This window comes from Alteromonas sp. NFXS44, assembly GCF_040148705.1.
In the GTDB taxonomy this organism is placed as follows: Bacteria; Pseudomonadota; Gammaproteobacteria; order Enterobacterales; family Alteromonadaceae; genus Alteromonas.
The window spans coordinates 57,672-173,014 of sequence record NZ_JAGDEA010000008.1; the positions used below are offsets into that span (position 1 = coordinate 57,672).

102 protein-coding genes and 4 tRNA genes (2 of these 106 cut by a window edge) are annotated in these 115,343 nt (G+C 48.2%); 43 read left to right on the forward strand and 63 right to left on the reverse strand.

The annotated features are described in order from the left end of the window. Positions 1–618, forward strand: the 3' end of a protein-coding gene (gene fadE, locus J3369_RS11315; protein WP_349586815.1) for an acyl-CoA dehydrogenase FadE. Its footprint begins 1,815 nt before the window's first position; 618 of the gene's 2,433 nt are visible here — the last part of the coding sequence; its start codon lies beyond the left edge, outside the window; its stop codon occupies positions 616–618. A gap of 63 nt (positions 619–681) precedes the next feature. On the opposite strand, the gene J3369_RS11320 is transcribed toward fadE, so the two are convergent. Continuing rightward, entirely contained in the window at positions 682–1,317 is a 636-nt protein-coding gene (locus tag J3369_RS11320; protein WP_303574736.1) for a response regulator transcription factor, read from the reverse strand. Positions 1,318–1,500: 183 nt separating this feature from the next. On the opposite strand from J3369_RS11320, the gene cmoA reads away from it, so the two are divergent. From cmoA to J3369_RS11360, 8 genes are all read left to right on the forward strand, one after another. After that, positions 1,501–2,247 (forward strand): carboxy-S-adenosyl-L-methionine synthase CmoA, encoded by a 747-nt coding sequence (cmoA, locus tag J3369_RS11325; protein WP_349586818.1) that lies wholly within the window; start codon positions 1,501–1,503, stop codon positions 2,245–2,247. A gap of 8 nt (positions 2,248–2,255) precedes the next feature. Continuing rightward, a complete protein-coding gene (gene cmoB / locus J3369_RS11330) occupies positions 2,256–3,230 on the forward strand; it encodes a tRNA 5-methoxyuridine(34)/uridine 5-oxyacetic acid(34) synthase CmoB (protein WP_349587638.1) in 975 nt (324 codons plus the stop codon). A gap of 137 nt (positions 3,231–3,367) precedes the next feature. Beyond that, positions 3,368–4,237 carry a kinase gene (locus tag J3369_RS11335; protein ID WP_349586820.1) on the forward strand — a complete coding sequence of 290 codons (870 nt, stop codon included), beginning with the start codon at positions 3,368–3,370 and terminating at the stop codon, positions 4,235–4,237. A gap of 2 nt (positions 4,238–4,239) precedes the next feature. Beyond that, positions 4,240–5,055 carry an HAD-IIB family hydrolase gene (locus J3369_RS11340; protein WP_349586823.1) on the forward strand — a complete coding sequence of 272 codons (816 nt, stop codon included), beginning with the start codon at positions 4,240–4,242 and terminating at the stop codon, positions 5,053–5,055. A 17-nt stretch (positions 5,056–5,072) separates the two neighbouring features. Further along, positions 5,073–6,296, forward strand: coding sequence for a glycosyltransferase family protein (locus J3369_RS11345; RefSeq protein WP_119501460.1), 1,224 nt, complete (start codon positions 5,073–5,075; stop codon positions 6,294–6,296). 3 nt (positions 6,297–6,299) lie between these two features. Next, positions 6,300–8,060, forward strand: a complete 1,761-nt coding sequence (locus tag J3369_RS11350) for a sugar phosphorylase (RefSeq protein WP_349586825.1) — start codon at positions 6,300–6,302, stop codon at positions 8,058–8,060. 97 nt (positions 8,061–8,157) lie between these two features. Then, the gene (gene moeA, locus J3369_RS11355; protein WP_349586828.1) at positions 8,158–9,405 is read left to right on the forward strand and encodes a molybdopterin molybdotransferase MoeA; all 1,248 of its coding nucleotides are present in this window, start codon (positions 8,158–8,160) and stop codon (positions 9,403–9,405) included. A gap of 7 nt (positions 9,406–9,412) precedes the next feature. Beyond that, positions 9,413–10,786 (forward strand): MATE family efflux transporter, encoded by a 1,374-nt coding sequence (locus tag J3369_RS11360; protein WP_349586831.1) that lies wholly within the window; start codon positions 9,413–9,415, stop codon positions 10,784–10,786. Here J3369_RS11360 and J3369_RS11365 read toward each other — a convergent pair. Genes J3369_RS11365 through J3369_RS11375 form a run of 3 tightly spaced genes read right to left on the reverse strand, consistent with a single transcriptional unit; the run spans position 10,752 to position 13,082 of the window. Next, the gene (locus J3369_RS11365; protein WP_349586834.1) at positions 10,752–11,444 is read right to left on the reverse strand and encodes a rhomboid family intramembrane serine protease; all 693 of its coding nucleotides are present in this window, start codon (positions 11,442–11,444) and stop codon (positions 10,752–10,754) included. The two genes, J3369_RS11360 and J3369_RS11365, sit on opposite strands and share 35 nt — an antisense overlap. A gap of 43 nt (positions 11,445–11,487) precedes the next feature. Then, on the reverse strand, positions 11,488–12,111 hold the full coding sequence (locus tag J3369_RS11370) for a nucleotidyltransferase family protein (protein ID WP_303574744.1): 624 nt from the start codon (positions 12,109–12,111) through the stop codon (positions 11,488–11,490). Then, positions 12,096–13,082, reverse strand: a complete 987-nt coding sequence (locus J3369_RS11375) for an XdhC family protein (protein WP_349586838.1) — start codon at positions 13,080–13,082, stop codon at positions 12,096–12,098. Before J3369_RS11375 ends, J3369_RS11370 begins: the two co-directional genes overlap by 16 nt. Before the next feature lie 395 nt (positions 13,083–13,477). On the opposite strand from J3369_RS11375, the gene cysK reads away from it, so the two are divergent. Both cysK and J3369_RS11385 read left to right on the forward strand, forming a co-directional pair. Then, complete coding sequence (gene cysK / locus J3369_RS11380) at positions 13,478–14,443, forward strand: cysteine synthase A (RefSeq protein ID WP_119501466.1); 966 nt, start codon at positions 13,478–13,480, stop codon at positions 14,441–14,443. A gap of 105 nt (positions 14,444–14,548) precedes the next feature. Then, positions 14,549–15,013, forward strand: a complete 465-nt coding sequence (locus tag J3369_RS11385) for a hypothetical protein (RefSeq protein WP_349586841.1) — start codon at positions 14,549–14,551, stop codon at positions 15,011–15,013. Between the two features lie 17 nt (positions 15,014–15,030). On the opposite strand, the gene ggt is transcribed toward J3369_RS11385, so the two are convergent. Then, on the reverse strand, positions 15,031–16,761 hold the full coding sequence (gene ggt / locus J3369_RS11390) for a gamma-glutamyltransferase (RefSeq protein WP_502877444.1): 1,731 nt from the start codon (positions 16,759–16,761) through the stop codon (positions 15,031–15,033). Between the two features lie 39 nt (positions 16,762–16,800). Next, entirely contained in the window at positions 16,801–17,565 is a 765-nt protein-coding gene (locus J3369_RS11395) for an enoyl-CoA hydratase (RefSeq protein ID WP_303574748.1), read from the reverse strand. 83 nt (positions 17,566–17,648) lie between these two features. Between J3369_RS11395 and rrtA the strand changes: the two genes are divergently transcribed. Further along, complete coding sequence (gene rrtA, locus J3369_RS11400) at positions 17,649–18,254, forward strand: rhombosortase (protein WP_119501469.1); 606 nt, start codon at positions 17,649–17,651, stop codon at positions 18,252–18,254. A gap of 20 nt (positions 18,255–18,274) precedes the next feature. Here the strand turns inward: rrtA and J3369_RS11405 are convergent, their stop codons facing one another. The 4 genes from J3369_RS11405 to J3369_RS11420 form a co-directional block, all read right to left on the reverse strand. After that, a complete protein-coding gene (locus tag J3369_RS11405; RefSeq protein ID WP_349586845.1) occupies positions 18,275–19,030 on the reverse strand; it encodes a gluconate 2-dehydrogenase subunit 3 family protein in 756 nt (251 codons plus the stop codon). 2 nt (positions 19,031–19,032) lie between these two features. Continuing rightward, positions 19,033–20,712, reverse strand: coding sequence for a GMC family oxidoreductase (locus tag J3369_RS11410; RefSeq protein ID WP_349586848.1), 1,680 nt, complete (start codon positions 20,710–20,712; stop codon positions 19,033–19,035). 1 nt (position 20,713) lies between these two features. Beyond that, positions 20,714–21,412 carry a 3-keto-disaccharide hydrolase gene (locus J3369_RS11415; RefSeq protein ID WP_349586850.1) on the reverse strand — a complete coding sequence of 233 codons (699 nt, stop codon included), beginning with the start codon at positions 21,410–21,412 and terminating at the stop codon, positions 20,714–20,716. A 92-nt stretch (positions 21,413–21,504) separates the two neighbouring features. Further along, complete coding sequence (locus tag J3369_RS11420) at positions 21,505–23,994, reverse strand: prolyl oligopeptidase family serine peptidase (protein ID WP_349586853.1); 2,490 nt, start codon at positions 23,992–23,994, stop codon at positions 21,505–21,507. A gap of 201 nt (positions 23,995–24,195) precedes the next feature. On the opposite strand from J3369_RS11420, the gene J3369_RS11425 reads away from it, so the two are divergent. Continuing rightward, positions 24,196–24,735 carry a glutathione peroxidase gene (locus J3369_RS11425; protein WP_349586856.1) on the forward strand — a complete coding sequence of 180 codons (540 nt, stop codon included), beginning with the start codon at positions 24,196–24,198 and terminating at the stop codon, positions 24,733–24,735. Positions 24,736–25,176: 441 nt separating this feature from the next. On the opposite strand, the gene J3369_RS11430 is transcribed toward J3369_RS11425, so the two are convergent. Continuing rightward, positions 25,177–26,421, reverse strand: a complete 1,245-nt coding sequence (locus J3369_RS11430) for a cystathionine gamma-synthase family protein (RefSeq protein WP_349586859.1) — start codon at positions 26,419–26,421, stop codon at positions 25,177–25,179. A 348-nt stretch (positions 26,422–26,769) separates the two neighbouring features. Here J3369_RS11430 and J3369_RS11435 point away from each other — a divergent pair, with 348 nt between their 5' ends. Beyond that, a complete protein-coding gene (locus tag J3369_RS11435; RefSeq protein WP_349586862.1) occupies positions 26,770–27,960 on the forward strand; it encodes an amino acid aminotransferase in 1,191 nt (396 codons plus the stop codon). Positions 27,961–28,009: 49 nt separating this feature from the next. Here J3369_RS11435 and J3369_RS11440 read toward each other — a convergent pair whose 3' ends face one another. The 4 genes from J3369_RS11440 to J3369_RS11455 all read right to left on the reverse strand — a co-directional run bounded on the left by J3369_RS11440 (position 28,010) and on the right by J3369_RS11455 (position 34,195). After that, on the reverse strand, positions 28,010–29,173 hold the full coding sequence (locus J3369_RS11440; RefSeq protein WP_349586865.1) for a DNA-binding transcriptional response regulator: 1,164 nt from the start codon (positions 29,171–29,173) through the stop codon (positions 28,010–28,012). Positions 29,174–29,353: 180 nt separating this feature from the next. Then, complete coding sequence (locus tag J3369_RS11445; RefSeq protein WP_349586867.1) at positions 29,354–29,731, reverse strand: hypothetical protein; 378 nt, start codon at positions 29,729–29,731, stop codon at positions 29,354–29,356. 95 nt (positions 29,732–29,826) lie between these two features. Then, positions 29,827–32,982: an efflux RND transporter permease subunit gene (locus J3369_RS11450; protein ID WP_349586869.1), complete on the reverse strand. Its 3,156-nt coding sequence runs from the start codon at positions 32,980–32,982 to the stop codon at positions 29,827–29,829. Then, positions 32,975–34,195: an efflux RND transporter periplasmic adaptor subunit gene (locus tag J3369_RS11455; protein WP_349586872.1), complete on the reverse strand. Its 1,221-nt coding sequence runs from the start codon at positions 34,193–34,195 to the stop codon at positions 32,975–32,977. The genes J3369_RS11450 and J3369_RS11455 overlap by 8 nt, the downstream gene beginning before the upstream one ends. Before the next feature lie 299 nt (positions 34,196–34,494). On the opposite strand from J3369_RS11455, the gene J3369_RS11460 reads away from it, so the two are divergent. Then, complete coding sequence (locus J3369_RS11460; protein WP_349586875.1) at positions 34,495–34,803, forward strand: isoamylase early set domain-containing protein; 309 nt, start codon at positions 34,495–34,497, stop codon at positions 34,801–34,803. Positions 34,804–34,847: 44 nt separating this feature from the next. Here the strand turns inward: J3369_RS11460 and J3369_RS11465 are convergent, their stop codons facing one another. Together J3369_RS11465 and J3369_RS11470 are read right to left on the reverse strand one after the other, a co-directional pair. Then, positions 34,848–35,774 (reverse strand): electron transfer flavoprotein subunit alpha/FixB family protein, encoded by a 927-nt coding sequence (locus J3369_RS11465; RefSeq protein WP_303574760.1) that lies wholly within the window; start codon positions 35,772–35,774, stop codon positions 34,848–34,850. Next, complete coding sequence (locus tag J3369_RS11470; RefSeq protein ID WP_303574761.1) at positions 35,771–36,523, reverse strand: electron transfer flavoprotein subunit beta/FixA family protein; 753 nt, start codon at positions 36,521–36,523, stop codon at positions 35,771–35,773. Before J3369_RS11470 ends, J3369_RS11465 begins: the two co-directional genes overlap by 4 nt. Positions 36,524–36,772: 249 nt before the next feature. Here J3369_RS11470 and J3369_RS11475 point away from each other — a divergent pair, with 249 nt between their 5' ends. The 5 genes from J3369_RS11475 (at position 36,773) to fldA (ending at position 40,638) form a co-directional block, all read left to right on the forward strand. Continuing rightward, a complete protein-coding gene (locus tag J3369_RS11475) occupies positions 36,773–38,416 on the forward strand; it encodes an electron transfer flavoprotein-ubiquinone oxidoreductase (RefSeq protein WP_349586879.1) in 1,644 nt (547 codons plus the stop codon). Between the two features lie 128 nt (positions 38,417–38,544). Next, positions 38,545–38,937, forward strand: coding sequence for an H-NS histone family protein (locus J3369_RS11480; protein ID WP_349586882.1), 393 nt, complete (start codon positions 38,545–38,547; stop codon positions 38,935–38,937). Between the two features lie 48 nt (positions 38,938–38,985). After that, entirely contained in the window at positions 38,986–39,777 is a 792-nt protein-coding gene (locus J3369_RS11485; protein WP_349586885.1) for an alpha/beta fold hydrolase, read from the forward strand. Positions 39,778–39,863: 86 nt separating this feature from the next. After that, on the forward strand, positions 39,864–40,082 hold the full coding sequence (locus J3369_RS11490; RefSeq protein WP_119501487.1) for a DUF2788 domain-containing protein: 219 nt from the start codon (positions 39,864–39,866) through the stop codon (positions 40,080–40,082). 31 nt (positions 40,083–40,113) lie between these two features. After that, entirely contained in the window at positions 40,114–40,638 is a 525-nt protein-coding gene (gene fldA, locus J3369_RS11495; RefSeq protein WP_119501488.1) for a flavodoxin FldA, read from the forward strand. 36 nt (positions 40,639–40,674) lie between these two features. On the opposite strand, the gene J3369_RS11500 is transcribed toward fldA, so the two are convergent. Further along, positions 40,675–42,681, reverse strand: coding sequence for a HAMP domain-containing methyl-accepting chemotaxis protein (locus tag J3369_RS11500; protein ID WP_349586890.1), 2,007 nt, complete (start codon positions 42,679–42,681; stop codon positions 40,675–40,677). Positions 42,682–43,124: 443 nt separating this feature from the next. On the opposite strand from J3369_RS11500, the gene fur reads away from it, so the two are divergent. Further along, on the forward strand, positions 43,125–43,553 hold the full coding sequence (fur, locus tag J3369_RS11505; RefSeq protein WP_119501490.1) for a ferric iron uptake transcriptional regulator: 429 nt from the start codon (positions 43,125–43,127) through the stop codon (positions 43,551–43,553). 48 nt (positions 43,554–43,601) lie between these two features. Here the strand turns inward: fur and J3369_RS11510 are convergent, their stop codons facing one another. From J3369_RS11510 to J3369_RS11525, 4 genes are read right to left on the reverse strand one after another with little or no spacing between them, the layout of a single operon-like run. Continuing rightward, a complete protein-coding gene (locus J3369_RS11510) occupies positions 43,602–44,468 on the reverse strand; it encodes an aminotransferase class IV (RefSeq protein ID WP_349586893.1) in 867 nt (288 codons plus the stop codon). 6 nt (positions 44,469–44,474) lie between these two features. Beyond that, positions 44,475–45,416 (reverse strand): 5-oxoprolinase subunit C family protein, encoded by a 942-nt coding sequence (locus J3369_RS11515; protein WP_349586895.1) that lies wholly within the window; start codon positions 45,414–45,416, stop codon positions 44,475–44,477. Next, positions 45,413–46,102 carry a 5-oxoprolinase subunit PxpB gene (gene pxpB / locus J3369_RS11520; protein ID WP_349586898.1) on the reverse strand — a complete coding sequence of 230 codons (690 nt, stop codon included), beginning with the start codon at positions 46,100–46,102 and terminating at the stop codon, positions 45,413–45,415. Before pxpB ends, J3369_RS11515 begins: the two co-directional genes overlap by 4 nt. Then, positions 46,089–46,829, reverse strand: a complete 741-nt coding sequence (locus J3369_RS11525) for a 5-oxoprolinase subunit PxpA (protein WP_349586900.1) — start codon at positions 46,827–46,829, stop codon at positions 46,089–46,091. The genes pxpB and J3369_RS11525 overlap by 14 nt, the downstream gene beginning before the upstream one ends. A gap of 66 nt (positions 46,830–46,895) precedes the next feature. Between J3369_RS11525 and J3369_RS11530 the strand changes: the two genes are divergently transcribed. From J3369_RS11530 to J3369_RS11555, 6 genes are all read left to right on the forward strand, one after another. Next, positions 46,896–47,741, forward strand: coding sequence for a CvfB family protein (locus J3369_RS11530; RefSeq protein ID WP_349586902.1), 846 nt, complete (start codon positions 46,896–46,898; stop codon positions 47,739–47,741). Positions 47,742–47,751: 10 nt separating this feature from the next. After that, a complete protein-coding gene (locus tag J3369_RS11535; protein ID WP_349586904.1) occupies positions 47,752–48,144 on the forward strand; it encodes an OsmC family protein in 393 nt (130 codons plus the stop codon). Beyond that, positions 48,141–49,016, forward strand: coding sequence for an EamA family transporter (locus J3369_RS11540; RefSeq protein ID WP_349586906.1), 876 nt, complete (start codon positions 48,141–48,143; stop codon positions 49,014–49,016). The genes J3369_RS11535 and J3369_RS11540 overlap by 4 nt, the downstream gene beginning before the upstream one ends. 258 nt (positions 49,017–49,274) lie before the next feature. Beyond that, on the forward strand, positions 49,275–50,342 hold the full coding sequence (locus tag J3369_RS11545; protein ID WP_349586909.1) for an efflux RND transporter periplasmic adaptor subunit: 1,068 nt from the start codon (positions 49,275–49,277) through the stop codon (positions 50,340–50,342). Between the two features lie 23 nt (positions 50,343–50,365). Continuing rightward, positions 50,366–53,662: an efflux RND transporter permease subunit gene (locus J3369_RS11550; RefSeq protein ID WP_349586911.1), complete on the forward strand. Its 3,297-nt coding sequence runs from the start codon at positions 50,366–50,368 to the stop codon at positions 53,660–53,662. Next, positions 53,655–56,729, forward strand: a complete 3,075-nt coding sequence (locus J3369_RS11555) for an efflux RND transporter permease subunit (protein WP_349586914.1) — start codon at positions 53,655–53,657, stop codon at positions 56,727–56,729. The genes J3369_RS11550 and J3369_RS11555 overlap by 8 nt, the downstream gene beginning before the upstream one ends. A 73-nt stretch (positions 56,730–56,802) precedes the next feature. On the opposite strand, the gene J3369_RS11560 is transcribed toward J3369_RS11555, so the two are convergent. Then, positions 56,803–57,123, reverse strand: coding sequence for a hypothetical protein (locus J3369_RS11560; RefSeq protein WP_349586916.1), 321 nt, complete (start codon positions 57,121–57,123; stop codon positions 56,803–56,805). Between the two features lie 668 nt (positions 57,124–57,791). Here J3369_RS11560 and J3369_RS11565 point away from each other — a divergent pair. From J3369_RS11565 to msrQ, 5 genes are all read left to right on the forward strand, one after another. After that, on the forward strand, positions 57,792–59,024 hold the full coding sequence (locus tag J3369_RS11565) for a pyridoxal phosphate-dependent aminotransferase (protein ID WP_119501502.1): 1,233 nt from the start codon (positions 57,792–57,794) through the stop codon (positions 59,022–59,024). Beyond that, positions 59,024–59,629 carry a 5'-deoxynucleotidase gene (gene yfbR / locus J3369_RS11570; protein ID WP_349586919.1) on the forward strand — a complete coding sequence of 202 codons (606 nt, stop codon included), beginning with the start codon at positions 59,024–59,026 and terminating at the stop codon, positions 59,627–59,629. Before J3369_RS11565 ends, yfbR begins: the two co-directional genes overlap by 1 nt. An 85-nt stretch (positions 59,630–59,714) precedes the next feature. Next, entirely contained in the window at positions 59,715–61,049 is a 1,335-nt protein-coding gene (locus tag J3369_RS11575) for an anti-phage deoxyguanosine triphosphatase (RefSeq protein WP_349586922.1), read from the forward strand. A 107-nt stretch (positions 61,050–61,156) separates the two neighbouring features. Beyond that, on the forward strand, positions 61,157–62,164 hold the full coding sequence (msrP, locus tag J3369_RS11580; RefSeq protein WP_349586925.1) for a protein-methionine-sulfoxide reductase catalytic subunit MsrP: 1,008 nt from the start codon (positions 61,157–61,159) through the stop codon (positions 62,162–62,164). Between the two features lie 6 nt (positions 62,165–62,170). Continuing rightward, the gene (gene msrQ, locus J3369_RS11585; RefSeq protein WP_349586928.1) at positions 62,171–62,776 is read left to right on the forward strand and encodes a protein-methionine-sulfoxide reductase heme-binding subunit MsrQ; all 606 of its coding nucleotides are present in this window, start codon (positions 62,171–62,173) and stop codon (positions 62,774–62,776) included. A 102-nt stretch (positions 62,777–62,878) separates the two neighbouring features. On the opposite strand, the gene J3369_RS11590 is transcribed toward msrQ, so the two are convergent. Genes J3369_RS11590 through J3369_RS11600 form a run of 3 tightly spaced genes read right to left on the reverse strand, consistent with a single transcriptional unit; the run spans position 62,879 to position 65,414 of the window. Then, positions 62,879–63,403, reverse strand: a complete 525-nt coding sequence (locus J3369_RS11590; RefSeq protein ID WP_349586931.1) for a RidA family protein — start codon at positions 63,401–63,403, stop codon at positions 62,879–62,881. A gap of 15 nt (positions 63,404–63,418) precedes the next feature. After that, a complete protein-coding gene (locus J3369_RS11595; RefSeq protein WP_119501508.1) occupies positions 63,419–63,814 on the reverse strand; it encodes a c-type cytochrome in 396 nt (131 codons plus the stop codon). A gap of 16 nt (positions 63,815–63,830) precedes the next feature. Further along, positions 63,831–65,414 carry a flavin monoamine oxidase family protein gene (locus tag J3369_RS11600; protein WP_349586934.1) on the reverse strand — a complete coding sequence of 528 codons (1,584 nt, stop codon included), beginning with the start codon at positions 65,412–65,414 and terminating at the stop codon, positions 63,831–63,833. A gap of 364 nt (positions 65,415–65,778) precedes the next feature. Between J3369_RS11600 and J3369_RS11605 the strand changes: the two genes are divergently transcribed. Beyond that, a complete protein-coding gene (locus tag J3369_RS11605) occupies positions 65,779–66,138 on the forward strand; it encodes a deoxyguanosinetriphosphate triphosphohydrolase (protein WP_232373349.1) in 360 nt (119 codons plus the stop codon). A gap of 50 nt (positions 66,139–66,188) precedes the next feature. Further along, complete coding sequence (locus tag J3369_RS11610; RefSeq protein ID WP_349586937.1) at positions 66,189–66,653, forward strand: YchJ family protein; 465 nt, start codon at positions 66,189–66,191, stop codon at positions 66,651–66,653. 54 nt (positions 66,654–66,707) lie between these two features. Here J3369_RS11610 and J3369_RS11615 read toward each other — a convergent pair whose 3' ends face one another. From J3369_RS11615 to yceD, 15 genes are all read right to left on the reverse strand, one after another. Further along, a complete protein-coding gene (locus J3369_RS11615) occupies positions 66,708–67,508 on the reverse strand; it encodes a DODA-type extradiol aromatic ring-opening family dioxygenase (protein WP_349586939.1) in 801 nt (266 codons plus the stop codon). 123 nt (positions 67,509–67,631) lie between these two features. Continuing rightward, positions 67,632–68,201: a pyridoxamine 5'-phosphate oxidase family protein gene (locus J3369_RS11620; RefSeq protein ID WP_349586941.1), complete on the reverse strand. Its 570-nt coding sequence runs from the start codon at positions 68,199–68,201 to the stop codon at positions 67,632–67,634. Beyond that, positions 68,188–68,958, reverse strand: coding sequence for a TatD family hydrolase (locus J3369_RS11625; RefSeq protein WP_349586943.1), 771 nt, complete (start codon positions 68,956–68,958; stop codon positions 68,188–68,190). The genes J3369_RS11620 and J3369_RS11625 overlap by 14 nt, the downstream gene beginning before the upstream one ends. 15 nt (positions 68,959–68,973) lie before the next feature. Then, a complete protein-coding gene (gene holB / locus J3369_RS11630; RefSeq protein WP_349586945.1) occupies positions 68,974–69,864 on the reverse strand; it encodes a DNA polymerase III subunit delta' in 891 nt (296 codons plus the stop codon). Continuing rightward, positions 69,861–70,478, reverse strand: a complete 618-nt coding sequence (tmk, locus tag J3369_RS11635; RefSeq protein ID WP_349586947.1) for a dTMP kinase — start codon at positions 70,476–70,478, stop codon at positions 69,861–69,863. Before tmk ends, holB begins: the two co-directional genes overlap by 4 nt. 1 nt (position 70,479) lies before the next feature. After that, a complete protein-coding gene (gene mltG / locus J3369_RS11640; RefSeq protein WP_349586949.1) occupies positions 70,480–71,499 on the reverse strand; it encodes an endolytic transglycosylase MltG in 1,020 nt (339 codons plus the stop codon). Further along, positions 71,483–72,289 (reverse strand): aminodeoxychorismate lyase, encoded by an 807-nt coding sequence (gene pabC, locus J3369_RS11645; protein ID WP_349586952.1) that lies wholly within the window; start codon positions 72,287–72,289, stop codon positions 71,483–71,485. Before pabC ends, mltG begins: the two co-directional genes overlap by 17 nt. A 172-nt stretch (positions 72,290–72,461) precedes the next feature. Further along, positions 72,462–73,706: a beta-ketoacyl-ACP synthase II gene (gene fabF, locus J3369_RS11650; protein WP_349586954.1), complete on the reverse strand. Its 1,245-nt coding sequence runs from the start codon at positions 73,704–73,706 to the stop codon at positions 72,462–72,464. A 79-nt stretch (positions 73,707–73,785) separates the two neighbouring features. After that, the gene (acpP, locus tag J3369_RS11655; RefSeq protein ID WP_012518211.1) at positions 73,786–74,025 is read right to left on the reverse strand and encodes an acyl carrier protein; all 240 of its coding nucleotides are present in this window, start codon (positions 74,023–74,025) and stop codon (positions 73,786–73,788) included. A gap of 194 nt (positions 74,026–74,219) precedes the next feature. After that, the gene (gene fabG, locus J3369_RS11660; RefSeq protein ID WP_349586959.1) at positions 74,220–74,960 is read right to left on the reverse strand and encodes a 3-oxoacyl-ACP reductase FabG; all 741 of its coding nucleotides are present in this window, start codon (positions 74,958–74,960) and stop codon (positions 74,220–74,222) included. Between the two features lie 21 nt (positions 74,961–74,981). After that, positions 74,982–75,905 (reverse strand): ACP S-malonyltransferase, encoded by a 924-nt coding sequence (gene fabD / locus J3369_RS11665; protein ID WP_349586961.1) that lies wholly within the window; start codon positions 75,903–75,905, stop codon positions 74,982–74,984. Positions 75,906–75,952: 47 nt separating this feature from the next. Then, positions 75,953–76,918, reverse strand: a complete 966-nt coding sequence (locus tag J3369_RS11670) for a beta-ketoacyl-ACP synthase III (RefSeq protein WP_303574794.1) — start codon at positions 76,916–76,918, stop codon at positions 75,953–75,955. Next, on the reverse strand, positions 76,915–77,940 hold the full coding sequence (plsX, locus tag J3369_RS11675; RefSeq protein ID WP_349586964.1) for a phosphate acyltransferase PlsX: 1,026 nt from the start codon (positions 77,938–77,940) through the stop codon (positions 76,915–76,917). The genes J3369_RS11670 and plsX overlap by 4 nt, the downstream gene beginning before the upstream one ends. 17 nt (positions 77,941–77,957) lie before the next feature. Next, the gene (rpmF, locus tag J3369_RS11680; protein ID WP_119501522.1) at positions 77,958–78,128 is read right to left on the reverse strand and encodes a 50S ribosomal protein L32; all 171 of its coding nucleotides are present in this window, start codon (positions 78,126–78,128) and stop codon (positions 77,958–77,960) included. Between the two features lie 3 nt (positions 78,129–78,131). Continuing rightward, the gene (yceD, locus tag J3369_RS11685) at positions 78,132–78,665 is read right to left on the reverse strand and encodes a 23S rRNA accumulation protein YceD (RefSeq protein WP_303574797.1); all 534 of its coding nucleotides are present in this window, start codon (positions 78,663–78,665) and stop codon (positions 78,132–78,134) included. Positions 78,666–78,854: 189 nt separating this feature from the next. Here yceD and J3369_RS11690 point away from each other — a divergent pair, with 189 nt between their 5' ends. Beyond that, complete coding sequence (locus J3369_RS11690) at positions 78,855–79,481, forward strand: Maf family protein (RefSeq protein ID WP_349586968.1); 627 nt, start codon at positions 78,855–78,857, stop codon at positions 79,479–79,481. Here J3369_RS11690 and J3369_RS11695 read toward each other — a convergent pair. Beyond that, positions 79,467–80,117, reverse strand: a complete 651-nt coding sequence (locus tag J3369_RS11695) for an HAD-IA family hydrolase (protein ID WP_303574799.1) — start codon at positions 80,115–80,117, stop codon at positions 79,467–79,469. The two genes, J3369_RS11690 and J3369_RS11695, sit on opposite strands and share 15 nt — an antisense overlap. Continuing rightward, positions 80,107–81,057, reverse strand: a complete 951-nt coding sequence (gene rluC, locus J3369_RS11700) for a 23S rRNA pseudouridine(955/2504/2580) synthase RluC (protein ID WP_349586972.1) — start codon at positions 81,055–81,057, stop codon at positions 80,107–80,109. The genes J3369_RS11695 and rluC overlap by 11 nt, the downstream gene beginning before the upstream one ends. 639 nt (positions 81,058–81,696) lie before the next feature. Here rluC and rne point away from each other — a divergent pair. Together rne and J3369_RS11710 are read left to right on the forward strand one after the other, a co-directional pair. Further along, complete coding sequence (gene rne, locus J3369_RS11705; RefSeq protein ID WP_349586974.1) at positions 81,697–84,924, forward strand: ribonuclease E; 3,228 nt, start codon at positions 81,697–81,699, stop codon at positions 84,922–84,924. Between the two features lie 85 nt (positions 84,925–85,009). Beyond that, positions 85,010–85,993 (forward strand): oxidoreductase family protein, encoded by a 984-nt coding sequence (locus J3369_RS11710; protein WP_349586976.1) that lies wholly within the window; start codon positions 85,010–85,012, stop codon positions 85,991–85,993. Between the two features lie 32 nt (positions 85,994–86,025). Here the strand turns inward: J3369_RS11710 and J3369_RS11715 are convergent, their stop codons facing one another. Continuing rightward, the gene (locus J3369_RS11715; RefSeq protein ID WP_349586979.1) at positions 86,026–86,577 is read right to left on the reverse strand and encodes a DUF2058 domain-containing protein; all 552 of its coding nucleotides are present in this window, start codon (positions 86,575–86,577) and stop codon (positions 86,026–86,028) included. 7 nt (positions 86,578–86,584) lie between these two features. Then, the gene (gene topA / locus J3369_RS11720) at positions 86,585–89,218 is read right to left on the reverse strand and encodes a type I DNA topoisomerase (RefSeq protein WP_349586981.1); all 2,634 of its coding nucleotides are present in this window, start codon (positions 89,216–89,218) and stop codon (positions 86,585–86,587) included. 354 nt (positions 89,219–89,572) lie between these two features. On the opposite strand from topA, the gene astB reads away from it, so the two are divergent. Continuing rightward, on the forward strand, positions 89,573–90,913 hold the full coding sequence (gene astB / locus J3369_RS11725) for an N-succinylarginine dihydrolase (protein ID WP_349586983.1): 1,341 nt from the start codon (positions 89,573–89,575) through the stop codon (positions 90,911–90,913). Between the two features lie 72 nt (positions 90,914–90,985). Here the strand turns inward: astB and J3369_RS11730 are convergent, their stop codons facing one another. Further along, on the reverse strand, positions 90,986–93,625 hold the full coding sequence (locus tag J3369_RS11730; protein ID WP_349586986.1) for an Ig-like domain-containing protein: 2,640 nt from the start codon (positions 93,623–93,625) through the stop codon (positions 90,986–90,988). Positions 93,626–93,745: 120 nt separating this feature from the next. On the opposite strand from J3369_RS11730, the gene J3369_RS11735 reads away from it, so the two are divergent. Then, positions 93,746–95,092 carry a dicarboxylate/amino acid:cation symporter gene (locus J3369_RS11735; RefSeq protein WP_303574807.1) on the forward strand — a complete coding sequence of 449 codons (1,347 nt, stop codon included), beginning with the start codon at positions 93,746–93,748 and terminating at the stop codon, positions 95,090–95,092. 58 nt (positions 95,093–95,150) lie between these two features. Here J3369_RS11735 and lolE read toward each other — a convergent pair whose 3' ends face one another. The 9 genes from lolE to dnaQ all read right to left on the reverse strand — a co-directional run bounded on the left by lolE (position 95,151) and on the right by dnaQ (position 99,928). Continuing rightward, entirely contained in the window at positions 95,151–96,386 is a 1,236-nt protein-coding gene (lolE, locus tag J3369_RS11740) for a lipoprotein-releasing ABC transporter permease subunit LolE (protein WP_349586988.1), read from the reverse strand. Continuing rightward, on the reverse strand, positions 96,383–97,069 hold the full coding sequence (gene lolD, locus J3369_RS11745) for a lipoprotein-releasing ABC transporter ATP-binding protein LolD (protein WP_349586991.1): 687 nt from the start codon (positions 97,067–97,069) through the stop codon (positions 96,383–96,385). Before lolD ends, lolE begins: the two co-directional genes overlap by 4 nt. A gap of 104 nt (positions 97,070–97,173) precedes the next feature. Next, positions 97,174–97,250, reverse strand: a tRNA-Asp gene (locus J3369_RS11750). A gap of 23 nt (positions 97,251–97,273) precedes the next feature. Next, positions 97,274–97,350 (reverse strand) — tRNA-Asp (locus tag J3369_RS11755). A 25-nt stretch (positions 97,351–97,375) separates the two neighbouring features. Further along, positions 97,376–97,452 (reverse strand) — tRNA-Asp (locus J3369_RS11760). Positions 97,453–97,482: 30 nt separating this feature from the next. Continuing rightward, a tRNA-Asp gene (locus J3369_RS11765) sits at positions 97,483–97,559 on the reverse strand. A 16-nt stretch (positions 97,560–97,575) separates the two neighbouring features. After that, on the reverse strand, positions 97,576–97,770 hold the full coding sequence (locus tag J3369_RS11770) for a hypothetical protein (protein WP_303573947.1): 195 nt from the start codon (positions 97,768–97,770) through the stop codon (positions 97,576–97,578). 29 nt (positions 97,771–97,799) lie between these two features. Next, positions 97,800–99,236, reverse strand: coding sequence for a TIGR03503 family protein (locus J3369_RS11775; RefSeq protein ID WP_349586994.1), 1,437 nt, complete (start codon positions 99,234–99,236; stop codon positions 97,800–97,802). Then, entirely contained in the window at positions 99,212–99,928 is a 717-nt protein-coding gene (dnaQ, locus tag J3369_RS11780) for a DNA polymerase III subunit epsilon (RefSeq protein WP_349586997.1), read from the reverse strand. The genes J3369_RS11775 and dnaQ overlap by 25 nt, the downstream gene beginning before the upstream one ends. A gap of 139 nt (positions 99,929–100,067) precedes the next feature. Between dnaQ and rnhA the strand changes: the two genes are divergently transcribed. Together rnhA and J3369_RS11790 are read left to right on the forward strand one after the other, a co-directional pair. Further along, positions 100,068–100,532: a ribonuclease HI gene (gene rnhA / locus J3369_RS11785; RefSeq protein WP_349586999.1), complete on the forward strand. Its 465-nt coding sequence runs from the start codon at positions 100,068–100,070 to the stop codon at positions 100,530–100,532. A 96-nt stretch (positions 100,533–100,628) separates the two neighbouring features. Next, on the forward strand, positions 100,629–101,381 hold the full coding sequence (locus J3369_RS11790) for an SDR family NAD(P)-dependent oxidoreductase (protein WP_349587002.1): 753 nt from the start codon (positions 100,629–100,631) through the stop codon (positions 101,379–101,381). Between the two features lie 7 nt (positions 101,382–101,388). On the opposite strand, the gene J3369_RS11795 is transcribed toward J3369_RS11790, so the two are convergent. From J3369_RS11795 to J3369_RS11810, 4 genes are all read right to left on the reverse strand, one after another. Continuing rightward, positions 101,389–102,552, reverse strand: a complete 1,164-nt coding sequence (locus tag J3369_RS11795; protein ID WP_349587005.1) for an alpha/beta hydrolase-fold protein — start codon at positions 102,550–102,552, stop codon at positions 101,389–101,391. A 440-nt stretch (positions 102,553–102,992) separates the two neighbouring features. After that, entirely contained in the window at positions 102,993–103,838 is an 846-nt protein-coding gene (locus tag J3369_RS11800; RefSeq protein ID WP_349587008.1) for a hypothetical protein, read from the reverse strand. Between the two features lie 688 nt (positions 103,839–104,526). After that, on the reverse strand, positions 104,527–105,033 hold the full coding sequence (locus J3369_RS11805; protein WP_349587011.1) for a GyrI-like domain-containing protein: 507 nt from the start codon (positions 105,031–105,033) through the stop codon (positions 104,527–104,529). Continuing rightward, on the reverse strand, positions 105,033–106,010 hold the full coding sequence (locus J3369_RS11810) for an NAD(P)H-quinone oxidoreductase (RefSeq protein WP_349587014.1): 978 nt from the start codon (positions 106,008–106,010) through the stop codon (positions 105,033–105,035). The genes J3369_RS11805 and J3369_RS11810 overlap by 1 nt, the downstream gene beginning before the upstream one ends. Before the next feature lie 133 nt (positions 106,011–106,143). On the opposite strand from J3369_RS11810, the gene J3369_RS11815 reads away from it, so the two are divergent. Continuing rightward, positions 106,144–107,337 (forward strand): class I SAM-dependent rRNA methyltransferase, encoded by a 1,194-nt coding sequence (locus tag J3369_RS11815; RefSeq protein WP_349587017.1) that lies wholly within the window; start codon positions 106,144–106,146, stop codon positions 107,335–107,337. A 20-nt stretch (positions 107,338–107,357) separates the two neighbouring features. Here J3369_RS11815 and J3369_RS11820 read toward each other — a convergent pair whose 3' ends face one another. The 4 genes from J3369_RS11820 to J3369_RS11835 all read right to left on the reverse strand — a co-directional run bounded on the left by J3369_RS11820 (position 107,358) and on the right by J3369_RS11835 (position 113,739). After that, on the reverse strand, positions 107,358–107,660 hold the full coding sequence (locus J3369_RS11820; RefSeq protein ID WP_119501548.1) for a PilZ domain-containing protein: 303 nt from the start codon (positions 107,658–107,660) through the stop codon (positions 107,358–107,360). Positions 107,661–107,842: 182 nt separating this feature from the next. Continuing rightward, a complete protein-coding gene (hrpA, locus tag J3369_RS11825) occupies positions 107,843–111,688 on the reverse strand; it encodes an ATP-dependent RNA helicase HrpA (RefSeq protein ID WP_502877445.1) in 3,846 nt (1,281 codons plus the stop codon). A 129-nt stretch (positions 111,689–111,817) separates the two neighbouring features. After that, positions 111,818–112,843 (reverse strand): AraC family transcriptional regulator ligand-binding domain-containing protein, encoded by a 1,026-nt coding sequence (locus J3369_RS11830; protein WP_349587024.1) that lies wholly within the window; start codon positions 112,841–112,843, stop codon positions 111,818–111,820. Beyond that, positions 112,840–113,739 carry a GGDEF domain-containing protein gene (locus J3369_RS11835; RefSeq protein WP_349587027.1) on the reverse strand — a complete coding sequence of 300 codons (900 nt, stop codon included), beginning with the start codon at positions 113,737–113,739 and terminating at the stop codon, positions 112,840–112,842. The genes J3369_RS11830 and J3369_RS11835 overlap by 4 nt, the downstream gene beginning before the upstream one ends. A gap of 324 nt (positions 113,740–114,063) precedes the next feature. Here J3369_RS11835 and J3369_RS11840 point away from each other — a divergent pair, with 324 nt between their 5' ends. Continuing rightward, on the forward strand, positions 114,064–115,343 hold the start of the coding sequence (locus J3369_RS11840; protein ID WP_349587030.1) for a TonB-dependent receptor. 1,414 nt of this gene lie beyond the right edge of the window; only the first 1,280 of its 2,694 coding nucleotides appear in the window; its start codon is at positions 114,064–114,066; its stop codon lies beyond the right edge, outside the window.

The following is a 115,343-nucleotide window of genomic DNA, read 5'->3' on the forward strand; positions in this document are numbered from 1 at the left end:
CTTAAGCGCAAAGAGCGTTTATCTGCACGACTGGGGGATATTCTCAGTGGCTTGTATCTGGCAAGCGCGACGCTGAAACGTTTTGATGAAGAAGGCCGGTTACAGGAAGATGCTCCCCTGATGCACTGGGCACTGCAAAACACATTGTTCGACATTGAAGAAGCACTGGATACCTTTATCAGTAACTTCCCGAACAAAGCAATGGCTGTGGCATTAAGAGTATTGATTTTACCCTTTGGCCGCCGTTGTAAACGTCCCGATGACAAACTGGAACACCAGATCGCAACCATTCTGCAAACGCCCGGCACAGTGCGTACACGACTCGGTGACGGTCAGTACCTCACGCGGGAGGAAGGCAGTCTGTTCGGCGATCTGGAGCAAACACTGGATGACGTGCTGGCTGCTGAGCCGGTATTCGATAAAATTTGTCAGGCCAGAAAAGCCCGTCTTCCCTTTACCGGTCTGGATAAACTGGCTGATGCAGCATTGTCAGACGGTATTATTGACGAAGAAGAAGCTGAGTTACTTACCAGAGCCGAAGCCGGCCGCCTTCGTACTATCAACGTAGATGATTTTGACAACGAAGAACTCATTGCAAAAGTGAATACAATGACTTAAATGCTGCCAGAAACAAAAAGGCCGCTTCATTATGATGCGGCCTTTTTTTATTTTTCGGGAGAATTAACTGAACTGCAATTTGTCCATCAGCAGTACAGCCTGAGTCCGCGTATTAATTTCAAGCTTACGCAAAATTGCGCTGATGTGTGCCTTGATAGTCGCTTCGGTCACATTCATTTCGTGGGCAATTTGCTTGTTCATTAAACCTGCACGCAGGAAGCTTAGCACCTGAATTTGTTTCGGCGTAAGTTCACGGAAACGTTTCAACAGTTGAGTCATCTCTTCATCAACGTTCTCCAGGTCCGCTTTCATCTCTTCCGGTACCCAGTTTTCACCGCCTTTGATGGTCACGATTGCTTCAGCAATTTGTTTCGTGGGCGATGATTTGGGAATAAAGCCCTGAGCACCCAGTCCCATGACCTGAGCAACAACATCAATGCTTTCATTGGCAGAAATAACCGCGACGGGTAATTCCGGATAAACATCTTTAACGGAAATAAGACCGTTGAAGTATTCGCCTCCCGGCATATTTAAATCTAATAACAGTAAATCAATGTGGTGATTTTCAGTTAACACGGTCATCATGGATTCAAGACTGTCCGCTTCAAGAATTTCAGCGTCCTTGAAATACGGTTCCAGCGCAGCACTTAATGCTTCCCTGAACAGTGGATGATCATCTGCAACTAATATACGAGTCATATAATGCGGTGCCCGAACTATGTAATTTTTCCTGTTACTATAGGGTAATACTTTAGGCTAACGATATAAAGTCAAATTAACTTAAGGGGCTTTATAATCAAGAAATTTTTCCTTTTAAATGAAAAAAACGTGGCAATCCTTTAAAATCTGCCCCGTTTTTTAGCTAATCAGTAAGGTCTTTCAGTGCAAAAGCCGGATAATATTTTTGCCAGCCATATGACAACCGTCAGTGATTTCCGATTTGATGAACACGTAGCTGACGTATTTCCCGATATGATTCAACGTTCAGTACCGGGCTATCAGACGATTCTGCATACCATCGGAGAACTGGCCAGAGCCAGAGTCACTGAAGGCAGCAATGTATATGATCTCGGCTGTTCTCTGGGGGCTGCCAGTCTTGCTGTTGCACGTAACACAGATCATTTATTCTGTCAGATCACCGGTATTGATAATTCCCCGGCAATGATTGAGCGCTGTGAACGGGTAATTTCCAGCTTTCATTTACCCAACCATGTCACACTCCATTGTGAATCTGCTCTGGACACAAAAATAGAAAATGCATCCATGGTGATCATGAATTTCACCTTGCAGTTTATTCCGCCGGAGCAAAGAGAAACGCTGCTGAGCAAAATTTTCAACGGCATGAATCCGGGCGGCATCCTCGTTTTGTCAGAGAAAATTCAGCATCCCAGTGAACAGGGAAATCATCTTCTTATCGACCTGCATCATCAGTTTAAGCGCAATAATGGTTACAGTGAACTGGAAGTCAGCCAGAAACGGGCAGCGCTTGAAAATGTGATGCTCACCGACACCTACCAGACGCACGAAAGCCGCTTGAAAAAGGTAGGGTTTGAAGATGTGGTGATGTGGTTCAAATGCTATAACTTTACCTCAATGGTGGCCATTAAGGCTGATGGAGACAATGCCTGATGCGACGTATTTCTGATCCCTGGTTCACTGAATGTTACCGTCAGTTGCTGAACACGCCTCTGGCACACTGGCTTGAAACGCTGCCGGCACAAATCAGCGAATGGCAACGGGAACACCTTCACGGAGAATTCAGTAAATGGTGTAAATTGCTGGAAAAACTTCCTGAGACCACTGTCAGTTCAAAAGAACTGAAACACAGTGTTACTGCGGGTAGCGCCGCTGACATCAGCGAATATCAGCAGAAACAGATAGAAGGTCTGCTGAAACAGTTTATGCCCTGGCGAAAAGGCCCCTATCACATTCACGGTATTCATATTGATACAGAATGGCGGTCTGACTGGAAATGGGATCGGGTACTGCCTCATATCAGCCCGCTTGCCAACCGTCATGTTCTGGATGTGGGTTGTGGTAGCGGCTATCACATGTGGCGTATGCTGGGAGAAGATGCTGCCGGCGTTTATGGCATCGATCCGACTCAACTGTTTTTAATTCAGTTTCAGGCTATCAGGCATTTTATTCCTGCCGCTAATATCCATTTTTTACCGCTGGGCATTGAGCAGATGCCGGCATTAAAAGCATTTGATACCGTGTTCTCAATGGGTGTGCTATACCATAGAAAAGATCCGGTACAGTTTCTCACCCAACTGAAAGATCAGTTACGCAAAGGCGGCGAACTGGTGCTTGAAACACTGGTAGTGGAAGGTGATGAGCAGACCGTACTGATGGCAGGCGAACGTTATGCACAAATGCGTAACGTCTGGTTTCTGCCAAGTGTAAAAGCACTCACTGTGTGGCTGAGCAGACTGGGTTTTGAAAATATAAAGGTCGCTGATATCAACACCACGTCTCCGGATGAGCAGCGCACCACAGAGTGGATGACGTCTCAGTCTTTGAAAGATTTTCTGGATCCTGATGACATCAGCAAAACCATTGAAGGTTATCCTGCACCACAACGTGCAGTACTGATAGCCACGAAAAAGTAACTTTATGTCCTGTTCGTTTGCAGACTGTTGCCAATTCTGAGCATAGGTCTGCAAGCATACCTGACCCGGATTGGCATAATTGTTGTAGTTACTACTTTATAAACTGTGCTGAAACAGCACGTCACACAGGTAGTAACATGGATATTACGGGCTTTCTGAACGAGCACCAGTTACCGGACACTTACCAGGCCATTGCACAAGAATGGTTCATACCGTTAGCAGACGAAATCCTTTCGCACACAAATGGTGCAGAAAGGCCATTTTTCGTCGGTGTTAATGGCTGTCAGGGATCAGGGAAATCCACATTATGCGACTTTCTTATCCACTACTTCACCCACCAGCACGGGCTGTCAGCCGTCACGATCTCCCTTGACGATTTCTATCTCTCCCGTGCAAGACGACAAGAACTTGCTGCCAACGTACATCCCCTACTTTGCACCAGAGGTGTACCCGGTACGCACAATACGATACTGGCTGATGACACTTTCACAGCGTTAAAATCGACAGGCAGCGTTGCTCTGCCACGCTTCAATAAAGCCACCGATGATCCTTTTGAAGAACCTGCATGGCCGGTAATCACTTCTCCACCTGATATTGTGTTAATTGAAGGCTGGTGTTGGGGCGTGTCAGCGCAATCTGAAGACGCACTTAAAGAGCCGGTTAATGATCTTGAGCGTACCGAAGACCCGGATGGCGCATGGCGTCGGTATGTGAATGATAAAATTGCTTCAGAATATGAATCTTTATACGATGAAATGCAGTATTGGGTAATGTTAAAAGGTCCGTCTTTTGAGCATGTTTACAAATGGCGGTGTGAACAGGAACACAAACTGGCCGCAAAAAACGGTAAAACCGGAAGCGGTATTATGAGCGATGAACAAATCCTTCGTTTCATACAACATTATCAGAGACTCACAGAACATGCGTTTAATTCCCTGCCTGCAAAGTGTAATCAGGTATTTGAGTTAGATGAAAACAGAGTCATTAAAAACGTCATCAGGAAGTAGTCATGAACACAGCGAATACACTCATTTTCACTGACATGGACGGTACGTTACTTGACCACCATACATACAGTTTTGAAGCAGCAAAGCCTACGCTGACCTCACTGTCAAAGCGAAATATTCCCGTCATCCCTACCACCAGCAAGACCTTTGTTGAATTGCTTGAATTGCGGGAAACCATTGGCCTGACCGGCCCGTTTATCTTAGAAAACGGCGCTGCAGCGTACATTCCTCATGGTTTTTTCGCGAAAAAACCAGCCGGTACCGTGTGGCAGGATGGTTTCTGGTGTAAATCTTTCACCTCATCGAAAATGTACTGGCTGAAATTACTCGAAAAGGTCAAACCGGATTTTGCCGGTGAATTCACCCATTTCAGTGAGATGTCCAATGAGGACATCTGTGAAGCCACCGGGTTATCACCCGCAGAAGCTGCACTGGCTGCACAGCGACAATTCGGTGAGCCGGTCTTGTGGCAAGGAACAGATGAGAGAAAAGAGGCGTTTATCCGGTCTGTGACAGACAGAGGTGCCTACCCGCTGGAAGGCGGCCGTTTTATTCATATTTCCGGCGACTGTAATAAGGGCGCAGCCCTTCAATGGTTTGTCGAAGAGTTTATCCGTCAACATGACGAACCGGTGACCAGTATTGCGCTGGGTGACGGTAAAAACGATATTGCAATGCTTGAGGCGGCGGATATTGCCGTTCGGATCGCCTCCCCGAGCCATCAACCCCCTACACTAAAAAAAGAAGAAAATGTATACACCAGTACCCTGCACGGCCCGCAAGGCTGGACTGAAGTACTGACCCGATTACTTTTTTAACAGGACATGGAGAACACATGGCTGATTTTTATCAAAATGGCGTAGTGACAACGTTACACAACTTATCAAGACGCCCTACAGAAGAGCTTGAAGCTGAACTGTTACGATTTTCTCAGAAACGTCCGATGGCGCTGATCCTGCCGTCTTTGTATTCAGAACTGGAAGGCGAAGCCCTGCCGCATATCGTCGACGAACTCACCCACGTCCCCTATCTGTCTGAAATCGTCATTGGCCTTGACCGTGCAGATAAAGAGCAATACAAATCTGCATTAAAATTTTTCGAAAAGCTGCCGCAACACCATCGCGTTTTGTGGAACGACGGCCCCCGTCTTAAAGCCATTGACGAAGAACTATCGGCTCTGAATCTCGCGCCTAAGGAACTGGGTAAAGGCCGCAACGTCTGGTACTGCATGGGGTATATTCTGGCATCCAACCGTGCCGAGTCCGTTGCCCTCCACGATTGCGATATCGTTACCTACAACCGCGACCTGCTGGCCCGCCTAATCTATCCGGTCGCGAATCCTCAGTTCAACTACGAGTTCTGTAAAGGTTATTACGCCCGTGTAGCCAACGGAAAAATCAATGGCCGGGTTTCCCGTTTGCTGGTTACCCCGTTGCTGCGCGCATTAAAACGCACGCTGGGTGATAACGAATATCTGGAATTCATGGACAGCTTCCGTTATCCGCTGGCCGGAGAATTCTCTTTCCGTCGTGATGTGCTGAACGATATCCGTATCCCCAGTGACTGGGGCCTTGAGGTGGGCGTGCTGTCTGAAATGCACCGCAACTACAATCACAACCGCCTGTGTCAGGCCGATATTGCAGATAATTACGATCATAAGCACCAGGACTTGTCATTCAATAATGACCAGGGCGGATTGTCGAAGATGTCTATCGACATCACCAAGGCCCTGTTCAGAAAGCTGGCGACTCAGGGATTTACTTTCAGCAACGAAATGTTCCGTTCCATTAAAGCAACCTATTACCGTATTGCGCTGGATTTCGTTGAAACCTATCACAATGATGCAGTGATGAATGGCCTGACATTAGACATTCACAATGAAGAAAAAGCCGTTGAACTGTTTGCCAGCAATATTATGAAAGCGGGTAACAGCTTCCTGGATAATCCGATGGAAACACCATTTATTCCAAGCTGGAACAGGGTCACCAGTGCAGTACCGGACATTCTTGACCGCCTGCTGGAGGCCGTTGAAGCAGACACAGCAGAATTATTAGGGTAACGCATGACGAGTTGGGAACAATTACATGAAAAAGTCAGTCATCACTTGCAGTCGATTTATGCTGATGTGGTTCTGGATATCCCTGTGGGAGATCTTGCCACTCAGCTGATGCAGACGATGCGTCTTGAAGAAGATAAAGACGTTGTTCAACCAACGCCGCACTGCAATTACTGGGATGAAGAAGATATTATCATGATCACTTACGGTGACAGTGTGATCAGTGATGATGAGCAGCCATTGTTTACCCTTGACCGTTTTCTGCACACCTACTGTAAGAACACGATCAACAAGGTACACATGCTGCCCTTCTTTCCTTACAGTTCAGACGATGGCTTTTCCGTCATCGACTATTCCAGTGTGAATGAATCACTGGGAGACTGGCCTGATATTGAACGGCTGTCAAAGCACTACGGCCTGATGTTTGATCTTGTTATCAACCATTGTTCTGCCCGTAGTGCCTGGTTTGACAATTTCCAGAAAGGCGAAGGCACTGGCAGTGATTTCTTTTTTACTGCCGATCCGTCCGATGATTTATCTATGGTTACCCGTCCGCGGGTGTCTCCCTTGCTGCGGGAAACTGAAACCGCCACCGGCACGAAACATGTCTGGTGTACGTTCAGTCACGACCAGGTGGATTTTGATTTCCGCAATCCGAAGGTACTGCTGGCTTTTGTGGAAATTATCCGTCTGTATCTGGACAAAGGCGCTAAGTTGTTCCGTCTGGATGCAGTAGCGTTTTTGTGGAAAATTATCGGTACCAGTTGTATCAATCTGGCTCAGACCCACGAAGTTATCCGTTTGCTCCGTACACTGATTGAACACACTGATCCTACTGTCATTATTATTACCGAAACCAACATCCCTAACCGGGAGAACCTGACGTATTTCGGTAATGCCAATGAAGCCCATGCGATCTATAACTTCTCACTCCCCCCATTGCTGGTAAATACCCTTGTTACCGGCAACTGTGGCTATCTGAAGAACTGGATGATGAGTATGCCGCCGGCACAGAACGGCACGACATATTTCAACTTCATAGCCTCTCATGACGGTATAGGTCTGCGCCCTGCTGAAGGCTTACTTGACGATGAAGAAATTTCTACACTGGTACATACCATGCAGAATTTCGGCGGTAAGGTCTCCTGGCGGGCGTCTGATCATGGTCAGCAGAAGCCATATGAAATCAACATTACTTTGTTTGACGCACTGCAAGGAACCACAGCAGGTCCGGATAAGTATCAGGTAGACCGCTTCATTTGTGCTCATGCCATTATGCTGGGTATGGAAGGTATACCGGGTCTGTACATCCATAGTTTACTGGGAACCAGCAATGACTATGAAAAAGTGGCTAACACCGGTCAGAACCGCTCTATCAACCGGCACAGATGGAACTTTGAGGAACTGGCAGCCCTGCTGGACTCGCCGTTTTCTCAACACCATAAAGTGTTAACCCGTTTGTCCCAGCTTATCCGTATCAGAAAAGCACAACCGGCTTTTCACCCCAATGCCACACAGTTTACCCTGCAACTGGGTGACACCTTGTTTGGCTACTGGCGGCAAAGTCTCGACAGACGTCAGAGCGTGTTCTGCGTCAGCAATGTCACGAATGAAGAACAGTCTATCCTGCTTTCCAGTATTAATCTGATTGGCACAGATAAATGGATGGACCTCATTACCCGTGATGAAATTGAAGACGTGGGCGGATTCATGCAGTTAAAGCCGTACCAGACTGTGTGGATCAGCAATATGGAGTTTGAAGACTGACACGCTTATCAACACCTGCGGAATTCTGGCCGCAGGTGTTGGTTTTCTTATACCAATCAGTAATAATCCCCTTCTTAATTCGCCTGCGCTAATAAATATGACCAATTCTGCTTCCACTCCCACCGGCTGGCTTCCACTGGACGAGGCCCTGAGCCGTGCTCTTGCCGCTGTTACTCCTGTTACAGAAACTGAAAACGTTGCTGTATCTGATGCGCTGTACCGTATTACCGGCGAAGACATTGTTTCACAGACAGATGTACCACCGGCAGATAATTCTGCGATGGACGGTTACGCCCTTTATGCAGCCGATACCGCCGGCGAACCCGTCACGGTTTCCGGTGCGCAGTTTGCGGGCATGGCTTTTCCGGAACAAAAAATACAGCGGGGTACTGCAGTACGGATCATGACCGGTGCGCTTATCCCTCCCGGAGCAGAATGCGTGGTTATGCAGGAAAATACACGCAGGGAAGATGACATTATCACAGTGACCAAACCCGCTATTGCCGGTGAAAATATTCGCCGCGCCGGCGGAGATATAGCTAAAGGCGCACAGGTCATTAAACGGGGCACCCGCCTTGAACCTGGTCATCTGGTACTGCTTGCCTCAATGGGGATCAGTTCAGTGAGTGTTTTCCGCAAACTGAAAGTGGGGATCATGGCTACCGGCGATGAACTGGTTGAGGCGGGAGTACCTTTGCAGTCAGGTCAGATTTACGAATCAAACCGTACCGGCACACGGGCCTTACTCGCACATGAGCCGGTCACAATCACTGACTATGGCATTATTCCTGATGACAAAGCCGCGCTGGAAACGGTATTTAAAGAGGCATCTGAATCTCAGGATGTCATTATATCCAGCGGCGGTGTATCTGTAGGTGATGCCGATTTTGTTAAAGAACTGGTTGCCAGGCTTGGTGAGATTGCGTTCTGGAAAATCGCGATTAAACCGGGCAAACCCTTCGCATTCGGTTCTCTGGGAAATGCACGCTTCTGTGGCGTACCGGGCAACCCGGTGTCAGCCTGGGTCACCACACAGCAACTGGTGTTACCCATGCTCAAACGGTTGAGCGGTATTGAAACTGACGGGGCAGGTAAGCCTCTTACCATTAATGCCACACTGACCGCCGGTATAAAACGTAAAGCCGGCAGACAAGAATTCCTGCGGGCGGTTATGGTTGTGCAGGAGGATGGCAGCTATAGCGTCACTCCGTCAGGTAAACAAAGTTCCGGTGTGATGACCACCGTGACACAGGCTAATTGTTACATTGTCGTTCCGTCTGACTGCAAAATGCTCAGTGCCGGTGATACGGTAAAAGTGCAGCCATTTTCAGTTAACGGAGCATAATTCACCCATGGCGGCATTCATTTCTCCGCGCTTTGCCGTGGAAAGTAAACGTTTGATCACCCTTGCCTGGCCTCTGTTGATTGCCCAGATAACTCAGATGATGATGGGTGTTATTGATACCATTATGGCCGGTCATTACAGTGCTACAGATATGGCCGCTGTGGCACTGGGTTTCAGTATCATTGTACCGTTGCAGTGTTTTATTCAGGGCCTGGGTCTTGCTATGCCCCCTATCCTGTCCAGATTACACGGAAAGGGAAATACATCTGACGTAGCCTCTGCGGCCTGGCAGGCCGGATACCTGCTACTGACAATCAGTTTACTCATTCTGCTTATCTGGCCGCTTACCGGCCACCTGGTCGCACTGTTTCCCATGGAGCCGGCACTCTACGATATTACCGTGGACTATGTGCAGTTTGTGTTGCTTTCCATGCCGGCATTTGCCGGTTACCAGTGGTTGCGTAACTTCTGTGAAGGCCTTGGCACCACCAAACCCACCATGGCCATTACGTTGATCGGATTAATGTGTAACGTCGCGGGTAACTATATATTCATTTATGGCGCAGGGCCGGTTCCTGCATTCGGTGGCGCGGGGTGTGGTATCGCCACGGCCATTGTTATATACACGATGTTTTTCGCTACCATGGCTTACGTTTTGTTGTCTGACAGACTGAAAAAGTACAACCTGTTCGGCCACATCTGTCGCCCGGATTTGCGCATGATCCTGCGCACATTCAAACTCGGATTTCCGGTGGCCATGACTCTTCTGTTTGAGGTTACCCTGTTTGCCGTCGTTGCCCTGATGCTGGCCCCTTTCGGACCCGGCACCGTAGCGGCTCACCAGGTTGCACTCAATTTCAGTGCAATCATGTTCATGTTTCCCCTGAGCTTAGGCATGGCGCTGTCAATCCGTGTAGGTTACCGGATTGGCCAGAACAATCCTACGCAGGCCCGCATGGTGGTAAAAAGCGGTATTACCATCGGTATGTGTATTGCCACGTTAACCGCCAGCTTCACGTTACTGGCCAAGGGTGCCATCATCAGCCTGTATACGCAGGATGAAACGGTGTTTGCACTGGCTAACTCATTGCTGATTTACGCCGCGCTTTTCCAGTTCTCTGATGCAATTCAGGTGTTATCGGCCAATGCGTTACGGGGATATAAAGACACCACGGCTATGTTTATCATCACTTTCATTGCCTACTGGCTAATCGGTCTTCCCACCGGGCTTATTCTGGGTCGTACAGACTGGATAACCAGTGAGCCTATGTCTGCTGCCGGCTTCTGGATAGGTTTTATTGTGGGGTTAAGCAGCGCTGCCGTGATGTTAGGCAGCCGCGTTATGATTATTCAGCGCCGCCAGCGCGTTCACGCGGCTTAGGCGGCTCTTCCGGCCCGGTGGATTGCCACTGATCACCAATCACCGGGTCTTCTTCATCCTGCGATTCCCAGTAATAGCGCTTCCTCAGCGGTTTGGGATCCTGTTTACCAAACAGCAGTGCAGCAATAACCCCTCCTGCTGCACCGAAAAAATGCGCCTCGTAAGAAATTTGCGGGTCGCGGGGAAAAATAGACATCATCATGCCGCCATACAGAAAGAATGCGATCATCATCAGACCCGTTGAGCGGTTATCTCTTCGCAGAATGGCAATAACGAACAGATAAAAAAACAATCCGTGTGCAACACCGCTTGCCCCCAGATGCACAGACGGCCTGCCAAATAACCATACGCCAATACCTGAACCCAGCCATGCAAAAGCCAGCGCTTTGCCTCTCGTAGCCGGATAGCCATAATACAGGGCGGAACCAAGAATGATCAGTGGCAATGTATTATGGAATAAATGCTCATAAGAACTGTGTACCAGAGGGGCAGTAATAATGCCGTGAAGTCCTGCTAAGGACAAAGGCACAATACCCAGTGTATTTAAGGGTAAATGGAACAACACACCGGCGGACTGGATGACCCAGAGCACAGTGACACACAGAACACTGAGCCATACCGATCTCAGCAGGATATCGCGTTTATTTGAATGCTTCATAATCCCGATATTGGGACAATATCGGGAATTACCATACAGCGGCTTAATTGCGGTTTAATTTATGCCAGTCATCCGGCGTATCAACATCCAGCGCAGCTTGCGGGTGAGGTACGGCAAAACACTCAGGGGCAGCAGCGTTGAGCAGTTTTGCCGCCCCCTTCTGTCCATTCAGAGACAAAAGCAATGCTTCATCAGAGTAAGGAAAGATAGCCGGTGACATGCGTTTTCCTTCAGCCAGGCTGGCAATCCGGCTGGCAGGAAAAATCCCTGCTTTTTCTGCGAGTGCGCGAAGGGAATCTGTAGTGACAGACGGCGTATCACCCAATCCGATAAAAAAATGATCCGGCGACAATGTGCCGGTTTCCTCACAATAATGCAGCACGGCTTTAACACCGGTAGCAATACTGCCGCCCATTCCCTGCTGCCAGGCGTCATTGTGGGCGAGAGACACCTCTGGCAATACCGGACTATTAACCAGACATTCGGCAACCGCCTCACGGTAACAACCGGTCACCACAAATACAGGCAAATCCGTGAAGGGTGCATATTGCTGTACAACATACTCCAGCAATGTGTCACCTTGCGGATGGGCAGTAAGTAATTTGTTGTCGCCATACCGGCTGGCCTCACCGGCAGCCAGTATAATAACCGCTATTCTGCCTGACATGGCTTCCCCTTCAGTGAACGGGCAGACTTGCCATTTACCACAGCGTGTGCCTGCGCAAGCATGGATAATGCAATTGACTCAGGTAGTTCACCTCCGATTGCGATACCGGCAGGTGCATGAAGTGGCAGGGGTAACAGAGACTCATCAATGCCGGCTTCTTCCAGCACACGCTCAGCGCGATGTGAGGGACCCAGCAAGGCAATATATTGTAAAGACTGCGGCGGTACAGAAACCATTGTCGCAAGCGCCTCACCGTCCATACGCACCTGATGATGCATAACAATGACTGCGTTCATCTGGTGATACCAGTCTGTGCCGCTAATGTCACCCGCTGCCTGTTCGTCTGTTACTGTGGCAGTGGTAAAGTCTGCAGGCCGCGCATAACGCGCTCTGCTGTCGTTAACAATAACACGCCAGCCGAGCCTTGAAGCCATATCGCATAACGGCAGTGCATCTACACCGCCACCTAAAATGCCCAGCGTGGGAGGTGGTGTGAGTGTGGCTGTAAACAGTGCTTTGTCGCCAGGATCAGATGTCGCCGCAGATCCTGAAGGAATGCCCGGTGTGACCGGCTGTGAAAAATAAACGGTTTGCTGCCGGCTGAGCGCATCAAGCACATCTGTCAGCCCCAGCCAGTTGTTTTGTGCACTCACAGGTTGTAAAAGAAGCGTCACTTCACCGCCGCAACCAATGCCCAGCCGCCAGGCAACATCACCTTCTTCCTGCATATCATAGGTCACAATACGACTGTTACCTGTTTCCCAGCACCGCCGTGACTGATGCAACAAATCACTTTCCAGACATCCACCGGAAACAACACCCAGCTGACTGCCAAATTCACTGAACAGCATCATTGCACCGGCTTTGCGGTAAGAAGAGCCTTCGGTATTGATGATGGTTGCCAGCAACCAGTTACCTGCATCGCGCTGAGGGAACCAGTCCGACAACACATGGTAAATATGATGATTCATTTTTCCCCGCCTGAACGACCATGAACAGCCTGTACGCTATACGCAGAACCAGTTCACAGTTTTATATTTCTTAAGCCGGTATCACCGGCAAATTTACCGCTAATATATAACAAAGTATCACCACATCCGTGACGTCTGTCGTAAATCCTGTACCACTGCACCTGTCATCCCGGCTGAACGCTGTTTGTAATTACGGTGAATTTGACTGTAACGACCACCCGTTTGCCTGCTTTTTAACCCTCATCGCAAATCAAAATAAGTTATATCGAAAAAGCACTTTTCATTTTACAAGATGACACCAATTATATAACGGTACACAAATACCTGTGTGGTTCTGTTCATTTGACAGACTACATCATTGTCTGCAGGTATTTTTAACCAGGTAAGGAATAATAATGCAAGTATTTGACGACAACTCATTATCTATTGGCCGCACACCGCTGGTAAAACTCAATCGCGTTACCGGTGGCAATGTGTATGCAAAAATTGAATCACGCAACCCGAGCTTCAGTGTGAAATGCCGTATCGGCGCTAACATGATCTGGGATGCAGAAAAGCGTGGTGTTCTGGGCCCGGGTAAAGAGATTGTTGAACCGACCAGTGGTAATACAGGTATTGCACTGGCATTCGTTGCAGCTTCCCGTGGTTACAAGCTGACACTGACCATGCCAAGCAGCATGAGTCTTGAGCGCAGAAAATTACTCAAGGCACTGGGTGCAAATCTGGTACTGACTGAAGCGCCTAAAGGTATGAAAGGTGCCGTTGCAGCCGCTCAGGAAATCGTTGCTTCTGATCCTGAAAAATTCGTTCTGCTGCAACAGTTTGATAACCCTGCTAACCCGGCAATCCACGAAAAAACAACCGGCCCTGAAATCTGGGAAGCCACTGACGGTAAGGTTGATGCCTTTGTTGCCGGTGTCGGTACCGGCGGTACGATTACCGGTGTTAGCCGTTACCTTAAGAATACCAAAGGTAAAGCAATTACTTCTGTCGCCGTAGAACCGACAGATTCACCTGTTATCACCCAGGCCAAGAACGGTGAAGAACTGACACCGGGTCCTCACAAAATCCAGGGGATTGGTGCCGGTTTCATTCCGGGTAACCTGGATCTGGACCTGGTAGATGAAGTCGAACAGGTAACTAACGACGAGAGCATGGAAATGACACACCGTCTGATGAAGGAAGAAGGCATCCTTGCCGGTATTTCTTCCGGTGCGGCAGTTGTCGCAGCTAAGCGTTTTGCTGAGCGTCCGGAAAACAAAGACAAAATCGTTGTTGTTCTGCTTGCCAGTGGTACAGAACGTTACCTGAGCAGTCCGCTGTTTGCCGGTGAATTCGGTGAACAGGAAGAAGTTCAGTAAGCGTTAAAGATATAAAATCAGAAAGCGGGGTATGATTACCCCGCTTTTTTGTTGCCTCTAAAATCTGCTATTTTTATAACAGTTTAGCCGTCCGGAATAAATATCATGAATTACCCTTCCCGCCACCTCAGTTCCCTGTTCATCGTTTTATGTCTGATTTTGATATCCGGCTGTAAAGAAAAGGAAGAAGGGCTCGGGCGCTACGGAATGATGGACGAAAATACGCCGGACTACGCTGCAGTGGCATTTATGAAAAGTATTTATGAAGACAAGAACATAAACCGTGCAGTAGAACTGAGTTCTGACAGCATGGCAAGAATGCTTAAGCGTTACCATACAAACCGTAACGTACAGAGACACATTGTTAATTTGCGTTACGATACAGTTACCATTACACCTCAGGGATCTAACCGTGTGGGACGTAATGAGTTTGCGGAAAATGCCACCGTCACTTTATTTTTCAGCGGCCAGTATAATGATGACAAAGTGGAAGATTTAAGAACGGTACAAATGATCCGCGACGACGGGCTGTGGAAAGTTGACCGCATCGACCCGGACCATTTTATGTAAACCGGTAAGCGGGGCTTTTACTGCCCCACTGCTACCCCTTCACGGCGGGGATCGGCACCGCCAATCAACTTACCGTTTTTCACTTGTACGCCATGTAAACCTGAGTTCAGATCCATCACTTTGACATCATGACCCAGTGCTTCAAGTGCAGGTTTCAGCGCCTCAGCGGACGTACCGGCCTCCAGCGCAGTATAATCATTTCTGTTGGTCATTCTGGGCAGATTAATGGCCTGCTGCACATCAAGTTTAAAGTCGAGAACTCCGAACAGGGTCTGCGCAACATAATCAATAATACGACTGCCACCCGGTGAGCCGATGACCAGTTCAAGATCGCCTTTATCATCAAACACCATGGTCGGGCTCATGGCACTGCGCGGGCGCTTACCCGGTTCCACACGGTTAACCACAGGCCAGCCGTTAATATCCGGATTAAATGAGAAATCCGTAAGCTGGTTATTCAGCAGGAAACCGTCGACCATTAAGCCGGAACCGAACATAAACTCAATGCTGGTTGTGATAGACACCGCGTTCCCTTCTTTATCCACAATTGAGAAGTGGCTGGTGTTAGGCTGCTCCAGATTCATCCCAAGGTGAACTTTAGCATCGGTGTAAGGCTTGCCGGCCTTTGCTTTATGCCATTTTTCGTTGATACCAATCGTCTCTGCACGGCGTTTCAGGTATGGCGCGTTGATCAAAGCCGCAAAGGGTAAATCGGTAAAGTCGCTGTCGGCAATATACATTTCCCGGTCAGCAAAACTGAGGGCACTGGCCTGTGCAAATAAATGGGCAAATTCCGCACTGTCAGGCTTCAATGAAGCGATGTCCTGACCTTCCAGCAGTTTCATGATCTGGAATACATTGATCCCCCCGGAACTGGGCGGTGCCATGCCACAAATTTTATGTTCGCGGTAATCGCCGCACACCGGTTTTTTCTTTAATGCTTCGTATCCGGCAATATCAGCCGTGGTAATTTGTCCCGGGTTGATGGATGCCCCGTTCACTGCCTTAACAATTTTCTCAGCCACAGGGCCTTTGTAGAAATAGTCTGTACCGTCACTGGCGATATGGCGCAAGGTATCTGCAAGCGCTTTATTCTTTTTAACCGTTCCTTCCTTCAGCGGTGCACCGGCAGGATAAAAATAGGTAGCGCTGGATGGAAACTCTTTCAGACCCGGGTGTTTATTCAGCGAGACAAGGTGCGCCAGACGGGCTGACACACGGAACCCTTCAGCGCTGGTGTTGATCGCATCGTCAAACAGGTCTTCCCATTTAAGCTTGCCGAATTCCTGCTGCGCAGTTTCCAGTGCTTTTAATGCGCCGGGAACACCCACAGATTTACCACCAACCACAGCTTCAAGCCAGTTCATCTGGTTTTTACCTTTGAAGAACCAGTAAGGTGTAACGGCAGCCGGTGCGGTTTCCCGCCCGTCAAATGTATGCAGAGTCTTAGTTTTATTATCCCAGTAAAGGATAAAGGCACCACCACCGATCCCGGAGGACTGGGGCTCAACCAGTGTGAGCATTGCCTGCACAGCCACAGCGGCATCAATAGCAGAACCACCTTTTTCGATAATGTTTTTACCCGCCCATGAGGCGTAGGGATTTGCAGCCACAACCATATAATCATTGGCTACACGGGCTTTTTTATTTTCAAATCCGGTAGCCGCTTCAGGCTCAAAACGTTCAACAGCTTGAGTGGCGGACACCAGTGTGACCGATAAACAAACGACTTTAACAGCCGTTGCCAGAATTCCCTGACTGAACTTCAATGTATCGCTTCCTCTGAATTACTTAAATTTATCCCGGTTTAACGGGCGCTTGTTGATGAATGCATCGAATGCTTCTTTGGCTGCCGGTGTAGACAGCGCTTCAAGAAAGATATCCAGTTCAGCACTGATTTGTTGTTGTATGGCATCCTGCTCATTATTCATCAATGCTTTTGTCTGGTTCAGTGCGAATGCGGGCTTTTGTGCCAGTTTCCGGCACACTGCCTCAACATGTTCGCTTAACTTTTCTGCCGCAATGATGGCGGTAACGACACCAAACTGCTGAGCTTCTTCTGCGCCGAAGGTTTCGCCCAGCATCAGCCATTCACTGGCCTTGCGGCGACCGGCCAGTCTGGGTAACAGATAGCTTGACGCATATTCGGGCACCAGACCGAGATTAATGAAAGGCATACAAAAAACGCTCTCCGGCGCACAATACACCAGATCACAATGTAACAATAAGGTCGTCCCGATGCCAACGGCAACGCCATGAACCTGCGCGACAACAGGACTAGTACACTGAGTCAGAGCATTCATGAAGGCAACAATCTCAGCAACGTTATCGCCCTCCTCCCTGTGCGCAAAGTCTGCAATATCGTTACCGGCCGTAAACGCACTGCCTTCCCCTCTGAGCAGTATAACCTTCACTTCCGGATCGAGGCTCGCGGTATTAATTGCATCCGCCATTAACTGATACATTTCACGGGTTAACGCATTTTTCTTGTCCGCGCGGTTCAGGCTGATGGTCAGAACGTGGTTTTCTATCTGTGTAGTCACAGTGCTCATGACAAAATCCTCACAAAATTACAGGCAAATTCTTATCAGTTTTCTGTATCATAGCGATTTAACAGCAAAAACTACAAAATTTCATGTCATCTGATTTCACCAAATTTGCCGGACCTTACGGCGGGCCCCTGCTGCTGACACTCTGTGTGTTGCTGGCCTGCGTCTTCGAACCCGCGTCAGGGGAATGGCTGGCATATGACCGTTATGCCATAGAGGGCTTTGAAACCTGGCGTTTACTCACGGCCAATATTGTTCACACCAATGGCTGGCACGCTTTACTGAATCTGGCCGGACTGACTTTACTCACATTTCTGCATAGCGACCATTATCGTTTCATGCGGTTTATTAAATTATTTCTCTGGTGCAGTTTACTGACCAGTGCAGGTATTTATTACTTTTCACCACAACTCATATGGTACGCGGGCTTGTCCGGCGCATTACACGGCGTGTTTTTGTGGGGCGCCTGCATGGATATCCGTGCCGGTTTAAAGTCAGGCTGGTTACTGGCCTGCGGTGTAGTCGCTAAAATAGTGTATGAACAAATCAATGGCGGCTCTGCTGATGTAGAGGCACTGATTGGCGCTGCGGTTGCAACAGATGCCCACCTTTACGGTGCGGTAGCGGGTCTTTTAATGTTTCTGCTGATGATTATTCCGGTGAACAAACGCCGTCCGGCAGTGCAGCACTGACAGACGGCTTTATTCAATTATCAGCTTTTAAGCGCATACTCCGACAAACCTAACTCACTGATAACACGGTTAATGTGCGTCATAGCCTCATCCGTGGGTCCGGGATAGTCTCCGGCAATGGCAACGTTCCCCTGATAGCCAATATCTCTGGTGCCTTCCGGCGAACTGAAATAGGCAGCCAGAACCAAACCACGAAGACGGGAAAAAGCCTCAGCCGGACGCAGATATGCATCACCGGTATTGTCGTTGACCGTCGCTATATCATCCAGGATGGCTTTCTGCCGGGCTTCTGTCAGGTCTGTGAACGTCATGTCATGACGCAATGCAGCTTCGTCATTCAACCATACCAGAAGTGGCATGATGAATTTGCGGTCGTTTTGCTGCCGCTCATAGGGTGCACTTATCCACTCGTCAACGACATCCGGTACATTAACTCCGGTGGCAGAAGGGTATTCCCCTTCCTGAGGAACAATAAGATCGCTGATGTCAGCAACCAGTTGCAGCTCTTTTTGTGACAGGAGCCGCGGCCAGGGTGATTCAGGCGGCATGATAAGATCAGGATCTTTCCCGTAACCGGCGGCATTCACCGGCTTCAGTGTGAGTTCAGGCCAGTGCCCCTCACCCGCTCCTGCTGTGGCCTTCGCGCTTTTATCCGGCTCGCCTGAACACGCTGTTAATGCAGGAAATGCCGCAGTGGCTGCCAGAGCACTCAGCCATTTTAACGATTCGCGGCGTGTTAACCGTGGCACATAAACGGAAGATTTTACATCTCTCATGGCTACAGGCTCCCTTGTTGAATTTGTCCTGCCAGCCAGCTTGAATTACGCATGGCCAGGGTCAGTATAGTCAGAGTACAGTTTTTATGAGGATTAGAGGCGAACACGCCGCCATCCATGATAAACAGATTTTTACAGTCCCAGGTTTGTCCCCATTCATTGGTCACAGAGGTGCCGGGATCGTCTCCCATCCTGGTTGTGCCCACCTCATGAATAATTTCGCCGCCTTTGAGGATAGCCTCTTCAGGAGAAGGTAATTTCCCCGGGTCAGCGCCCATATTGGCAAAAATTTTCTTAGCGGTTTCAAGGCCGTGCCTGACCTGGTTGAGTTCATTTTCCGACCATTTCCAGTGAAACTTCGCAACAGGTATACCCCATTTGTCTTTCACGTCTTTATCAATTTCCATATAACAATGTTCATTCGGCACCATTTCTCCACGCAGCGCGAAACCAATGTAACTGCCATAGGCTGAACGGGCCTCTGCTTTTACAGCTTCACCGTAGCCCTGAAAATCACCGGCTACCCAACTGCCGGGCTCACGGAAACCACTGCCGATTTCAAAGTGATAACCTCTCGGAAAGTCCAGCTCCCCTTTTTCCTGCGCCTCGTGGCCCCACCAGGGAATGAACAAATGGTTCGATGTATGGCCATCTTCGTTATACCGTGGCCGGTCCCGCAGTGCCGGCACGTAGGCACCGATGTTCGCCCCGGTGGAATCCATCAGATTGCGACCTACCTGTCCGCTGGAATTAGCCAGTCCGGCAGGATGCTTTTCTGATGCTGAATTCAGCAGGATCCGCGCCGACTCACAGGCACTGGCGGCCAGAATAACCACGGGAGCATCAACGTCGGTATCATTACCAGTTTTCTTATCCACATAAGTCACCCCCGTGGCTTTACCGTTCACATCTGTACGGACAGCTTTTACCATTGCATCGGTAATTACGGTCAGGTTTCCGGTGGCTCTGGCCATAGGAATTAATGATGTGGTGGTCTGAAAAGCCGCACCGATAGAGCAGCCATGGCCACAGGGCGTGGCATAAAAACACTTCTGGCGGATATCCTGAGAGCGTGTCAGCACTGCACGGTGCATCGGCGCGGTTCGTATACCTTCTTTACCGGCAGCAGCAGCCACCAGTAATTCAGTGACTCTGGGGGCAGGAGCTGGCTGTAATACACCTTCAGAAGAGTCAGGCATATCTTCATGACCGGTATTCTCCCCGCACACGCCGACAAGGGTTTCTGTTTTGTCATACCAGGGCGCAATGTCATCATACTCAAATGGCCAGTCAGCACCATGACCGTCACGGGTCTTACCTTTAAAATCATGATGAGAAAAACGCAGGGAATAACGGCCCCAGTGATTAGTCCGGCCACCCAGCATCCGCGCACGCCACCAGAGAAATTCGGTATCATCTGCAGTCGTGTACGGTTCGTCAGGTACGGTCCAGCCACCATCTACGGTAGCGTCGTAGTAGCCAAAATCTTTATCTACATTCCCCGAGCCCATCAAAGGCGCATCACCGGGTCTTTTAAACATGGGGGTTTCTGTACGAGGGTCATAATCACGGCCAGCTTCAAGCAGCAACACTTTGATGCCCTGCCGCGTTAACTCGTAAGCAGCCATGGCACCCCCGGCACCGGAGCCGACTACCAGTACCTGAAAATCAGTGTTATTCATTTCACAGTTCCTTTATTTTTATATTTTTGAACCACACCGTGTTGCCGTGGTCCTGCAATCCAAGATGACCGGAAGAGTTAGCCGCAAAGCCTTCCCAGTCAGCAAATTTGCTAGCCGCCACCAGATTCTTCCAGGTTGATGTACCGATAACCACGTTGGTCGTCATCACATCGTTCTGCCACACCTGTAACAAATTATCGTTCAGTTTTATGCGGGTTGTATTCCACTCTCCGGCGGGTTTTGAAGCAGAGGAATGCACGGCCACCATGTCATAAAGTGAACCGGCAAGGTGAGTATCTGTTTTGTTGTCGTGCGCTTTTTCGTTATCGAGGATCTGAATCTCAGGTGCATGGGAATAAATATATTTTCCGGTCTCATCGGCGAGAATAAAAATACCGCTGTTTCCTGCTTCTGAGATCTTCCAGTCAATGAGAAAATCGAAGTTCTCCCAGGTCTTGTCAGAAATCAGATCGCCACCACCAGCCTCAGCCAGCTTCATGGCCCCCTCTTCGATAGTCCAGCCGTCACCAACCTGTTTTTCACGGTAATTACGCCAGCCTGTAAAAGATTGCCCGTCAAAAAGTAACTGCCATCCGGCGGCAGATTCCTCTGCGGTCAGTGTATTGTCCTGTGCAGCCTGTACTGTGGCGGTACCGGCCAGATAGATCGTTGCGGCGATTGCCGTAAGCGCTTTCATCATATTTCCTGCCTGTTGTTGGTGTTATCGTTCTTGTTGTATGCCGTCTCCGGCGGATAAAAAAAGGCAGTGATGGTCAGTCACTGCCTGCTTTATTAAAGGTTTGTTTCAAACAATTTGTAGATCCTGCGGTACTCATCCAGCCAGGAACTGGGCTGAACGAATCCGTGAGGTTCAACCGGATATATCGCCGTTTCGAAATCGGTTTTTTCAAGTTCGATGAGGCGCTGAACCAGTCTTACTGAGTCCTGGAAGAACACGTTATCGTCAACCATGGGAGCAATGATAAGTAATGGTTTTTCCAGCCCTTCTGCGAAGTAAATAGGTGAACTTCGCTCAAATGCGATGGGATCCACATCCGGCGTATTCAGAATATTAGATGTGTAAGGCGCATTGTAATGCGCCCAGTCAGTTACCGGACGTAAAGCTGCGCCGGCTGCGAACAGATCCGGTGCGGTAAACATAGACATGAAAGTCAGGAAACCACCGTAAGAGCCGCCGTAGGTGCCGATACGTGCCGGATCAACATTCGCATTTTCTGTCAGCCAGTTCACTCCGTCCCGTAAATCTTCCACTTCAGGTGTGCCCATCTGACGGTAAATGGCAGTACGCCAGTCCCGGCCGTAGCCTTTTGATGCGCGGTAATCCATGTCCATCACCACATAACCCTGCTGCACCAGCATACTGTTGAACATGTATTCACGGAAATACCCTGACCAGCCAAGGTGCGCATTCTGCAAATATCCGGCGCCGTGGTTAAAGACCACCGCTTTGCGCTTTTCACCCTCGTTGTAGCCTTCAGGTAAATACACACGGGCATAAACAGGCTTACTGGTATGAGATGATGGCATCGCTACCACCTGAGGAACGGCCCAGGGCATTGACAGGAATGCATCACTGACAGTATCTGTGATCTTCTGTGCTGCGCCACTGTCACCGGCTTTTTTAATGTAAAGCTCAGGCGGTCGGTTTACTTTGCTGTGAGTTAACAGCAGTGTGTTGTTGTCAGGACTGAGTACAAAGTCCGTTATGCCGTTCAAATCGGTCATGGCTTCACTGGCACCGGTAACGGTATTCACCCGGTAAATTTCATAAATGCCGGGGTGCTTTTTATTGGCCTGATAGTAAATGAACTTATCATCGCTGGTGAGTGCCGGCTCTTCCGTGACAAACTGACCACGTGTAAGTTGTTGAGGACTCTCACCGGGTACCTGCAGATAAAGATGGGAGTAACCGTCTTTTTCTGACTGATAGAAAAGTGTTTCACTGTTATTCAGCCAGCCAAATTGGTTATGGCTGTAATTCACCCATGCATCATCGTGTAATCGCTCCTGTGTTTCAAACCGGCCTTTTTCAAAGTCAACAGTTACAATCCAGCGATCTTTGTTGTCCCACGCTTCCAGCATCAGGGCAAGAGCCCCGCCATTTTTGTGCCAGCGAACAGACGGATTGTTCCGGTCCCAGCTGCTGAACAGGGTAATGTCTCTGGGCAGGCGGTTAACCACATACTTGTCGCCGCGGGCAGCAGCATTTTCAGATTTCACGTCTGCAAGTACATCGTCGTTGTAGCCGGGCAAGCTCATGTAGGATAATTTTGATCTCTCACCGGTTTGCAGATTAACCAGCCAGGCATCGTGATTCACCGGCTCTGCATCAGCAACACGACTTCTCACCCGCATTGGCAAGATCCGCGCATCTTCCTGAATGAAATGCGGCATGATGTCAGAGTCGTCTCTGGACTTCACATCAGCGGTAGTCACGACAAGTGCAAATTTACCATTCGGAGATACCGAAGCGGTAACCAGTCTGTCACCCTTATCGAACCAGACCTTATCATGAACGTAGGCCGGACTTACCGTTTTCAGTTTTTCATTACGGTCAGCACTTTGCTGGCTCTGTCTGCGTTTTTTGTCGATATATTTGATTAATTTTATCTGTTCACCGGCAATATAGTCTTCCGGTTCGCTTACTGCTTCAGGCTTGTCCCCGAATGCCCAACTGAACAATTGCTCACGTCTGCCATTATTCACGTCAATAGCAACAATACGGTTACCTGTGGTCACCATCAGCCTGCCGTCGGTCATAAAAGACAATCCGTGTACCGGTGCTCCGCCACGGATGAGTTGTTCAGCCGGCTGACCTTTGTGTTTTATAAAAACACTCTCTCCGGCGAGAAATGCCATTGTCTGGCCATCAACACTTTGTGCTTTTTCGCTGTAGCGGTACAGGTACTGTTCGGATAGCGGAATACGCTCTGCATTGGCAGGCATGTTAACCGGAGCGGCAAATACATCCCGGAGATGACTGTTCTCCCGTTCCTGCTCATACACCAGCATGCTGCCGTCAAGGCTCCAGCCGGGGCGTACCGGAGAACGACCCATCCACTGTGGATCGGCCATAATTTGTTTCAGTGTAATCGTGTCTGATGACACCGGCTGAGTGACTGTTTCCGGTGTTACCATTGCAGGTGGTGCATTGACCGGTACCGGCGTTGAGGAAGTAGCGGGATCAGCAGCTGTAGAGACACAAGCGGAAAGTGACGTGCCTAACGCAGCAGCAATAACGAGGCTTAACATTTTTTTCATTATGGTTCTGTCTTAAGTGTGTTATTTATAAGCATGTTAATTATACGCAACAAGGTAATTCCGACAGCCGTTTTCATCGGGTTAACTTGTCGGATTATCCCAGCCTAACGGTGACTGACCGGTGTCGTCAACCGCGCAACTGTTTCTCTGCGCAGATTACTGTTAAGGTTGAGACAAACTCTTCCACATCTTGAGGCCATTATGAAAAAAACGCTTTTGCTTGCGACACTTACTCTGTTCAGCAGTGCTATTTTCGCTGCTGAGAACTGCCCTTCTGTCCTGAAATTTGTTAAACGTAAACTGAATTCCCAGGAAACAGTGAACCTGTGCGAAGCATACCAGGGAAAGGCTCTGCTGATCGTGAATACAGCAAGCTATTGCGGATTCACGCCGCAATTTGAAGGACTGGAAGCCATGTATGAAGAATACAAAGATCAAAACTTCACCATTCTTGGTTTTCCTGCCCACGACTTTAATCAGGAAGCAAAAGATGAAGGTAAAACGGCGGAATTATGTGAGCTGACGTACGGCGTAAAATTCCCGATGTTTGAACCTACTGTGGTTACCGGTGATGACCAGGACCCTCTGTACCGCATGCTCACCCGCGCCACCGGCGAAGAGCCTTCATGGAACTTCAATAAATACCTGGTGGATAAAGACGGTAACATCGTCAAGCACTACGGAAGCCGCGTTAAGCCCTCAGATGAAGACCTGCGCGCAGATATTAAAGCAGCCATGTAACTGGCTTTTCTGCCGCACTCTCAGTCATAAACAGACATAAAAAAGCCCCGCACATGGCGGGGCAATCAAGCACACTCAACTTGGAACACACTTTAGCGGTAACGATTAAGCACAAGTCCTGGCTTAAACCGTTAATTGCTAACTGCATAGATTTAGTCATTACTATTAGTCTTTAGTTCAAATTATTTTTTGATAAATTATCTGAATGTTAAAAAAGTGAGAAAAATCTGTAACTTCAGATAGAAAAATAATGGGAAAAATTTGAGATAAAGGTGAGGAAAATGGAGCAAGTAGCGGAAATTCAAGCATCACCCGGTTCGAAGTTCGCCAAAACACCCTACGAGAAAAGAAAGCCCGCTTACTTGCTGAAAATTATCATAACAGGGTTGTTGCAGAATTGCTTCTAAAATAACCCTGTCTTTACAAAAATTCTAAACGGTGTCAGTTAAACTGTCCGAAAGCCTGCGTAAAATCAGCTACCAGGTCGTCAGTATCTTCAATACCTACTGATAATCTGATCATACCTTCTGAAATCCCCATTTTCTGTCTTTCTTCCAGTCCATTTTCAAAGAAAATGGTTGAGGCAACGGGCAGCGCCAGGGTGCGGTTGTCACCAAGATGTGTTGCACAAATCACCAGCTCCAGGGCATTCAAAAAGTCCCGCGGACTAATGCGGTTTACCAGGTCAAGACTCAAAATGGCACCATAGCCACCTGACAGCATTTCTCTGGCAGTATAATGCTGAGGGTGCTCAGCAAGACCCGGATAATACACCTTTTCTACCAGCGGATGACTGTCCAGCCAGGTAGCCAGTTTCATCGCGTTCTCACAATTACGCTGCATACGAAGAGAAAGGGTTTCAAGACCGGTAGCAATTGCATGGGCAGAACCCGGGGCTAATGTTGCCCCCATGTCACGTAATCCCTTCTTCTTGACCTGAGTAATTCCCCACTGCCCCTTTTCAGCGACCTGGTAGCCGGGTTTGATATTCGGGTAAGTTGTCCAGTCGAACGTACCAAGATCAACCATCACACCACCGAGCACATTGCCGTGACCTGACACGTATTTCGTCAGCGAGGAAATAACAATCGACGCACCGGCAGCTTTAGCATCGAAAAGCGGCGGCGGTGTCATTGTGTTGTCGATGATAAACAGTAATGATTTTTCACGGCAGAACTGGCTGATAGCCTGAACATCTGCGACCTGCGTAGCCGGATTCGCAACAGTTTCAGAAAACACAATGCGGGTATTCGGCTGATAAAGTGCCTGTACATCCTCTATCGACGTCACATCGGCGAAACTGACCTGAATACCCAGATCTGCCAGCGTATCCACGAAGCAACGGGTATTACCGAATAAATACTGACTGACAATAATATGGTCGCCCGCTTTTAGCAGTGATAACAGCGTGCTGCTGATTGCAGCCATGCCTGTGGCAAAGCACAAAGCCCCTGCGCCACCTTCAAGTTCGTTAAGAATATTTTGCAACGCGGCAATCGAGCCTGACGAAGAGCGTGAATACACATGACCGGCTTTCTTACCCTGGAAGACATCGATAATACCTTGTGCATCCTCAAAGGCATAAAGCACAGAATTGGTCGTCCCTGTATGCACAGCGCCGTGCTCAGGTTGATTCAAAAGGCGGTCTGCATGTACCTGACGGGTAGTGAATCCCTTGTTATTCACGCTGAAACTCCACGTTTGATAAAAAATGTAGGAAGCAAAATCAGGCCGCACAGAGAGTGCCGGCTGTCTGTAACGCTAAAATAAAGCGGATTTGAGTTTGCCTGTGGAAGCGGATATTACCGCAAACCAGCGTTTACGCCCAGTCCCAATTCCCGGTGAGGTGACAAATCTCTCGTTCGGATCCGGTTTAAAACCCCATGATGAACTATGTATTTTACAACCCGCAGCATCCGGCAATGATTTATTCCAATTTAACCTGAAGAAAATTGCATTTTAAGTCTCGTAATTTGCGTGAGCAGTGGCATAATGCCGACCTCGCTTAATTATCACGCAACGTGAGGAAAAATCGTGTTTGAAGTATTACCACAACTAGCTCCGGATCCAATTCTGGGATTGTCTGCATCATTTCGGGAAGATACCAATCCGGCTAAAATTGATTTAGGTGTTGGTGTTTATAAAGATGAGCAGGGTAATACGCCGATCATGACGTCGGTGGCTAAAGCTCAGCAAATTTTGCTGGAAAGAGAAACCTCAAAAACTTACATCACCCCGCAGGGTCATCAGGGTTATATTGATGGCAAGCTGAAATTATTGCTGGGTGAAAACAGCAAAGTCATGCTGGCTGATCGCGTCGCTGCGGTTCAGGCGCCGGGTGGCTGCGGTGCGCTGCGTATTTTATCTGAATTACTTGCACGTTGCGGCGACAACCTGAAAGTGTGGGTAAGCGACCCTACGTGGGCGAACCACATCCCGTTAATCGGTTCTGCCGGTCTGCAAATCGAAACGTATCCGTACTTCGATAAAGCTGCTGCGGGCATTAATTTCGATGCGATGATGGAAACGCTTAAGCAAACCGGTAAAGACGACATCGTGTTGCTGCACGGTTGTTGTCACAACCCTACCGGTGCAGATTTAACCAACGCCCAGTGGGATGAAGTACTTAAGCTGGCTCAGGAAAAAGGTTTCCTGCCATTTATCGATGTGGCTTATCTGGGTTTCGGTGACGGTCTGGAAGAAGATGCTTACGGCATCCGTTTACTGGCTGAAAACCTGCCTGAAGTGATTATTGCGGCTTCCTGTTCAAAGAACTTTGGTCTGTACCGTGAGCGCACCGGTCTGGCTGCAATTGTCACGAATGACAGTGCTACCCGTAAAATTGCCCAGGGGCAGATTCAGTCTGTTGCCCGTGGTATTTACTCTATGCCACCAAGCTGGGGCGGCGCATTAGTTGATATCATTTTGTCTGACACCGCGCTGAAAGACGAATGGATAACTGAAGTGAATGAAATGCGTAACCGCATGTCTTATTTGCGTACAATGTTAGTTAACAAACTGGCAGAGAATGGCGCACAGAAAGATTTCAGCTTCCTGAAAACCCAAAAAGGGATGTTTTCGTTCCTGTGTATTACACCGGAGCAGGTTCGTGAAGTGCGTGCAAAACACAGCGTATACTTCGTGGATTCAAGCCGCGTTAACGTTGCCGGTATCAACCAGCAGAACGTTGATGCGCTGGCTAAGGCTCTGGTTTCAGTGCTTTAACCTTTGAAAGACAAACGATAAAAGGTGGCTGATTGCCACCTTTTTTGTTTCAGAAATATTCCAGCCCTCTTAATTCGTCATCCAGATCGTCATCCTCTCCGGAAATTTCCCTGACAGATAAATCCACCAGCCGGCTATGCATCCTGGCGGCAATGCCTGCAAGTAACGCATCTGCATTAATCAGTTCTTCGTCATTTAACGTGCTGTCTGTCGCCTGTTGTAACAGCCGGACCAGAGCTTCTTTGTCAGTATCTTTAAGAGACCCTGTGCTTTTGTCCTCCACTACCACATTACGCACCCTGGATGATAATTTATGTTTTTGATCCCGGCGGTCAATAAGCACATCGTGAAGCTTGTTCACCAACTTGTTGACATCGTTACCGGCATCAAACAAGGCCTGCTCCTGCAATAATGCGACGTAACGCATGTTTAGCAAAGGCATGAATTTCGTGCCCAAATCTGTGAGAACTGATTGCAAGGGAATGGTGAGGTTACCAGTTTGTTTCAACAGCATAGAGACGTGCTCAGCATTTAGCATGAGTCGTTGTCCGAAAGAAAAATACTCTCCCTGCTTGCGAAGGGTTGTAAACACTTTAACCGTAGTTTCATCACAGGAGTCTGACTTACCGTCAAAATAAAGAGGCCGGTTATTATGCCTGAACTCAAGAGCAGCATGGATCCCCTGCTCTTTTAATGCAGTTAGAGTAATATGAGCGATATCGGCAACACTTTTGGCATCATTCAGTTTGCCCAGGGTTTCCAACCCTAAGCGGTATATTGCCGCTCTGTTTACTGCCTGTTCAGAGGCAATCACAGATTGCTTTTTATCGTGTTCAAGTTGCTGCAGCGCTTCAATCTGATCCTGAATGGCCAGTAAAGTTTCATAGAACGGTACGATGGTATAAGGCTTGGTGAAATAATAAGAAATCCCGCCGTTGTATGCCTCAACCATGGTTTCTTCTTCAGCATGATGACTGACAACAACGATAACCGGTGACGCCGCATAATCCGGCTTATAACTGGCGTGGGTAAGGCAGGATGCCTTCTCTCTCTCAATTTCCCATTCACACACTACCAGCTGATAATATTTGTCTCTCATCATGATGCGGGCATTTTCAAAAGAGTCAGCTACATCGACAAAAAAAGCTTCAGCAAGAGACAACTGATAAATTTCAGCCTGAATATCATCCGGCTCGACGACCAGTAAATTCAAAATTACCTCCAATGTAAGAAACTTAGCAGTGACTGCCTGACCATAAGCATTATCCGGCGCAGAGATACACGTCGGACAGCACATGACCGGGCAGGATCACAATTACTAAGTTATAGACACTGTCAGCACATCTTGCACGGATTCCACCTGAATTTATAATTAAAACAGTCTGTTCTTACACTAAGCAGCCATTTTCGCCGTCATTTCATGTTGACTACGGTGTGCCTGTTCAACTATTTGTTGAAGCTTTCTCGCTGCATTCACGTGTTTTGCATCGCGCTGAAAATAGACCTGCTCCACAATACGACCTTCTTCGTCTATGAGAAAACAGGCAAGCTTTGCCCCTTTATGGGGTAAATACCACTGGTGAAAACGCAGAGAACGGTTTTGCGGTAATGACAGTATTTTCTGCATCATACAAAAAGGAATTCGCATAGAGGCCAGACGTTCATCAGCAGATGACAGTGTGACCAGCGATTGTGATTTATCAGCGCCATTTCTGATGCGTATACCAAACGTGCGGATTAAATTATCAACTGTTTTCAGACCTGTATTCATAAGCCCTCCATATACTGTACATATAAACAGTACTGTATATTTGAACACTTATCAAGCATATTGGTCAAAAAAGCCCCGCAAGCGGGGCTGTTGAATTAATCAGTGGTAGATTCTGCTTCTCCGTAAATCCGGACTTTCTCATCGCGCCGGCTTCTGAACAGATTGCGTACATCGTGCATCATCAGGTACAGACAAGGCACCAGCAGAAGGGTGATCACCGTGGCAAAAAGAATACCGAAAGCCAGTGATACAGCCATAGGTATCACAATCTGAGCCTGCAAACTCCTTTCTGCTACGATGGGCATCAGCCCCATAAAGGTTGTCAGTGAGGTCAGAATGATGGCTCTGAAGCGTTGGGTACCGGCGAGAATGGCGGCATCAATTAACTTGTGTCCTTCCTGCCTGGCCCGGTTAACGAAATCCACCATGATTAAGCTGTCATTTACCACCACACCGGATAACGCAATGATGCCGCAAATTGACAGCACGCTCACAGCAAGTCCCAGCACAAGATGGCCAAATATGGCCCCCACTACACCAAACGGGATCACAGACATAATGATCAGCGGTTGACTGTATGAGCGAAGCGGAATGGCCAGTAGTGCATAGATGGCGAATAAAGCAAAGAGCAGTCCTTTAACCAGTCCCATCATAGCATCGGCTTCTTCTTTGGAGTTGCCCTGCAGTTTAAAGTGCACTTTAGGATACTGTTTGAGTAAGTCAGGCACGATTTTCATGACCACTTCTTTGGTAATTTCACCGGGATCCAACATATCCTTGTCGACCTTTGCGGTTACCGTCACCGAACGGCTGCCGTCTACACGGATAATTGAGTCATAGCCTTTGCCTAATGTGATTTCACCCACTTCTTCAAACGGAATGTCATCGCCATTTGGCGCCCGTACCCGCATTTCTTGCAAATGAGAAACCGATGAGCGTTCCTCTTTGGGATATCGCACCATGACTTTGACTTCTTCATCGTCACGCTGCACCCGCTGTACTTCCGCACCATAGAAACCATACCGTACCTGTTGGCCGAGCTGCTGAAGTGAGATCCCCAGCGCCTCTGCCTGCGTGGTCAGAGAAAGCTGAATTTCATCGCTGCCACCGGCAAACGTATCATTGATATCTGTCACCCCGTTAAAAGACGATAACCTGGTTTTTAATGCTTCACTGACAGATTGCAGAGCGGCAATATCTGATGAACTGAATTCAAAACTGAGATCAGCCCCGCTTCCCATTCCCCCCGGCGCGCCGATATTGAAGGATTTTACGCCGGGAATTTCAGGCATTTCATCCCGCCAGCGCTGGTGGATCTCAAAGTCCTTCATTTCACGACTTTCACCTTTGGTCATTTCCACAAAGACTTCACCGCCTGTGGTACCGCTGTCAAAAGCAATGGCGTGTTTAATGATGCCGGCACCGGTTTCATCTGTGACATTTTTATCCATGCGGTACATGGCATCCAGCATTGTCGCCAGGGTCTGATCCCGCTGTTGCAGCGAAGAACCCGGCTCAAGTTCGAAAGATGCCATCATGAAGTCACTGGGAATATTCGGAAAGAACACGAAGCGTACTATACCGCCCATAAACAGTCCGATAGTCAGGATCATCATGGCCAGAAATATCGACAAAGTCAGATAACGCATGTGAATGGCTTTGCGTAAAAACGGGGCGTACACCTTATCGATAAAGGTTTTGATACCTTCACTGAAAAAATCCCGGAAGCGCTGGAAGCGATTGGCTTTTGCCGGGTCATAGGGCTTTAATTTCATATGAGCCAGGTGGGCAGGCAGAATGAGCTTTGACTCCAGCAGGGAGAAAAGCAGACAGATGATTACAACCCAGCCGATTGTCTTCCAGATCACACCGAAGGGCCCAGAAACCATTAGCATAGGTGTAAAGGCAGCAACGGTAGTCAGCACACCAAAGGTAGCCGGCATTGCCACTTTCTTAACACCAATAATGACATTTTCTGTACTGTGCCCTTTTTTATCGATTTCAGAGTATGCCGACTCGCCCATAATAATGGCGTCATCCACCACGATGCCCAGCACCAGAATAAAGGCAAACAGGCTTAGCATGTTGATAGACACATCAACCGCTTCCATGGGCATTACCAGTAACGTGCCCAGAAAACACACCGGTAACCCCCAGATAACCCAGAAAGCGAGTTTAATTTTCAGGAACAGAGACAGAACAATAAATACCAGTAGTGCACCGAAAAACATGTTTGAAAGCATCATGTTCAGGCGATCGGCCAGGTAAAATGAGCTGTCTCCCCAGGTATCGGCAGTAATATTACCCGGGAAGTCTTCTTTGTTTTTCTCAATGTACTGATTAACCTGATCAGAAATATCCAGCGCATTCTGATCACCCACAGCCCGGACCCGCAAGTTTACAGCAGGTTTACCGTCAAATTCTGAAAACTGATTATCTTCAACGAAACCGTCTTTAATGGCCGCCACATCACCCAGCGTAACACGGGTGCCGTTGCTGTCTGTCAGCAGTACAATGCGGGCAAAATCATCTCCCCGGTATGCCTGACCTTTGGTACGTAAAAGAATATCTCCGTTTTCCGTTTTTATTGCACCGCCAGGCAAATCCACACTGGACTGGCGGACAACATTCACCACTTCTGAAAAAGTCAGGTTGTATTTCTGCAGCGCCATTTCAGACAGTTCTATGGCGACTTCATAGTCTCTCGCACCCACAACGGAAACACTGGAAATACCGGGCAGATTGGCAATCTCATCGCGCATGTTTTTGGCGAATTCTTTCAGTTCCCGTTCGGTGGCCTCGCCATAGACAGAGATCCAGATGACATCCTGCTGAATTTTCTGGCGGTAAACCACCGGCTTCTCGGTGTTACCGGGAAATGTCGGTATGGCATCAACCTGCACTTTTACTTCATCAAGTACTTCCTGCACATCGTAGTCTTCATCGACTTCAATGCTGACGGTGCCCATGCCTTCCACAGCGGTAGAGGTTATTTGTTTAATACCGTCGAGATCTTTCACCGCCTCTTCAATTTTCAGTATAACGCCCTCTTCCACCTCCTGAGGTGCAGCACCAAGATAAGGCACCCTCACGTTAATAACGTCAATTTCAAAAGCAGGAAATACCTGTTTCTGAATCGAGAATGCAGAGAACAGACCGCCAGCAAGTAAGATTATCATCAGCAGGTTGGCAGCCACACTGTTACGGGCAAACCAGGCAATAATGCCCTTATGAGTATCGATTTTACTCATTGTCGGCTCCCGAGATTTTCAGCTCGTCGCTGTCACTTTCAGTAGCATCTTCCGTTATTAACTCTTCACCGGAAATGCGTACTTTCATTCCTTCATAGGGATTGGGCACGACACTGAAGACTACTTTAGGATTTTCCGGTAAGCCTGAGCGCACATACACCTGCTTTGCGGTCGCCCGCGCCACATCAACCGGGTTAATTTGCAAGGTATTGTCTTTTGATACAGTAAGAATGGTGTTATCCAGCCGTAATACACTGCGTGGTAACACGTACAGTTCTTCGAGATCCGAGCCGGTGATATCAGCTTCTGCAAACTGACCAAACCGTAAAACGGCTCCGTCCCTTTTGCCATTCAGGTTGTAAGGGTCTTCCACTCTGGCTACGGCATATAATACGCGGCTACCGGCATCCATTACCCCTTCGGTTCTGACCAGCTCAGCATCCCAGTATTGAAGTGTTCCGGCGACTTTAGCTTTCAGCCGTACCGACGTTTTACTTTTCAGATCACCCTGCAGGTCAATATAAGCCAGTTCAGATTCAGTTACGGGCAAGCGGATTTCGGCTGTATCAGTAGAGTAGATCGTGCCTGTTTCACTGCCCGCTGAAACGTACTGCCCGAGATCAATATTCCGGTTTATCACAATGCCATTATAAGGGGCTTTAATTTCAGTTCTGGCGAGGTTGCGCTCAGCTCTTTCCAGTTTCGCTTCTGTCGCTTTCACATTGGCCTGCTCACGGGCAAGCTGTGGTTTTCGTAATCCCAGTTCAGGTGGCACGACTGAGTTCACAGAACGCCATTCCTTTTCTGCCACTTTTCCTCTGGCAATTTCTTCCTGTAATGTTGCCTGTGCCTGCGCCAGTTCAGCTTCTGCCAGTTTCACTTCAGTCTGATAGTCCTGCTGCTCCAGCACAGCAAGTACATCACCTTTCCTGAATGTGCCCCCTACTTCAAACTGTTCTGATATTGCCATCACCTGACCATTTACCTGGACACTGATACGGGTTTGATTTTTAGGCACTACATTCCCCTGAGAATGCACCACAAAAGCGGTTTGTTGTTTCTCAGCGAGCCTTGCTTCAACCAGAAAATCTTTAGATTCAGGTATTTTTTGTTCAGGCGGTGTTTTTGATGAAATGAGAATGATTGCCAGCACAAGCGCAATGACAATGACGATGACAGGACCGAGTGTTTTGACCCAACCACTTTTAGACATGAATATTCCTTTAAGGCGCAATGTAATAACAGCTGCCGGGGAAAACTGCTCCTGATGGATTAACGGGTACAGGCATTCCGGGCGCCGTTTTAACGGTATTATTATTTTTACATCTTTAGTGTAAACCTGTTGCCTGATGCTGGCTGCTTTTAGATTGTTAAATTTTATTTCTGTTTGTTTATATTTTTACTAAAGCAGCAACAGCTCACTGGCTGATTTTTAACACGAAATCCCTTGAACTGATTGAAAATTAGTCTTAACTTGGTGATGAATCATACGCATTTTGCACGAGGGATCTCATGAGTCTTAAGAAACAGTATTTAAAAACTAAACCTGCCTGTAAGGTCACATTCCGTTTAAATGCCAACGAGGCTGGTGAAGCTGCCACAGCAAAACTGGTGGGCGACTTTAATGCCTGGGATATGGATGTCACACCAATGAAAAAGCTTAAGAATGGTGATTTCACACAAACTGTAACGCTGGATGCTGATGCCGAATACCAGTTCCGTTATTTATTGAATGACGATGTGTGGGAGAATGACTGGGAAGCTGACGGTTATATGCCTTCACCGGTGAGTCTTGAAGATAACTCGGTTGTACGGGTATAGAAATTAAAAGAAGGCGTTGAAACAGCGCCTTCTTTACTTTATGGCTACAGGGCCTTTTCAAGTTCCGGCAGGATATCAAATAAGTCTCCCACCAGACCATAATCTGCCACCTGAAAAATCGGGGCTTCTTCGTCTTTATTGATCGCGACAATCACTTTTGAATCTTTCATACCGGCAAGATGCTGAATTGCACCGGAAATCCCTACTGCTATATACAAATCAGGGGCAACAATTTTACCTGTCTGACCTACCTGCATATCATTAGGAACAAATCCGGCATCCACTGCCGCCCTCGACGCACCAATTGCGGCCCCCAGTTTATCCGCTATGCCTTCAAGCAAGCTGAAGTTTTCACCGTTTTGCATACCACGTCCACCGGAGATCACCACGTTCGCCGCAGTCAGCTCAGGGCGTTCAGACTCAGTGAGCTGAGCACGGGTAAAGGATGATTTTTCCGACGGAAACTCTGCATCGATCTGTTCAACCGTCGCGTTATTGCCATCAGAGACACTGTCAAAGGCAGACGTTCGTACAGTAATAACATGTACTGTCTCTGCAGATTCGACAGTAGCAATAGCATTACCCGCATAGACCGGTCTGATAAAACGGTTATCAGCCTCAATGCCGGTTATGTCAGAGATTTGCGCGACATCCAGTAAGGCCGCTACACGAGGCATAAAATTTTTGCCTGTGGTTGTGGCAGCGGTAAGAATATGAGAATAGTCCGCGGCCAGAGATACCACCAGGGCTGACACACTTTCTGCCATCTGATGTGCATAGTGGGTACTGTCAGCACATTTGACCAGCGACACACCGCTTAACGTTGCGGCCTGCTCTGCTAAGGCTTTGCAACCTTCCCCGGCAACCAGTACGTGAATATCTCCGCTCAGTTGTGACGCCGCCTGTACCACTTTCGCCGTCTCAGGTTTCAACTGGTTATTGTCATGTTCTGCGATTACAAGAATACTCATGATATTACTTTCGCCTCGCTTTTCAGTTTTTCGACAAGTTCAGCCACATCTGCCACTTTCACGCCTCCGCTTCGCTGAGCCGGTGCAGTGACTTTGATCACCTTCACTTTTGAGGTCATATCTACGCCGAAATCTGCAGCTGTCTTTACATCAAGAGGCTTACGTTTTGCTTTCATAATGTTAGGCAACGACGCATAGCGGGGTTCATTCAGTCGTAAGTCTGTCGTTACCACAGCAGGTAAGCATAGAGACACAGTTTGTAAACCGCCGTCTACCTCTCTGGTGACCTCCACCGTGCCGTCTTTCACTTCTACGGCTGAAGCAAAGGTACCCTGTGGCATGCCGGTCAATGCTGACAGCATTTGTCCGGTTTGATTATTATCGGAGTCGATGCTCTGTTTGCCCAGAATCACAAGTCCGGGTTGCTCCTGCTCAACAACTTTGCTTAACAGCTTCGCTACCTGCAAAGAGTCAGGCGAACTATCCGCTTCAATGTGCAAACCGCGGTCAGCCCCCAGTGCCAGTGCGGTGCGGATTTGTTCCTGACAGGCTTTATCGCCGACAGACACAACGACAACTTCTGTCGCGACACCTTTTTCTTTCAGGCGGATCGCCTCTTCTACTGCAATTTCACAAAAAGGATTTAACGCCATTTTTGCATTAGTCAGATCCACACCTGACTCATCAGCTTTCACGCGTACCTTTACGTTGTAATCGATAACGCGTTTTACCGGGACAAGTACTTTCATTCTTTACCTCAGTTGGCCGGGAATAAGAGTTTGATTAATTACCGATAACGTCTAAACATTCATTGCCAGTGTTAAAAACAAAGAACCGGAGACGATGCTCCTTTTAAATAAAGCATCAGACTTCTCAGTTTACAAAGATGTTACAATTAACACCTGACTTTATCTTTACGTTAACGTAAACTTACCATGCAATTTACTTACTGTTGACGTAAACGTCAACCTGATTGACAAAACTTACCGGAGGCATTCATGGAACGTGAATCGATGGAATTTGATGTAGTGATTGTCGGTGCAGGCCCTGCCGGCCTGTCAGCGGCATGCAGGCTAATGCAACAGGCTCAGGCCGCTTCCCTCGAGTTGATGGTCTGTGTTGTTGAAAAAGGTTCTGAAGTAGGTGCACATATTTTATCCGGCGCAGTATTCGAAACCACTGCACTGGACGAATTGTTTCCGGACTGGAAAAATGAAGGCGCTCCGCTGAATACCCCTGTGCTGAGGGACGACATTTATTACCTGACTGATGGTCAGCATGCCCGTAAACTTCCTCAGGCTCTGGTACCCGATACCATGCACAACGATGGCAATTATATTGTCAGTATGGGCAATGTTTGCCGCTGGCTGGCTGAAAAAGCGGAGAGTCTTGGTGTTGAGATTTTTCCCGGATTTGCAGCCTCTGAAGTTTTTTATAACGAAGACGGCTCAGCCGGTGGTGTCATTACCGGCAACATGGGCGTAGCAGAAGACGGCAGCCAGAAAGACGGCTACATGCCGGGCATGATTTTAAAAGCCCGTTACACTATATTTGCCGAAGGTTGCCGCGGACATCTGGGTAAACAATTAATTTCCAAATTTAATCTGGATGAAAATACCGCCCCTCAACACTATGCCATCGGATTTAAAGAAATCTGGGATATTGACCCTGCCCTGCATGAACCCGGTCTGGTGGTTCACACAGCCGGTTGGCCGCTGACAGATTCAACGGGTGGTGGTTTTCTTTACCATGCAGAAAACAATCAGGTATTTGCCGGTCTTATTGTCGATTTAAATTACGACAACCCGTACTTAAGTCCATTTGATGAATTTCAGCAAATGAAACATCATCCGGTTTTCAGGCAATATCTGGAAAATGGAAAAAGAGTCTCCTACGGTGCCAGAGCAATAGCAAAAGGCGGACTGAATTCATTACCTGACATGACTTTTCCCGGAGGTATTCTCATAGGATGTAATGCGGGTACACTGAATTTCGCTAAAATCAAAGGTAATCACACAGCGATGAAGTCTGGCATTTTAGCGGCAGACAGCATTATTAATGAATTAAAATCAGAAATACCTGATCCTGCATTAACGAATTTCAATCAGGCTTTTAAAACATCCTGGTTATATTCTGAACTAAACAGCAGTAAAAATTTTGGCGCAGCTATTCACCGGTTCGGCACGTTTTGGGGTGGCGTTTACAATACTGTTGACCAAAAAATATTCAAAGGTAAATTACCCTTTTCCATTAAAGACGATCGTAAAGATTATTTACAATTAAAAGATAAGAAAGATGCCACTAAAAAGGTGTATCCAAAACCCGATGGTATTTTGAGTTTCGACAAACTCTCTTCTGTCTTTTTGTCGAACACCAATCATGAAGAAAATCAGCCTTGCCACCTGAAATTAAAAGACCCTGAGATACCACTGAAAGTTAATCTGTCGAAGTACGATGAGCCCGCACAGCGTTACTGTCCGGCCGGTGTATACGAAATTATAGAAGAACACAACACGTTACGATTTCAAATCAATGCGCAAAATTGTATTCACTGTAAAACCTGCGACATTAAAGATCCGTCACAGAATATTCAATGGGTTGTCCCTGAAGGTGCAGGCGGACCGAATTATCCGAATATGTGATCCAAATCCTGTAAATTAGCTATTTATTACAATTTTAAAAAAAAGCAGTGTTAAGCTGCTTTTTTTTAGATTAAAATTTGACTATCCTTTTTAAATACACAGTTTTTTAACTAACACAAGGTTGATGAATGAACGACTTTTTAGAAATACTGACGCATGGAAGACGTTTGCAAGGTGCCGTAAAGGATTTAAGCACAGCTGAATTAGAATCTGTACAAGAAAAGTTAGCTAACATCATCGAGAAAAGAAAAGAAAAAGATCTCGAAGAAGAACAAGCAAAACAGGAAAAGCTGCAGAAAATTGCTGATATCCAAAAGCAACTTGAAGAAGCCGGTCTTGATGTCAGTGATCTGGAGTCGACGACTGTTGAAAAGAAATCTACCGGAAAAAAACGTCCGGTAAAATACGAGTTGAAAGATGGTGAAGGTAAAGTACACCAGTGGACAGGTATCGGAAGAATGCCACGGGTCTACAAAGATGCGTTAGACAGCGGCAAATCGCTGGAAGATTTCGCAATTTAAAAAATTCCATTCAAAGGCGACATCAGTCGCCTTTTTTTCAGGTCAATCATGCAATCCACGTTACATTATTCTTTTACAGAAAATGCTGATTCTGATTATTTACTTGTTATTATTCACGGTTTATTCGGAACAGCAGACAATTTATCTGTCGTAAAGCGGCATTTCGCGCCCAAAGTCAATGTGCTCAGTGTAGATTTACCGGACCACGGTCAATCAGCTCATCTGGAGCATTTTTCCGTAGAGGCAGCAGCAGAACAGTTATACGCATTAATCAATCAGTTTAAGAAAGCCCGCACAGGCATACTTGGACATTCGCTGGGTGGAAAGGTAGCGATGCGCCTCGCACTCACCCATCCACAATTTGTTGACGACCTTATCGTTGCAGATATTGCACCGGTAAGTTATCCGTCCCGCCATGATGCGATAATCAGTGCATTAAAGTCGGTAGACCTGAATTCCATCAACAGCCGTTCTGATGCGGATAAAAGTTTACAAAGTGGTATTCCGGAAGCCGGAGTACGCCAGTTTCTGTTAAAAAGTTTATATCAGGATACCGGTAAACAATGGCACTGGCGCTTCAATCTGAATGGTCTGGCAAACAGTTACGAAGCGATTAAAGGATGGCAAAGCAGCGATGCTCAGTTCTCTGAGCCTGTACTTTTCATCAAGGGTGGTAATTCCGATTACATCACTGCGTCCATGCAAAGTGAAATATTGCAGTATTTTCCAGCTGCCCGCGCCCATGTTATTGAAGGGGCCGGTCACTGGTTACATGCAGAAAAGCCGGACGCCTTCAACCGCGTGGTTGAAAAACACATATTTCGCCCGCATCAGGCATGATATAGCGCAAAAAATTACGTGGTTTTCACTGCGAGGCAGCTGATTTCTGTGCTATAGTTTGCGCCGATTTTGGACTAAGTAAAACTATGCTTGCTGAAAATTACGAAACCATTGAATCCATCATGTTTTATCTTGGGCTTACCGGCCTGTTTGTCCTGATGGGTTATGCCGTACATGATGTTCTCAAAAGTAACGATGTACCGCTTATCGGACGGGTAGTTGCCTATGGCGTACTCGGAATGGGAGCGCTGGGTTTTATTGCCAAAGGATTGATAGAACTTATTTGGTTAAGTACCGGCGTGTAATTTCAGAAGATGTATCGAACAGAGGGTTATTATGGCAAGTGTTGGCTTGTTTTTCGGTAGTGACACAGGAAATACCGAACATGTTGCAAAGATGATTCAAAAGGAATTAGGCAAAAACCTGATTGATGTACAGGACATTGCCAAGAGTACCAAAGAACAGATCGCTGAATTTGATCTTCTGATATTCGGGATCCCTACCTGGTACTACGGTGAAGCACAATGTGACTGGGATGACTTCTTCCCTGAACTGGAAGAAATTGATTTCAATGACAAGCTGGTTGCAATTTTCGGTTGTGGCGATCAGGAAGATTACGCTGAATATTTCCTGGATGCCATGGGCATGGTTCGCGATATCGTAGAACCCCGCGGTGCAATTCTTGTCGGTCAATGGTCTACAGACGGCTACGACTTTGAAGCGTCTAAAGGCATGGCTGATGATAACCACTTTGTTGGTCTGGGCATTGATGAAGACCGCCAGCCGGAATTAACCGAAGAGCGTGTACGTGCCTGGTGTAAGCAGTTACACGAAGAGTTGTGTCTGGCAGAACTTGCCTGATATTGAATTAAAGAAAACGGGCGCACAGCCCGTTTTTTATAATCTGAAGCGCTCAACCACTTTCCGCAATCCTTCCATTTGCTCATCCACCCTGGCACTGGATTCATTTGCCAGACGGGTACTCTCTGCACTTGCATCAGCCAGCGTCACGATTGCGTTGAGATTATCATCAATACCTGCAAGTACTTTATCCTGAGCTTTAGTGTCTTTCACGAAACCGGCATTAAACGCCTGCAGCTTCACAATGACCTCACTGATCCCATTAACCTGCTCATAGACTTTTTCACTGATAGCAACACCCTGCTCCGCCTTTTCCATACTCAGGTTGATGGCTTCCACAGCTTGCTGTGCATCACGTTGCAAACTGCCAATCATCGATTCAATTTCTTCAGTGGAGTTATGCGTGCGGTTAGCCAGTGTTCTGACCTCATCGGCGACAACGGCAAATCCGCGGCCCTGATCACCGGCTCGTGCAGCTTCTATCGCAGCATTGAGCGCCAGCAAGTTTGTTTGTTCCGCGATGGTTTTAATGACGTCAAGGATACTGCCGATGCTGCGGCTGTTCTCATCCAGCCGGTTAATGATACTGGCCGATGCCGATGCCTGGCCTGATTGTTCTGCAACCTGTTGCCGGTTTTGTGCAACCAGTTCAGATGTTTGCTGCGTCTGATTTGCGACCCGGTCAAGTTCATCCACCGATTGCTGAATCATTGCGAGGTTCTTTTCACTGGTGCTTCTTACACTGGCAGTATCTGAGGAGGTTTTACGGACCCTGTCGCGCTGTTGGGCGACCTGCTCCAGACTGCGTTCCCCCATTTCAACACTTTCTCTGGCCACATCCAGCAGCGTACGTTCCTGTTGCTGAATGTTACCGATAAGATCTCTGAGAGCTTCAGTTAAACTGTTTACCTTTGCCGACAAATCGGCAAATTCATCATTGCCCTGTGTCTTCAGACGATACGATAAATCCCCTTCGCTGATCCGGCCGAGACCACGGGTGATATTTTGCAGCGGCCCGGCAATGCTTTTACGCACAATGAGAGTGAGTGCAACTGCAGCCACCAGACCAATAAACGACACCACCAGCGTATCAACAAGGCTGTCTTGCACAGTGTCCAGAATCAGGTTTTGCCCTTTCAGGGTTTCTTCAGTGACTTCTTCGTAAAGGTTATTGATTGTAGAGGTAGCCTGCGCCAGCGATGTGTTGGCACGCTGACGGCTTTCTGTGGCATGGGCGATGTGTGATAACTTCTCTTTCTGGCCCGCCATCAGACCGGATTCTCCGGTGAGAATAGCCAGCATGGCATCATACTGCTGCTGAAAATTGCTGATGATACCGTCGGTATTCAGGCCACTGGCAGACCGGAACAGATATTCGGTGTCTACCGCCAGATTGCTCAGCTGATAGTCCAGGTCATCCAGGATCACCAGTGAATCTTCAGGATCTTCAGACTTAACCAGTTCTGTGACTACCGAACTCAAAGTAAGCAATTTATTATCTATATTCGCACCGAGGCCGGCCAGCGCATCGATACCGGGTTGTCCGTTATCCAGAAAGCTTAAATCCATCATCAGCGCTCCGGCTTCATCAATATGAGAGATAGCTTCTTCCCGCTGCTTTGCCAGTGACAATTGTATTTGTTTGCTGCTTATAAGCGCTTCGTACACCGTCCTGCTCTCACGAATAAATGTGTTACCCGCCTCTACGGCCTGTTTGGATTCTGTGTGATTACCAAAGGTGGTATCGAAAATAGCGAGATCTTCAGAAAATACCTCACTCAGTGCCTCAAACACATCTTTGTTTTTATTCAGTGCTGAAAGCTCATCCATGTAGTAACCGTTTGCCGTTACGGTCGCCAGAGACAATGCATCTGACTTCAGGGACATCATTTTTGTCTGAACCGGCATTTTCTCGGTGGCCACCGTTTCAGCAGAACGGCGGATGTCGCTGAGTCCCAGATAAGCAAGTAAACTGGTGATCAGCAATAAACAGCCGAACAGGGCAAAACCAAGTGTTATTTTTTGTACAACAGTCAGGCGCATCTTCTTATCCCAATCTTCGGTTTTATTTCCGTAACATGGTTATCATTGATTTTAATATAAGTTTTCCGGCCTTGCCGTTTTTTGGCCAGGAAATATGTCTGCGCACAATGTTCCGTAATTGCCGGCAAGATAAATAATGTTGAAAACATCCCGGAAAAGTCGCTATTTTGCAGCGAAAAATGCATAGCTTTCATTGAACTTATCGGTAGAAACTTAACAATGCTTTAGTTCGTTGAGAGGGTAAATCCTGAATAACTCTCTGCATACCGCCTGCAGGGTCCGGTTAGCTGCACAAAGTCCTTAAAAAACGTATGGATAAATGACAGGGATCAATGATTTAATCTGCAGATTAATGTTGAAGATATCCGCGCTTTTACTTTTAAAACCTGGCAAAGTACCTATAATGAGCGTTAAATCAGAAGAGCTTCCAGAAGTGATTATTTATGGATCAAAATAAAGAACTAAAAAAAGCGGGTTTGAAAGTTACACTTCCCCGTTTAAAAATTCTGCAGATCCTGCAGGAACCTGCCAACCAGCATATCAGTGCTGAAGATGTGTATAAAATTCTGATCGATCAGGGTGAGGAAATTGGTCTTGCGACGGTATACCGTGTGCTTAACCAGTTTGATGACGCTGGTATTTTGAACCGTCACCATTTTGAAGGTGGCAAGTCAGTATTTGAAATCAGTCATAAAGAGCACCACGACCATCTGGTGTGTCTGAAATGTGGCAAAGTCATCGAGTTTGAAGATGACGTGATTGAACAACGTCAAATTGAAATTGCCGAACGCAATAACATCAAACTGACACATCACAGCCTCTATCTTTACGGTGAATGTAAAGACGGTACCTGTGATAAAACCGACGACTGAGTCGCCGGTCGTTAAGATTAAATAAACCTGCACAGCGTGCAGGTTTTTTTATAACGTAAACTTGTGTTTGTTGAAAGCAGTGATGGCTTTAAGCCATACATCACCTGCCTGCCCGTTCCCCACGGGTTTATCATCCACCGAGGTAACAGGGCTGATTTCCTTACTGGAGCTGGTTAGCCACACTTCATCAGCACTGAACAATACTTCTGCTGTGACCGGTACTTCCTGCACCTCAACGCCTTCTGCTGCAAGACTTTCAATGACCAGCTTCCGGGTAATTCCCGGCAGAATTTGATGATCCAGCGGTGGTGTCATGATAATACCTTCTTTCACAACGAACACGTTGCATGAACTGGCCTCAGTCACTTCTCTGCGGCTGTTCAACAGAATGATTTCCTGTTTACCGGCCTGCCGGCCTTGCTGATAATGCATCACATTGCCGAGCAGCGATGTGGATTTGATGTTACAACGCTGCCAGCGCTTATCTTCACCACTGGCGACATCAAAGGTTACCACTGCGGCTTTATCCGGCACCGGCGGCGCGGCGGTAGCAAACGCAAAAGCGAACACAGTGGGAGTAATATTGTCAGGATAACCATGGGCACGTTTCATCTCAGTACCCCGTGATACCTGAATATACACACCCACTGACGCAGAATTCAGAGCTTGTGTATTTTTCGTCACCAGTTCACTGACCAGCTCTGTCCATTGTGCCTTTGTTTTCGGATTTGTAATTGCCAGCTCATCGAGCCCGTTTTGTAACCGGTCGAGGTGGGCGTTCATACCAACAGCTTTACCGTGCAGGGTAGGGATCACCTCGTAAATACCGTCGCCGAACAGAAAACCTCTGTCCATCGGAGAAATACGTGCTTCTTCAAGGGGTAAAAACTGGTCATTTAAAAACGCGATTGTCATCAGATATCAATTGTTCCTGAAAAAATTGTCAATACGGGCTTGCCTTAACAGCCATGTCCCACGGGCATTTTCCGGATCCACCGGATTAAACGTTAATGTTGTGCCGGGAACAGACTGCGCTACCCTCGGAAGATCATATGGCGCTATTACGCCGATTTTGGGATAACCGCCCAGAGTTTGTCTGTCAGCCAGCATTATAATCGGCTGACCGTCTGCAGGCACCTGCACAGAACCGCAATTAATCCCTTCTGAGCGCATAGCTTCAAAACCCGACGATATGGCAGGACCACTCAGGCGATAACCCATGCGGTCACTTTGCGGTGTCACACTGTAGGCTGAGGAATAAAAAGTTGCCCGGACTCTGCTGCTGAACATGTCATGCTGATAAGCAGGAATAATATCAACCGGAGCATCACTGGCATAGGGAGCAAGCATCGAAGCAGGCAATATGCGGCTTATGTTTTCCTGTGCTGCAGGGACGACATGAATTGTGTCACCGGCGTGAAGAGGCTTTCCGTCACCGGCAAGTCCGCCCAGCTTTTCCCGCATCACGGTGCACACAGAACCGGCTATTTCAGGTATCTGCCAGGCGCCCTGGACAGCGAAATAGCAACGTTGACCTGCAAGCTGCTGCGAAATCTGAACGTCGTCTCCGGCGCTGAGGTTAATTGTGGCCAGTTCAGAAGCAGGTTCACCGTTCACGGCAAGTGAAACAGCAGGGCCGCAAACAGCGATAGTGGCTGAATGCTCAAATCTGATGTGTACATCACCGGCAATTTCAATACAAGGATTGCCTTCAGGATTGCCAGAAAGCCAGTTTGCAAAGTTAAAAGCTTCGACGTCTAAAGGACCTGAGCCGCTAAAACCCTGCTCCTGCATCCCTGTTCTGCCGGCATCAACGATTAAACTGAGGAAACCCGGATTGATAATAGTAAAGGATATTGTCATGCCTTCACCTGCTCCAGGTATTCCCGCTCATCAATTTCATAGAACTCTACTTCGTCGCCGGCCTGCAACAGGGCCGGCTGCGCACTGGCAGGATCAAATAAAGTTAACGGACTGAGTCCCAGTAACTGCCAGCCGCCGGGCGATACTTGCGGATACACTGCAGCCTGACGGTCGGCCAGTGCAACCGCACCGGCGGGCACTTTTGTCCTCGGTGTTTTGCGGCGCGGTACCGACAGACGTTCCGGAATTTCCCCCAGATAAGCGAAACCGGGCGCAAACCCTACTGCAAACACGCGGTACACGGTTGCTGTATGCAATGCAATTATCTCACTGACCGCCAGGCCGGTGTGAGAAGCGACTTCATCAAGATCATTCGCTTCCGGAGCACCATACCAGACAGGGATCCGGTGTCGTCGAAGGCTTTTTCCGGATGACATCTGCGGTTGCAGTTGCCGCAATAAGCGATACACTCCATGGCTGTCAGTTATCTTTGCATCGAACAAAATTAGCAGGGAGTCATAGGACGGGATGGCTTCTTTTAACCAGATTGGCGGATTCGCCTTCAACGCAAGATGATAAGCGGAAACCGCAGCGTTCATTTGCGTGACATCTTTACCACCGAAGTACAATATGAGACCGTCCATGCCGGCAAAGGCAATGTGACGGACGTTGTCAAAGGCTTGCATGATTCAGCATTTCTCTGAACGATTTTGCCATCGCCACTGCGCCGGGCGAATCGCCGTGCACACAAAGTGTATCTACCTGCAACGTCAGCGTTTTACCGCCACTGGTTATAATCGTACCGTGTTCCAGTAATCCCTGTACCTGCGCAGTGGCTTGCTCATGATTCAGCACCGCACCGGCATGTTGCCTCGACATTAAATAGCCGTCATCGGTGTACCGGCGATCAGCAAAGGCTTCAAATTGCAAACGGAGCCCGTAAACCTCAGCTTCTGCAATAAGCTTGTCACTGTCAGGATGAGCCTGAATCATCAGACTGAGCGCTCCCTGCCCCGCTTCTGCCACGGCTTTCATGACGGTCTGGCGCAGCGCCCTGTCCTGCATTAAATCGTTATACAGCGCACCGTGAGGTTTAACGTAGGACACTTCTACCTGCTGAATACGGGCAACACCGCTCAGTGCTGCAATCTGGTATTGCAGGCAGGCTGTCAGCTCATCATCCGCCATTTTCATTGAGCGCCGGCCGAAGCCCTGCAGATCCGGATAAGACGGATGAGCCCCCGTGGCCACACCCGCTGCTTTAGCCAGTGCGACAGCTTTACGCATTACCAGCGGATCACCGGCGTGAAAGCCACAGGCAATGTTCGCCTGATCGATATACTGCATAATGTCGCCGTCGACAGGCATATGCCAGGCACCGAAACTTTCACCAAGATCGCAATTCAACTTCATAATGGTTTAGCTCATTCTCACAATTGGTTATCATGTTACCTGTATTTACTTTCACAGTCAGTCCTGATGATACACATTGGCAAAATCAATACCCTTCAAGTCGGTGAATCACTGCCTTTTGGCTTTCACCTCTCCAGTGGCGATGATAACGATCCGCTGGTACTGCTAACTCATGAAAATATGGCCGCGCTGCCGGAAAAAGTGAAAACCGGAGATACGCTGGATATTTTTGTCGGCATCGATGAAACCGGAAATCTTGAAGCCTGGCCGCAAACACCGGTAGCGCAGGCTGGTGATACCGTGGTGCTTAAAGCAACCGGCGCAACAAATTTCGGTGCATTTTTTGACTGGGGCGGTCAACGGGATCTGCTTGTCCCGGCGGGTATGCAGGACGGACCGGTCAATGAAGGCATGCGTTATGTTGTTCATATTTATCACGATGAAAGTACCGGCCGCATCCTGGGCGCCACCCGGCTTCACCGTTTCATTAAGGAATCGTCAGATACATTGAAAGCCGGCGACGGGGTTGAATGCCTGGTGTATTCAAAAACGGAACTGGGTTTTAAAGTCGTCATTAATGGTGAGGCGCTGGGACTGATTTTTCACAGTGATGCATTTAAGCCATTAAAAACCGGTCAGCAACTGGATGCTGTCATTAAGACCATCCGCGAGGACGGCAAAATTGATGTCGCCCTTCAACGTACCGACAAAACCGGCCGGAAAACACTGGAAGAAGCTATTCTGGAAGATCTGGAAGCACATGGCGGTGCTTCGATCTTAACCGATAAAAGTAAACCGGAAGATATTTACGCCCACTTTAATGTCAGTAAAGCGGCATACAAAAAAGCATTGGGTGCGTTATATAAACAACGCAAAATTACCATCACGAAAGATGCAGTAAAACTGAATTAACAGGAATAACATGAAAGCAAAAGTTGTATGGGATAACGATCTCACTTTTACCGGTACCACAGATTCCGGCTACAAAACCGTGATGGACGGCAACGGACAGGCTATCTCTCCTATGGAATCGGTGTTGATTGCAGCCGGTAGTTGCTCCAGTATCGATGTGGTGGATATTCTAAAGAAGGGCCGGTTCGACATTTCCCATTGTGAATGTGAACTGGTGGCAGAGCGCGCAGAAAACCCGCCCAAAGTTTTCACTAAAATCATTGCCTGTTATAAAGTAAAAGGCGAAGGTTTATCTGAAAAAGCCGTTGCCAGAGCCGTACAACTGTCAGCAGAAAAATACTGTTCAGTGATGTTAATGCTGGCAGGTAACGTAGAGATCGAAACCCGCTTCGAAATTCTGTGACCTGGGTATTCTTTACCGTTGGCGCGGTAATCCTGCAAACATTCAGAAACGCCTTTCAAAGTAAACTTAGCCAGCACGTCAACACCTCAGGTGTGACGCTGGCCCGTTTTCTTTTTGCTCCGCCAATCGCCCTCGCTTATCTGATTACGCTTTATCAGTTTTATCCTGTGGGCATACCGGCATTTGACGGCACTTTTATCGCCTATATTCTGGTGTCCGCAGTCATGCAAATTGTGGCCACATCCCTTATGGTGGTGTTGTTTAAGCAAAAAAATTTCGCTGTGGGCGCCGGACTGGCAAAAAGCGAGGCGCTGGTTGCCGCGGTTTTAGGCACCCTGTTCTTCGGCAGTCAGCTAACGTCCCTTGGCTGGCTGGGGATCATTATCGGGGCTGTTGCGGTATTTGTACTGAGTGGTGCAACCCGTAAGGGTGAACTCAGCCTGAAAACCATACTGACCGGGCTAGCCTGCGGTGGCAGTTTTGCACTGACCTCACTGTTTATCCGCGAGGCGGCCAATCAGCTTTCTGTTCCCTTCCCGGTGAATACTGCCTGGGGACTGCTGTGGGTTCTGTGCATTCAGACACTGATCCTCTGTGTTTATATTTCTATAAAAGAACCCTACGTGTTCCGGCAACTTCGCCGTCAGCCGGCCCTGACACTAGCTGCCAGTACCACCAGCTGTTTTGGTTCAGTTTGCTGGTTCAGTGCTATGACTATTCAGTATGTGGCCTATGTAAAAACACTGGGACAGATAGAAGTACTGACCACCATGGTCATTTCGGCGATGATGCTGAAAACACCGGTCAAACGTCACGAAGTGACTGGCCTGGTGCTTATTGCTATAGCCGCAATATGTGTGATGTGGAGCTGACAACCGGCTTCATTCTTCCCTTTTTGAAGCCCTGATGTCAGTCCGCTCAGTAGCCTCTCAATAATTTTGCTTAACAGTGATTTTAACACCAGTAATTAGTGGTTTTGACTAATACTTGTGTATCTCGCCAACTCCCCTCCTCTCACCAAAAACCCTAAACTGTTGAAAATAATGATAATTATACGAAAGTTGTAGAGTGGCATGGTCAATGCTGTTACGGGGTATAACTTATAACAGTACTCACTACGGGCTTTGACCATGGAAACCAGAACACCTTTATTACTTGCAGCAACCTTTTCACTTGGCTTACTCAGCACGACCCTTGCCGGTTGCGGCAATGCCGGCGCCACGGATGAAGAAAAGGAAGAGGCCGTTATCATTACTATTCCTGTTGAGGCGACAACCATTCAGCGGGGTGAAATTTCTTCAAATTATGCAACCACCGCTATTTTAGAAGCACAGGAAGAAGCGTTCGTTGTCGCCAGAGCATCCGGCATAATCGAACATATCCTGGTTGAAGAAGGTGACTATGTTGAAAAAGGTCAGATCCTGGCGCAACTTGACAAACGACGTTATGAACTGAACCTGCAAAAAGCCAGAGCTGACTTAGCCGGTATTGAGCAGGAACTGGCGAAAATGAATAAGGTGTATTCCCGCAAACTGATCAGTGACGATGCGTTTGAGAAGCTGACCGCTCAGTTTGAGTCTGTACAGGCGAATGTTGAACTGGCCGAACTGGATCTGAAAGAAACCACCATCACCGCCCCTATCAGTGGCTATATTGCAGAGCGTAATGCCAAAGTCGGTAACCTGACTGAATCCTTCCAGCGCGAACGTATGTTTCATATTGTTCAGCAAAAATCCCTGCAAGGCATTGTCTATCTGCCCGAGAGCGAACTCTCTCAAATCCGCAATAATCAGCAGGCTACACTGACTATCCCCGCACTGAACCACCGCAAAGTTACTGCCCGCGTGGCACGGATAAGCCCGGTCATTGATGCCACAACCGGCACATTTAAAGTGACTCTGAACGTACCCAATGACGAAGAAACACTGAAAGCCGGTATGTTCACTGAAGTTGCCCTGAATTATGACACTCACAGTGATACGCCGCTTCTGCCGCGCTCTGCACTGGTGAGTATTGATAACGAGAGCAATGTATTTGTTGTCCGTGACGGAAAAGCATTAAAAGTGCCTGTGACGTTAGGTTTTGAAGATGCCGGCATGGTGGAAATTATCAGCGGCCTCACCGGTAACGAAACCGTTGTCACCGTTGGCCACCAGAATCTTAAAGATCAAACCCCTGTAGACGTCGTTAACAGCTGATTTTACGCGCAAAGGAACTGACAATGAGTATTGTAAAATTAGCGGTTAAACGTCCGGTCGCCATCGCCATGTTCACTGCCGCCATTCTGCTGTTTGGTATGGTGTCACTGAGCAGACTGTCGGTGAATCTGTTACCTGAACTGTCATACCCGACCCTCACAATCCGCACTGACTACGAAGGTGCTGCGCCTGCGGAACTCGAGCAACTGGTGAGTAAGCCGGTGGAGGAAGCAGTAGGCGTGGTAAAAGGCGTCAAAAGCGTTAAATCAATTTCCAGAGCTGGTCAGTCTGATGTGGTACTGCAGTTTTCCTGGGGAACTGACATGGACTTTGCCAGCCTGGAAGTTCGGGAAAAGCTGGATATTCTGCAACTGCCACTGGATGTGGACAAGCCCCGGCTTTTAAAGTTTAACCCCTCTATGGACCCGGTAATGAAACTGGGCCTGTCGCTGACACCGGACGCCCTTTCAATTGATCCCCGCGTGGCAGCGGAACAAATGAAGACACTGCGCTTATTTGCAGAAGAACAGATAAAGCGCAAACTGGAGTCTGTTGAAGGTGTTGCCTCTGTGCGGCTGGGCGGCGGACTTGAAAACGAAATTCAGGTACTGGTTGATCCCCGGAAAGCCAGTCAGCTGGGTGTCAGTATGAGCACCATTATCACCCGTTTACAGGAAGAGAATGTCAATGCCGCAGGGGGCAGGCTGGATGACGGCACGCAGGCATTTCTGGTACGCACACTCAACGAATTTGAATCCCTGAAAGATATCGAAAATGTGTATATCAGCCGGTTTGAAGGCAAAAATGTTCAGTTAAAAGATGTGGCCAGTGTCAGTAATCTGTACAAAGAAAGAGATGCTGTCACCCGTTTTAACGGTACGGAAGGCACAGAGATCGCCATCTATAAAGAAGGCGATGCAAATTCTGTGGATGTGGCAACACGGGTTCTGACCGAAATTGATGCGTTGTCCGGAGCCCTGCCTGCTCAATATCATCTTGAAACCATTTATAACCAGAGCACCTTTATTAAGCAGGCCATCGACGATGTTAAAACGTCAGCGATGATCGGCGGCTTGCTGGCAATGCTGGTGATTTACCTGTTTCTGCGGGATTTCCGCACTACGCTAATCATCTCGGTTTCCATTCCGGTTTCCGTCATAGCCACCTTTAATCTGATGTATGGTAATGACATCAGCCTGAATATCATGAGTTTAGGTGGTATTGCGCTGGCAGTAGGTCTGCTTGTGGATAACAGCATTGTGGTGCTGGAGAATATCGACAGACACCGCAAACTCACGAACGGTAACAAAGCCCTGGCGGCAGAGCGCGGTACAGAAGAAGTGACCGGTGCGATTATTGCCTCCACACTCACCACGATGGCGGTGTTTGTGCCTCTGATATTTGTTGAAGGTATCGCCGGGCAGTTGTTCCGTGATCAGGCGATGACCGTGTCATTTGCTCTCGCGGCTTCTCTGGTCGTGGCTCTGACACTGATCCCTGCTCTTGCAGCACGCAGCCGCAGCACAGAACCTGCTCACACGGAGACTTTCAGCCAGCCCGTCGTGCCCTCATCTGCACATCCTGCCCTGCGCGGCCTTAAAGCAATTCTCACATTTCCGTTCCGGTTGCTGTTTATTTACTTACCTCAGGCATTATTCACTGTTATTTTTGCTCTGTGGAAGGCTTTATCAGTATGCTTTGGCGTGCTGTTCCGTCCGCTCACCGCACTGGTAGCAGCAGGCTTCAGTTTGCTGGAAAAAGGCTATGATAAAGCAATACGCGGTGCCCTCTCACAACGGGCCATGGTCCTTGTTATTGCCCTTGCCATTACTGCCAGTTCTGTACTGTTATTGCCACGCCTTGGAATGGAACTTATTCCGAAACTCACTCAGGGAGAGTTTTACGTCGAAGTCACGCTGCCGGCTGGTACCCGTGTTCAGCATACCGACGCCTTACTGGCCCGGCTGGCTGAGGTCACCAATGTTCAGGCCGGCGTGGAACGAAGCTATTCGCTGGCCGGCACCGGCAGTTTACTCAGCGCAGCCCCGGGACAGGGTGGTGATCACTGGGGTCAGTTAAATGTTGTGATGAAGCCCGGTGCAGGCACTGATGACATGGAACAGGTAAAAACAGCCATGCGGCAATTTCTGTCATCGCAGGCCGGCGTACAAAGTCAGTTTGGCGAACCTGAGTTATTCAGTTTTGCAGCCCCGTTGCAGATCCAGTTGCAGGGCTACGATTTAAACCAGTTACAACAATACAGCCGGGCGATTATGTCAAAGCTTGAGCAAAACCGGCGCTTTACTGACATCACCAAAACACTGCAGGCCGGTAATCCCGAGCTTAAAATAGCCTTTAATAATGCCGCACTTGCCAGACTGGACCTGGACGCAAAGCAGGTTTCGGATGTTGTTGCAGCACAAGTTGGCGGTAAGGTGGCAACTCAATACTCTATGGATGACAGAAAGGTCGACATTCTGGTACGTAATCAGTTGCAACAACGGGATAATGTTAACGACGTCAGACAAATTATAGTCAATCCGGACAGTGATTTCCCGGTACCACTATCCGCTGTTGCTGATGTGTTTATGAGTACGGGACCGTCTGAAATTACCCGCGAAGACCAGCAACGTGTGGTGCTTATTAACGCTAACCTTGCTTACGGCGATTTGGCTGAGGCCGTGGAAGAAGCGCAGGCAGCAATGGCATCAATACGTTTCCCCCTGTCATTGAAAGCCGTAGTAGCCGGGCAGAGCGAAGATATGCAGGAAAGCTTTGCGTCACTGCAGTTTGCTTTAGCCCTTGCTGTTTTTATGGTTTATCTGGTCATGGCGTCTCAGTTTGAATCACTGTTACATCCACTGCTTATTTTGTTTGCCGTGCCACTTGCCGGTGCAGGCTCTGTGTTCGGGCTCTGGCTCACTGACACACATATCTCTGTAGTGGTATTTATCGGTCTTATCATGTTGTGCGGGATTGTTGTGAATAATGCCATTGTGCTTATCGACCGCATTAATCAGCTCAGGGCTGCCGGCATGGAAAAAAATGCAGCGATTATCGATGCAGGGAAAAACCGTTTACGCCCGATTGTGATGACAACTCTTACCACTATTCTTGGCCTGTTACCCATGGCAATTGGTTTCGGCGATGGCGCAGAAGTGCGTACGCCCATGGCGGTCACCGTGATATCAGGATTAACCTTTGCCACTTTGCTGACACTGGTACTTATCCCGGTACTGTACAGCTTATTTGATACGAAAGAATTTGCGGCAAGTCCGGCACTTTCAGAGGAAGAGAACGGAGAATGCACTTATGGATAATCACGCTTCTGCCGGGGCTGCCCGTCTGGCCCGGTTTGCTTTGACCCACCCGGTTACCGTTTGCATGTGTTTTTTGTCCATGTTGCTGTTCGGCGTTATGGCATCCCGGTTATTACCCCTGGAGAAATTTCCCGGAATCGATATTCCTGAGATAGTGGTTGAAGTGCCATACCGTGACGCCACGCCATCTGAAGTTGAGCGCATGATAACCCGTCCGGTAGAAGAAGTACTGGCTACCATGTCAGGAATCAAACGCCTGCAGGCCACATCCATGGAAGACCTGGCGCAAATTTTCATCGAGTTTGACTGGGATGAAAATATCAAAGCCAAGAGCATTGAAGCCAGAGAGAAAATCGACGCTATCCGCCACGAATTACCGGATGATGTTGAACGGATACTTGTTTACAAATTCAATACCAACGACATGCCAGTATTTCAGTTAAGGGTATCCAGTGCACGGGATTTAAGTAACGCTTATGACTTACTGGAAAGAAACCTTAAGCGCCCGCTGGAACGGGTACCGGGCGTCTCTAAAGTGGAACTTTACGGCGTGTTGAAAAAGCAGATTGTCATCCGCTTAGATCCGCAACAACTCAGTGCACTTAAAATCGATACAGCCAAACTGAGTCAGCGGCTGAGACAAGCTAATTTTTCAGCGTCGGCGGGAGCACTTGGTACTGAAAATAAAATAATCATCAATCCGGCCGGAGAATTCACTGATATTACCGACTTTGAAAATCTGATTGTAAGACCCGGGATCCGGCTGAAAGACATTGCTACCGTGAGCTGGGAAAGCCCGGAACGCAACGAAGGCCGGCATCTGGACCGGACTTACGCGGTTGGCTTCAATGTATTTCGTGAATCAGGCAGTAATCTGGTTGAAGTAGCAGCCAAGGTCATGGCGGTAATTAAAAAAGCAGAGTCAGACCCTGAGTTTAACGGAATCAACCTGTTTGTGATGGATGACACCGCGAAAAGTGTCAGTTCGTCGCTAGGCGATCTGATCATGGCAGGTTTACTTGGGGCGCTGTTGTCTGTGGCTGTGCTTTATGTATTTTTACGTCAATTATCCACCACTTTCATTGTTGTCCTCTCGGTGCCCTTCTCTATTTGTATTACCCTTGGCGTCATGTACCTGATGGGCTATTCCCTGAATATCCTGTCCCTGATGGGCCTGATGCTGGCGGTAGGCATGCTGGTGGATAACGCGGTGGTTGTCACAGAAAGTATTTTTCAGGCCCGTCAGAGTGACAGCAACGCGGTGCGTGCCACACAGACTGGCATCAATAAAGTAAGCCTTGCGGTTATAGCCGGCACGGCCACGACAGCTATCGTGTTTCTGCCTAACATTGTGGGCGTCAAAATTGATATCACGGTATTTCTGGAGCACGTGGCCATTGCCATCTGTATTTCACTGTTTGCCTCTTTGCTGCTGTCGCAGACATTGATCCCCTTGCTGGTTTCAAAAGTGAAAGTACCGGTGGAAAAGAAGTTAATCCAACCCGGCTATATTATCCGCTACGGACGGTTGCTTAACTGGTCACTGGCACATCAGAAAACAACCGGTTTTCTGGCGTTACTGATATTACTCAGCGCAGCCATACCACTGAGCCAGATTAGCGGAGATGATGAAGGGAATAATGATAATGAGCGTATATGGCTTGAATACCACATCACGCAAAATTACAGCCTTGAAGAGGTGGAATCTACCGTCAATAAAATGGAAGCATTTCTGTATGAAAATCAGCAGGCTTTTCATATTAAACAGGTTTATACCTATTTCGAAGCCGGTCATGCGGTATCCGGGATCACATTGAATGATGAATTACCTGTACCGGTGTCAGACATTAAAGAGGCAATCCGCGAAAAAATGCCACAATTTGCCAGAGCCCGTCCGTCGTTCCAGTGGGACAGTGGTAATGGTGGCGGTGTCCGTCTGACACTACTCGGAGAGTCTTCTACCCGCCTTCGGGAACTCGCTGATGCACTGGTGCCGGTTCTGGCCAGCATCGACGGACTGGAGGACGTGAAAGCCGATGTGGGCAGTGAAAAACAGGAATTTCAGATCACTATTGATCGTGAAAAGGCCTGGCGGGCCGGAATCAGACCAGACGACATTGCCGGCCTGGTAGGCACTGCGCTGCGGGGCATAAACCTGCGCACATTCCGCTACGGCGATTCCGGCGAAACCGGTGTGAGACTGCTGTATGGCGAAACGGAACAGGCATCACTGCAAACCCTCAAAAGTCTGGTTGTGAGTCATGTTGATAACCGCCCTGTTACCTTAGATATGATTGCCGGTATTACGGTAAAACCTCAGTTGTCCGAAATTCGCCGGTTCTACCGCCAGACCGCACTGTCTGTGGGAGCTAACCTTGCTGAAGATGTGACCGTGGAGCAGGCAAGAGAACGGATAGAAAATGCCATGGCGTATGTTGCTTTACCAGAAGGCTACCAGTGGACTCTGGATGGCAGTTTCCGCCGGCAGGATGAGGCTTTCGCGGTCATGCAGATGAATATGTTGCTGGCTGTCTGCATGATTTATATCGTCATGGCTGCACTGTTTGAATCACTGTTGTTACCTGCCGCAGTGATCACATCACTCTTATTCTCGTTCACCGGCGTATTCTGGGCGTTTTTTGTGACCGGTACGTCGATGTCGGTAATGGGGATGATAGGCATGCTGATCCTGATGGGTATAGTGGTCAACAATGGCATTGTACTGGTCGACAGGATCAATCAGCTGGTAAATGAAAATGTCCCATTGTACCGTGCAGTAACAGAAGGGTGTATGTCACGCATCAGGCCGGTGCTTATGACCGTGGCAACAACCGTACTGGGGTTGGTGCCTCTGGCTGCAGGCAGCACAAAAATAGGCGGAGACGGGCCGGCATATTCACCTATGGCCATTGCGATAATCGGAGGACTGCTATTCTCAACACTAACCAGCCTGGTACTGGTACCTATGGCTTACGTGGCTTTACTGAGATTGCGGTTTAACGTGGCAAAAATGATGACGAAAAGCAGGGAATCAGTGAATCGTCGTTTTCAGGCGGGAAGAGAATAACGGTAGCCATTGATCAGGGTGGGAGCATCCATAATTGCTATGGCGTCCACCCTGCTCTTTAGCCAACCCACGCTTAGCTGCGTGAAGTCAGGAATTCATGTACGTCTGATGCTTCACGTTGTACAGAGAAGTCAACCAGAGTAGAACCGTTGCAAGTCAAACCGTCTTCAGCAGTCAGCATACGCAGAACTTCACGCTCAGTAGCAGCTATACGACCAACGTTACGGCTCAGGTTAACACGCAGTGCACGTACATCGTCAGTAGCAACAGCTTTACAGAAACCGGCGAATTGAGTGTCACCGATAAAACGGTATTCTTTATCAGCAGCAAAAGCAGGTGCAGAAACAGCAGCAACGCTCAGTACAGCAGCAAGAGTTTTAGTGATAGCTTTCATAATTCATTTCCTCAAAGTTTGGCGAACTTATTATTTTGTCTTCAGAACCCTGTGCCCTGTCGACGTATATATTTATCCTACAAAATCCGCGTAAATGCTGTTGTATTATTGTTTCAGGTGGGTAACAGTTTGGTAAAAGGCAATGAATCAGCTTTGTTACATTTGCAAATCATTGTTTTTATTTGATTATTCCTGAATGCATATTTCGAAATAGAATAACAAATAAGAATATAATGAGATATAAGTCTAAAAATTGAGCTTGGAACAGCGAAATTTAAAGCACTCTTTCTGAAAGTTTAACAAAATTTCACATGTAAAATACGATTTGCCGGACCAAAAAAGCCTAAATTCTGTAATTAAATTACATTTCAACCCCTACTTTTGACTACATACACCAGGAAAAATGCTCATTATTTACGCATAAAAATGTATAAAGCCGGCACTAAAAATACAGTAGCAATATGTGCTTTTAAAAAAATACTCATCATAAGATGAGACAAAAGGATGCAACGGATCACGAAGAAACCATTCATTTAATAGTGAATACCGGAATAACTTCCTCCCTTATCACCATAAAATGATGATAAAGATAACAAAATCCTCTTAACAGACACCCAGCCGATGCGATACTCTGTCAGCCCTTTTACGCTGATAGATTAGAAGACCTGATGAAACCTGTAGAACGCTCTCACAAACTGGATAATGTATGTTACGACATCCGGGGTCCTATTGCGGCGCAAGCACGCAAGATGGAAGATGAGGGACATCGAATTCTGAAACTGAATATCGGGAATCCGGCGCCATTCGGCTTTGAAGCGCCTGACGATATTCTGAAAGATGTTATTTATAATCTGCCCACTTCCCAGGGGTATTCAGAATCTGCAGGTATCTATGCGGCCCGTGTTGCCGTGATGCAGTACTACCAGCAAATGAACATTCCGGACATCCGCATTAATGACATCTTTATTGGCAATGGCGTCAGTGAAATGATCATGATGGCAATGCAGGCATTACTGAATACCGGCGACGAAGTGTTGATTCCAAGTCCTGATTATCCATTGTGGACAGCCGCAGTAAGCCTGTCTTCAGGAACACCTGTGCATTATCGTTGTGACGAAGAGGCAGACTGGTTTCCGGATATTGACGATATTAAAAGTAAAATCACCAGCCGCACCCGGGCAATCGTCTTAATTAATCCGAACAATCCTACCGGTGCGGTTTACGACAAAACCTTATTGCAACAGGTGGTTGATGTAGCCAAAGAACACGGCCTCGTTATTTTCTCTGATGAGATCTATGACAAAATTCTCTACGACGGTCATAAGCATACCTGCATTGCTTCCCTGACTGATGAAGTGTTCTGTGTGACGCTGGGCGGTTTGTCTAAAAATTACAGGGTAGCAGGTTTCCGTGCCGGCTGGCTGGTAGTCAGCGGTAACAAGCGTATTGCTAAAGACTATATAGAAGGGATCAACATGCTTGCATCCATGCGGATGTGTGCCAATGTGCCCTGCCAGAGCGCGATTCAAACAGCGCTGGGTGGATATCAGAGCATCAACGATCTGGTTCACGATGGTGGTCGCCTCAAAATCCAGCGGGATGTGGCTGCAGATATGCTGAACAGTATTCCCGGCATCCACTGTGTAAAACCTAAAGGCGCAATGTATTGCTTCGCCCGGGTCGACGCGAAAAAATTCAATATCAGCAATGACGAGCAGATGATTTTTGATTTGCTGAATGAAGAGAAAATTCTTCTTGTCCACGGCCGGGCATTTAACCTTCAGGAAGGCTGTTATTTCAGACTGGTATTTTTACCCCATGCTGACATCCTTAAACCTGCACTTACCCGCATCGGTTCGTTCTTCAAACATTACCGTCAGCACGGACCGGAAGTAATATAATGTCAAAGCAAAGCACGTTTTTAGCCTGGATCCTGCGTATGCCCCTGATCAAACGCTGGTCTCTGATGCATACCGTCAAAGGGGAAAATATTGCTGAGCATTCCCATCAGGTTGCGGTTGTTGCTCACCTGCTTGCAGTCATCCGTAAAGAACATTTTGGCGGTACGCTCAGCCCTGAACGTGCCGCGACTATTGCGCTTTACCATGAGGTCTCTGAAACGAAACTGTCAGATATCAATCATGTCACCAAATACCATAATCCCCGCATCACACGGGAATTTAAGAAATTAGAAGACGCTTCCGAAAAAGAATGTGTCTCTTCTTTGCCTCTGGCATTACAAAAGCATTTCTCAGATTTGGTGGTACAGGCCAGTGTGGATCCTGAATATAAAACGCTGGTGAAAGCCGCCGATCTTATCTCGGCCTGGTTAAAAGCCTGCGATGAAATTGCTTTCGGTAACCGCGAGTTTATTCCCGTCCGTGACCGCCTCGACGACATGCTTGCCCATTTTAAAGAAAAGCTGCCGGAAGTCCGTTATCTGTTCGACACCTTCACAGACAATTGTCTGGTCAGCGTTGATGAACTGTCACAACAGGATATCTGACTCCCTCAGCCCTTTGTAATTCAAGGGTTTGATGCTATGTTGAACACTGAATCAACACGCATAAATGTGAGAGAGTAACTGCAGTATGCCGGATTTTTCGTCAAAGTGGTGTGAAAGACGTTTGCCACGCAGTCAATCCCGGGACGGTGATCACAGAAACCCGTGGCAACGGGACAAAGCCAGAGTGCTGCATTCCGCCGCTTTCAGGCGGTTGCAGTCGAAAACACAGGTGCTGGGGGCCGGACTCAGCGACTTTTACCGCACCCGTCTTACCCACTCACTGGAAGCCGCTCAAATCGGCACCGGCATAACCGCTCAGTTACAGGGCAAGTTTCCCGGCGAAACCCGCGAGTTGCATCTCGACAGCAGCCTGATTGAAACCCTCTGTCTGGCTCATGACATCGGTCACCCTCCTTTCGGGCATGGTGGTGAAATTGCACTGAATTATATGATGCATGATCACGGCGGCTTTGAAGGAAACGGACAGACCTTCCGCATTATATGCCAGCTGGAACCCTATACTGAAGAGCACGGCATGAACCTTTGCCGCCGCAGTATTCTGGGACTGGTAAAATACCCCAATTTTATCGATACCCTTACAAACCCTGCCTGTCTCGGTACCCGGCCGGGTTCATTGAGGCAACTTCAGGCCTCGCACTGGCACCCTCCCAAAGGGCTTTACCGTTGTGATGAAGCATTGTTTGACTGGCTGCTCGACCCTCTGGGCGATGATGAAAAAGACCGCTTCATGGCATATGAGCACAATGAAGACAGACACGGGAAAACTCGTTACAAATCTTTTGATTGTTCCATTATGGAACTGGCGGATGATATCGCATACGGGATCCATGATCTCGAAGATGCCATCGTGATGAAAATGGTCTCGGTCAGCGCCTTTACTGAAGCCGTAACCAAACCTCTTGCAGAAATGGATGTCCCTTGGCTGTCTGCAGAGATCACATCACTCACAAAACGCCTGTTCAGTGAGCGTCATCACGAACGGAAAAATGCCATCGGTGCACTGGTAAATAGCTTTATTACCGCGATTGTGATTGAAGAAAATGCTGTATTCAGCCATCCCCTGCTCCGGTATCAGGCCGTTATGCCTGAGCGGCACTTCAACGCCCTGGCTTTATTTAAGGATTTTGTATTTCAGAAGGTCATCAGGAAAACCGAAGTTCAGTTACTGGAGTACAAAGGTCAGCAAACAGTGATGGAACTGTTTGAAGCATTCAGTTCAGAACCGGAACGGCTGTTACCGGATAATACACGCAGCCGCTGGCTGAAGGCGCAGGAACAGGATAACGGTCACAGAGTCATTTCCGATTACATATCAGGCATGACAGATGAATTTGCCGCAAGGCTGTATGCGAGTTTGTTTTTACCTAAACAAACTGCACAATTCGACGGCTTCAGTTGAAATCACGGAATTGCAGCACCGTATAGCCTGTAAATGAACAATATTTAATTGAAATAAAATCACTGTGATACCGGTCTTACAGATGTGTTTTTATAAAAAGGGTAGTTATGGCTCACCGCTTCAAACCATCTCAGACATTCAAAGATTGTGACGTTACTGATGAATCTGTTTACCGCGACCGCCGCAATGTGATCAAATCATTAGGCTTTGCCGGGCTTGGTGCGCTCATGTCGCAACCTGCATCAGCTTTTGGCTGGTTCACTGATGATGAAGAGAAAAAAGACACGTTCAGGACACGACCTCTCGATTTTTCCGTGAATGAAAACTTTAAACCGGATGAGGTGCTTACACCGGAAGCAAAAGTAACGTCCTACAATAATTTTTACGAATTCGGCACAGACAAAAGCGATCCTGTCAATAACGCGCAGCAATTCATCACCGACCCCTGGACGTTGAAAGTAGACGGTCTGGTCGAAAAGCCTCTTACTCTCGATTACGATGATTTATTTACCCGTCTTGCGCTGGAAGAGAGAATTTATCGTTTACGCTGTGTCGAGGCCTGGTCTATGGTTATTCCCTGGACGGGATTTCAGCTAAGTCACTTGCTTGCGGAGGCGAAACCATTATCGTCGGCTAAATATGTGGCGTTCAAAACACTATATGATCCTGAGCAGATGCCCGGCCAGCGAAGCCGCTTCACCGGAGGTGGAATTGACTACCCTTATGTAGAAGGCTTACGTATTGATGAGGCAACGCACCCGCTAACCATGCTGGCAAACGGTGTCTATGGTAAAAGCCTGCCACCACAAAACGGTGCGCCGGTAAGACTCGTCGTGCCCTGGAAGTATGGCTTCAAAAGTATCAAATCCATCGTCAGTATTACGTTAACAGACAAAGAGCCGCCAACAACCTGGAAACGTCTGGCCCACCGGGAGTACGGCTTCTATGCGAATGTAAACCCGGCGGTTGATCATCCCAGGTGGAGTCAGGCTTCTGAAAGACGGATCACCAGTGGTGGTCTGTTTAATCAGAACCGCATCCCTACCCGCCCGTTTAACGGATACCAAGAAGTTGCATCACTGTATTCAGGTATGGATTTATCTAAGTTTTATTAGGTTTCAATGAAGAAAACGTTGTTTTCACGCCCTGTCAGGCTGACATCATTTCAGATCAACAGTATTAAGTTCGTGATCCATGCCTTGGCATCGGGTTACCTGGCGTTGCTATTTTATGCCGGTATCAATGATCAGCTGGGTGCCGATCCGGTAAAAGCGCTGCTCCATTCCAGCGGGATTATGGCGGTGAACCTTTTACTTTTTACCCTCGCGTTGTCACAGATAGCAAGACGTCTGCCCTGCGCCGATATTATTAAACTCAGAAGAATGGCAGGGGTCTATGTGTTTGTATACGCACTGGCGCATTTTCTTACCTGGCTGGCGTTTGAACTGCAGTTTGCCTGGCAGATGGCCGGCGCAGAGATCGTTGAAAGGCCTTATATACTGGTGGGTTTCGCCGCCTTATTGATCCTGCTTGCACTGACGGTCACGTCTCCGTTGTTCATCAGGAAAAAAATGAGACAGCGCTGGCAACCCCTTCACAACACCGTATGGGTGGCATTGTTTCTGGCCATTTTGCATTACACCTGGTCACTTAAAACAGGCTGGCAGGAACCGGTATTTTACTGGCTTGTTGCCGGTATATGGTTTAGTTTACGCTATGTCAGGTAGACAGATACTGGCGGGATGAAAGAAAAGCTGAGAGTAACATACCCTGTATTTAGTAAAATACCGGCGAAAGCATAGTATCGCCGGCACAATACTCTTTGAGAATTACTCAGGACGAACCGCAGTCACTTCAATCTCTACCAGATAGTTAGGGTTCGCCAGACCGGCAACCTGTAAAGCTGACCGTGAAGGCAAGTTAGGCTGTTCATCTGTTCCGAAAAACTGAGTATAGCCTCGCATAAAGCCGGCAAAGTCCATTTTCCCGTCCATTTCAGGATCCCCGACCAGAAATGCCTGCATCTTGATGACATCGCCCATAGTGAGCCCCAGACTTTTCAAGTTTTCGTCGATACGTTTCATGACGCTCACGGTTTGCATTTCTGTATCACCGTAGGCCTCCCTGCTGCCTTCCGGTGCGTCAGGGTTGCTTACGCCGGGTACAGACCCGCTTAAAAATACAATGGTACTGGTTGCCGGCACTTCAGAGGCGCGCAGTATGGGGAAATCTGAACCAATTAAACCGTGACGTATAACAGTTTCTTTCGGGGTGGAGGTTGCTTCTGCTTCACTGCAACCTGTATTTGCAAGTACAGCACTCAGTAGTAACGGGGCAACTAATAACTTTTTCATTTACGTTTTTCCTTTTTATCTTCGGGCAATGGTTTTAACGTCTTCTGCACTCACGGTGTCAGTAAAATGGTTACCAAAGTGGGTACGTGTATAATTCACCACTTCGGCGATTTGTTCATCGGATAAATATTGTTTTAATGCGGGCATACCACCCATACCGTTGCTGACCATAAATGTGACATAGGGAGCAGCACTCAGTTTGGGATTGTTTGCCAGTGCAGGATATGCGCCTGCACCTTTGGCGCCCTGTGCATCAGGCATATGGCATCCCTGACAAATAGCGTGATACAGCTCATCTCCGGACACTTCTTCAAAATTCTTACCCTGAGAAAAACCGGCATCATCAGTAGCAAATGCACAGCTGCTCAGAAGCAGTAAACCGGTACCGGCAACGTTAATTAATGATTTCATTGTTCTGTCCTCTCTTTCATGCAGCCGTTGTCAGTGCTTTGGCATGTAACCGTTCAATAGCGTCCCGCGCCGAAGCTATGGCCCCTTCCTGCCATGCAGGCAGATTTGAAGTATGCTCACCGGCCAGTACCAGACGACCATCTACCTGACACAGGTTTTCATAGTGTTCTTCCCGCTTTTCTTCAGTCCACACGCCGTAGCATCCTTGTGTCCAGGGCACTCTGTGCCAGCCAACGGCAATGCCGTTGTCGAACTCCTGTTCGTATTGCGGATGGATCTGTTTGCCGTACTGAACGGCTTTTTTGACTCTCTCCTCCGGTGGCAACGAGGTAAATTCGAAAGCGTTCGGCCCCCATACATAGCCGCCCAGCAACACACCTTTGCCTTTGTCACAAAACTTTGTACTGGGATAACTGATATTAGTAATGGGCAGATTGGTGTATGAAACACCGCCATAAATTGCATCGTCCTGCTCCCAGAAGCGGCGCTTAAATTCCAGGCCCACTTTGACTGACGCTGCGTAAGGCACCGAGCGAATAGCGGTTTTCATGGCATTACTTGCTGTGACAGGGATCTGTGAAAGAATCGAGAGAGGAATTGTGCACACACACCAGTCAGCCTGTGCCTCTTTGGCACTCCCCTGCAGGTCGTATTTCACTGTTACACCGGAGTCGCTCTGATCAACAGATGTGACTCTGGCGTTGTATTCGATGAGATCGCCAACCCGTTTTTCAAAGGCTTTCGCAATACTGTCCATACCACCAACAGGCTGAAAAATACTGCTCTGGAATTCGATGTCCTGGCCATTCACTATGTATTTCCACAGTTCAGACTGCAGTAAAGCACTTTGGTCAAACAATTCGGAGGGTTCAGGTTTGGGTGACAGTCCGCCGCCCGGTGGTACTTTAAAGCCACGGCGTAAACTTGTCTCATAGGACTTTTTATAGGCAGAAGATTTATCCAGTGCTCCCCAGTGACGAAGAGACTCAAAAAGCTTCTCTCTGTCTTCACCGCTCAATTCAGCATCAAGTGCATTCTGGTTAATGACTTTACTTAATAACTCAGCAGCATATCCCTGGTAATCAGCCTGCACTTCGCGGTAACGCTGGGGTTTACCGTTAAACGCTTTAGTTGAATGCACGTAAGCGTTGTAGTTAACCTGAATAAAAGGCTCAATGGGTACGTTAAACTCATTGATGTAAGACATCACATGATGGTGATGATAGGGCACACGCCAGGGACCCGGATTGATGTAATTCCCCTCAGCGAACTGACATTGCTGGGTCGCACCACCCAGTTCTGTATAAGTATCGCCACCACGGAGCGTCCAGCAACGACCACCGGCTCTGCCATTAAACTCAAGGATTTTCACCTTGTAGCCGGCTTTGCGCAGCTCATAAGCCGCTGTCATACCCGCAACACCGGCACCCAATACCAGTACAGATGCCCCTTTCTTCGTACCGCTTAATTTCAATGTACCGGGCTTTGTAGATTCGGCTGCAAAACCCAGTGAACTCATTGCCTGATACATCGCGCCGGCGCCCGCGGTTTTACCAATCCACCCTAATAATGCACGGCGGCTCATACTATGACTGCTCAACGACTGCCCTCCTTGTACCTAATGAAATATCGACAGATACGCATATATTGCACTGTAAGTACCACATTGAGCTGAGCAGGGTTAAACGGTCAAAAAATACGATAATCCGCTGAACCGGCCACAATATGTTATTTCTATGTGAAGTTTAGATCATTTATTGCTCAAACTCAGGACACCTGTTGCCCTATTAAGATGCATTCGATGCACCAATGTTAAAAGTGTTAACGACTTCAGCCCACGCCACTGCTGGCTTGCTGTCCAAATCTGTTTGTTGCGCTGCTTTTTTATGCAAAAAAATACTTGCACAAGTCGTCACCCTGAAATACTGTATACCCATACACTGTATAAACAAACAGGGATTACCATGACTCATTCAAACAACGTCGTACAACTCAGCTTTGCCTTTGATGGCGCACCCCGTGAAGTTTCACGTCCCCGTGGCTGGTCGTACTTACTTGCAGAATCGGTAGCCTTTAAAAAAGATGTGCCACACAGTATCCGTATGCAGAAACCTTCGGAAGAAGATGTACCCGGATGGATTTCAAGGCTCATCATGTCTGGTCAGTGCAAGACGATATATGTAGAGAATCTGGCTCTGGACGATCAGCAACGGGTGGTAATTCAACAATTATGTCGCCGTTATGCCGTTTCAGTTGTGAATCTGCGGGTTACCAACGATGAACAAAACAGCGAAATGAAGAATGTGGTTACCGGGCCTTGGTGATAACTCTGCACAAAGGTACACTGCCCCGAAAAAGTTAAACGGGCAAAATAATGCAGTGTTATTGCAATAGCGGTAAAGACAGAAATCAGTGTTGCGGGCCATTACTTGCCGGCCAGCAAGAGGCGCCTTCACCGGAACAACTGATGCGTTCGAGATACACAGCGTATGTCAGCAAAAATTATGATTACGTACTCAAAACCTATACAGCATCAAAACGGGCAGATTTGACTGTCAGTGCACTTGAAGAAAGTGCATCCGGCACGACCTGGCTCCATCTGGATGTATTGCAAACAGATACAAACCATGTGGAATTCAGAGCGTGGTATGCGGAGAGGCGGAAAACCGGTGTTCTCCATGAAACATCACTGTTCCTGAAAGAAAACGATTGCTGGCGCTATGACAGTGGAAAACTGCATGACGATACCGGCACCGTCAAAATTAGCAGAAACGATCCCTGTTTCTGTCAGAGCGGTAAAAAATTTAAAGTTTGCTGCCAGCGAAAGACCGGTTCCTGACGGAAGTGCAGACCAGGACAAATATCAAAGCATCCTGAACGACCGCCCAGTCAGTCACCATAAAAAGGTTGTCGCCAGTTTTCCTGCAATGTGCGTTTGAAAGGCCTGCTTTGCCGGTTTGCCTGCCAGTCCGTAACATACGTGTAAGGGCAATAAGTGTTCTTCACGTGGATGGCAAAATCTGGCATTCGGTGCCGTTGTTTCCCAATTGATGAGTTGATGTGAGCGCTCTCCTTCCCTGATACCGACACCAGTCATCAGTGTTTTCAGCCAGAGCTGAAAAGCATCATTCATTTCATCTGCACCGGCAACCGGTTTGAAGAACGCTTTCATATTGTGGAAGGAAAACCCTGAACCTATCACCAGCGTTTTAGATAAATCACATTTTGCCAGCGCCTCACCCATGCGTACATGCATAGCAGCGTCCAGATGCTTGCTTAATGATAACTGTACGACAGGAATATCAGCCTGAGGAAACATGATTTTCAGCGGCACGAACATACCGTGGTCAAATCCTCTTTCCGGTGACACTGATAGTTTTATACCAGCCGCTCTGACAGACTCTTGTAATGCCCCGGCAAATTGAGGATCCCCCGGGGCCGGATAGGTAATACTGTAAGCTTCTTCCGGAAAGCCATAATAATCATAAATTAAACCGGGTGACGGATGCCCTGTTACGCTAAAGGTACTTTCCTCCCAGTGTGCACTGATCAGAAGAATACGTTCCGGAACCGGCAATGAGGCAGCGATCCCGCTTAGTTGATCCACCATACTCTGGTGAGAAGGCTCACCAAGAAGCGGAAATGGTCCGCCACCGTGAGAAAGATAAATAATATTCTGAGCAAGATTTTGCATAAATACTCCGGGAAACAGAAACTGCTATCGTGTTGACAGTTATTTTCCTATTGATCCCGCGTACTGTCTGTATGCTTAAATGAAACGGTGAAGACGATTTAATGAAATGGTGATTACCGGTTTTCAGGGGATAACAGCCCGGATTTGCCAGTCGCTATCACATCGAGTCTGGAATTCCCGATATTGAGGGTTACCCTTAAGATTCAGGTAATCAACTGAGTCTGCCCTGAAAGCCAGCTTGCAGAAATACGGCGGGGGTGTATTCATATTGCCTTCCGCCTTGAGAGGCTTTGCCGGTTGTCTGGCAGAACCCGGCACACCCCACAGAAATTGCTTTTTACCCTGTACAGACATTTCAGACCATGCGCGGTGAATATCTTCCGGTGCGTTATCCGCAGTGATAATAGTGGTAGTGCAATTTAAACGGTATTGCTCTCTGCTGCCGGTAAAGTACCAGCAAATAGCAGCATTGGCATTTGCCTTAAGTGCATCAGCCTTTGCGGTTCTCAGATCAGACACCGCGTAAATAATCCCTTCATCACTATCGAGATGCCGGAAAACCAGCGTGCGGTTTTCCGGCAAGCCGTCCTTGCAGGTGGCAACCTGCATGAAGCGGCTTTCAGGTGAATCTTTACCGGCCTGTAAGCTTTTCAAAAGCCGCTCAGTCCAGATAAGGGGTTTATTGTCTGACATGACTGAATAAAGTGTAAAAGTTTTCCGTGGTCTGTCTGGCCAGTTCTTCCACGGTTACCCCTTTTACTGATGCAATAAATTCAGCCACTTCGACCACAAAGCCAGGCTGATTTTGTTTTCCCCTGTGAGGAACCGGTGCCAGCCATGGAGAATCCGTTTCTATCAACAAGCGCTCCATGGGTAACGCTTTTACCACTTCACGGAGTTCATCCGCTGAGTTAAACGTCACAATGCCAGAAATGGAAACATAAAAGCCCATATCGATAGCAGCAAGGGCCATATCGAGACTTTCGGTAAAACAATGTAATACCCCTTTTGTTTCGGGATTTTTATGTTCCTTAAGCAAAGACAGTGTGTCTTCGCGGGCATCCCGGGTATGAATGATCAGCGGTTTTTTAAGGGCATTCGCAACCTTGATATGATCCACAAATGAAGCGAGCTGCACTTCTTTCGTGTCAGCACTGTAAAAATAATCCAGACCCGTTTCACCAATTGCAACGACTTCAGGATTAGACGCTTTCTCAAGCAAGGTATCGTAATCACAGGCATCTTCCTGATGTAAGGGATGTACCCCGCAAGACACAGACACATCAGGAAAGTCTTTTACTGCTTCATACATGTCATCGTAGTCTTTAACAGAAACAGATACGCACAGGAAATGCTCAACTCCCCGCTGACGGGCAAACTTCAGGGTTTCTTCCAGTCCGGCCTCGTCCATTTTTAAACGGTCCAGATGGCAATGGGAATCTACGAACAAAATTCAGTACCTTATTTATAACGGGTTAACAGAAAAAACGGCCAGTACGCCGGTGAGGATCACCGCTTTATTTACGCCGGGATGCTGCAGTTGTGCAGACGCCTGCTGACATTTTAAAGACGCCCGGTAATCGTCGGAATGCAGTGTGCGGATATATTTTTCATGGGCATCGCTTTGCAACCATTTTACCACCTGAACAGCGTGCTCCTGCCATTTCACAGCCAGACTGCGGGGAGATTCTTTGTTCCCCATCAAATCCGCAATCCCCTGCTGATAGCCGGTGAACGATAACCCTCCGGCACCTTCCTGCAAACTGTCCAGAACAGTATAAGGCGCATAGCCGTAGGCTTTTAAGGTTGCCGGGGTAACGTCAGTCATGCCCTGCGCGCAAAGCCAGTCGATAACGGTCTGCTCGGCCGGTAAAGGAATATCATGTTTTTCGCACCGGCTCAGAATAGTGGGTAACAGTGCAGTTTTGCGACTGGTAAGTAATAATAAATAAGTATTTACCGTCGGTTCTTCCAACGTTTTGAGTAACGCATTAGAGGCCGCTTCTGTCATGGTATCCGCGTCAGGGATCACCAGTACCTTATTGTTACCCAGCTGAGCAGTCCCTGCTAACTTTTGTATGCCACCCCGTACAGCATCGACGCCGAGTTGCTTTTCACTGACAAGCTGATGATAGTCGGGATGGTTACCGGCTTCAAAAAGCAGACAACTCTGGCATTGACCACAACTGCCTTCATCTGATACCTGTTTGCACAGTATGGTTTTTGCCAGTGCTGTCGCCAGTACACGTTTGCCGGTACCTGCAGTACCTGACAGCAACAATGCGTGATGCAGACTACGCAACCGGAGTCTGTCTGTAAACTTCAGCAACAGAGGTCGCAGCCATCCGGGCATCATGGCAGGTTGGCCTCCAGTGTACTTAACACATCCTGATGTACGTTTTCCATAGTCTGCATGGCATCAATGAGAAATGCCGTCGGCGATTCATTTGTCAGTGAAAGATATTTTTCACGGGTGCGCTGAAAAAAAGCCAGCCCGGAACGTTCGATCCGATCTAACTCTCCCCGTCCCCTTGCCCGTTGCAATCCGGTTTCCGGTTCAACATCAAGATACAAGGTGAGATCGGGACCAAAGCCCTGCAGACACAATTCCCTCAGTGCCATCAACTTATCTTCAGGGATTTGCCTGCCGCCGCCCTGGTAGGCAAGTGAGCTCATATCGTGACGGTCACCCAACACCCACTCTCCTCTTTCAAGGGCCGGATGGATAACGTTAACCAGCAACTGACGGCGGGCAGCATACATCAGCATTAATTCCGTTTCTTCGGCTACCGCTTCCTGCCAGTCACCTTTAACACATTCACGTATAGCCTCAGCCATAGGCGTACCGCCCGGCTCACGGGTACAAATACAGGTATGCCCGCGGCTTTCAATGAACTGTTTCACTACCTCAATTACTGAGCTTTTACCTGCTCCTTCAAGGCCCTCTATAACAATGAATTTTCCTGACATATTATTCTTTTTTGATATTCCGCTGATACTGGTTAACGGCCTCATTGTGGGCTTCCAGCGTAGATGAAAAAACATGTGTCCCGTCACCGCGGGACACAAAATAAAGCGCATCCGTCAGCGACGGATTCAGAGCCGCATCGATGGCCGCTTTACCCGGCATAGCAATAGGTGTGGGCGGTAAACCGTTTATAGTATACGTATTGTACGGTGTTTTACCCCGCAGGTGCTTGCGGGTCAGATTACCGTCAAACTCATCGCCAAGACCATAAATAACGGTGGGATCGGTTTGCAGACGCATACCACTGTCCAGCCTGTTAACAAATACACCGGCAATGAGGGGCCGCTCGCTGGCGATGGCTGTTTCTTTCTCAATAATTGACGCCATGATCAGCACATCGTAAGGCGTTTGATAGGGTAATGCCCCCGGGCGGCTATCCCATTGTGGCTGAAGATACCGGCTCAAAGCTTCACCTGCACGTCTGAGGATATCAGAAACAGAGGTACCGGCAGTATAGTGATAGGTGTCTGCCAGGAATAACCCCTCAGGCCAGGCCTGTGAATCATAACCTTCAACAGCGGCTGCCAGCCCGGACAATGCATCATCTCCGGTAACATCCTGAACCAGATTCATATCGGCTCTGAGCAGCATCAGCCACTGGCTGAGCGTCAACCCTTCCACAAGACTTATCTGAAACTGATATTCATCACCACTGGCAAACAGATACAGAGCGTCCACTGCAGACATCCCCGGTGTTAACTGATAGGTACCCGCTCTGACAGCACTGGCCTGCTGATCCAGTTTCAACCACACTTTTGCAGTAAGAAGAGGGAAAGACGCCATGCCGTTATCCAGTAAGTCGCGGACAACAGAAGTTGCAGAACTGCCCTGTGGTACGGTGTACAAAACGTCATCTTCTAACGAAAGTGGTGCTGTGAGTTGTTTAACAGACCAGAAATAAGCGATGGCCAGGAAAGCAAACCCGGCAAAGAGCACTGCAAGGATACTAATCAGGCGTTTCATGTTCCCTCTCATAAGCCTCATTCATTTGCTGCTGCAACGTCCACACCGGCCCGCAATCGAAGCAAACCTCTGCATCATCAAACTGAATACGGTTCAGCGGTACAATGTGCATCAACGCATTACATAAAAAAACCGCGTTGGCTGCTTTAAGATCTGAAATCGTAAATTTCCCTGTTATCACAGGCTTTCCGGCCTGCTCAAGGGTAGAAAGAATAAACGCCCGGTAAACACCGGCTACGCCGGCGTTATCCAGTGATGGCGTATACCACTGACCGTCTGCAAACCAGAACACATTGCTGGCACTCGCCTCTGTTACGTAGCCCTGCATATCACACACGATGGCATCATCGAGGGTAATCTGTTCTTTCACCAGCACCTGCTCGAGCCGGTTGATATGTTTGATACCTGCCAGTAACGGCTGTAATCCCAGTGTCACCGGGCTGATATCAGCAGTAATCCCCTGCTTCTGCCAGCAAGCATACTGAGCCGGCACAGAGAAGTCAGATAACCGCCAGACAGCAGATTGCCCTGCAGGACGTTGATAGCCACGACCGCCACAACCTGAAGAAATGTGCACTTTCAACACACCATCAGTCAGTTTTTCCGCTGCCGCATGCACTTGTTCAGTCAGCAAGGCCAAATCTACAGTTAATCCCAACCGGGCACTGTCATTTTGTAACCGCTGTGCATGAAGAGACCACAGAGCAACACGGCCACAAGCCACATGCATTGTGGTAAACATGCCATCACCGTATTGAAATGCGCGGTCCTGATGTATGTCTTCAGACATAAAGAGTGTGAGTCATTGATAAAATTCAGTGCGGAAGTATACCAGCAGATGCAGGGATTTACAGTGTGCAGACGCGGCTTACAAAAACCGGAAGCGAGTTACGCATAACCAATCGCTACACATCAGATACAAAAAAAGGCAGCGTGATGCTGCCTTTTCGCAATCAATTACATTAACCGTCAATACGTTTGAAGATTAATGAACCGTTAGTACCACCGAAGCCGAATGAATTACATAAGGCGTAAGGCGTATCGAATGATTTCGCTTTGTGTGCAACAAAATCAAGATCACAGCCTTCCCCCGGATTGTCCAGGTTGATAGTAGGCGGCGCCATTTTGTCACGCAGAGCAAGCACAGTGAAAATAGCTTCAACCGAACCGGCAGCACCCAACAGGTGACCGGTCATTGACTTAGTCGAGCTGACCAGTAGACGATGAGCATGATCACCAAATACCCTTTTTACCGCTGCAACTTCTGCAGCGTCACCAGCCGGCGTTGACGTACCATGTGCATTGATATAACCGATATCTTCACGGTTAACGCCGCCATCCAGTAAGGCGTTTTCCATAGAACGTGCTGCGCCTTCGCCATCTGCAGGAGGTGAAGTCATGTGATAGGCATCACCGCTCATTCCAAAGCCTGTCAGTTCTGCATAGATTTTGGCGCCACGGGCAACGGCAGATTCATAAGATTCCAGCATCATCACACCGGCACCTTCACCCATTACAAAGCCATCACGGTCTTTATCCCATGGACGGCTGGCTTGCTGCGGTGAATCGTTGTTTGAGGACAGCGCTCTGGCTGCCGCAAAACCTGCGATACCCAGCGGGGTAATAGAAGCTTCAGCACCACCTGCAAGCATGGCGTCAGCATCGCCGTAAGCGATGGTACGCGCTGCCACACCAATGTTGTGCACACCGGTTGTACAGGCCGTCACGATATTCAGGTTTGGCCCTTTCAGCCCTTCCATGATAGACAGGAAGCCGGAAATCATGTTGGTGATAGTAGAAGGCACAAAAAACGGTGAAACGCGCTTAGGACCGCTGTTCATCAATTTAACGTGGTTCTGCTCGATTTGTTCAAGACCGCCGATACCTGAACCTATAGCCACACCTACACGGTGAGCATTCTCATCAGTAATCGCCAGACCGGAATCAGCAAGAGCCTGCTTACCCGCGGCAATGCCGAGCTGGATAAACCGGTCCATCTTTTTTGCTTCTTTCTTTTCGATGTAATCTTGCGGGTCGAAATCATCGACTTGACCGGCAAAACGAGTGGAATAGTTACTGCAATCGAATAAGGTGATGTCACCGATACCACTTTCACCTTTTAACAGGCGGCTCCACGTGTCTTCAACATTAGAAGCCAGTGGTGAAAGCATACCCATACCAGTAACTACAACGCGACGTTTTGTCACAAAAAGCCCTCGTATTGGAACTAACGTTAGATACGAAAACGGCTCTTAACAGAGCCGTTTTCGCAAAACTCAAGAACGCTTACGCGTCTTTATTTGCGTTGATGTAGTCGATAGCAGACTGAACGGTAGTGATCTTCTCTGCTTCTTCATCAGGAATTTCAGTATCGAACTCTTCTTCTAAAGCCATAACCAGCTCAACAGTGTCGAGTGAATCTGCGCCCAAATCATCAACGAAGGAAGCTTCAGCTTTTACTTCTTCTTCTTTAACGCCCAGCTGTTCTACGATGATCTTTTTTACGCGCTCTTCGATGTTACTCATAATTCTAGGTTTCCCTTAACGTCACTAGATAAAAAAGTGCCGCTAGTTTATTTTGCAAGGGCTATCCTTGCAAGTACCAAGTGATGTAAATATCCTGGTCAAACCAGCAACCAACCAATTAATTCTACAATTTTTTAACACCAACACCCAAGCAAAACAAGGCTCAGGCACGAAATTGCTGCCAGATGGCAACATTAATTCATATACATTCCACCATTTACATGGATGGTTTCACCAGTGATGTACGCAGCGCCATCACTGACTAAGAAAGCAACAGTTGAAGCAATTTCTTCCGGTGCACCCAGTCTGTTTGCCGGGATGTCCTTAAAGATCGCTTCTCGCTGGTCGTCTGTCAATGCTTTCGTCATGTCTGTATCGATAAAGCCCGGAGCGACCACATTGATGGTGATACCGCGGGATGCCACTTCACGTGCCATAGATTTTGAAAATCCAATCACACCGGCTTTTGCAGCAGCATAGTTTGCCTGTCCGGCATTACCGGCACTGCCCACTACTGAACCAACATTGACGATACGACCATAACGCTTCTTCATCATACCGCGTAACACGGCTTTAGACAGCGTAAAGATAGATGACAGATTGGTTTCGATAATGTCCTGCCACTCGTCATCTTTCATTCGCATTAACAGATTATCACGGGTGATACCGGCATTATTGATCAGAATATCAATAGCACCAAATTCATCAGTAATGTTCTTCAGAACGGTTTCTACCGATGCTTTGTCTGTCACATTTAATGCCAGGCCTTTACCGCCTGATGCCGCTAAATATTCAGAAATAGCAGCAGCGCCATTTTCGCTGGTTGCAGTACCAACGACGGTTGCGCCCTGCGCAGACAGTGCTTCAGCAATGGCTTTACCGATACCGCGACTTGCGCCTGTTACTAAGGCGACTTTACCTGATAACTGACTCATAATTTTCCTGATTCTGAGTAATTAAAGATCAGCCAGTGTGTCCGGCGTATTTACCGCAACACTGGTTAATGCTTTATCAATTCGTTTAGTCAGACCGGTTAATACTTTACCCGGCCCCACCTCAATAATTTTCTCTACGCCCTGCGCGGCAAGGAACTCGACGGTACGGGTCCACTGCACCGGACAGTATAACTGACGTACGAGCGCATCTTTAATGGCTTCAGCAGAAGACTCTACGCTCACATCAACGTTGTTCACCACGTTAATCGCAGGTGCAGTAATGTTGATTGCAGCCAGTGCATCATCTAACTGGTCAGCAGCAGGACGCATCAGTTCGCAGTGAGACGGCACACTGACAGCCAGTGGTAACGCACGTTTTGCACCGACGTCTTTACATGCCGTTGCAGCTTGTTCTGCGGCAGCCTTTTCACCGGCAATGACCACCTGGCCCGGCGAATTGAAGTTAACCGGAGACACAACTTCACCGGTTGCAATAGCTGTTTGCTGGCAGCAATCAGCAATGGTTTCATCATCCAGCCCGATAATGGCATACATTGCCCCTGCTCCGGCCGGCACAGCCTGTTGCATGAACTGACCACGGGCTTCTACCAGCTTCACAGCGTCTTTAAATTCAATGGCACCGGCACAAACCAGCGCTGAATATTCACCCAGACTGTGACCGGCCAGGTAATCTACCTGAATCTGTTTTTCCTGAAGAATACGCCAGATGGCAACGCTGGCTGTCAGCAGTGCAGGCTGCGTGATGTGAGTCTCATTTAACTTGCCGTCTGCATCATTCTGCACCAGATCCCACAAGTCATATCCCAACGCGTCTGACGCTTCTTTAAATGTATCAATTACAACAGGGTGGCTTTCAGCCAGCTCTTTAAGCATGCCGACAGACTGGGAACCTTGTCCCGGAAATACACAAGCTGTACGAGTCATTATTGTTCCTTATTGTTATCTTTATCGTGCCGGTCTGCAGACCGGACTTAATATCTTACCAGAGCTGAAGCCCAGGCGAAGCCTCCGCCGAATGCTTCAAGAAGAAGATTCTGACCACGCTTAATACGGCCATCTCTGATAGCGGTATCCAGTGCTGTTGGCACGGTTGCAGCAGACGTGTTACCGTATTTCTCCAGGGTCAGTACAACCTGATCTAACGACATGTCCAGCTTTCTGGCAGTCGCTTTAATGATACGGAAGTTTGCCTGGTGCGGTACCAGCCAGTCAAGATCAGATTTTGCCATATTATTGGCTGCAAGAGTTTGTTCTACAGTTTCAGACAACTTAGTGACGGCCACTTTGAAAGTCTCATTACCTTTCATAGCACACCAGTTTTGTTCAACGGAAGATGCTACACCCCGCTGAGGATTACCGGCATAAAGTAATTCACCGTAAGAACCGTCTGCGTGAATATGGGTAGACAAAATGCCCGGTTCCTCACTGGCTTCAATAACCGTTGCACCTGCACCGTCGCCAAACAGAATGATAGTACCACGATCGGTCGGATCCATCATGCGGGTCAGACAGTCTGTACCAATAACCAGCACCCGTTTAGCCATACCAGACTTGATGTACTGATCGGCTATACTCAGGGCATAGCAATAACCGGCACACGCAGCGGCGACATCAAACGCAGGAATGCCGTTAATGTCTAGCATCGCCTGAATTTCACAGGCTGTGCTGGGGAATGCATGGGCTCCACTGGTAGTTGCACACACAATCATGTCGATGGACTTCGGGTCGATACCGGCAGCTTCTATAGCATGCTTACTGGCTTCAAATCCCATGGTGGCGGCTGTTTCGTCAGCACCGATAATTCGTCTTTCTTTAATCCCGGTACGTTCAGTGATCCATTCGTCACTGGTATCGACCATTTTTTCCAGGTCGGCATTAGTACGCACTTCACTGGGATAATAACTTCCGGTCCCGATAATTCGTGAATAATTGCTCAAAGCTGCTCCAACAAAACCGTTTCTATTTTACTTTTTATTTTCTCAGGAATGCCCATTTTGGCTTCTTGCATTGCCTGATAAATCGCATAGTAAAAAGCGTCAGCGGATGCGTTTCCGTGACTCTTGATGACAATGCCGCGCAATCCTATCAGACTCGCCCCGTTATACTGGTCGGGGTTCACCCTGTTGTAGATGCTTTTCAGCAGCGGCAACGCTATTCTGGCCATCAAACGGCTTAAAAGGTTCATTTGGGATTGTCGTTTTACTTCATTAACAACCAGTTTGGCTAAACCTTCGGTAGATTTAAGGGCAATATTACCGGTAAATCCGTCGGTCACCACTACATCGGCATAATCAGTGAAAATGTCATCCCCTTCCACATAACCTATATAATTCAGTGCGCTGGCATTTCTGAACAACTGATCGGCAATCTTTACCTGCGCATTACCTTTAATATCTTCTTCGCCTACGTTCAGTAGCGCCACTCTCGGCTTTTCAATACCGGACACTTCCTGCGCAAGTACACTGGCCATCACACCATATTGAAACAATATTTCTGACGTACAGTTTACGTTTGCGCCAAGATCAAGCAGAAACACTTTATGGTGACTGGCCGTCGGCATAGCTGAAACAAGGGCAGGCCGGTCAATACCGGGCAGAGTTTTCAGAAGATAATAAGCCATTGCCAGCAGCGCGCCGGTGTTTCCGGCACTGACACAGGCGTCAGCTTCCCCGGATTCCACCAGTTCAATAATGCGGCGCATAGAAGATTGCTTTTTATTACGCAACGCAAAGGCAGGTGCGTCGCCCATGTCAACAACATCGTCGCAATGTTCGATGGTGACTCTTGCACGTTGTTCCGGCAATAAATCAGCGACAGCAGGTTCAATGACGGACTGCTGGCCACATAAGATAAATTTGAAATCTGGATGTTGCCGGATGGCTTTGAGGGTAGCGGAAAGGATAACAGGGGGACCATGATCGCCCCCCATGATATCTAACGCGATGGTTAGCTTAGACAAAAGTTGTCACCTACTGATTAGCGGGCGATTACTTTTTTGCCTTTATAGTAACCATCTGCGGTTACATGATGACGACGGTGTGTTTCACCCGACGTTGAATCGACAGACAAAGTCGCGCCTGTCAATGCATCGTGTGAACGACGCATACCACGCTTAGAGCGTGTTTTACGATTTTGTTGTACTGCCATAACTTACTCCTGGTCTCGCTTAAGTTCTTTCAAAACCGCGAAAGGGTTTGGTCGCTCATGTTCCGGACTGATTTTACCGAATGTCATATCATCTTTACCAAGGCCGCAATCCTCCTCTGCATGAAGGGCTACGATAGGTAATGAGATAATCAATTCGTCTTCAAATAATTGAAGTAAATCGACTTCTCCGTGGTCGTTGACCTCTACCGGTTCATAGGCTTCGGGTAATGCATCTGCCTCTTCCTGATCTTGTCCCTGCACCGGACTAAAACAGAATTCGGTATGAAGTGAGTGTGGAAACTCGCCATTACACCTCTGACAGATAAGTGTTACCTGTGCGCTTAAATGACCGTGAAAGACAGTAAGACCCTGCGCGTCTTTTTCGAACTGTACTTCTGCGTTCACCCATTCATCACAGCTGACAACAGCTTCATTCAATCGTTCCAGATCTTTACTTGCGATAACACCCCGGTAATCGGAACGTTTCACAGCGCTTTTCACCGGATCGACGGTATGAGGTAATTTCACTTTCTGCATAGGGCGCGCATATTATAGATTTGGTATCTCAGTGTCAAAAGATTAATCGCCTTTTAGCCCGGATTCGACCGGTTGGCGGACAGATTGTCAGGTATTCGGGATAAAAACAGCCGGCGACTCGAAAATATCGCGGATTTATGGCTTACTCCCGCTACTCACCGGCACTCTATGTAACTGAAAGAGGAATTCATGTATCTATCCCCCCGCTTTATTCTGGCCACTTCTTCTGTTTACCGGCAGGCACAATTTGCTTCTCTCGGTGTTAATGCCACAATTATTGCACCGGATATAGATGAAAGCCAGTTACCGGATGAACAGCCGGGAGCACTGGCAGAAAGGCTGGCGGCAGCAAAAGCCGGTAAGGTCGCAGCAGTGACGAAAGACGGTATTGTTATTGCCGGCGACCAGGTGGCTTCCCTGACTACCGGCTCTGGCAACACAACTATACTCGGCAAACCCGGAACTCATGAGGCTGCAACGGAGCAACTTCTACTTAGCAGCAACCGCTGCGTGACATTCTATTCTGCCCTGAGCATAATTGACGCTGCCACAAAAAAGCAGACAACAGCCACCGAAATAACAAAAGTGCATTTCCGTTCTCTCTGTAAAACACACATTGAACATTACCTGCAGTACGAAAAACCCTATGACTGCGCCGGCAGCTTTAAGTCTGAAGGTAAAGGTACCCTACTGTTTGAACGAATTGAATCCCGTGATCCGAATGCCCTCATCGGCTTACCGGTTATGCTTCTGCGGGATATGCTTGCCGGTTACGGGATAGATTTATTGCTACTTGCCACTTCACTGACTGAGTAATAATGATTCCAGTTCAGCAATGCTGTGCACGACAGCCAGCGGCGTAAACCGTTCCAGATGAACCTGTGCATGCACCCCATAAGATACACCAATACGTGCTATGCCTGCGTCCTGCGCCATTTGCATATCGAAGGTGGTATCCCCGATCATTACAGCATCCGCCTTATCTACTCCGGCTTCGGCGAGCAGTTGCAGGATCATATCCGGCGACGGTTTGGACTCTGCGTCATCTGCACACCGTGAAAAGCTGAAAAAGTGGCCGGTATCTGTGTTCTTCCAGGCGCGGTCAAGCCCCCTCCTCGCTTTACCGGTAGCAACAGCAAGGGTTCGTCCGCTATTTTTTAACGATGTAAGCATCTGCTCTGCGCCGTTAAACATAGGGCTTGGTGTCTGGTCCTGTTCAATAAAAGCATTTTTATAGGCTTCAAACAGCCGGTCTGTCAGTGCTTCATCAGTAATATTAAATAGTTTTTGAATAGCCGGACGCAGGCTGATACCAATAATTCCGCCGACAGCTTCAGCCGATGGGATCGCTACTTCGCATTGGCGCGCAGCAAGCTGCATGCAATTTACAATTTTGGCCGCTGAATCCATCAACGTGCCGTCCCAGTCGAAAATAACAAACTTATACTTCATTTAACTGCTTTAACGCTCTGGTTAGTTGTTCATCAAGGGGCGCCTGAAAACGAACTGTCTCTCCGCTACCCGGATGTATGAACTGAATGCTGGCAGCATGCAGAAACAGACGCTTTAAATCACGGCTACGCATAGTGTCATCGAACTGTTCATCGCCATATTTGGGATCGCAGGCAATAGGATGACCGGCATGTAAACAATGCACACGTATTTGATGCGTTCTGCCTGTAATAGGAGATGCTTCTACCAGGGTGGTATCCTCATAGCGGGCAAGAATACGATAGCGGGTTTCTGATGGCTTACCGTTTTCATTCACGCTCACCAGTCTTTCGCCGGATTGCAGAACATTTTTCAATAACGGCGCTTTTACCTTAAAACGGTTTTCAGGCCATTGACCGGCGACCAGTGCCTGATAGCGCTTGTCCATTTGTCCGTCACGAAGCTGGGCATGCAGATGACGCAGTGCTGAACGTTTTTTAGCAATAATAATGCAGCCGGAAGTGTCCCGGTCGAGACGGTGCACCAGTTCCATAAACTGAGCATCGGGTCGTAGTGCCCTCAGGCCCTCAATCAAGCCGAAATTCAGGCCGCTGCCACCATGCACCGCAGTGCCGGAAGGTTTGTTAATGACCAGAATGCGGTCATCCTCGAACAATATACATTGCTCGAGTTCTGCCACCTTATCCAGTTTCGGATTCGGCGTATCTTTGGGTTCAGAGACCCGTACCGGCGGAATACGGATAACATCATCAGCCTGAAGCTTATATTCCGGCTTTACTCTGCCTTTATTTACCCGCACTTCACCTTTACGCAAAATACGGTAAATCATACTTTTCGGCACACCCTTTAACTGGGTACGCAAATAATTGTCGATGCGCTGCCCTTCGAGATCTGGCTCGATGGTAACGAAACGAACTTGTTGGGGGGTATCTTCTTTCATGGGCGGGAGTATACCTGAGCAAGTATGGATACGCTAAAGCTAAATAGCGCAAACCGGGACCATTTCAACAGACACTTGAGGGTTCTACCATTCTCGCGGATTGGTTAAAGAACAGCCGTTCTTATGCTCAGTTCTGTCTTTTATGTAATTAATTTCTGAATATGACGTTTTTTAGTACAAAAGGGAGTTAACTTTGCTTGCTAAACCGGAAACGTTGGTGAGATAATCACGTGTGATTTTGCAGTAAACATGCTGAGCAAAATCCGGTTCGAACTTAATTAATGAACCATAATATTGTGCGGACAACTGAATAAACGCATTCGTCCGGTTTATAAAGGCAGCACAAAAGCCTTTAGAACGTTGCACAAACTGATGAAAATAAAGTTCGCCGTTTAGCAAACAGAATTAAATTGACCTTTGCCCCTGTAATGACGGGGGTGAAAATGAAAAAAGATAGTAAGGGCCGTCGTTCCCGACACCCCGCATTTAATTGTCTGGCTTACTGAAAAATGCCGGTATTTATGGGTAATACGACTAAACAACAAATCCCGCACACAGCCGTGAGGCTGGGTGAAGCGTATTTGCACGTGTCATTTTGATTTTGTGTCTAAGCGGCTGTACAAAACAGAGTTAGATACAATGAAAAGAATGTTAATTAACGCAACTCAACAAGAAGAGTTGCGCGTTGCCCTGGTTGACGGGCAACGACTGTATGATCTTGATATTGAAAGCCCGGGTCACGAACAAAAGAAGGCGAATATATACAAAGGTAAGATTACCCGCGTAGAACCCAGCCTTGAAGCTGCTTTCGTAGACTACGGTGCAGACCGCCATGGCTTCCTGCCTCTGAAAGAAATTGCCCGCACTTACTTCCCGAAAGGTTATAAATTCGAAGGCCGCCCTAACATCAAAGATGTGATTAAAGAAGGCCATGAAGTTATTGTTCAGATTGATAAAGAAGAGCGTGGCCAGAAAGGTGCAGCCCTCACTACTTTCCTGTCACTGGCTGGTAGTTACCTGGTACTGATGCCGAATAACCCCCGCGCAGGTGGTATTTCCCGCCGCATCGAAGGTGATGAGCGAACGGATCTGAAAGATGCCCTGTCCCGCCTGGATTTACCGGACGGCATGGGTCTGATTGTCCGTACCGCTGGTGTAGGTAAATCTTACGAAGAACTGGAATGGGATTTAAAAGTACTCCTGAAGCACTGGGAAGCCATTTCAGAAGTCGCTGAAAGTCGTGCGGCGCCATTCCTTATCCATCAGGAAAGTAACGTTATTGTCCGTGCCATCCGCGACTATCTGCGCCGTGATATCGGTGAGATCCTGATTGATAAAACCAGCATTTATGAAGAAGCCCTGCAACACATTGAGCTGGTGCGTCCGGACTTTGCAAACCGTGTAAAACTGTACAAGGGTGACGTACCTCTGTTCAGTCACTATCAGATTGAAAGTCAAATCGAATCAGCTTTCCAGCGTGAAGTACGTCTGCCTTCCGGCGGTTCAATTGTTATCGATCCGACAGAAGCCCTGACATCCATCGACATTAACTCTGCCCGCGCAACAAAAGGCGGAGATATTGAAGAAACAGCGCTGAATACCAACCTTGAAGCTGCCGACGAGATTGCCCGTCAGTTGCGTCTTCGCGACTTAGGTGGTCTGGTAGTCATCGATTTTATCGATATGACACCGGTTCGTCACCAGCGCGAAGTTGAAAAACGTATGCAGGATGCTGTGCGCTCAGACCGTGCGCGTGTTCAGCTGGGGCGTATCTCGCGTTTCGGCCTGCTGGAAATGTCACGTCAGCGTTTACGTCCTTCTCTGGGCGAGTCAGCTCACCATGTATGTCCGCGCTGTTCTGGTCACGGTACGATCCGTGGTACAGAATCCCTTGCGCTGTCGATTCTGCGGATTATCGAAGAAGAAAGCATCAAAGATAATACCGGTCAGATTGAAGCTCAGTTGCCGGTACCGGTAGCGACCTATCTGCTTAATGAAAAGCGTAAATCAATCAATGTGATCGAGAAGCGCCATAACGTTTCACTGCTGTTGATCCCTAATCCTCACCTGGACACACCACATTACGAAGTTATCCGCCACCGTCCGGATGAAGTCATTTCTGATGCAAGCTATAACGTTGCCCTGAAAGAGCAGGACGAGACTGAGGCCTATCAACCGGCTGCAGCACCGGTAAAACGTGAAGAACCTGCATTGAAAGGCCTGGTTGCTCCGCCCCAGGCCCCGCCTGCTCCTGTAGCAGCGCCTGCAGCGAAAGAAGTCACTGTACCGGCAGCAACTGAAACCCTGTTTACAAAACTGGGCAAATGGATTTCTTCTGTACTTGGCGGTGAAGATAAGAAAGAAGAAGAAACAAAGGCTGAAGAGGATAAGCGTAGTCCGCGTAATAATCGCAATAATGACAACCGCAACAGAAAACCACGCAACAACCGTAACCGTCGTGGTAAGCAGTCTGAGAACAGCAATGAGCGTGATGAGAGTAAGCAGACTCAGAAACGCCAGGATGAAAAACGTAACAGCCGTCCTAAGCCCCGCCGTAAGCCGCAGGAGGATAAAAAGGACAAACCGGAACAGCAAAATCAAAACCATGAGGCCGAAACGCAAACTGACAATCAGGAAGCGCAGCCAGCCCGTAATAAGCAGGTTGCCGAGCGTCGTAAGCGTCGTGACAACCGCCGCAGCGTTCGTGTGAATAAAGACGCAGCGGATAAGTCAGCGACACAACAGCCTCATGCAGACAAATCTGACACTAAACCCTCTGCGGTTGAAGTAAAAGAAGCCGTCACTGAGACTGTACAGATTGTAGCACCTTCGGATACTCAGTTTGCTACAGAAACACCGGCCAACAGCCCTGAGCAGGGTCAAAACAGCCCTGAGCTGACTCAAGACAACCCGGAGCAAACTCAGACTGACGCTGAGCAGAGCAACACCGGCAAAGCTAAGAACACTGATGCACCTGCTCCTGCGGAAACGACAGAGCAAGCAGACAGTACTTCGTCGGACCAGGATGCTTCCGGGGAAGAAAATGGTCAGAAGCGTGAAAGCCGTGGCCGCTCACGTCGTTCTCCGCGTCATGTACGGGCAGCGGGTCAACGCCGTAAGAAGGAGCAGTCTCCTGCCGGTGATGGAGCAGAGGACAACGCACCACAGCAGGTAAGAGAGGTTTCCGAAGTTGCGGATTCTGATGCAGCTACCGGCGCAGTACAGGATGAACTGCAATTTGATATTGCACATCCTGAAGAAGATACGCAGGCTAAAAAGCCAAAATCAGTGAAGCCCCGTGTACGTGTTGACGGTGATCAACTGACCGCTGTACCGGCTTCTCCTGAGCAGGTTGAGATTAATCTTGCTGCCCATGCAGAACCAGAAACTGAACAGCAGAATACTGCTCAGGAAACGGAAAGTGCTACTCAGGAAGCACAGAGTTCAACTGAATCTGTAGCTGTTCAGAATACAACTGAAACGCATGCAGAAACACAGGCTACGGAATCGGTAGCTGAAGTTGCTGAAAAAGCAGCACCGGCATCGGAAGACCCTGTAGCTGCTACAGCAGAGAAAGAGTTGAAATCTGAAGCCGAAGCACCTGTTGCCAAACCTGCTGTTGCGAAAGCCACTGTCAGAGCGACCAGCAGCACCGGACAAAAATCAGCATCACATCCGATGGCATTGCCACCGGTTGTTGAAGCAGTGTTCAGTGATGTAACAACAGGCGCGATGAAAGATGAAAATCGCCCTGCACTGCTGGTGTCAGGTAAAGCAGCATCGGTATCACAGGCGACTTCATCCGCATCTGCGGCTATGACGTTACCGGCCAGTGCACCCGAAGCAGCAGTTGCAGAAGAAGCCTGAGGCTGACAGCCCTGTTGAGGCTGTCAATCCTTGCACTTGATTACAAAGCCGTACCTTGAGTACGGCTTTTTTAATGGTAAAAATAATGACTGATCTTTCAGTAAGCCCATATCTCAGTTGGCTGAACACTGTGTCCGGCACACAATACACCAACGCAACACTTATTCAGTCATTGTGGAGTGGTTACGGCGCCTGTTTCAGAGCGGTGAACAAATATACGGGTAAACCTGTAGTAGTAAAATGTATCCGGCCGGCAAACACAACAACACATCCCCGTGGCTGGCAATCAGATCACAGTCATCAGCGAAAGCTCCGCTCATTTGTAGTTGAGCATTATTTTTATCAGGAGCTGGCTCCGCTCACGAATTCAGCATGTAAAGTGCCTGACTATCTTGGCGGTAGTTCCGAAAGCGATAACAGAATGATCATCATGGAGGACTTATCTGCCTGCGGATTCCCGCTGACAACACACTCACTGACGCTGTCGCAGGCAAAATGCGTATTGCGCTGGCTGGGCGAATTCCACGGACGTTTTATGCATTGTTCTGATGAAAAGGTATGGAAGGAAGGTACCTACTGGCATCTGGGAACAAGACAAAGCGAATGGGAAGCCATGTCCGACTCTCCGTTAAAAAATGCTGCCGGGCAGATTGACGTCGCCCTTAAAAATGCCCGTTTTTCTACCCTTCTTCACGGAGACGCGAAAGTGGCGAACTTCTGTTTTAACGAACAATTTGACGATTGTGCCGCAGTTGATTTCCAGTACTGTGGTCACGGAGCGGGTATCAAAGACGTAGTGTATTTCATGGGAAGTGCGCTGAGTGATGAGGATCAGAGAAACGGTAAAGAAACCTGCCTCCAGCATTATTTCTCAGCGTTAAAAGATTCTCTTGCTAAACACTGTCCGCAAACCGATGCAGAAGCTTCAGAGGCAGAATGGCGGGAGCTTTATGATTTGGCAAATGCTGACTTCCACCGCTTTCTTGCAGGCTGGAGCCCTGAACACGTGAAAATTAACCGCGCGCTGCAAGACTCCACTGAAAATGCACTGGCGGGACTACAAAGCTGAAGTCCTGCCGGCGCACTACTGAATCGATGAAATTACCAGGTCAGGTCGTCCGGGATCTCGTAATCGGCGTACCAGTCCCCTTCGTCTTCCTGTTGACCTTCGTTATTACTGGTATCCAGGTCGGCACGGTAAACCACTACAGATTCATCACGCTGGGCAATTTTATCTGCAACCGGTGACGGTACCAGTTCATACGCACCGTCGAGAGCAACCACAGCCAGACGGCCTTTAGTCACCTGCTTATGTACAGCGGCTGAAACATACATGCGTTTAACCACATTTTCGTGGGTAAAGTTCAGTAAGGTATCACCGTCCCGGCTTTGTTTATTCACCGTGATAAGTTGCTTTATTTGCGCAGCAACAGAGCGCTTTTCACGCTCCTGTTGCTGTTCAGCATTTAACTGACGGTCCCGCTCTTTTTTCTCAGCAGTGGCCTGTTCAGCAGCGATTTTGGCAGCATCAGCTTCCACCTGCTGATTCTTATTCTTCAGCTTTTGCTTTTTACGCTTTTCCGCTCTGGCATTCTTTGCCGAATTTTTATCGGCCAGACCTGCCTTTAAGAGTTGATCCTGTAATGAAGCCACCTGACACCTACTTCTTTTTCTTGTCCTGAGTTACCCATTTGCCATCCTGATACCAGGACGACCACCCTGTTGATTTACCGCTGTCATTTTCAGACATAACGTATTGCTGCTTAGTTTTTCTGCTGTAACGCACAATGGACGGATTACCTTCCGGATCCTTTTGCGGCGCATCAGCCAGATAGTAAAACTTACGCGAAATACGATCTCTGAAACGGGCCAGTTCCTCAACTTTTGGCGCACGGGTTTCTCTTGATTTAGGGAAATTATGTGCAGCCAGGAAAATACCGGAGGCACCGTCACGCAACACAAAGTGTGCATCAGACTTCTCACAAGGCAATTCAGGTAAATCCACCGGATCTTCTTTTGGTGGCGCAGCTTCCCCGTTACGCAGCAATTTGCGGGTATTCTTACATTCTTCGCTGGTACAACCGAAGTATTTACCAAACCGGCCGTTCTTCAGTTCCATATCGCTGCCGCACTTATCACATTCGATAACAGGGCCGTCGTAACCTTTGATCTTAAATGTACCGGCTTCCACGTATGTACCCGGACAGGTCGGCGTGTTACCACACACATGCAGTTTACGCTTTTCATCTACCAGATAGCTGTCCATTGCCGTACCACATACATCACAACGGCGCTTAGCCCGCAATGCTTCGGTTTCCAGCTCTTCTTCGTTATCGACCTTCACCACTTCGTCACCCGGTGTCAGGTTCATGGTGTTGGTGCAACGCTCTTTCGGAGGCAGGTTGTAACCTGAGCATCCTAAGAATACACCGGTAGATGCGGTACGGACGTTCATTTCACGGCCACACTTGTCACATTCAATACCTGCCGGGACCGCCTGATTGGTGCGCATTCCACCTTCTTCAGCGTCCTTTTCTGCTTTCAGTAACTTGGCGTAGAAATCGTTGTAGAAACTGTCGAGAACCTGCTTCCAGTTTTTCTTACCTTCTGCAATGTCATCGAGATGCTGTTCCATATTGGCAGTGAAATCGTAACTCATCAGGTCATCGAAATTTTCCATCAGACGATCGTTAACAATTTCACCCATTTTTTCAGCATAGAAACGTTTATTTTCCAGCCGGACATAACCACGGTCCTGAATCGTGGATATAATGCTGGCGTAAGTAGAAGGCCGGCCAATGCCACGTTTCTCAAGCTCTTTTACCAGTGAAGCTTCGTTAAAACGAGCCACAGGTTTAGTGAAGTGCTGTTTAGGATCCAGGGCTTGCAAATCAAGGGCTTCGCCCTGCTTCACGTCCGGCAGTAAGAGTTCTTCATCACCCTTCTTACGGATTTGTGGCTGTACCTTAGTCCAACCGTCAAATTTCAGTACCCGGCCCTTCGCCACCAGTTCGTAATCACCGGCAATTACACGGATCGTAGTGGCATCATATTTTGCGTTTGTCATCTGACACGCAACAAACTGACGCCAGATCAGCTCATACAGGCGCTGTGCGTCTCTCTCCATCTCTTTAAGCGATGCAGCCTGCACATTTACGTTTGAAGGACGAATCGCTTCGTGGGCTTCCTGAGCGCCTTCTTTGCTACCGTAACGGATAGGTGAATCCGGCAGATACTTGCCACCAAAATTATCGTCGATGTAAGCACGGCAATTATCCAGCGCTTCCTGACTCAGATTCGTTGAGTCTGTACGCATATAGGTAATGTGACCAGCTTCGTACAATCGCTGAGCCAGCATCATGGTTTTCTTAACACCAAAACCAAGACGGGTACTGGCCGCCTGCTGCAGAGTAGATGTAATAAACGGTGCTGACGGTTTACTTTGCGTGGGTTTAGACTCACGGCTTTCAACCACGTATTGCGCTTTTTCCAGTTCGGCCAGCGCTGCATCGGTTTCTTTCTTATTAACCGGTTTAAACGCTTTATCGCGGTAACGGTTAACCAGCATACGCAGTTGCTGTTTCGCGCCTGATGTTACATCTGCATGTACGTCCCAGAATTCTTCCGGTACAAAAGCCTTAATTTCCCGCTCACGCTCGACTACCAGACGCACGGCGACTGACTGCACACGACCGGCAGACAAACCGCGGGCAATTTTCTTCCACAACAGCGGTGACACCATGAAACCCACAACACGGTCAAGGAAACGTCTTGCCTGCTGGGCATTTACGCGATCAGTGTTAACCTCGCCGGGATGAGAGAAAGCTTCCTGAATGGCGTTTTTGGTGATTTCGTTAAACACCACGCGCTGATAGGTTTTATTCTTCTCGCCAAGCAGTTCCCGCAGGTGCCATGCAATGGCTTCCCCCTCGCGGTCCAAATCCGTTGCGAGATAGACGGTGTCAGCATCTTTTGCGAGCTTCTTCAGCTCATTGACAACTTTTTCTTTGCCCTGAAGCACCTGGTAATGTGCTTTCCAGTCTGCTTCGGGGTCGACGCCCATGCGATCTACCAGTTTACGGTATTCATATTTGCGCAGATATTCTTCCCGCGCATCATCGCTTAATGTTTTCAGTTCTTTTGCCGTTTTTTTGGGCTCAACATTGCCGACCGCCTTCGTAGGCAGGTCGCGCACGTGGCCAACAGAAGATTTTACGATAAAATTTTTACCGAGATATTTATTTATCGTTTTTGCTTTTGCTGGTGACTCGACAATAACCAGTGATTTTGCCATAAAAATTGATTAAACCTGTTCGTAATCAGAGATTTATATCATCTCATTGAATAATAAAGGGTATAAAGAAGTGATGGTGCACAACCCTTTCTTTTTTTAACATATATCTACAAAGTGAATGGAAAACAAGATCTTCTTAATAGTTATTCTGTCGCCTGCTTCAAATACCGCCACAAACCGTTCACTTTTTAATCACTCACATTGGCAAGGCCATTAAAAACCGTATAATGCCGCCAATTCAGTGAGCAAAAAAGACGGTTTATTTGCTGCCTTCCCCTGCTTTATTTGGGTTCTTACGCTAAATTCAAGCAACGGCCGGCAGTCATTCATGATCCATTTCCAAGAGGCAATTCCATGCAGCAATTTGAAGTAAATTTTGACGGACTCGTTGGCCCTACTCATAACTATGCGGGGTTATCAACCGGAAACGTTGCATCTCAAAATAATGCCAATGCTGTCAGCAATCCAAAAGAGGCGGCAAAACAAGGTCTGGCGAAGATGAAAGCACTGGCCGATATGGGAATGAAACAAGGTGTTTTAGCGCCGCAGGAGCGTCCTGACATCGCCATGCTGAGACGTCTGGGCTTTTCCGGTTCAGATGCACAGGTTCTTGATAAAGCTGCAAAGCAGGCGCCTCAGGTCTTTCTTGCCTGTTGCTCCGCCTCAAGCATGTGGACAGCCAATGCAGCAACAGTTTCACCCGGTGCTGACACACTGGACGGCAGAATTCATTTTACCCCGGCCAATCTGACCAATAAGTTCCACCGTTCCCTTGAACCGGCGGTGACCGGTGCCATTTTGCAGGCAACCTTTGATGATGACAAATACTTCGCTCACCATACTCACCTGCCCGATAACGAGCATTTCGGCGACGAAGGCGCGGCAAACCATACCAGACTGTGTACTGAATACGGCAAAGCCGGTGTAGAACTGTTCGTTTACGGCCGGTATGCGTTTAACCAAAGTAAACCTGCACCGGTGCGTTACCCTGCAAGACAAACGTTTGAAGCCTCACAGGCTATTTCCCGTCTGCACGGTCTGAAAGATGAAAAAGTGGTGTATATCCAGCAGAATCCGGATGTGATTGATCAGGGAGTCTTCCACAACGACGTGATTTCAGTAGGTAACCAGAACGTCCTTTTCTATCATGAGCAGGCCTTTTTGAATACCGGCTCTGTACTGAAAGAAATTCGCCGCAAATTTGGTGAAAGTCCGCTGCACTTCATTGAAGTACCTACCAGTGCTGTTTCTGTAATGGACGCGGTCAGTACCTATTTGTTTAATACTCAAATCATCACCCTGCCGCAGGGTCACATGGCAATTATTGCACCGGCAGAATGTCAGGAAAACCCGGCAGTTTCTGATTATTTAAACACTCTCACAGCCATGGACACGCCGGTAAAAGAAGTGAAATACTTTGATGTTAAGCAGAGCATGCGAAACGGCGGTGGTCCGGCTTGTCTACGGTTACGCGTAGCCATGAATGAGAGAGAATTAAAGGCCGCAAACCCGCATACGCTGATGAATGACATCCTGTTTGCCCGTTTGAATCAGTGGGTGGAAAAACACTACCGTGACCGCTTGTCTGAGCAGGATTTACGTGACCCGCAGTTACTCACAGAAAGCCGCACCGCACTGGATGAACTGACACAAATCATGAAACTCGGTTCGGTCTACCCCTTCCAGCAGGTTTAATTAACCCTTTCGGACAGGCAGATATGAAAAAGCCGTCACTTCAGGTGACGGCTTTTTTGTCAGGGAGCTGAATCACTCAGCATCTGTACATTGGCTACTCACTCCGAACGGACTGGAAGGTGGCTGAATATTTTCATTCGAAGCATCATCTGCAGCGATTGCGAACAGATACTTCATACTCGCACTGGCTTCACTACCTGTAGACTGTGCAAATACAGAAATCTCAGCTTCGTAAAATCCAGCATATTCTCTGGGATAACGGAGTTCCAGCGTTGCCTGCCCATTTTCATCGGTCTCGTTGATACCATCCTTGAATGTCAGTGAACCAACAATACCGGGGGTCAGGAAAGTATCACGGTTAATGTCTTCGCCATTGGAAAAGTCTGTAGTATCCGAAGCCAGGCGCTGAGCATTAAAATTGCCTGAATCTAAAATACCGTTTCCGTTAATGTCTTCGTTCACACATTCGGCGGTATAGGTACCCAGAATATTCCCGTCTGAATCGACATCACGGATAACCCATACAGGGTCAACCCATACCCAATATCCCTTGTAGAATTCACCACCATCGGCATACTTTACAGGTGTAGACGATGCAGTCAGCGACACCCCTTCAATTGGCTGTCCCACCGAATCCGTTACAAACACAGCAAACTCTTTGAGGTATGTTGTGCTATCGGGTTTTTCAATTTCATTACCGGTACCGATTGATACGTCAAATGCCCGGTTTCCTACAGTAAGTGTCACATCGCCGGTTACAGCGACATCATCAACCACTGTTGCTGTTACCATCACCGCATCTTCGCTGGTTACTGCGCCGGATGTGAATACTGTTGAAGCAATACCGTTACTGTCAGTGGTTGCCTGTGACGGTGAAATGGAACCGGTACTGGTGTCGTTCACTGTAAAGCTGACAACTTTGCCCTTCACCAGGTTGCCCGCAGGGTCACGGACTATCGCAGTAATGGTACTGGTTTGTCCGTCAGGGCCAATCTGATCAGGAGACGCATCCACATAAAGGCTGTCAGCATCGGTGGCAATAAACTCTATATCAACTGTCGCACTCACTTCATTACCGTCACCGTCCACGCCGGTTGCAGTTACAGAAGATAAGCCGGCATTGGTTGACGCGATATCAAAGGACAACTCACCGTTAGCGTCGGTAGTACCGCTTTCATCGCCCGGGCGAATATCACCACGGGATGCAGTAAAAGTTACTGTTCCGCCGGCAAAAGGGGCATTGTCTTTGTTCCAGCTCACTGTCAGTGTGGTGTAATTCGCTTCTTCATAGCTGTCATCCGGTGCAACAGCCACTTCTTCCGCAGGCACTGTGGTAAAGGAGAAGTCATCTTCCTGTACGGTGACTGTGAAACTGCCAATGGCATTTAACGCAGACGCTGTCACCGTGGACGAACCTGATTCGGTACCGGTAAATTGCACGGTAGCCTGACCATTCGCCCCTGTAGTGACAGAAGATGCTGATAATTCGCCGGATGTTGCAGCCAGTTCGATGGCCTGATTAGGAATATTTGTGCCGTCCGAGTCCTGAACCCGCAACGTCAGAGTGGTGGAATCATTAATAGTAATTGAGCGGGCACCGTTAATAGTGACCTCAGTACCTGAAATCTCAATGTCGATGGTTTGCGTCAGGTCGCCGGCGGCGGCAGTCACGGTGACAGTGCGGTTGGCAGCATTATTCTGGCTGGTCAGTCTGGCTGTTGCCGTACCGTTTTCCAGTGTCTGGCTGTCAACCTGCTGAATTTCTACACCGGCTGAAGAAGGTGCAGAGAATGACACATCAACCCCTTCCATTAATACGCTCTGAGCATTTTTAACCAGTGCAATTAATTCAATGTCATCTGAACCGCTGGAAGCCAGTTGTACCGAAGTGGTGTACAACTCAAGAACAGCCGGAACTTCCGTGATCACAGAAGCGCCTTCAGAGGAAAAAGTGGTAGAAGCAGTCGTACCGTCAGGTAATGTAGCGGTGACTTCACCGTCACCTGAGGCACTGCCAACAGCAAGACCGATAGTCGCTGCGCCGGTATCATCAGTGCGGGCGGTAGCCGTGTCGTTTGAGAAAGTGGCAATATTTTCATCAGATAACGTGAAATCAATCAGGGTATCGGTAAGAGGATTATCGAACTGATCGGTAACACTGACGTTGAGGATCAGTGCATTGTCTGATGCAAGATTACGGTCAGCCTCACCCGTCTGGTTTACCAGAGTCAGCGAAATTGTATAGACCGCGTTTTCATCCGAACTACTGCCGGACGAGGTAAATGTCGTTGTGCCTTCAGTACCATCAGGTAAAGTGGCTGTGATCTGACCATCACCGGCTGCTGTGCCAACGGTAAGATCAATAGTAGCGACACCGGCATCATCTGTACGCGCTGTACCGGTATCATTACCGAAAACAGCCAGTTCTTCATTAGATAATGTGAAGGTAATTAAGGTGTCTGCCAGCGGCGCCCCGTCATTGTCAGTCACTGTCGCGTTCAGTGTGAGCGGGTTATCTGTCGCAAGATTACGGTCAGTCTCATCATTCTGGTTTACGAGAGCAAGGGAAACCGTGTAAGTTGAGTCAGTGTCGTCAGAGTCTCCTGAGCCGCTACTGCTGTCGGATTCACGCTCTAATGAGCCGCCGCCTCCGCAGGCAAATAATAAGAACAGCATACTGAACAGCGTCAGAGACTGGGAAAGTGTTTTCATAGTTGTCTTCCTGGACCTCTAGTAAATGACAATACTGAAATATTTTTCATTTCAATCTGATAAGATTCTGGCACACTAAAGCTATAACAAAATCAATAACATTGTTGTTAGGGAACCCACATGTCTCAATCTGCTAATAAGCTTAGCCTCACTGCCAGAATCTTTATCGGCATGGGCGCCGGAATCATTACCGGTTGGTTACTTCAGCTTCTTTTCGATAATAGCGGAGATTTTCGCTTTTCGATATTCGGCTTTGAATTTTCCACGTATACCTTTTTGGTAGAAGGTATATTCTCCACAATCGGTGCAATCTTCATCGCCAGCCTGAAAATGTTGGTCGTCCCGCTAGTGTTTATCTCACTTGTATGCGGTACGTGCAGTTTATCTGATCCCGGAAAACTGGGTCGTCTGGGCCTCAAATCCGTATCGTTATATATACTCACAACAGCTATCGCAATTACACTGGCCATCAGTCTGGGATTAGTTGTTAGTCCCGGCAGTAACGTATTAATGCCCACCGATGCAAGCTATGTGGCTAAAGAAGCCCCTTCCTTCTCTCAGGTTATTATTAACATGTTCCCTACCAACCCCATAAAATCCATGGCGGAAGGAAACATGCTGCAAATTATTATCTTCGCCGTGTTGTTCGGTGTAGCTATGGCGATGACCGGCGATGCCGGCAAACGTCTGGGCGCGGTATTTGAAGATTTAAATACGATTATCATGAAGCTGGTTACCATTATTATGAATCTGGCGCCATACGGTGTGTTCGTATTAATGGCCAAACTGTTCAGCACCATCGGTGGTGATATGCTTGGCAGTCTCGCGAAATATTTTTTCCTCGTATTAGTCGTGCTTATTCTGCATGGTACGATTGTGTATTCAGTGCTTCTTAAAACCATGACCGGTCTTAGCCCGTTTACCATGATTAAGAAAATGCGCGACGCCGCCCTGTTTGCTTTCACCACATCCAGCAGCAGCGCCACCTTACCGGTGACCATGGAAACTGCACGTAACAAACTGGGCGTGGGCAAATCGGTTTCTTCTTTCACGCTTCCGCTGGGTTCGACCATCAACATGGATGGCACTGCCATTATGCAGGGTGTAGCCACCGTGTTTATCGCACAGGTTTATGGAGTGGATCTGACACTTGGTGATTACATTATGGTGGTCTTCACCGCCACACTGGCTTCAGTAGGTACGGCAGGTGTGCCGGGCGTAGGCCTTATAATGCTTGCTATGGTACTGCAACAGGTGAATCTGCCTGTGGAAGGTATCGGTTTGATTATCGGTGTCGACCGTTTACTGGATATGACCCGTACTGCCGTTAACATCACCGGTGACTGTATGGTTTCCTGTGTGGTGGCAAAGAGTGAAGGCGAACTGGATGAAGCGGTTTACAATGACCCTGATGCCGGCATAAAAGAAGAAACGGTGGACTTCGAACACTTCGATAAAAATGCTTAAAAGAAAAAAGGTGGCCCCGGCCACCTTTTTTTTATGCTCAGAACACACAACATTATTGCTAACCGTTCAGTGCTCTTGCCGGATCAACCTTTACTGCCCTTGAAGCCGGATACCATGTTGCCAGCAAACACAATACAAAGGCAGTCGATACAGTAATAACCACGTCCTGCCACTGCAATTCTGACGGCAGAAAATCGATAAAGTAAATATCTCCGGACAACACCGTTATGCCTGTCAGCTTTTCAATAAAAGCGACAATGGCAGAAAGATTAGGCGCCACGAATACCGCTGCCACGGTGCCGCAAACAATGCCGGTTACGCCGTTGATAAGGCCCTGAATCATGAATGTGCGGCGGATAAGACTGTCTCCTGCTCCCATGGTTTTCAGGATTGCTATGGCTCCCTGTTTTTCCCTGACGGCCATCACCAGAGTGGACACAATGTTAAAACAGGCAACGGCAATCACCAGGGTCAGTGAAATCATCACAACAACACGCACCAGTTGAATATCGTTATAGAGGTGTCCCTGGGTACGCATCCAGTAGGAAATATAAACCGCCTGGCTGAAATCATAACCAATACTGCGCATGGTGTCATAGGCGTCGTAAGGATCTTTCAGCATAAAACGCAGGCCCTGGGCACCGGTGGTTACGCCGGATTCCTTTGATGCGGTGTTCAGGTGCATCATCGCCAGGTAATTATCCATTTCACCGCCCACGTTCAGACTGCCTGCTACAGTAAGATGCATCAGATGGGGGGCTTTGAATGCCATATTATCTGTCGCTGTCGGGATCAGAACACCTATGCGGTCACCAGCCGATAACGACAGTTTCTGTATCAGTCCCTGCCCCAGCAAAATTTGATCATCGCCCGAGGTAAACTGTTGCCAGCCGGCTTTCGTCACCTGATCCCGCCAGCGGTCATGACTGGCGCGGCTGATATCAAGACCGGTAATTTCGACAGCTTTCAGGCTACCCTTATGCTGCAACATACCGGTAATTTTTGTATAAGGCTCAATGCTCTCCACTCTGGGATCCTGCTCAAGGCGGGCTATCTCTTCTTCCCAGTTTTCAATGCCTTCACTGTTAACGGCGTAGAGTTCGCCATGAGGGATAACAGCAAGTATACGGTTCAGCAATTCCCGTTCGAAACCGTTCATTACCGACAGCAAAACAATGAGCACAAAACACCCCAGACCAATCCCTACCGTGGAGGAGAAGGAGATAAAAGAAATGTAGCCATTTTTTTGCTTGCCGCGCCGGAAGCGAGATGCAAGTTGCCATGCCAGATTCAACCTGCCGCCTCCCCGTGAAGCAATCCGTCTTTAATATGCAAAGTGCGGTTCATTCTTGCAGCCAGCGCATTATCGTGGGTCACGACAACAAAACTGGTGCCCAGGCTTTCACTGAGAGATGTCAGTAAACCGTAGACCTGCTCGCCAGTTTTATTGTCCAGGTTTCCGGTGGGCTCATCGGCCAGAACCAGAGCGGGACGATTTACCAGCGCACGGGCAATTGCAACCCTTTGACGTTCACCACCTGATAACGCGGATGGCTTATGCATCAACCGGTGCGTTAACCCCACCTGTTCCAGCATGTCAGTTGCCGCCTGTTTTGCCTTTTTTTCCGGCATACCGCCAATCAGTAAGGGCATGGCTGCATTTTCCAGTGCTGAAAACTCAGGGAGAAGATGATGGAACTGGTAAATAAAACCAATTTTCTGATTGCGCAGTGCCGCAAGCTGAGACGATTTCATACCTGTCATAGACTCGCCATGAAACCAGACTTCACCTTCGGTAGGTTTGTCCAGGCCGCCGAGAATATGCAGTAAGGTACTTTTTCCTGAACCCGAACTGCCGAGAATAGCGACATGCTCAGAGGTCTGTACGGTAAGTGACACATCAGAGAGAACCGGCGTATCGGTTTCGCCGTCATGATAAGTTTTTGAAATCCCGCGACACGCGAGTAGTGCATCCATATGAAATCTAGCTTCCGGAAGTAATTCTACCTGAGCGAATACTAACGTGAGGGATGCAAATGACCAACAGAAAGCGTTGAAAAACAGATAACTTTAGAGGAAAGTGGCGGAGCGGACGGGACTCGAACCCGCGACCCCCGGCGTGACAGGCCGGTATTCTAACCAACTGAACTACCGCTCCACTGGGATATTGTGTCTCTTGAATGGCGGAGCGGACGGGACTCGAACCCGCGACCCCCGGCGTGACAGGCCGGTATTCTAACCAACTGAACTACCGCTCCACACAAGAGAATGCGCGAAACTAAATGGCGGAGCGGACGGGACTCGAACCCGCGACCCCCGGCGTGACAGGCCGGTATTCTAACCAACTGAACTACCGCTCCGAAGAACCATATTAGTTTTGCTATTGAAAGTGGCGGAGCGGACGGGACTCGAACCCGCGACCCCCGGCGTGACAGGCCGGTATTCTAACCAACTGAACTACCGCTCCACTTTTTTCAATTTTTTCAGCAGCTTGCAGATTCTTTATTGAAGTCTCTGCCCTGACTGCGGCGCAGATAATACGTATTCCCTATGGTCGAGTCAACGGTTTTTTTAGATAAAATGTGCCAACATACATCGTTTGCCTGATTATTCGCCATAATGATGTAATAACCACCGTATACCATGCTGGCAGGGCCTGCAAACCGTGTTTCAGCCATGTAAGTCATCTGTTGAAAACGACACTGTCCTATTTTTTTTCTGCGCTGTCAGGCTTCTTCTTTTTAAATTTCGACAGTAAACCAGCCAGCAAGCCCGGCTTTTTCTCTTTATCTTCTGCGCCTGTAGTAGCCTGAGGCGCTGCCGGAGCAACCGCAGGTTTTGCAGCCTTTTTCCGCTTCCATACAATAAAGCCTACAATGAGCACACCAATCAGGATTATCGAGCCGTTTACCACTGCAATAAGCATGATCATTGTGCCGTCATCCATTCCGGGCTCTTCCGGTGGCAGTTGTACAGACGGCATGGATGGCGTGTCTTTTAATAATGCCGCTTCAAGATCCCCAGCTCCACCTGTTACAGGCGCTTCGTCACTCTCTTCGCCGCCGGTTTCGCCTAAAAATGTATATTCCGGCACATCGAGGATCACGTCCCTGCCATCGGTGGTGCTCGCGTAAGCAGTGATCTTTACTCTGAACAAACCGTCTTCATAGGCAAGGAGCCGGTGTAAGCGGGCTTCAGATGAAGGTTCAGTAATGGAAAAGTTCTGAATATCGCCGTTGGGAAACCTGACCTTTCCGTCTATTAATAACGATTCAATATCAATCTGGTCACGCACCACATCAATATGTAAATCGTGGTAACCCTGTTGTCCGTCATCCAGTGTTTCACTCAATACCACAGGGTTCGGGTGTAACATGATAACCGGATCAATTTGTTCACGGGAAAACATGGGAGTGTCCACGGTGAAAACAGGACGCCACTCACCGGAAGGGATTGCCAGATTAAACTGACCGGTGAACACGCCATCTTCCGGCGCTTCGTCCATGCCCCTGCCATTATCTTCAAAGGTGGCAATGAGTTCGTCTTTCGCGCCAAAGTTATCAAAGTTCGGATTATTGGTACTTTTGAGTTCGATGGACAAATCAACCACTTCACGAAAAGCCGAATAATCAATGGGCTTGCCACCATTCGTCAGATAGGCGGTTTGTTTGAGCACTTCACCCGAGAATATAACTGCCGGCAGAGGATCGGCATGAAGCTCAATGCCTGAAAGTACCATCACCCGGCTTTCCGGTAACACCTGCCCCACAGCCTGCCAAGGTCCCGGCACCGGATTTTTTATCTTAATCATGTCGAAGGTATCATCGTCATACCATTCCACATTATTTTTTTCAGCCTGAGAGGAGAATATCTTCGAGCCGTCGGGTCGCACCAGAACCACGGGTGCAGAACCAAACTCACGGAAGAAAACCATGGTTACTTCGTCCACTTCATGATCAATGCGGAAGCGGTTACGAAGCAAAAGAATAGAATTTTGATAATCGTCACCCAGTGCGGTTAACGCACTGGTGTCTACGGCCGGTTCATCACCGGCCTGCTGTGCTGACAGCGAAAAACTGCCGGCAATAAAAAATAGCCAGATAGAAGTTAAAAAAGGAATTAACTTTCGGGAGTTGCTCGCCACAAACACTTTCCACCGCTCTTTTGCACAATATCCAGTCGTGCTTCATGTTGTTCTAATTCATCGGCGGAGGCGCGGATAACCTTTAATTTATTTCCGTTTCGCTGGATACGCCGGATCCCCTGAGTATCACCGCTTCCTTCGCTGTTCTGGCCGGCAAGATTCAGTTTTGTCTGGCCACCGGTCATCAACAGATAGACATCAGCAAGAATTTCGGCATCCAGCAAAGCGCCGTGCAGTTCCCGGTGACTGTTGTCTATACCGTAGCGCCGGCACAATGCATCGAGGTTATTTTTCTGCCCCGGGTGCATCTTTCTGGCAAGGGATAAGCTGTCGAGCACAGAACAAATTTCGTGAGTTTTGACCCCGGCAGTGGGAGCATTCATACCGAATTCGTGATCCATAAAGCCGACGTCGAAGGCCGCGTTATGAATTACCAGCTGGGCACCGGTGATAAAGTCGATAAAGTCCTGCGCCACGTCTGCAAACAAAGGCTTGTCTGCCAGAAATTCATTGGTAATCCCGTGAACTTCAATCGCTTCCTGTTCAACAATTCGCTGAGGGTTGATGTATACATGAAAATGATTGCCGGTAAGTTTGCGGTTAACAACCTCAACACAGCCAATTTCAATGATACGGTGACCTTCTTTAGGTTCGATACCCGTGGTTTCTGTATCGAGCACGATTTGACGCATGTCTGCAACACCTTGTTTTATCTTATAGTTGCCGGGTGCCCCGCGAATTTCAGATTTTCGCTGGCACAGGCGGTTTCAGTTCTTTAGTATACCAGGACATTATCACGGAAACACATTTCTGACGTAAAAAAGGCCCTTCATGGCAAAGAAAAAAATCGCGATATATACCGATGGTTCCTGTTTAGGCAACCCCGGACCAGGCGGGTATGGCGCACTGTTGATATTCGGAAAACACAAAAAAGAAATCAGTGAGGGTTTTAATCAAACCACCAATAACCGCATGGAACTGATGGCCCCCGCTGCTGCACTGGAATGTCTGACGGAACCCTGCTTTGTAGACATTACCACCGACAGTCAGTACGTGAAAAACGGCATTAACCAGTGGATCAAGAACTGGCGCAAAAACGGCTGGCGTACTGCAGACAAAAAACCGGTCAAGAACGCAGATTTGTGGAAGCGTCTGGACGAAGCCGTAAAGAAGCACGATGTGGACTGGCACTGGGTTAAGGGCCACTCCGGCCATCCGGAAAATGAGCGGGTTGATGATTTAGCCCGTGAAGCTGCCGGCAGTCCTACGCAGGACGATACCGGCTTTTCCGGTTAATTCACCGGTGCAAATAAAACCTGGCGGATAAATAGATGATTATCCTTTTGAACGCAACACCTCAGGCACGTATTTTGAGTAACGCAGGGTAAATTCATGGATGATTCAAAAATCGTTTTAGTCACTGGTGGTAGCCGCGGTATTGGGGCTGCTACTTCTAAATTGTTTGCCGCAAAAGGATATACGGTTTGTATCAATTTCAAGTCTAATTTGGAAGCGGCTGAAGTTTTAACTCATGAGATTAACACTTTGGGTGGTCGTTGCTTTGCCGTTCAGGCCGACGTCTCTCAGGAAGCCGGTGTAATGCGACTGTTTAAGCGAATTGACGATGAACAGGGATATTTATCAGTTCTTGTAAACAATGCGGGCATTTTGCGTCAGCAATCGCGGCTCGAAGAGCTGACGGCCGAAAGAATCAACAGCATTTTGACTAACAATGTAACCAGTTACTTTCTTTGCTGCCGGGAAGCTGTGAAGCGCATGTCGACACATCGTGGCGGACAAGGAGGCACTATAGTAAATGTCTCATCGGGTGCCTCCCGTACCGGTTCGCCGGATGAATATATCGATTATGCAGCTTCTAAAGGAGCCATTGATACTTTAACCAGAGGCCTCTCATTGGAAGTCGCCGCTGAAGGCATTCGGGTAAATTGTGTCCGTCCGGGTTTAATAAACACAGACATGCACGCTGACGGCGGTGAACCTGAAAGAGTTGAGAGATTAAAGAGCATTATTCCCCTGCAACGCGGCGGTGAACCAGAAGAAGTGGCAGAAGCCATCTATTGGCTCTCGTCTGACAAATCTTCATTCTCGACAGGCAATTTTTTAGACCTTTGTGGCGGGCTTTGAAAGCGAATTAATTCGCTTTCTTTGTGCCTTTCACTTTGTTTTCTAAGCGCTCTACATTCTCAACAAAATAATCGTAGTAAGGAATATCTTCTGTAGCGACAGCCAGTGCTTTTTTCGCATAGGTCAGCGCTTCCCTGAGCTTATTTTGTCCTTCATAGCCATATGCAACACCGGCAATAGCATCAGGGTTTTCAGGGTGATGGGACATATTATGCTTATACAACTTCATCGCTAAATGAGGCTTTTTCTGCCAGTCAAAGTAGTAACCTAACTCCCGAACCACGTTTTCAGGTGGTGTCGGGTCGATACCCCATTGTTCACCTAAACGCCGGTAGTAATCGTCGATATCCTGCATATCTGCAGTCACTTTCTCACGGGGAAACGCTTTGCTCATGAAAAATGATTGATATGCGTTAAAAATGCCAGCCGCCGATGTCAGCCCATGAGAAACGCGCGGGTGCTCGTTTACCACAATATTTAAATGAGGGTTGCCATGGGTTGAAAACGAAGTTAACAGCTCGTCATAGTAAGGTCGCATTGGTAGCCCTTCGTTACCCATATTCATATAAACATAGGCAGATTCAGACGGTTCAGCAGAAAGCCACTTTTCGGTTCGTTCCACCATCGCGCCCGCGTTCCACCAAACCGCAGGACTATAAGCGATATGTGCATCAAAAAGGCCCGCTCGTTGTTGCATGGCATACAAACTAAACACACCGGCAGCCGATGCCCCTGAAATAATACGGGTCGAATGTGTGTGATACCGTTTTTCAACATCGGGGATGAGTTCCTGCTCAATGAACGCAAGAAATTTTTTAGCCCCGCCGCCAATGCCAACAGGGCCATTTCTGTCCTGATTCACAGTGGGATACATGTCGCGGAGTCTGTCTGTATTTTCAACCGCCACGATAATAACGTCGGGGGCTGCGTCAGCATCTTTTAATCTGCCCAGAACCTCTTTCATGAGAGGAATATTCTCAGCTCCATCAAGCCGGTAAATAACCGGGTAATTCTGTGATGTGGTGAAATAATCCTCAGGTAGCAAAACCTGATATTGCCGCTGTTCGCCAAGTACCTTTGAATCTATGTCCACCACTTCATAATCATTTGCCAGACCCGGAAATGATGAAACAAGCACTGCTGCAGAAAACAACCATTTGAAATACTTCATACTTATCCTTGTAATTTTTCTTCTACCTTAACAGCTTATCGGTGCATGTGACGGGTTTTCTGGCATATTATTTTCGTAGACGTTTACGTGAACACCTTTCTGTGAGTATGTAAGTGTATTGTATCGATGAAATGCCTGCATTTGATTAAAGGAGACTTTAAAAGCGATTCAGACAATCGATCCTTAGAGCGAGAAAGTGTCCCGGCTTCATGCAACCTGTTGCGGTATTCAACGAATTACCTAAGACCGCGGTAAATTAGCGAGTGATGCACTTCGGAGTTGAATTCGCGTAAAATCCAGAATCAAAAGTGGTTGTAAGACAAAAACTGTTCGGGGTGGATAGAAATTACAGTCACGATAATATCTGACTAAAACGTAATGCCAGTCGTTTAACTGACTGGCATTACTAGCGAGGGCTACGTAAACCACTACTTTTTTAATTAATTTCCTGTATTCTTGCAGCCTGTAGGTATATCAATTCCACAATCAGTAATAGTGACTACTCCTGTTCGCTGCGGTGGAATTTGATACGACAGCGGGTTAATTTGCCCATTGATAGCTGAATTTCTAAATAGGTCTGATACTGATATCCTCAAATTTTTTAAATCCTCCGCTTTAAAAGGAATATCGTTGCCGTTGGAGTCGACAACTTTATCTATGGTCGCTCTCATAGACAAGTCAGCTAAAACCTCAATATCTATTTCCATGTACCCTCCGGCTTCTAAAGGGACTCTGTAAGTATTCGATATTTTTGATACATCAACTAGATTAAAAGCGCTAGCCAACTGTCCCAATAGTTGAGCAATTGTCTCAGTTTGACCATCAAAAGTTTCGGACAAGAATGATTCAACCCTATTTTGACAGTATGCGCAGTTAACGACTTCCCAAGATTCTCCAATCACTTCTTTGGGGATTTCAACGCTTTCCACAGAATGTTTATATGTACTAAGGGCCTCTCTTAGATTGTCCATGTACTTTTGGTCTGCGGAACATGTTCTATTATCTTGACTATAAGTAACCCAGGCCCCTGAAGGGCCGGGTCCCCCAGGTAATGATATGTATCGCCACCCAACTGAATAAGTTGAGATTTGATATTTGCCTAAATCAATAACATTCACTCTAAAAAATTCGCTTGAGCCTCGTTGCGTATTTTCCCTTGCCCAAGTATTCGCCGTATTCAAACGCTGAGTGGCACTACAGTTATTACATTCAATATACTCATCGGCTAAAGCTTGATTAGTTAAAGCAAAAATAAAAAGCAGACCGAAGATAGACTTAATTAACATTCATAATATTCCTTTTACTGTAAATTAGACTATAACTATAACAATAATGATAACCATTCTCATTGTCAATTTGGTTGTCTGTTCTAGTTCCCGTGAACTTAGAAACTTAGGTTTCATCGTAGTTATAATTAATGAACTGCGTGATGCCGCCTAATTTAGCGAGTGGTGCACTTCAGGTCTTATTACTCCAGATGACAGGACCAATACACTCCGGTTATTCATGGACTTATTAACCGCGGTACTTCAATGTCAGAAACAATAGATCCCATTTGGCTGCATTCGGGAGGCGATACTGATTTATGGCTATTAGGTGTCCCCCCAACTCCTTTCAAAAACTTCAGAGTAATCCTTTTCGAGAATGTCCATTAGTTTAATAGTAAGTTTTGTGAAACCTTCTCCTACAACCCAATCCCGCCACGCAGACATTGGACTTACTGATGATTTAAAGTGTTCGTCCAAACGACACAGATCGATGAGGTTAATTAATTCTTAGTGAGAAGTCTCCAATCGGATTCCATCAAATTGCTTTTTTCAAACTATCCCGAAATCTGCTTTTACCCACAAGCAAAGTTGGCTAAGGCAAACATGCTAAAACCATTAGACTGCAATTCACTCTTTGTCACCGCGTAATCATCAATGTGTCAATGACCGCTTTACGTACAAATCGGTCGTTCGGAATCAATCGACCTTATGAACGCACCGGCAAATACACCCTGTTTTTCGCCTCTGCCATGGGCACATCCGGGTAAAAGCGCAGTCGTTCTATGAACGGTGGGAATTGTTCAAAGTGCCAATCATAACCCCCTTCGCCAATAACCTGTTCAATGCGCTGCTGTAACTTTCCGTCACTGCCTGTTTCTATCCAGCTTAAACAATGCAAAGCTGGAATATGAGCTTCAGAAACACCCAGAGAATTCGGCGCAATATCTTTGTCATGCTCTGCTGCAATACCGAAGGTAAAAGCCGCAGGTTCAGTATTGAGGGGGTCTGAATAAAAGATGTTAAACGTCCGGCTTTGAGAAGGCGGCGAGCCATTCAATTTTCGCCATTGAATAAAAGCACCAACGGAAGCCATCAGCGTTTGCGGTGAACCTCTGTGAAGAAGCTGCGCCAGCTTTACACCTTCAAACTGAACTAAAGCAGGTTCCGGCTCATTCATAGCGGTACTGTCTGTAGTCTTACTAACCAACTCCATTACCACTCAACAATGATTTTGCCGCGACTGTCATTGGCTTCAAGGCGGGCATGAGCAGTAGCGACATCTTCAACTGGCAACACGGTATCTACGTTCACAGTGAGCGTACCGTCGTCAAAGCCCGGCAGTCCGTGTTCGCAGAAATCTCGGATCAAATCAGCCTTGTAAGCGTCGCTGCGGTTTCTGAGCGTTGACCCCTGAATGCGGGCGCGTTTGCCCAACATCAATGCCATGTCTAACTTGTCTGCGAAACGCCCTGCCAGCATGGCTAAATAAACGATGTGCCCGTCTTGCGCGAGTACTTTAAGGTTACGGTTCAGGTAATCCCCTGCCACAAAATCGAGCACAAAGTTTACGCCTTCCGGCCAGGTGTCTTTCAAAACAGCAGCAAAATCCTGTTCTTTATAATTAATGGTCAGGTTCGCCCCCATATCACTGCACTGTGATAATTTATCTTCAGAAGACGCGGTGGTGACTGTGGCAATGCCTTTCAGTTTGCAAAGTTGCAGCGCAGCCAGGCCTACACCGCTGGCACCGGCGTGAATAAGGGCTTTATCCTGAGGTTGCAGGTTACCAATGGTAAACAGCGCCTGCCAGGCGGTAAGAAACACCTCCGTGAGCCCTGCTGCGTGTGTCAACGACATGCTCTGTGGCACCGGCATCAGATGACGTGCATTTACCGCCACATATTCAGCGTAGCCGCCACCCGCTACCAAACCGCACACCTTATCACCCGTTCTCCATTGAGTGACATCATCGGCAACGTCAGTCACTACCGCGGAAACTTCCAGTCCGAGAATGTCGCTTTCACCCGGCGGTGGCGGATATTTTCCCTGACGCTGCAAGGTGTCGGCGCGGTTTACCCCGAATGCATGCACTTTAACGAGCACCTGGCCACTGGCGATAGCAGGCGTATCCGTTTCACTGATCTTCAAAGATTCCGGCCCCGCGCCCTTGTCAAAATCGATATATCGCATCGCTGTACTCCCTCGTTTGACGATCTGAATTCAAAGATACCTATGGTCGTCACAAATATTCGGTTCAAAAGTCGCGCCGGATAATGAGAAAAGCTATACTGCGCGCCACTTTCATCTAAGGGTTATCATAACAATGTCTGCCACCGTCGTCTTACAACCTCAACGTGATAAATCACTGCGCCGTCGTCATCCCTGGGTTTTTGCCAGTGCCGTTGCCACGGTTAACGGACGTTGCCGCAGCGGAGACACTGTTGATGTGCTAAGTGCAGAAGGTGACTGGCTGGGCCGCGGAGCCTGGTCTCCTGAATCCCAGTTACGGGTTCGCATGTGGACCTTTAACAAAGATGAACCGGTAGACAATGTCTTTTTTGTTCGTCGCCTTTATACTGCCCTCACCCTCCGTGAAAACCTGGTGATAAACGACAACACTAACAGCTATCGCCTCATCGCATCAGAATCTGACGGATTGCCCGGCGTGACTATCGACGTGTACAACACGGTGATTGTCGTGCAACTGTTGAGTGCCGGTGCTGATAAGCAACGTGACAAGATTGTGTGGGCACTGAAAAAAGTGCTGCCGGGGAAAGACATTTTTGAACGCAGCGATGTGGATGTGCGTGCAAAAGAAGGACTGGAGCCACTGGTGCAGACGCTTCATGGCGATCCGGAACCGGTGGTCACAATTCTGGAGAATGGTATTCAGATTCAGGTAGATATTCGCAATGGCCATAAAACCGGTTTTTACCTTGATCAGCGTGATGCCCGCGCAGCGGCCGGGCGCTATGCCAGAGATAAAGATGTGCTGAACTGTTTCAGCTATACCGGCACGTTTTCGTGCTACGCGTTACAGGGCGGCGCGAAGCATGTCACCAATGTGGATGTGTCTGATCCGGCGCTTGAGCTTGCGGCAAAGCATCTTGAAATCAATGGTCTCGACAATGCCCGTTGCGACATGGTGAACGGCGATGTGTTTCAGGTTCTGCGTAAGTATCACGAAGAGCAACGACAATTTGACATGGTGATCCTGGATCCCCCCAAATTTGTCGACAGCAAAGCATCACTGGGCCGCGCATCACGTGGCTACAAAGACATTAACATGTACGGTATGCATGCGGTGAAATCAGGCGGTTTACTGCTGACGTTCAGTTGCTCAGGCCTGATGCCGGCGGATTTATTCCAGAAGATTGTGGCCGATGCCGCGCTGGATGCCGGTAAGACAATTAAGATTGTTGAACGCCTGACTCAGGCCAAAGACCACCCTGTCATTGGCACGTATCCGGAAGGTTATTACCTGAAGGGTCTGGTGTGTGAAGTAACTGATCTTTGATCAGTTACTTCATGAGTTAGTTACTTCATTTCTGAAATTTCTACACCAATAATACAGCTGGCGTCTGTCTCAGGCACACAGCGAACCACGGTTGCAATGGCCGACAAGGACGGGATCTGAGAGCTGTTGGAGTCGATAGAAACGTTAACCTGCGTACCCACTTCAATGGATGGCTCTTCAACTTCCAGAGACATGCCTGTGGCACTGATATCTTTACATACTGCCTGATGAGTACGGCTGGATTCTTCGTCGTTAATCTGTACCTGGCAAGGCGAGTTAACCATCATCCTGAAAAAATTACGTTTATCGTCGTATCCTAACATGTCTTACTTCTCCCAACCTCTGGTAGCAACCTCGTAATATACTTCATCACTTATAGGACGACACCCCGGTGATGTCAACTGAGATCGCCGAAGAGTCACCGAAAGTTTGATATGTGGTCTAATATCAACGTATATCCATCACGCTTTTTCGCGATATCACATACCTTTACGCGACTTTTTTATTAAAAGTTTTCCAGCGCACTTAAAACTCTTTTTGCTGATACCGGATAGGCGGTGCCAAGTTGCTGGGCAAACAGAGAAACACGCAGTTCCTCAATCATCCAGCGGATCTCAAGCAGCTCAGCAGGTGCCTTATTCTGCGGGTATTTATTACAGGCTTTATTAAACGCAGTCACCACTTTTTCAATGGTTTGCTGATGCATGCGGTCTTTATTCGGGTCAATGGGCAGCTTTTCCAGGCGTCGCGCCAGTCCCTTAATGTAGCGGTTCCAGTCCGGCAACCTTCCGCGACCTAAATCCGAGACAAAACCCGGATAAACCAGTGTAGACAAATGTTGTTTCACATCGCCGAGGGCACTGACCATGTTGAGCGGCACATTACCCTTCATTTGCTTCTGACACTGGTGCGCGAGAGTAAGACCCTCTTCCACCTGCCCGGCTATGTCCAGCACCACATCATTAATTTCAGCTCTGACAAAATCGACGCACTGTTTAAAGGTTTCAGCGTCACGTATTTCAATACCTTGTGATTGTTTAAAGGTGTTGGCCAAATCATCAATACCGGCCAGTATACAGTCGTCAATGAGCGCTTTGATCTGGCCGAAAGGATTAAAATACAAACCCAGTTTTGCTTTGTTCGGCAATTTACTTTGCAGATAGCTGAGTGGCGACGGCATAGCATTACGGATCAGCACGTTGACGCCATCCTGATGTTGTTGTTTCGCTTTTTCAGGCTCGTCCACCAGTACTATATCAACTTTGTCACCACGGCGGACCAGAGCGGGAAACGCCTGTACTTTAAAGCCCCCCATCTTTTGCGTAAAGGTTTCCGGCAGCTGTTCAAAATCCCAGCTTTCCAGCCCTTTGCGCTCAAGTTCCGGCGTTGCAGCCTTTTCAAAGGTGGCTTTCACCTGCCCCTGACATTGCTTCTTCAATGCTTCCAGATCATCACCACGGGCGATCACCTCACCTTTGTCGTTAACCACAGCAAAGTGCATTTTGAGATGCCGTTCAAGCTGAAACAGCTGCCACTCTTCTTCTTCCACAATAACGCCTGTCATACGGCGCAGTTTGTCAGACAATGCCTGTAAAAGCGGCACCGGCTGACCGTTCTTGTCAAAGGCGCTGATATCTTCAAGGCAGGCTTCTGCATAATTCGGTGCAGGCACAAAATTTTTGCGTAAACGTTTTGGCAGGCTTTTAATCAGGCTGACAATCAATTCGTGTTGTAACCCGGGCACCAGCCAGTCAAACCCCTTATCTGATACCTGATTTAATATGGGCAACGGAATGGTTGCTGTTACCCCGTCATCTTCGGCATTGGGCTCGAAATGGTAACGTAGAGGCAGCGTAATATTGCCCTGCTTCCAGACATCGGGAAAGGCGTTGGCGGTCTTCGCGCCAGGCTGCTGGCGGTACACATCCTCTTCGGTGAAGGCGAGAATGTTCTTGTCGGATTGTTTTTGCCACCACTTTTTAAACGCGGCTTCGTTATTAACATCCACCGGTAAACGCTGGGCATAAAAGGCCACCAGCGCTTCTTCGTCAACCATGATGTCCCGGCGGCGGGTTTTCTGCTCGAGTTCATCGACCTGATCAAGCAATGCCTGGTTATCTGCCAGTACGCTGTTAGTCAGTTTGGTATCACCTTCAATTAACGCGTGACGGATAAACAAATCCTGAGACACGTGCGGATCAATCTGACTGTAAACCACAGCCCGCTTCGGGATGATGGGCAAGCCAAACAGGGTGACCTTTTCAAAAGCCACCACAGCGCCGCGCTTTTTAGACCAGTGAGGCTCTGAATAACTGGACTGGGTCACATGCTTTGCCAGAGGCTCCACCCATGTCGGGTCAATCTTCGCATTCATGCGGGCAAACAGGCGCGACGTTTCCACCAGCTCTGCCGCCATGATCCACTTAGGTTGTGATTTTGCCAGGCCGGAGCCCGGGAAGATCATAAATTTTGAATTACGTGAGCCGAGATATTCCCGCTCTTTGTCTTTCATGCCCAGGTGCGACAACAAACCGCTGCAAAGCGCCTGATGTACTGACTGAAAATCAGCATCCTGCTTGCTGATCCCCAAACCGATTTCCGCTACAGATTTTTTAAGCTGGCTGACAATGTCCTGCCATTCACGCATACGCAGATAATTGATGAACTGCGCTTTACACCACTTGCGCAACTGATTATTAGACAGCGCAGCTTGCTGTTCTCTGAATGACTGCCACAAATTAAACAGACTGATAAAGTCTGAGTCTTTGTCACGGTATTCGTTATGTTTTTCATCTGCCTGCTGACGTTTTTCCTGTGGCCGCTCACGGGGATCCTGAATAGATAAACCGGCGGCAATCACCATGACTTCCCGCACCGCATTCGTGCGCCCGGCTTCGATGACCATACGGGCATAGCGGGGATCAACCGGTAAGCGGGCAATTTTGCGGCCCATGTCCGTTAACTTTGGCTGGCCTTTACCCCGCTTAATCGCCTGAATTTCTTCAAGCAACCTGAAGCCATCGGTGATATTGCGGCTGTCCGGTGGCTGAACAAACGGAAATGCGCCGATATCCCCCAACCCCAGCGCCAGCATCTGCAGAATGACCGATGCCAGATTAGTACGCAGAATTTCCGGATCGGTAAACGCCGGACGACCAAGATAATCTTCTTCACTGTATAAGCGGATACAAATCCCGTCTGATACCCGCCCGCATCGTCCGGCCCGCTGATTCGCAGACGCCTGAGATACCGGTTCAATGGGTAAGCGCTGCACTTTGCTGCGGGCGCTGTACCGTGAAATACGCGCGGTCCCCGGGTCAATAACGTATTTAATGCCCGGCACCGTTAACGAGGTTTCCGCTACGTTGGTGGCCAGCACTATGCGCTGGCCACTGTGAGACTGGAAAATACGGTTTTGTTCTGCTGCCGACAATCTGGCGTACAACGGGACGATTTCAGTGTTCCGGTATTGCTGCTTCTGCAGAGCATCCTGGGTATCGCGGATATCCCGCTCACCACTTAAAAACACCAGAATGTCACCGGGCGCTTCCCGTTTAAGCTCATCAACAGCCCGTACAATGGCATCAGTCTGATCGTTGTCATCTTCCCGTTCTTCAGGATCGTGATAACGAATTTCCACCGGATAGGTTCTGCCGCTCACTTCAACAATCGGCGCGTCATTAAAATGTCTGCTGAAACGTTCAGGATCGATGGTCGCCGATGTAATTATAAGCTTAAGTTCGGGGCGCTTATCCAATAGCTGACGTAAATACCCGAGGAGGAAATCGATATTGAGACTGCGTTCGTGGGCCTCATCAATAATGATAGTGTCGTACTGATTTAAAAAACGGTCCTGCTGCATCTCCGCCAGCAACATACCGTCGGTCATAAGCTTGACGTAACTGCTGTCGCTGACCTGGTCTGAAAAGCGGATTTTGAAACCCACTTTTTCACCTAACGGTGTATTCAGTTCTTCAGCAATACGGCTTGCCACGCTGCGGGCAGCCAGTCGCCTTGGCTGGGTGTGGGCAATCATGCCGTCCACGCCCCGGCCCAACTCCAGGCAAATCTTCGGAAGCTGGGTGGTTTTTCCCGAGCCGGTTTCACCCGCAACAATGACCACCTGATGAGAAGCGATAGCCTGTTTAATGTCATCTTTTTTATCACTGACAGGTAACGGCGGATATTCTATAGCCGGCAAATTCTCCGCCCGCCATGCACGTTTCGCTTTTGAAGCGTCAATACGCTGTATAACATCGCTGATGGCATCAGCCGCCTGGTCAGACTGAGATTTGAGCAACCCGCTGAGTTTTTGAATGCGACGGCGTAAAGGAAAACGATCGGCCAGCATACACAATGACAACTGGTCGTATAATGAAGAAACAGAAGGCGCGGCTGGCTCAGAAGACAAGACTCTTTCCTTACTACTGCTGGGACATCGAAAAAAGAGGAAGAGTCTACCATAAAGCCGTTATGTTGTTTAACGGCTTCGCAATTCGCCGGGGGTTAAACCTGTCCAGCGTTTTACTGCCCGCCGGAAATTTGTAAGGTCGGAAATGGCAAGCCGCAACGCACTCTCTTCGTTAGATAACCGGCAAATTTGTAACAGGAATATGACCTGCTCCCGCCGTACATCATCAACCAGCGCTGAAAACGTGCAGTGACAAGCTTTTAGTCTTCGCTTCAGTGTGGCCGGGCTGATATCCAGCGCTGACGCGAGGTCTGTAGCGCAAAGATGGGGGTTACGCATAACTGCATTACGGATAAAATCCGGCAGCTGTACACCGCTGATTAAGTGCTTTTTATAGTGAGTAACCGATGCTTTCAGCAAATAGGTATCGTAATGCAAAAAAGGCTTCTGTAAGGATACGTTATCTACCGTCATGTAGAAACAGGGAGAATCGAAATGCAGGCGCCGGCCGAGGTGCATTTCAAATTCAGCGATATGACGGGGGCGGGAAAACGGAAAATGAAAACTCAGTGGCAGTCTCTGACCGCACCATTGTTTCGTTAACGCGATGAATGCGGAACAGACCATGAGTGATGCAGCATCGAACGCTTTATGTTTGCCGGCACTGTCCCGCAGCGTGATCACTATACCCTGCGGCCTTGGGTATACGCCAAACGACACTAACGGCGATATGTGAGATGTAAAGCGACGCAAAATCAGTAAAGCCTGCCTCAGGTTTTTACTGTATCCCATGGCTTTGAGGACACCACTATACTGTGATGTTGCCAGTGCCTGCCCGGCCTGAAAGGCAAAATCCCGCACACCGGCGTATTTATCGGCATTCAGCACCAGGGCTGCTATCTGTAACTGTGAAAAAGCACGCTCCTGCATGAGGTCTGTGTCGAAAACACCGGTTCCCCGAAGCACCTTGTTTTTATCTGCCCCTTTGGCACACGCCACATTAAGCAGCGTCTGGCAAAACGGCAATGCGCTGACACACCGGGTTTCCGTATTCAGCAAAGGCTCTGAAGATAAAGAATGACCCGGCTGTTTCATGCTGCCTGCGTATCCTGATGATTTAACTGGTCCTGCAGATCTGACAACAACTTGTCGCTGTCATGGTGTTCATCAAACTCTGCAACAGCCGTACGGACAGACTGAAACAAGGCCGTTGTATTGGCGCCGCTTTTAAATGCCAGACAATGTACAGAAGTTTGAATATCGCCGGCAATCCGGCGGGCATCCTGACGTGCCGTATCAGGCATTAAGATCACGAAGCGGTCTCCAGCATAACGGCAAACGAGATCTGACTCACGCACATGCATGACCAGCAAGCGGGCGATTTCCTGCAAAAACCGGTCACCTTCCGCATAACCGTGGGCTTCGTTAAACCGCGAGAAGCCGTTTATGTCAATCATGATGGCACTGCCTCTGCCGCCCTGCTGCTTCAGGTCAGTGAGCCGTTCCTGCCAGTAATCCGCCAGATAGAGTTGCGTGACGCTGTCTATCTGCCCATGATTACGTAAAGCCCACTCTCTGCGCTGCAATTGCCTGTTCAGTGCTTTCTGCTCGTCGTGCCAGCCCAGCAATCCGGCTGTCATGATCACCATACCAAAAGCAGCCGGCATAGACTCCAGCATGCTTAACCAGTCTGAAGCTGCGGAGTAAGTGAACATTTCATCCAGAAAATCGAGCAATGCAGTAAAAGCAAAACAGTTCAGGCCTGCCACCAGCAAGGTGGTTACCCTTCCGGGTGGCCTGCTGGCAATAGCAGCAATAATCCAGGCAAATGCGAACAGCATAACGCTGCCCTCGCCGGTGACATCCAGCCAGGCAATCTCATCAAATGGCTTTAACTGTCCATGGGAAAAACTTAAATATAATGCAATGCACTGAGCGCCAATACTGGCACCAATGAGATGACTTTGCCGGTAACGATAAACCGCATTCATAACCTGTAATAACCTTAAATCAGACGGGGAAGTGATGATTTACCCGTTTTATTTCTGTAGTAACAGGGTCATTTTGGCTCACCAATGTGACAGTCAGGTGATCATTTGCTGCGTCAATCTCCCCGTCATTGCAAAAAATCAATTAACATCAATGGGTTAGCTTAGGGTCAAAATGGCTCACCATTTTATTTTTTTCAATAATAAATAATAAAATCAGGTGTTTATGACAGTCGCTGTCATCATGCGGTCACAAAATTGTCATTAACTCTTTCTAGCGTAGCGGCCAGTCACTTAACACAACGTTATAAATTCAGGAATGCACTCATGCTTCGTCTTTCAAAATTGACCACTCATTGTTTAGCTGCGCTCAGCCTTTCTACTGCTGCGTTGTCAGTGAATGCCGGAGAAATTGCCGGACAACTGACAAACGAAGACAACTCCCGTGTTTTTGCGGGTGCTCAGATCACACTTAAAGAATTAAACCTTGTTACCGAATCCCGCAGGGACGGTTCGTTCCGGTTCCCTTCTTTACCGGCAGGTGCATACACGCTTCAGGTTAGCTATCTGGGCGCGCAACCTGTCACAGAAGTGGTAAATGTAATGGAAACAGGCATTGTTTCTCCTGTTATTGCACTGTCTGATAATGGCAAAGCCATCGCCGATATTCTGGTGAAAGGACAACGCAGCGGTCAGGCGAGTGCCATTAACCAGCAGCGGGTATCTGATCGCATTTCATCCATTGTCTCTGCCGACGCCATTGGTCAGTTCCCTGATCAGAATGCCGCTGAAGCATTACAACGCTTACCGGGTTTGTCGATTGAGCGGGATCAGGGTGAAGGTCGCTTTGTCGGGATCCGCGGTATCGATCCTAACTTAAATAACGTTACCATTAACGGGCTTAACATCCCCTCTCCAGAGGCCGGTGTGCGCTCTGTGGCACTGGATGTTATCCCGTCAGAACTGATCCAGACCCTTGAAGTATCCAAATCTGTCACTGCAGATATGGATGGTGACGCTATCGGTGGTGCCATCGAAGTGAAAAGTGTCAGTGCCTTTGATTACCAGCAGGACACGGCCAAACTGACAGTGCAGGCCAGCCACAATGAACTGGTAGATAAAACCAGTCCGAAATTGTCTGGCAGCCTGACACACAAGTTTAACGAATCCTTTGGTGTTGCCGCTGCGCTTTCATGGTTCGAACGTGATTTTGGTTCCGACAATATTGAAAGCAACGGCGATGATGAACTGGAACAGCGTGACTACACCATCACCCGTGAGCGTTTAGGCGCTGCGGTCAATTTCGATTTCCGTCCGGACTTCAACAATCAGTATTTCCTGCGCACCCTTTACAGCGAGTTTTCTGACAACGAGTATCGTCAGGCAAACATTTTCACCTTTGATGGTGAAGACTCTGAAATTGCCAGAGAAAGCAAAGACAGATACGAGACGCAAACGATTATGACCGTGGCGGCCGGCGGTGAACACCAACTGGATACCTGGGATATCAACTGGCAGCTGGGTTATGCAAAGTCTGAGGAAGACGAACCGGATGCCCTTTACTATACGTTCGTTCAGGATAATGACAGCATCAGTGCTGACCTCGA

Coding starts and splice junctions, on each gene's coding strand:
- J3369_RS11690 (WP_349586968.1), top strand. CDS start 78,855: ATGTATCTATCCCCCCGCTTTATTCTGGCCACTTCTTCTGTTTACCGG.
- J3369_RS11470 (WP_303574761.1), bottom strand. CDS start 36,523: ATGAAAGTACTTGTCCCGGTAAAACGCGTTATCGATTACAACGTAAAG.
- J3369_RS11800 (WP_349587008.1), bottom strand. CDS start 103,838: ATGTTAATTAAGTCTATCTTCGGTCTGCTTTTTATTTTTGCTTTAACT.
- J3369_RS11595 (WP_119501508.1), bottom strand. CDS start 63,814: ATGAAATCATTAATTAACGTTGCCGGTACCGGTTTACTGCTTCTGAGC.
- J3369_RS11525 (WP_349586900.1), bottom strand. CDS start 46,829: ATGAAGTTGAATTGCGATCTTGGTGAAAGTTTCGGTGCCTGGCATATG.
- fur (WP_119501490.1), top strand. CDS start 43,125: ATGGATCAAAATAAAGAACTAAAAAAAGCGGGTTTGAAAGTTACACTT.
- J3369_RS11415 (WP_349586850.1), bottom strand. CDS start 21,412: ATGATGAAAGCGCTTACGGCAATCGCCGCAACGATCTATCTGGCCGGT.
- J3369_RS11395 (WP_303574748.1), bottom strand. CDS start 17,565: ATGAGCACTGTGACTACACAGATAGAAAACCACGTTCTGACCATCAGC.
- J3369_RS11460 (WP_349586875.1), top strand. CDS start 34,495: ATGAGTCTTAAGAAACAGTATTTAAAAACTAAACCTGCCTGTAAGGTC.
- fabD (WP_349586961.1), bottom strand. CDS start 75,905: ATGACTCGTACAGCTTGTGTATTTCCGGGACAAGGTTCCCAGTCTGTC.
- J3369_RS11770 (WP_303573947.1), bottom strand. CDS start 97,770: ATGGCTGAAACACGGTTTGCAGGCCCTGCCAGCATGGTATACGGTGGT.
- J3369_RS11610 (WP_349586937.1), top strand. CDS start 66,189: ATGCAGTGTTATTGCAATAGCGGTAAAGACAGAAATCAGTGTTGCGGG.
- rluC (WP_349586972.1), bottom strand. CDS start 81,057: ATGAAAGAAGATACCCCCCAACAAGTTCGTTTCGTTACCATCGAGCCA.
- J3369_RS11370 (WP_303574744.1), bottom strand. CDS start 12,111: ATGTCAGGCAGAATAGCGGTTATTATACTGGCTGCCGGTGAGGCCAGC.
- J3369_RS11835 (WP_349587027.1), bottom strand. CDS start 113,739: ATGAATGCGGTTTATCGTTACCGGCAAAGTCATCTCATTGGTGCCAGT.
- J3369_RS11340 (WP_349586823.1), top strand. CDS start 4,240: ATGAACACAGCGAATACACTCATTTTCACTGACATGGACGGTACGTTA.
- rnhA (WP_349586999.1), top strand. CDS start 100,068: ATGGCAAAGAAAAAAATCGCGATATATACCGATGGTTCCTGTTTAGGC.
- J3369_RS11560 (WP_349586916.1), bottom strand. CDS start 57,123: ATGAAAGCTATCACTAAAACTCTTGCTGCTGTACTGAGCGTTGCTGCT.
- J3369_RS11575 (WP_349586922.1), top strand. CDS start 59,715: ATGCCGGATTTTTCGTCAAAGTGGTGTGAAAGACGTTTGCCACGCAGT.
- J3369_RS11550 (WP_349586911.1), top strand. CDS start 50,366: ATGAGTATTGTAAAATTAGCGGTTAAACGTCCGGTCGCCATCGCCATG.
- J3369_RS11510 (WP_349586893.1), bottom strand. CDS start 44,468: ATGACAATCGCGTTTTTAAATGACCAGTTTTTACCCCTTGAAGAAGCA.
- cysK (WP_119501466.1), top strand. CDS start 13,478: ATGCAAGTATTTGACGACAACTCATTATCTATTGGCCGCACACCGCTG.
- J3369_RS11350 (WP_349586825.1), top strand. CDS start 6,300: ATGACGAGTTGGGAACAATTACATGAAAAAGTCAGTCATCACTTGCAG.
- tmk (WP_349586947.1), bottom strand. CDS start 70,478: ATGTCAGGAAAATTCATTGTTATAGAGGGCCTTGAAGGAGCAGGTAAA.
- J3369_RS11805 (WP_349587011.1), bottom strand. CDS start 105,033: ATGGAGTTGGTTAGTAAGACTACAGACAGTACCGCTATGAATGAGCCG.
- J3369_RS11475 (WP_349586879.1), top strand. CDS start 36,773: ATGGAACGTGAATCGATGGAATTTGATGTAGTGATTGTCGGTGCAGGC.
- J3369_RS11405 (WP_349586845.1), bottom strand. CDS start 19,030: ATGAGAGATGTAAAATCTTCCGTTTATGTGCCACGGTTAACACGCCGC.
- J3369_RS11790 (WP_349587002.1), top strand. CDS start 100,629: ATGGATGATTCAAAAATCGTTTTAGTCACTGGTGGTAGCCGCGGTATT.
- yfbR (WP_349586919.1), top strand. CDS start 59,024: ATGTCAAAGCAAAGCACGTTTTTAGCCTGGATCCTGCGTATGCCCCTG.
- dnaQ (WP_349586997.1), bottom strand. CDS start 99,928: ATGCGTCAAATCGTGCTCGATACAGAAACCACGGGTATCGAACCTAAA.
- pxpB (WP_349586898.1), bottom strand. CDS start 46,102: ATGCAAGCCTTTGACAACGTCCGTCACATTGCCTTTGCCGGCATGGAC.
- msrQ (WP_349586928.1), top strand. CDS start 62,171: ATGAAGAAAACGTTGTTTTCACGCCCTGTCAGGCTGACATCATTTCAG.
- J3369_RS11490 (WP_119501487.1), top strand. CDS start 39,864: ATGCTTGCTGAAAATTACGAAACCATTGAATCCATCATGTTTTATCTT.
- J3369_RS11420 (WP_349586853.1), bottom strand. CDS start 23,994: ATGAAAAAAATGTTAAGCCTCGTTATTGCTGCTGCGTTAGGCACGTCA.
- J3369_RS11620 (WP_349586941.1), bottom strand. CDS start 68,201: ATGTCAGACAATAAACCCCTTATCTGGACTGAGCGGCTTTTGAAAAGC.
- J3369_RS11425 (WP_349586856.1), top strand. CDS start 24,196: ATGAAAAAAACGCTTTTGCTTGCGACACTTACTCTGTTCAGCAGTGCT.
- J3369_RS11615 (WP_349586939.1), bottom strand. CDS start 67,508: ATGCAAAATCTTGCTCAGAATATTATTTATCTTTCTCACGGTGGCGGA.
- J3369_RS11565 (WP_119501502.1), top strand. CDS start 57,792: ATGAAACCTGTAGAACGCTCTCACAAACTGGATAATGTATGTTACGAC.
- J3369_RS11815 (WP_349587017.1), top strand. CDS start 106,144: ATGTCTGCCACCGTCGTCTTACAACCTCAACGTGATAAATCACTGCGC.
- J3369_RS11410 (WP_349586848.1), bottom strand. CDS start 20,712: ATGAATAACACTGATTTTCAGGTACTGGTAGTCGGCTCCGGTGCCGGG.
- J3369_RS11345 (WP_119501460.1), top strand. CDS start 5,073: ATGGCTGATTTTTATCAAAATGGCGTAGTGACAACGTTACACAACTTA.
- J3369_RS11485 (WP_349586885.1), top strand. CDS start 38,986: ATGCAATCCACGTTACATTATTCTTTTACAGAAAATGCTGATTCTGAT.
- hrpA (WP_502877445.1), bottom strand. CDS start 111,688: ATGCTGGCCGATCGTTTTCCTTTACGCCGTCGCATTCAAAAACTCAGC.
- msrP (WP_349586925.1), top strand. CDS start 61,157: ATGGCTCACCGCTTCAAACCATCTCAGACATTCAAAGATTGTGACGTT.
- J3369_RS11320 (WP_303574736.1), bottom strand. CDS start 1,317: ATGACTCGTATATTAGTTGCAGATGATCATCCACTGTTCAGGGAAGCA.
- J3369_RS11515 (WP_349586895.1), bottom strand. CDS start 45,416: ATGACAATATCCTTTACTATTATCAATCCGGGTTTCCTCAGTTTAATC.
- holB (WP_349586945.1), bottom strand. CDS start 69,864: ATGATGCCCGGATGGCTGCGACCTCTGTTGCTGAAGTTTACAGACAGA.
- J3369_RS11530 (WP_349586902.1), top strand. CDS start 46,896: ATGATACACATTGGCAAAATCAATACCCTTCAAGTCGGTGAATCACTG.
- J3369_RS11820 (WP_119501548.1), bottom strand. CDS start 107,660: ATGTTAGGATACGACGATAAACGTAATTTTTTCAGGATGATGGTTAAC.
- J3369_RS11795 (WP_349587005.1), bottom strand. CDS start 102,552: ATGAAGTATTTCAAATGGTTGTTTTCTGCAGCAGTGCTTGTTTCATCA.
- J3369_RS11450 (WP_349586869.1), bottom strand. CDS start 32,982: ATGAGTAAAATCGATACTCATAAGGGCATTATTGCCTGGTTTGCCCGT.
- J3369_RS11365 (WP_349586834.1), bottom strand. CDS start 11,444: ATGAAGCATTCAAATAAACGCGATATCCTGCTGAGATCGGTATGGCTC.
- J3369_RS11335 (WP_349586820.1), top strand. CDS start 3,368: ATGGATATTACGGGCTTTCTGAACGAGCACCAGTTACCGGACACTTAC.
- J3369_RS11695 (WP_303574799.1), bottom strand. CDS start 80,117: ATGAAGTATAAGTTTGTTATTTTCGACTGGGACGGCACGTTGATGGAT.
- pabC (WP_349586952.1), bottom strand. CDS start 72,289: ATGTCTGAAGACATACATCAGGACCGCGCATTTCAATACGGTGATGGC.
- J3369_RS11375 (WP_349586838.1), bottom strand. CDS start 13,082: ATGAATCATCATATTTACCATGTGTTGTCGGACTGGTTCCCTCAGCGC.
- topA (WP_349586981.1), bottom strand. CDS start 89,218: ATGGCAAAATCACTGGTTATTGTCGAGTCACCAGCAAAAGCAAAAACG.
- yceD (WP_303574797.1), bottom strand. CDS start 78,665: ATGCAGAAAGTGAAATTACCTCATACCGTCGATCCGGTGAAAAGCGCT.
- moeA (WP_349586828.1), top strand. CDS start 8,158: ATGACCAATTCTGCTTCCACTCCCACCGGCTGGCTTCCACTGGACGAG.
- J3369_RS11465 (WP_303574760.1), bottom strand. CDS start 35,774: ATGAGTATTCTTGTAATCGCAGAACATGACAATAACCAGTTGAAACCT.
- acpP (WP_012518211.1), bottom strand. CDS start 74,025: ATGAGTAACATCGAAGAGCGCGTAAAAAAGATCATCGTAGAACAGCTG.
- J3369_RS11535 (WP_349586904.1), top strand. CDS start 47,752: ATGAAAGCAAAAGTTGTATGGGATAACGATCTCACTTTTACCGGTACC.
- J3369_RS11710 (WP_349586976.1), top strand. CDS start 85,010: ATGACTGATCTTTCAGTAAGCCCATATCTCAGTTGGCTGAACACTGTG.
- J3369_RS11455 (WP_349586872.1), bottom strand. CDS start 34,195: ATGTCTAAAAGTGGTTGGGTCAAAACACTCGGTCCTGTCATCGTCATT.
- J3369_RS11385 (WP_349586841.1), top strand. CDS start 14,549: ATGAATTACCCTTCCCGCCACCTCAGTTCCCTGTTCATCGTTTTATGT.
- fabG (WP_349586959.1), bottom strand. CDS start 74,960: ATGAGTCAGTTATCAGGTAAAGTCGCCTTAGTAACAGGCGCAAGTCGC.
- J3369_RS11555 (WP_349586914.1), top strand. CDS start 53,655: ATGGATAATCACGCTTCTGCCGGGGCTGCCCGTCTGGCCCGGTTTGCT.
- J3369_RS11360 (WP_349586831.1), top strand. CDS start 9,413: ATGGCGGCATTCATTTCTCCGCGCTTTGCCGTGGAAAGTAAACGTTTG.
- rne (WP_349586974.1), top strand. CDS start 81,697: ATGAAAAGAATGTTAATTAACGCAACTCAACAAGAAGAGTTGCGCGTT.
- J3369_RS11830 (WP_349587024.1), bottom strand. CDS start 112,843: ATGAAACAGCCGGGTCATTCTTTATCTTCAGAGCCTTTGCTGAATACG.
- astB (WP_349586983.1), top strand. CDS start 89,573: ATGCAGCAATTTGAAGTAAATTTTGACGGACTCGTTGGCCCTACTCAT.
- J3369_RS11500 (WP_349586890.1), bottom strand. CDS start 42,681: ATGCGCCTGACTGTTGTACAAAAAATAACACTTGGTTTTGCCCTGTTC.
- rrtA (WP_119501469.1), top strand. CDS start 17,649: ATGTCATCTGATTTCACCAAATTTGCCGGACCTTACGGCGGGCCCCTG.
- J3369_RS11730 (WP_349586986.1), bottom strand. CDS start 93,625: ATGAAAACACTTTCCCAGTCTCTGACGCTGTTCAGTATGCTGTTCTTA.
- mltG (WP_349586949.1), bottom strand. CDS start 71,499: ATGAAACGCCTGATTAGTATCCTTGCAGTGCTCTTTGCCGGGTTTGCT.
- J3369_RS11810 (WP_349587014.1), bottom strand. CDS start 106,010: ATGCGATATATCGATTTTGACAAGGGCGCGGGGCCGGAATCTTTGAAG.
- J3369_RS11545 (WP_349586909.1), top strand. CDS start 49,275: ATGGAAACCAGAACACCTTTATTACTTGCAGCAACCTTTTCACTTGGC.
- lolD (WP_349586991.1), bottom strand. CDS start 97,069: ATGGATGCACTACTCGCGTGTCGCGGGATTTCAAAAACTTATCATGAC.
- rpmF (WP_119501522.1), bottom strand. CDS start 78,128: ATGGCAGTACAACAAAATCGTAAAACACGCTCTAAGCGTGGTATGCGT.
- J3369_RS11445 (WP_349586867.1), bottom strand. CDS start 29,731: ATGAATACAGGTCTGAAAACAGTTGATAATTTAATCCGCACGTTTGGT.
- J3369_RS11735 (WP_303574807.1), top strand. CDS start 93,746: ATGTCTCAATCTGCTAATAAGCTTAGCCTCACTGCCAGAATCTTTATC.
- J3369_RS11480 (WP_349586882.1), top strand. CDS start 38,545: ATGAACGACTTTTTAGAAATACTGACGCATGGAAGACGTTTGCAAGGT.
- J3369_RS11590 (WP_349586931.1), bottom strand. CDS start 63,403: ATGAAAAAGTTATTAGTTGCCCCGTTACTACTGAGTGCTGTACTTGCA.
- fldA (WP_119501488.1), top strand. CDS start 40,114: ATGGCAAGTGTTGGCTTGTTTTTCGGTAGTGACACAGGAAATACCGAA.
- J3369_RS11605 (WP_232373349.1), top strand. CDS start 65,779: ATGACTCATTCAAACAACGTCGTACAACTCAGCTTTGCCTTTGATGGC.